At 66.6% G+C, this 108,954-nt stretch carries 103 protein-coding genes and 1 tRNA gene (1 of these 104 running past the window's edge); 47 read left to right on the top strand and 57 right to left on the bottom strand.

The window, feature by feature from the left end:
- A protein-coding gene (gene hisB / locus AC1VV3_RS12625) for an imidazoleglycerol-phosphate dehydratase HisB (protein ID WP_132268497.1) crosses the window boundary here: on the bottom strand, nucleotides 1–78 show its beginning. 525 nt of this gene lie to the left of the window's left edge; 78 of the gene's 603 nt are visible here — the first part of the coding sequence; the start codon lies at nucleotides 76–78; its stop codon lies off the left edge, out of view.
- Nucleotides 79–279: 201 nt separating this feature from the next.
- Between hisB and AC1VV3_RS12620 the strand changes: the two genes are divergently transcribed.
- The 10 genes from AC1VV3_RS12620 (at nucleotide 280) to AC1VV3_RS12575 (ending at nucleotide 7,645) form a co-directional block, all read left to right on the top strand.
- Nucleotides 280–780, top strand: a complete 501-nt coding sequence (locus AC1VV3_RS12620) for an SspB family protein (RefSeq protein WP_132268771.1) — start codon at nucleotides 280–282, stop codon at nucleotides 778–780.
- 34 nt (nucleotides 781–814) lie between these two features.
- Complete coding sequence (locus AC1VV3_RS12615) at nucleotides 815–1,294, top strand: hypothetical protein (RefSeq protein ID WP_465128000.1); 480 nt, start codon at nucleotides 815–817, stop codon at nucleotides 1,292–1,294.
- 94 nt (nucleotides 1,295–1,388) lie between these two features.
- A complete protein-coding gene (gene gmk / locus AC1VV3_RS12610) occupies nucleotides 1,389–2,042 on the top strand; it encodes a guanylate kinase (protein ID WP_132268493.1) in 654 nt (217 codons plus the stop codon).
- A gap of 174 nt (nucleotides 2,043–2,216) precedes the next feature.
- Nucleotides 2,217–3,032, top strand: a complete 816-nt coding sequence (locus tag AC1VV3_RS12605; RefSeq protein WP_465127999.1) for a hypothetical protein — start codon at nucleotides 2,217–2,219, stop codon at nucleotides 3,030–3,032.
- Between the two features lie 142 nt (nucleotides 3,033–3,174).
- Nucleotides 3,175–4,011, top strand: a complete 837-nt coding sequence (dapD, locus tag AC1VV3_RS12600; RefSeq protein ID WP_465127998.1) for a 2,3,4,5-tetrahydropyridine-2,6-dicarboxylate N-succinyltransferase — start codon at nucleotides 3,175–3,177, stop codon at nucleotides 4,009–4,011.
- Between the two features lie 156 nt (nucleotides 4,012–4,167).
- On the top strand, nucleotides 4,168–4,437 hold the full coding sequence (locus AC1VV3_RS12595; protein WP_134093996.1) for a hypothetical protein: 270 nt from the start codon (nucleotides 4,168–4,170) through the stop codon (nucleotides 4,435–4,437).
- Between the two features lie 3 nt (nucleotides 4,438–4,440).
- Entirely contained in the window at nucleotides 4,441–4,869 is a 429-nt protein-coding gene (locus AC1VV3_RS12590; RefSeq protein WP_465127997.1) for a DUF1810 domain-containing protein, read from the top strand.
- A gap of 113 nt (nucleotides 4,870–4,982) precedes the next feature.
- Nucleotides 4,983–5,189, top strand: a complete 207-nt coding sequence (locus tag AC1VV3_RS12585; protein ID WP_442044813.1) for a hypothetical protein — start codon at nucleotides 4,983–4,985, stop codon at nucleotides 5,187–5,189.
- 117 nt (nucleotides 5,190–5,306) lie between these two features.
- Nucleotides 5,307–5,600 (top strand): hypothetical protein, encoded by a 294-nt coding sequence (locus AC1VV3_RS12580; RefSeq protein WP_314464015.1) that lies wholly within the window; start codon nucleotides 5,307–5,309, stop codon nucleotides 5,598–5,600.
- Between the two features lie 461 nt (nucleotides 5,601–6,061).
- On the top strand, nucleotides 6,062–7,645 hold the full coding sequence (locus AC1VV3_RS12575; RefSeq protein ID WP_465127996.1) for a GMC family oxidoreductase: 1,584 nt from the start codon (nucleotides 6,062–6,064) through the stop codon (nucleotides 7,643–7,645).
- A gap of 28 nt (nucleotides 7,646–7,673) precedes the next feature.
- On the opposite strand, the gene AC1VV3_RS12570 is transcribed toward AC1VV3_RS12575, so the two are convergent.
- The gene (locus AC1VV3_RS12570) at nucleotides 7,674–8,480 is read right to left on the bottom strand and encodes a sugar phosphate isomerase/epimerase family protein (RefSeq protein ID WP_465127995.1); all 807 of its coding nucleotides are present in this window, start codon (nucleotides 8,478–8,480) and stop codon (nucleotides 7,674–7,676) included.
- 258 nt (nucleotides 8,481–8,738) lie between these two features.
- On the opposite strand from AC1VV3_RS12570, the gene kdsA reads away from it, so the two are divergent.
- Nucleotides 8,739–9,581: a 3-deoxy-8-phosphooctulonate synthase gene (gene kdsA / locus AC1VV3_RS12565; protein ID WP_465127994.1), complete on the top strand. Its 843-nt coding sequence runs from the start codon at nucleotides 8,739–8,741 to the stop codon at nucleotides 9,579–9,581.
- Nucleotides 9,582–9,646: 65 nt separating this feature from the next.
- Here the strand turns inward: kdsA and AC1VV3_RS12560 are convergent, their stop codons facing one another.
- The 3 genes from AC1VV3_RS12560 to AC1VV3_RS12550 form a co-directional block, all read right to left on the bottom strand.
- On the bottom strand, nucleotides 9,647–10,468 hold the full coding sequence (locus tag AC1VV3_RS12560) for a 3-deoxy-manno-octulosonate cytidylyltransferase (protein ID WP_134093991.1): 822 nt from the start codon (nucleotides 10,466–10,468) through the stop codon (nucleotides 9,647–9,649).
- 6 nt (nucleotides 10,469–10,474) lie between these two features.
- Nucleotides 10,475–11,512: a KpsF/GutQ family sugar-phosphate isomerase gene (locus AC1VV3_RS12555; RefSeq protein WP_243654375.1), complete on the bottom strand. Its 1,038-nt coding sequence runs from the start codon at nucleotides 11,510–11,512 to the stop codon at nucleotides 10,475–10,477.
- Nucleotides 11,513–11,783: 271 nt separating this feature from the next.
- Nucleotides 11,784–12,821 carry a phytanoyl-CoA dioxygenase family protein gene (locus tag AC1VV3_RS12550; protein ID WP_465127993.1) on the bottom strand — a complete coding sequence of 346 codons (1,038 nt, stop codon included), beginning with the start codon at nucleotides 12,819–12,821 and terminating at the stop codon, nucleotides 11,784–11,786.
- Between the two features lie 135 nt (nucleotides 12,822–12,956).
- Between AC1VV3_RS12550 and AC1VV3_RS12545 the strand changes: the two genes are divergently transcribed.
- Genes AC1VV3_RS12545 through AC1VV3_RS12530 form a run of 4 tightly spaced genes read left to right on the top strand, consistent with a single transcriptional unit; the run spans nucleotide 12,957 to nucleotide 17,974 of the window.
- Entirely contained in the window at nucleotides 12,957–14,174 is a 1,218-nt protein-coding gene (locus AC1VV3_RS12545) for a DUF2279 domain-containing protein (protein ID WP_465127992.1), read from the top strand.
- A gap of 34 nt (nucleotides 14,175–14,208) precedes the next feature.
- The gene (locus AC1VV3_RS12540; protein WP_465127991.1) at nucleotides 14,209–15,054 is read left to right on the top strand and encodes an inositol monophosphatase family protein; all 846 of its coding nucleotides are present in this window, start codon (nucleotides 14,209–14,211) and stop codon (nucleotides 15,052–15,054) included.
- Nucleotides 15,051–16,697: a capsular polysaccharide export protein, LipB/KpsS family gene (locus AC1VV3_RS12535; protein ID WP_465127990.1), complete on the top strand. Its 1,647-nt coding sequence runs from the start codon at nucleotides 15,051–15,053 to the stop codon at nucleotides 16,695–16,697. Before AC1VV3_RS12540 ends, AC1VV3_RS12535 begins: the two co-directional genes overlap by 4 nt.
- A complete protein-coding gene (locus tag AC1VV3_RS12530; RefSeq protein ID WP_431567219.1) occupies nucleotides 16,694–17,974 on the top strand; it encodes a capsule biosynthesis protein in 1,281 nt (426 codons plus the stop codon). The genes AC1VV3_RS12535 and AC1VV3_RS12530 overlap by 4 nt, the downstream gene beginning before the upstream one ends.
- Nucleotides 17,975–17,978: 4 nt before the next feature.
- On the opposite strand, the gene AC1VV3_RS12525 is transcribed toward AC1VV3_RS12530, so the two are convergent.
- Nucleotides 17,979–18,689, bottom strand: a complete 711-nt coding sequence (locus AC1VV3_RS12525) for a fatty acid desaturase CarF family protein (protein ID WP_465127989.1) — start codon at nucleotides 18,687–18,689, stop codon at nucleotides 17,979–17,981.
- Nucleotides 18,690–18,754: 65 nt separating this feature from the next.
- Here AC1VV3_RS12525 and AC1VV3_RS12520 point away from each other — a divergent pair, with 65 nt between their 5' ends.
- A complete protein-coding gene (locus tag AC1VV3_RS12520; RefSeq protein ID WP_465127988.1) occupies nucleotides 18,755–19,990 on the top strand; it encodes a glycosyltransferase family 4 protein in 1,236 nt (411 codons plus the stop codon).
- On the opposite strand, the gene AC1VV3_RS12515 is transcribed toward AC1VV3_RS12520, so the two are convergent.
- From AC1VV3_RS12515 to AC1VV3_RS12505, 3 genes are all read right to left on the bottom strand, one after another.
- Complete coding sequence (locus AC1VV3_RS12515) at nucleotides 19,987–20,529, bottom strand: hypothetical protein (protein WP_442044833.1); 543 nt, start codon at nucleotides 20,527–20,529, stop codon at nucleotides 19,987–19,989. The two genes, AC1VV3_RS12520 and AC1VV3_RS12515, sit on opposite strands and share 4 nt — an antisense overlap.
- 109 nt (nucleotides 20,530–20,638) lie before the next feature.
- The gene (locus AC1VV3_RS12510) at nucleotides 20,639–20,950 is read right to left on the bottom strand and encodes a hypothetical protein (RefSeq protein ID WP_132268464.1); all 312 of its coding nucleotides are present in this window, start codon (nucleotides 20,948–20,950) and stop codon (nucleotides 20,639–20,641) included.
- Between the two features lie 217 nt (nucleotides 20,951–21,167).
- Nucleotides 21,168–21,515: a hypothetical protein gene (locus AC1VV3_RS12505; RefSeq protein ID WP_465127987.1), complete on the bottom strand. Its 348-nt coding sequence runs from the start codon at nucleotides 21,513–21,515 to the stop codon at nucleotides 21,168–21,170.
- Nucleotides 21,516–22,057: 542 nt separating this feature from the next.
- On the opposite strand from AC1VV3_RS12505, the gene AC1VV3_RS12500 reads away from it, so the two are divergent.
- From AC1VV3_RS12500 to AC1VV3_RS12490, 3 genes are all read left to right on the top strand, one after another.
- On the top strand, nucleotides 22,058–22,486 hold the full coding sequence (locus AC1VV3_RS12500; protein WP_132268461.1) for an OsmC family protein: 429 nt from the start codon (nucleotides 22,058–22,060) through the stop codon (nucleotides 22,484–22,486).
- Between the two features lie 71 nt (nucleotides 22,487–22,557).
- Nucleotides 22,558–22,866 (top strand): alkylphosphonate utilization protein, encoded by a 309-nt coding sequence (locus tag AC1VV3_RS12495; RefSeq protein ID WP_134094172.1) that lies wholly within the window; start codon nucleotides 22,558–22,560, stop codon nucleotides 22,864–22,866.
- Between the two features lie 73 nt (nucleotides 22,867–22,939).
- Nucleotides 22,940–23,143, top strand: a complete 204-nt coding sequence (locus AC1VV3_RS12490) for a hypothetical protein (protein WP_482961904.1) — start codon at nucleotides 22,940–22,942, stop codon at nucleotides 23,141–23,143.
- Here AC1VV3_RS12490 and AC1VV3_RS12485 read toward each other — a convergent pair.
- Nucleotides 23,098–23,571: a COG3650 family protein gene (locus AC1VV3_RS12485; protein ID WP_465127985.1), complete on the bottom strand. Its 474-nt coding sequence runs from the start codon at nucleotides 23,569–23,571 to the stop codon at nucleotides 23,098–23,100. The two genes, AC1VV3_RS12490 and AC1VV3_RS12485, sit on opposite strands and share 46 nt — an antisense overlap.
- Nucleotides 23,572–23,895: 324 nt before the next feature.
- Here AC1VV3_RS12485 and AC1VV3_RS12480 point away from each other — a divergent pair, with 324 nt between their 5' ends.
- Nucleotides 23,896–24,177 carry a hypothetical protein gene (locus tag AC1VV3_RS12480; RefSeq protein WP_132268458.1) on the top strand — a complete coding sequence of 94 codons (282 nt, stop codon included), beginning with the start codon at nucleotides 23,896–23,898 and terminating at the stop codon, nucleotides 24,175–24,177.
- A gap of 100 nt (nucleotides 24,178–24,277) precedes the next feature.
- Here AC1VV3_RS12480 and AC1VV3_RS12475 read toward each other — a convergent pair whose 3' ends face one another.
- Nucleotides 24,278–24,676, bottom strand: a complete 399-nt coding sequence (locus AC1VV3_RS12475; protein ID WP_465127984.1) for a hypothetical protein — start codon at nucleotides 24,674–24,676, stop codon at nucleotides 24,278–24,280.
- Nucleotides 24,677–24,813: 137 nt separating this feature from the next.
- Here AC1VV3_RS12475 and AC1VV3_RS12470 point away from each other — a divergent pair, with 137 nt between their 5' ends.
- A complete protein-coding gene (locus tag AC1VV3_RS12470; RefSeq protein ID WP_465127983.1) occupies nucleotides 24,814–25,428 on the top strand; it encodes a hypothetical protein in 615 nt (204 codons plus the stop codon).
- A 4-nt stretch (nucleotides 25,429–25,432) separates the two neighbouring features.
- Here AC1VV3_RS12470 and AC1VV3_RS12465 read toward each other — a convergent pair whose 3' ends face one another.
- The 4 genes from AC1VV3_RS12465 to AC1VV3_RS12450 form a co-directional block, all read right to left on the bottom strand.
- Nucleotides 25,433–25,819, bottom strand: a complete 387-nt coding sequence (locus tag AC1VV3_RS12465) for a DUF4440 domain-containing protein (protein WP_132268453.1) — start codon at nucleotides 25,817–25,819, stop codon at nucleotides 25,433–25,435.
- On the bottom strand, nucleotides 25,816–26,130 hold the full coding sequence (locus tag AC1VV3_RS12460) for a YciI-like protein (RefSeq protein WP_134093982.1): 315 nt from the start codon (nucleotides 26,128–26,130) through the stop codon (nucleotides 25,816–25,818). Before AC1VV3_RS12460 ends, AC1VV3_RS12465 begins: the two co-directional genes overlap by 4 nt.
- 132 nt (nucleotides 26,131–26,262) lie before the next feature.
- A complete protein-coding gene (locus tag AC1VV3_RS12455; protein ID WP_465127982.1) occupies nucleotides 26,263–26,634 on the bottom strand; it encodes a hypothetical protein in 372 nt (123 codons plus the stop codon).
- Between the two features lie 9 nt (nucleotides 26,635–26,643).
- Nucleotides 26,644–27,282, bottom strand: coding sequence for a hypothetical protein (locus AC1VV3_RS12450; protein ID WP_465127981.1), 639 nt, complete (start codon nucleotides 27,280–27,282; stop codon nucleotides 26,644–26,646).
- Nucleotides 27,283–27,508: 226 nt separating this feature from the next.
- Between AC1VV3_RS12450 and AC1VV3_RS12445 the strand changes: the two genes are divergently transcribed.
- Entirely contained in the window at nucleotides 27,509–28,747 is a 1,239-nt protein-coding gene (locus AC1VV3_RS12445) for a phospholipase A (protein ID WP_482961903.1), read from the top strand.
- Nucleotides 28,748–28,789: 42 nt separating this feature from the next.
- Here AC1VV3_RS12445 and AC1VV3_RS12440 read toward each other — a convergent pair whose 3' ends face one another.
- The 3 genes from AC1VV3_RS12440 to thiC all read right to left on the bottom strand — a co-directional run bounded on the left by AC1VV3_RS12440 (nucleotide 28,790) and on the right by thiC (nucleotide 31,866).
- Nucleotides 28,790–29,554, bottom strand: a complete 765-nt coding sequence (locus tag AC1VV3_RS12440) for a DUF72 domain-containing protein (protein ID WP_465127979.1) — start codon at nucleotides 29,552–29,554, stop codon at nucleotides 28,790–28,792.
- Nucleotides 29,554–29,847 (bottom strand): hypothetical protein, encoded by a 294-nt coding sequence (locus AC1VV3_RS12435; protein WP_132268444.1) that lies wholly within the window; start codon nucleotides 29,845–29,847, stop codon nucleotides 29,554–29,556. The genes AC1VV3_RS12440 and AC1VV3_RS12435 overlap by 1 nt, the downstream gene beginning before the upstream one ends.
- 135 nt (nucleotides 29,848–29,982) lie before the next feature.
- A complete protein-coding gene (gene thiC / locus AC1VV3_RS12430) occupies nucleotides 29,983–31,866 on the bottom strand; it encodes a phosphomethylpyrimidine synthase ThiC (protein WP_465127978.1) in 1,884 nt (627 codons plus the stop codon).
- 240 nt (nucleotides 31,867–32,106) lie between these two features.
- On the opposite strand from thiC, the gene AC1VV3_RS12425 reads away from it, so the two are divergent.
- The gene (locus AC1VV3_RS12425) at nucleotides 32,107–32,736 is read left to right on the top strand and encodes an SOS response-associated peptidase family protein (protein WP_482961902.1); all 630 of its coding nucleotides are present in this window, start codon (nucleotides 32,107–32,109) and stop codon (nucleotides 32,734–32,736) included.
- Between the two features lie 107 nt (nucleotides 32,737–32,843).
- On the opposite strand, the gene AC1VV3_RS12420 is transcribed toward AC1VV3_RS12425, so the two are convergent.
- Nucleotides 32,844–33,464 carry an outer membrane protein gene (locus AC1VV3_RS12420; RefSeq protein WP_132268439.1) on the bottom strand — a complete coding sequence of 207 codons (621 nt, stop codon included), beginning with the start codon at nucleotides 33,462–33,464 and terminating at the stop codon, nucleotides 32,844–32,846.
- Between the two features lie 597 nt (nucleotides 33,465–34,061).
- Nucleotides 34,062–35,150, bottom strand: coding sequence for a Gfo/Idh/MocA family protein (locus AC1VV3_RS12415; protein ID WP_465127976.1), 1,089 nt, complete (start codon nucleotides 35,148–35,150; stop codon nucleotides 34,062–34,064).
- A 30-nt stretch (nucleotides 35,151–35,180) separates the two neighbouring features.
- Here AC1VV3_RS12415 and AC1VV3_RS12410 point away from each other — a divergent pair, with 30 nt between their 5' ends.
- From AC1VV3_RS12410 to AC1VV3_RS12395, 4 genes are all read left to right on the top strand, one after another.
- A complete protein-coding gene (locus tag AC1VV3_RS12410) occupies nucleotides 35,181–36,101 on the top strand; it encodes an aldo/keto reductase (protein ID WP_482961901.1) in 921 nt (306 codons plus the stop codon).
- Nucleotides 36,098–37,183, top strand: a complete 1,086-nt coding sequence (locus tag AC1VV3_RS12405) for an LLM class flavin-dependent oxidoreductase (RefSeq protein ID WP_482961900.1) — start codon at nucleotides 36,098–36,100, stop codon at nucleotides 37,181–37,183. The genes AC1VV3_RS12410 and AC1VV3_RS12405 overlap by 4 nt, the downstream gene beginning before the upstream one ends.
- A gap of 360 nt (nucleotides 37,184–37,543) precedes the next feature.
- A complete protein-coding gene (locus AC1VV3_RS12400; RefSeq protein ID WP_132268435.1) occupies nucleotides 37,544–38,779 on the top strand; it encodes an MFS transporter in 1,236 nt (411 codons plus the stop codon).
- Nucleotides 38,780–38,852: 73 nt separating this feature from the next.
- On the top strand, nucleotides 38,853–41,138 hold the full coding sequence (locus AC1VV3_RS12395) for a TonB-dependent receptor (RefSeq protein ID WP_482961899.1): 2,286 nt from the start codon (nucleotides 38,853–38,855) through the stop codon (nucleotides 41,136–41,138).
- Between the two features lie 198 nt (nucleotides 41,139–41,336).
- Here AC1VV3_RS12395 and AC1VV3_RS12390 read toward each other — a convergent pair whose 3' ends face one another.
- Nucleotides 41,337–42,701: an FAD/NAD(P)-binding protein gene (locus AC1VV3_RS12390; protein ID WP_482961898.1), complete on the bottom strand. Its 1,365-nt coding sequence runs from the start codon at nucleotides 42,699–42,701 to the stop codon at nucleotides 41,337–41,339.
- A gap of 186 nt (nucleotides 42,702–42,887) precedes the next feature.
- Between AC1VV3_RS12390 and AC1VV3_RS12385 the strand changes: the two genes are divergently transcribed.
- Complete coding sequence (locus AC1VV3_RS12385; protein ID WP_314464063.1) at nucleotides 42,888–43,481, top strand: uracil-DNA glycosylase family protein; 594 nt, start codon at nucleotides 42,888–42,890, stop codon at nucleotides 43,479–43,481.
- A gap of 17 nt (nucleotides 43,482–43,498) precedes the next feature.
- Here AC1VV3_RS12385 and AC1VV3_RS12380 read toward each other — a convergent pair whose 3' ends face one another.
- Both AC1VV3_RS12380 and AC1VV3_RS12375 read right to left on the bottom strand, forming a co-directional pair.
- Nucleotides 43,499–44,353 carry a MipA/OmpV family protein gene (locus AC1VV3_RS12380; protein WP_431567950.1) on the bottom strand — a complete coding sequence of 285 codons (855 nt, stop codon included), beginning with the start codon at nucleotides 44,351–44,353 and terminating at the stop codon, nucleotides 43,499–43,501.
- A 118-nt stretch (nucleotides 44,354–44,471) separates the two neighbouring features.
- Nucleotides 44,472–45,026 carry a GNAT family N-acetyltransferase gene (locus AC1VV3_RS12375; protein WP_132268427.1) on the bottom strand — a complete coding sequence of 185 codons (555 nt, stop codon included), beginning with the start codon at nucleotides 45,024–45,026 and terminating at the stop codon, nucleotides 44,472–44,474.
- Between the two features lie 74 nt (nucleotides 45,027–45,100).
- On the opposite strand from AC1VV3_RS12375, the gene crtY reads away from it, so the two are divergent.
- The 6 genes from crtY (at nucleotide 45,101) to AC1VV3_RS12345 (ending at nucleotide 50,436) form a co-directional block, all read left to right on the top strand.
- A complete protein-coding gene (crtY, locus tag AC1VV3_RS12370) occupies nucleotides 45,101–46,306 on the top strand; it encodes a lycopene beta-cyclase CrtY (RefSeq protein ID WP_482961897.1) in 1,206 nt (401 codons plus the stop codon).
- Nucleotides 46,303–47,781, top strand: coding sequence for a phytoene desaturase (locus AC1VV3_RS12365; protein ID WP_482961896.1), 1,479 nt, complete (start codon nucleotides 46,303–46,305; stop codon nucleotides 47,779–47,781). The genes crtY and AC1VV3_RS12365 overlap by 4 nt, the downstream gene beginning before the upstream one ends.
- Nucleotides 47,778–48,227 carry a hypothetical protein gene (locus tag AC1VV3_RS12360; protein ID WP_482961895.1) on the top strand — a complete coding sequence of 150 codons (450 nt, stop codon included), beginning with the start codon at nucleotides 47,778–47,780 and terminating at the stop codon, nucleotides 48,225–48,227. Before AC1VV3_RS12365 ends, AC1VV3_RS12360 begins: the two co-directional genes overlap by 4 nt.
- A gap of 3 nt (nucleotides 48,228–48,230) precedes the next feature.
- Entirely contained in the window at nucleotides 48,231–48,827 is a 597-nt protein-coding gene (locus AC1VV3_RS12355; RefSeq protein WP_482961894.1) for an LOG family protein, read from the top strand.
- A gap of 51 nt (nucleotides 48,828–48,878) precedes the next feature.
- A complete protein-coding gene (locus AC1VV3_RS12350) occupies nucleotides 48,879–49,862 on the top strand; it encodes a phytoene/squalene synthase family protein (protein WP_132268759.1) in 984 nt (327 codons plus the stop codon).
- A 424-nt stretch (nucleotides 49,863–50,286) separates the two neighbouring features.
- Nucleotides 50,287–50,436, top strand: a complete 150-nt coding sequence (locus AC1VV3_RS12345; protein WP_132268417.1) for a lmo0937 family membrane protein — start codon at nucleotides 50,287–50,289, stop codon at nucleotides 50,434–50,436.
- Between the two features lie 119 nt (nucleotides 50,437–50,555).
- On the opposite strand, the gene AC1VV3_RS12340 is transcribed toward AC1VV3_RS12345, so the two are convergent.
- Nucleotides 50,556–51,815, bottom strand: a complete 1,260-nt coding sequence (locus AC1VV3_RS12340; RefSeq protein ID WP_132268415.1) for a multidrug effflux MFS transporter — start codon at nucleotides 51,813–51,815, stop codon at nucleotides 50,556–50,558.
- A gap of 136 nt (nucleotides 51,816–51,951) precedes the next feature.
- On the opposite strand from AC1VV3_RS12340, the gene dinB reads away from it, so the two are divergent.
- On the top strand, nucleotides 51,952–53,073 hold the full coding sequence (gene dinB, locus AC1VV3_RS12335) for a DNA polymerase IV (RefSeq protein WP_482962100.1): 1,122 nt from the start codon (nucleotides 51,952–51,954) through the stop codon (nucleotides 53,071–53,073).
- A 55-nt stretch (nucleotides 53,074–53,128) separates the two neighbouring features.
- Here dinB and AC1VV3_RS12330 read toward each other — a convergent pair whose 3' ends face one another.
- From AC1VV3_RS12330 to AC1VV3_RS12305, 6 genes are all read right to left on the bottom strand, one after another.
- Nucleotides 53,129–53,677 (bottom strand): GNAT family N-acetyltransferase, encoded by a 549-nt coding sequence (locus AC1VV3_RS12330; protein ID WP_482961893.1) that lies wholly within the window; start codon nucleotides 53,675–53,677, stop codon nucleotides 53,129–53,131.
- A complete protein-coding gene (locus tag AC1VV3_RS12325; RefSeq protein ID WP_243654368.1) occupies nucleotides 53,667–54,062 on the bottom strand; it encodes an NUDIX domain-containing protein in 396 nt (131 codons plus the stop codon). Before AC1VV3_RS12325 ends, AC1VV3_RS12330 begins: the two co-directional genes overlap by 11 nt.
- 83 nt (nucleotides 54,063–54,145) lie before the next feature.
- Complete coding sequence (locus AC1VV3_RS12320; protein ID WP_442044876.1) at nucleotides 54,146–54,766, bottom strand: 6-phosphogluconolactonase; 621 nt, start codon at nucleotides 54,764–54,766, stop codon at nucleotides 54,146–54,148.
- Nucleotides 54,767–54,963: 197 nt separating this feature from the next.
- Nucleotides 54,964–55,422 carry a Dps family protein gene (locus AC1VV3_RS12315; RefSeq protein ID WP_132268409.1) on the bottom strand — a complete coding sequence of 153 codons (459 nt, stop codon included), beginning with the start codon at nucleotides 55,420–55,422 and terminating at the stop codon, nucleotides 54,964–54,966.
- A 124-nt stretch (nucleotides 55,423–55,546) separates the two neighbouring features.
- A complete protein-coding gene (locus AC1VV3_RS12310) occupies nucleotides 55,547–56,104 on the bottom strand; it encodes a hypothetical protein (RefSeq protein WP_482961892.1) in 558 nt (185 codons plus the stop codon).
- A 28-nt stretch (nucleotides 56,105–56,132) separates the two neighbouring features.
- Complete coding sequence (locus AC1VV3_RS12305; protein WP_482961891.1) at nucleotides 56,133–56,885, bottom strand: HAD-IIB family hydrolase; 753 nt, start codon at nucleotides 56,883–56,885, stop codon at nucleotides 56,133–56,135.
- A 296-nt stretch (nucleotides 56,886–57,181) separates the two neighbouring features.
- Between AC1VV3_RS12305 and otsB the strand changes: the two genes are divergently transcribed.
- From otsB to AC1VV3_RS12285, 4 genes are all read left to right on the top strand, one after another.
- Nucleotides 57,182–58,078: a trehalose-phosphatase gene (gene otsB, locus AC1VV3_RS12300; protein WP_482961890.1), complete on the top strand. Its 897-nt coding sequence runs from the start codon at nucleotides 57,182–57,184 to the stop codon at nucleotides 58,076–58,078.
- Entirely contained in the window at nucleotides 58,075–59,889 is a 1,815-nt protein-coding gene (locus AC1VV3_RS12295; RefSeq protein ID WP_132268401.1) for a glycoside hydrolase family 15 protein, read from the top strand. The genes otsB and AC1VV3_RS12295 overlap by 4 nt, the downstream gene beginning before the upstream one ends.
- 101 nt (nucleotides 59,890–59,990) lie before the next feature.
- Entirely contained in the window at nucleotides 59,991–61,409 is a 1,419-nt protein-coding gene (gene otsA / locus AC1VV3_RS12290; RefSeq protein ID WP_482961889.1) for an alpha,alpha-trehalose-phosphate synthase (UDP-forming), read from the top strand.
- A gap of 209 nt (nucleotides 61,410–61,618) precedes the next feature.
- Nucleotides 61,619–61,879 carry a hypothetical protein gene (locus AC1VV3_RS12285; RefSeq protein ID WP_243654367.1) on the top strand — a complete coding sequence of 87 codons (261 nt, stop codon included), beginning with the start codon at nucleotides 61,619–61,621 and terminating at the stop codon, nucleotides 61,877–61,879.
- A gap of 91 nt (nucleotides 61,880–61,970) precedes the next feature.
- Here AC1VV3_RS12285 and AC1VV3_RS12280 read toward each other — a convergent pair whose 3' ends face one another.
- The 7 genes from AC1VV3_RS12280 to AC1VV3_RS12250 form a co-directional block, all read right to left on the bottom strand.
- Nucleotides 61,971–62,813 carry a hypothetical protein gene (locus tag AC1VV3_RS12280; RefSeq protein ID WP_482961888.1) on the bottom strand — a complete coding sequence of 281 codons (843 nt, stop codon included), beginning with the start codon at nucleotides 62,811–62,813 and terminating at the stop codon, nucleotides 61,971–61,973.
- Nucleotides 62,814–63,037: 224 nt separating this feature from the next.
- A complete protein-coding gene (locus tag AC1VV3_RS12275; RefSeq protein ID WP_482961887.1) occupies nucleotides 63,038–64,408 on the bottom strand; it encodes a UDP-glucose dehydrogenase family protein in 1,371 nt (456 codons plus the stop codon).
- A 193-nt stretch (nucleotides 64,409–64,601) separates the two neighbouring features.
- Nucleotides 64,602–65,774: a hypothetical protein gene (locus AC1VV3_RS12270; RefSeq protein WP_482961886.1), complete on the bottom strand. Its 1,173-nt coding sequence runs from the start codon at nucleotides 65,772–65,774 to the stop codon at nucleotides 64,602–64,604.
- Nucleotides 65,775–65,780: 6 nt separating this feature from the next.
- A complete protein-coding gene (locus AC1VV3_RS12265) occupies nucleotides 65,781–68,009 on the bottom strand; it encodes a GumC family protein (protein WP_166675218.1) in 2,229 nt (742 codons plus the stop codon).
- A 64-nt stretch (nucleotides 68,010–68,073) separates the two neighbouring features.
- Nucleotides 68,074–69,537, bottom strand: coding sequence for an O-antigen ligase family protein (locus tag AC1VV3_RS12260; RefSeq protein ID WP_482961885.1), 1,464 nt, complete (start codon nucleotides 69,535–69,537; stop codon nucleotides 68,074–68,076).
- A gap of 713 nt (nucleotides 69,538–70,250) precedes the next feature.
- Nucleotides 70,251–71,438: a glycosyltransferase gene (locus AC1VV3_RS12255; protein ID WP_134093961.1), complete on the bottom strand. Its 1,188-nt coding sequence runs from the start codon at nucleotides 71,436–71,438 to the stop codon at nucleotides 70,251–70,253.
- A gap of 60 nt (nucleotides 71,439–71,498) precedes the next feature.
- Nucleotides 71,499–72,665: a nucleotide sugar dehydrogenase gene (locus AC1VV3_RS12250; RefSeq protein ID WP_465127960.1), complete on the bottom strand. Its 1,167-nt coding sequence runs from the start codon at nucleotides 72,663–72,665 to the stop codon at nucleotides 71,499–71,501.
- A gap of 742 nt (nucleotides 72,666–73,407) precedes the next feature.
- On the opposite strand from AC1VV3_RS12250, the gene AC1VV3_RS12245 reads away from it, so the two are divergent.
- Nucleotides 73,408–74,451 carry an SDR family NAD(P)-dependent oxidoreductase gene (locus AC1VV3_RS12245; protein WP_132268384.1) on the top strand — a complete coding sequence of 348 codons (1,044 nt, stop codon included), beginning with the start codon at nucleotides 73,408–73,410 and terminating at the stop codon, nucleotides 74,449–74,451.
- Nucleotides 74,452–74,545: 94 nt separating this feature from the next.
- Here AC1VV3_RS12245 and AC1VV3_RS12240 read toward each other — a convergent pair whose 3' ends face one another.
- From AC1VV3_RS12240 to AC1VV3_RS12200, 9 genes are all read right to left on the bottom strand, one after another.
- Nucleotides 74,546–75,583 carry an acyltransferase family protein gene (locus AC1VV3_RS12240; RefSeq protein WP_482961884.1) on the bottom strand — a complete coding sequence of 346 codons (1,038 nt, stop codon included), beginning with the start codon at nucleotides 75,581–75,583 and terminating at the stop codon, nucleotides 74,546–74,548.
- An 18-nt stretch (nucleotides 75,584–75,601) separates the two neighbouring features.
- On the bottom strand, nucleotides 75,602–76,993 hold the full coding sequence (locus tag AC1VV3_RS12235) for an O-antigen ligase family protein (protein ID WP_482961883.1): 1,392 nt from the start codon (nucleotides 76,991–76,993) through the stop codon (nucleotides 75,602–75,604).
- Nucleotides 76,990–78,429 (bottom strand): lipopolysaccharide biosynthesis protein, encoded by a 1,440-nt coding sequence (locus AC1VV3_RS12230; RefSeq protein ID WP_482961882.1) that lies wholly within the window; start codon nucleotides 78,427–78,429, stop codon nucleotides 76,990–76,992. Before AC1VV3_RS12230 ends, AC1VV3_RS12235 begins: the two co-directional genes overlap by 4 nt.
- 11 nt (nucleotides 78,430–78,440) lie before the next feature.
- Nucleotides 78,441–78,911, bottom strand: coding sequence for a serine O-acetyltransferase (locus tag AC1VV3_RS12225; RefSeq protein WP_132268377.1), 471 nt, complete (start codon nucleotides 78,909–78,911; stop codon nucleotides 78,441–78,443).
- Nucleotides 78,908–79,486 (bottom strand): serine O-acetyltransferase, encoded by a 579-nt coding sequence (locus AC1VV3_RS12220; RefSeq protein WP_482961881.1) that lies wholly within the window; start codon nucleotides 79,484–79,486, stop codon nucleotides 78,908–78,910. Before AC1VV3_RS12220 ends, AC1VV3_RS12225 begins: the two co-directional genes overlap by 4 nt.
- 7 nt (nucleotides 79,487–79,493) lie before the next feature.
- Nucleotides 79,494–80,741 (bottom strand): glycosyltransferase family 4 protein, encoded by a 1,248-nt coding sequence (locus AC1VV3_RS12215; protein ID WP_465127955.1) that lies wholly within the window; start codon nucleotides 80,739–80,741, stop codon nucleotides 79,494–79,496.
- Nucleotides 80,742–80,788: 47 nt separating this feature from the next.
- Nucleotides 80,789–82,204 (bottom strand): hypothetical protein, encoded by a 1,416-nt coding sequence (locus AC1VV3_RS12210; protein ID WP_482961880.1) that lies wholly within the window; start codon nucleotides 82,202–82,204, stop codon nucleotides 80,789–80,791.
- Nucleotides 82,201–83,277 (bottom strand): glycosyltransferase family 4 protein, encoded by a 1,077-nt coding sequence (locus AC1VV3_RS12205; RefSeq protein ID WP_482961879.1) that lies wholly within the window; start codon nucleotides 83,275–83,277, stop codon nucleotides 82,201–82,203. Before AC1VV3_RS12205 ends, AC1VV3_RS12210 begins: the two co-directional genes overlap by 4 nt.
- A gap of 345 nt (nucleotides 83,278–83,622) precedes the next feature.
- Entirely contained in the window at nucleotides 83,623–84,255 is a 633-nt protein-coding gene (locus AC1VV3_RS12200) for a polysaccharide biosynthesis/export family protein (RefSeq protein ID WP_132268367.1), read from the bottom strand.
- A gap of 633 nt (nucleotides 84,256–84,888) precedes the next feature.
- Between AC1VV3_RS12200 and galE the strand changes: the two genes are divergently transcribed.
- Nucleotides 84,889–85,893, top strand: coding sequence for a UDP-glucose 4-epimerase GalE (gene galE, locus AC1VV3_RS12195; RefSeq protein ID WP_482961878.1), 1,005 nt, complete (start codon nucleotides 84,889–84,891; stop codon nucleotides 85,891–85,893).
- Between the two features lie 133 nt (nucleotides 85,894–86,026).
- On the opposite strand, the gene AC1VV3_RS12190 is transcribed toward galE, so the two are convergent.
- From AC1VV3_RS12190 to AC1VV3_RS12180, 3 genes are all read right to left on the bottom strand, one after another.
- Nucleotides 86,027–89,203, bottom strand: a complete 3,177-nt coding sequence (locus tag AC1VV3_RS12190; RefSeq protein ID WP_482961877.1) for an autotransporter domain-containing protein — start codon at nucleotides 89,201–89,203, stop codon at nucleotides 86,027–86,029.
- Between the two features lie 158 nt (nucleotides 89,204–89,361).
- A complete protein-coding gene (locus AC1VV3_RS12185) occupies nucleotides 89,362–90,336 on the bottom strand; it encodes an intradiol ring-cleavage dioxygenase (RefSeq protein ID WP_166675213.1) in 975 nt (324 codons plus the stop codon).
- Between the two features lie 154 nt (nucleotides 90,337–90,490).
- Complete coding sequence (locus AC1VV3_RS12180) at nucleotides 90,491–91,306, bottom strand: response regulator (protein ID WP_243840969.1); 816 nt, start codon at nucleotides 91,304–91,306, stop codon at nucleotides 90,491–90,493.
- Nucleotides 91,307–92,016: 710 nt separating this feature from the next.
- On the opposite strand from AC1VV3_RS12180, the gene AC1VV3_RS12175 reads away from it, so the two are divergent.
- The gene (locus AC1VV3_RS12175) at nucleotides 92,017–94,173 is read left to right on the top strand and encodes an ATP-binding protein (protein ID WP_482961876.1); all 2,157 of its coding nucleotides are present in this window, start codon (nucleotides 92,017–92,019) and stop codon (nucleotides 94,171–94,173) included.
- On the top strand, nucleotides 94,173–95,162 hold the full coding sequence (locus AC1VV3_RS12170) for an autotransporter domain-containing protein (protein ID WP_482961875.1): 990 nt from the start codon (nucleotides 94,173–94,175) through the stop codon (nucleotides 95,160–95,162). Before AC1VV3_RS12175 ends, AC1VV3_RS12170 begins: the two co-directional genes overlap by 1 nt.
- A gap of 20 nt (nucleotides 95,163–95,182) precedes the next feature.
- Here the strand turns inward: AC1VV3_RS12170 and AC1VV3_RS12165 are convergent, their stop codons facing one another.
- The 3 genes from AC1VV3_RS12165 to AC1VV3_RS12155 form a co-directional block, all read right to left on the bottom strand.
- Entirely contained in the window at nucleotides 95,183–97,429 is a 2,247-nt protein-coding gene (locus tag AC1VV3_RS12165; RefSeq protein ID WP_482961874.1) for an FdhF/YdeP family oxidoreductase, read from the bottom strand.
- A 152-nt stretch (nucleotides 97,430–97,581) separates the two neighbouring features.
- The gene (locus AC1VV3_RS12160) at nucleotides 97,582–99,078 is read right to left on the bottom strand and encodes a lipopolysaccharide biosynthesis protein (RefSeq protein ID WP_482961873.1); all 1,497 of its coding nucleotides are present in this window, start codon (nucleotides 99,076–99,078) and stop codon (nucleotides 97,582–97,584) included.
- Nucleotides 99,079–99,522: 444 nt separating this feature from the next.
- Nucleotides 99,523–99,609 (bottom strand) — tRNA-Leu (locus AC1VV3_RS12155).
- Nucleotides 99,610–99,866: 257 nt separating this feature from the next.
- Here AC1VV3_RS12155 and AC1VV3_RS12150 point away from each other — a divergent pair.
- Nucleotides 99,867–100,811 (top strand): complex I NDUFA9 subunit family protein, encoded by a 945-nt coding sequence (locus AC1VV3_RS12150; protein ID WP_132268353.1) that lies wholly within the window; start codon nucleotides 99,867–99,869, stop codon nucleotides 100,809–100,811.
- Nucleotides 100,812–100,905: 94 nt separating this feature from the next.
- Here AC1VV3_RS12150 and AC1VV3_RS12145 read toward each other — a convergent pair whose 3' ends face one another.
- The 5 genes from AC1VV3_RS12145 to tsaD all read right to left on the bottom strand — a co-directional run bounded on the left by AC1VV3_RS12145 (nucleotide 100,906) and on the right by tsaD (nucleotide 106,116).
- On the bottom strand, nucleotides 100,906–101,523 hold the full coding sequence (locus tag AC1VV3_RS12145; RefSeq protein WP_482962099.1) for a hypothetical protein: 618 nt from the start codon (nucleotides 101,521–101,523) through the stop codon (nucleotides 100,906–100,908).
- Between the two features lie 216 nt (nucleotides 101,524–101,739).
- On the bottom strand, nucleotides 101,740–102,462 hold the full coding sequence (locus tag AC1VV3_RS12140) for an OmpA family protein (protein WP_132268351.1): 723 nt from the start codon (nucleotides 102,460–102,462) through the stop codon (nucleotides 101,740–101,742).
- Between the two features lie 86 nt (nucleotides 102,463–102,548).
- Nucleotides 102,549–104,072: a lipopolysaccharide biosynthesis protein gene (locus AC1VV3_RS12135; RefSeq protein WP_243654366.1), complete on the bottom strand. Its 1,524-nt coding sequence runs from the start codon at nucleotides 104,070–104,072 to the stop codon at nucleotides 102,549–102,551.
- The gene (locus AC1VV3_RS12130) at nucleotides 104,069–105,085 is read right to left on the bottom strand and encodes an NAD(P)H-dependent glycerol-3-phosphate dehydrogenase (RefSeq protein WP_482961872.1); all 1,017 of its coding nucleotides are present in this window, start codon (nucleotides 105,083–105,085) and stop codon (nucleotides 104,069–104,071) included. Before AC1VV3_RS12130 ends, AC1VV3_RS12135 begins: the two co-directional genes overlap by 4 nt.
- Nucleotides 105,082–106,116 carry a tRNA (adenosine(37)-N6)-threonylcarbamoyltransferase complex transferase subunit TsaD gene (tsaD, locus tag AC1VV3_RS12125; protein ID WP_482961871.1) on the bottom strand — a complete coding sequence of 345 codons (1,035 nt, stop codon included), beginning with the start codon at nucleotides 106,114–106,116 and terminating at the stop codon, nucleotides 105,082–105,084. The genes AC1VV3_RS12130 and tsaD overlap by 4 nt, the downstream gene beginning before the upstream one ends.
- Nucleotides 106,117–106,242: 126 nt before the next feature.
- Between tsaD and hemC the strand changes: the two genes are divergently transcribed.
- Genes hemC through AC1VV3_RS12110 form a run of 3 tightly spaced genes read left to right on the top strand, consistent with a single transcriptional unit; the run spans nucleotide 106,243 to nucleotide 108,806 of the window.
- Complete coding sequence (gene hemC, locus AC1VV3_RS12120; RefSeq protein ID WP_482962098.1) at nucleotides 106,243–107,121, top strand: hydroxymethylbilane synthase; 879 nt, start codon at nucleotides 106,243–106,245, stop codon at nucleotides 107,119–107,121.
- A 7-nt stretch (nucleotides 107,122–107,128) separates the two neighbouring features.
- A complete protein-coding gene (locus AC1VV3_RS12115) occupies nucleotides 107,129–107,836 on the top strand; it encodes a uroporphyrinogen-III synthase (RefSeq protein ID WP_482961870.1) in 708 nt (235 codons plus the stop codon).
- A gap of 19 nt (nucleotides 107,837–107,855) precedes the next feature.
- Nucleotides 107,856–108,806, top strand: coding sequence for a hypothetical protein (locus AC1VV3_RS12110; RefSeq protein ID WP_132268343.1), 951 nt, complete (start codon nucleotides 107,856–107,858; stop codon nucleotides 108,804–108,806).
- The last annotated feature ends 148 nt before the right edge of the window (nucleotides 108,807–108,954 follow it).

Below are 108,954 nucleotides of genomic sequence, written 5' to 3'. Positions count from 1 at the left end.
GGCCCCGGTGCCGTCGAGGTTGACCTCCACGGCGATGTCGGTCTCGTGAGTCTTGCGGGTGATCGAGGCAGTGCGCATGCCAAGGGCCTATAGCCCGCTATGTCAGGGAATCAATTCCGCCCGGCACCAAGTGTGCGCGAAAAGCGTTTCTCAGGTAATCTTTGGTCGCGGCGAATTTTCACGCCCGGCACAAACGACCTAGGGAAAACCCGTCGGAACGTGTTATTTTACGCTTGAACACGCTTGACCGGCACCGGAAGCATGAGCACCAAGGGCGCGATGAACGATACGCCACAAGACAGCCTGATCCCCTACGACGAGATCGTGCAGGAGGCCCTGCGCGCCGTTGTGGGCCGGGTGCTAGGCCAGGTGGAAGCCAGCAATGGCATGCTGCCGGGTACGCACCACTTCTATATCACCTTCAAGACCGGAGCGCCGGGGGTCTCGATCCCTGCCGAGCTGCGGGCGCGGTTCCCGGACGAAATGACCATCGTCCTCCAGAACAAGTTCTGGGACCTGGCGGTGCGCGAAGACGGCTTCACCGTCAGCCTTAGCTTCAACCAGCTCCCGTCCAAGCTGGTGATCCCTTTCGCCGCGATCACCGCTTTCGTGGATCCGGCCGTCGATTTCGGCCTGCAGTTCCAGGCCATGTCCGACGACGACGAGGAAGACGAGCTTTCCGCGCCCGAGAACGATTCGGAACGCGACGTTGCTTCGCGCATTACTCCCAGCGAGGATGGATCGAACGTCGTTTCGGTCGATTTCGGCAAGAAGAAGTAAGGCGGGCAGGAGAAGGCCCGGGAAAGCAAGGTCCATGGGCGTCACCTCGGTTCCGAAGAAAGTCGGCAAAAGCGTCGGCAGCGGCGTGAGCAAGGCCGGAGCGGCGGTCAAGAACACGGCCGCCAAGGCCCGCGCCCGCGCCAACACCTTGCGGGGGCCCAGCCCCAGCACGGCCACCAACCTGGCCATTGCCGACATCGCCCTGCGCAGCGGCACTTTCTTCGCGCGCCGGGCGGTCGAGCACGCACTGCTGGGCAAGCGCTACACCCCGGAAAAGGCCAAGCAGATCCTGCGCGGCCGTTCCTTCACTCAGTCCATGCTCCATACCGCCATTGCCCGCGTGGCCCTGGGCTCCGCGCCCGGCGCGGCGCTGGTGATCGGCGGACTGGCGGCCAAGACGCTCTACGACCGCAGCCGCGCCCGCAAGGCCAGCGTCAAGGGCGAAGCCGAGATCCAGGACATGGCCGAGGACGGCGAAGACGAAACCGGCCTGGTGCCCGACATTCTGAAGTGACCCGATCCGGGGCGAAGGGCTCTCCGCTCGCTCCGCGATCCTCTGCCTTCACCTCACCCCTTGATTTGCGCGCCCGGCGGCGGCATCGGGGCACATGGTCAATTCTCCGGACAATCCCGCCGACACGCTCGCCCGGCGCGGCCTCATGCTCATCATGTCCTCGCCTTCCGGCGCCGGCAAGACGACGATCTCGCGCATGCTGCTTGAGCACGATTCGCACATCTGCAACTCGGTGTCCTGCACCACCCGCAAGCCCCGCCCGGGTGAGGTGGACGGCAAGGACTACTTCTTCGTCAGCCAGGCCGAGTTCGACCGCATGGTGGACGAAGGCGAGTTCCTCGAATGGGCGCATGTCTTCGGCCACAGCTACGGCACGCCCAAGGCCCAGGTGAAAGCCGGGCTGAAGGACGGGCAGGACTATCTGTTCGACATCGACTGGCAGGGCACGCAGCAGCTCTACCAGAAGCTGGAGCGCGACGTCGTGCGCGTGTTCCTGCTGCCACCGAGCATCGACGAACTGCGCCGCCGCCTTACCGGCAGGGGCACCGATTCGATGGACGTGATCGCCGCCCGCATGGAACGCGCACGCTCGGAAATCAGCCACTGGGATGGCTACGACTATGTCGTCGTCAACGACGATATCGAAGCCTGCTTCGAGAAAGTGAAGAAGATCCTCGCCGCGGAACGCATGCGCCGCGCGCGCCAGACCGGCCTGATCGGCTTCGTCCGCGAGCTGATGACGCCCTGATCGCGGTATCGGGAAAGCAGCGAGGGTGACGGGCAGCCGCGCGTCGCGCTGCTGCCTCTCCGCGCCCTGCCCAGCAGGCGGTCCGGCATTTTTTCCCGTTCGTTCGGGCACCTGCGGGCGTCTGGCGCGTAGATGTGGGACTGGCCCTGCTCGGGCGCGCCACGGGAGAGAGCGATGATGCCGCCACGAAAGTCCGCGATCCGGTCGCTCAGCCTGTCGGGCCTGCCCCTGGCGGGCCTGCTCATGCTGGGTGCCTGCAACGCCGCGCCCGATCGGCAGCCGGCTTCGGAGACACGCTCGCAAGCGGTCGCTTCGGACCCGCAAGGCCCCGCAAGCAGCTCGGCCCCGACCTCGGCATCCCCATCGGCCTCGCCTGCTGGATCGCCCACCGCGCCGGCGGAAAACGGCGCGGCCCAGCGCTCCGGCCCGCTCTCCTGCGCGGAGGAACTGGGCGCCACTGCCGCCCAGCGCCGCGCGGATCTGTGCCGCAACGTCTCCCCGGCCACACGCCCCCCCTGCAATGTCGCCAACAGCTGCGCGATGATCGAGGACGAGATCGCCCGCAGCTGCGCCTTGTTCGATTCGAAGGGAGATCCCATGCCGGGATGCCGCCCCGCGCCCAAGAGCAAGGAAGCCGCCGCCGCGGTGGTGGAACGCTATTACTCCGCGCTCAATGCCCGCGACTTCGGGACGGCCTGGCAGCAGTGGGGCGACGACGGCCCGCCGCGCCAGACGATGGCGCAGTTCACGGCCGGCTTCGCCCATACCCGCGCCACCCATGTCGCCATCGGCGCGATGGAGCCTGGCGACGCCGGGGCCGGCTCGGTCTACCAGACGGTGCCCGTCACGGTGGACGCGACTCTGGACGACGGATCGAGCCAGCGGTTCCGCGGCAAGTACGTCCTGCGCCGCGTCAACGGTGTGGACGGGGCCACGCCCGGACAACTGCGCTGGCACATCGATTCCGCCCAGCTTTCGCCGGTCCGCTGAGGCGGAGCCCGACCCCGCCGCCCGCCCGGCCGGAGAGCGCCGGCCTTATGTCCCGCGCTCCCTTCTTACTTGTCCTCGCCCACCGCAGGCTCTACGCGCGCCCGGAACAGAAAATCTGAACGACCTTTCCGGAGACGCGAACATGTCCGAACTCGAAACCGCGATCGAAGCCGCCTGGGATGCGCGCGACACCGTCACCCCCGCCAGCGCCGACGTGCGCAAGCTGGTGGACGAAGCCCTCGGCCTGATCGAATCGGGCACGGCCCGCGTCGCCGAACCGGACGGCCAGGGTGGCTGGAAGGTCAACCAGTGGCTGAAGAAGGCCGTGCTCCTCTCGTTCCGCCTGAACGACAACGCCCCCGTCGCTCACGGCGCCGGCGGCGCGCCCGCCTTCGACAAGGTGCCCGTGAAGTTCGAAGGCTGGGCCGACGAAGACTTCCGCAAGGCCGGCTTCCGCGTCGTCCCGGGCGCCGTCGCCCGTCGCGGCACCTTCATCTCGAAGAACGTGGTGCTGATGCCCAGCTTCGTGAACATCGGCGCCTATGTGGGCGAAGGCACCATGGTCGACACCTGGGCCACCGTCGGCTCCTGCGCGCAGATCGGCAAGAACGTCCACATCTCGGGCGGCGTCGGCATCGGCGGCGTGCTTGAGCCACTGCAGGCCGGCCCGGTCATCATCGAGGACAACTGCTTCATCGGCGCCCGTTCGGAAGTGGCCGAAGGCGTCGTCGTCGGCGAAGGCGCGGTGATCTCGATGGGCGTGTTCCTGGGCGCGTCGACCAAGATCGTCGACCGCGCAACCGGCGAAGTCCACATCGGCAAGGTTCCGCCCTACTCGGTGGTGGTCCCCGGCTCGCTGCCCGGCAAGCCGCTGCCCGACGGCACCCCCGGCCCGTCGCTCTACTGCGCCGTGATCGTCAAGACCGTGGACGCGCAGACTCGCTCGAAGACCGGCATCAACGAGCTGCTGCGCGACTGATCGCCGCACCGATCCTGTCTGGAAGGGGCCGGATGCCAGCGCGTCCGGCCCCTTTCTGTATCTAGCTCCCTCGGAACGGCAGGGGCGATGGGGCGTTGATCCCTGGAACATCGGCCTGAAGCGATCGAAGATCGGGCCGGAAACCGGGAGATGCCCATGGATACCCGCGGCGAGGAAGTTCACGTCGAAAAGACCGAAGCCCGTGCCGGCGCGACGCCCAATGTCGTCCGCTACGTCCTGCTTGTCAGCCTGGTCCTGGCCATTGCCGCCATGTCCGCGATCTGGATCTTCGGCGCGGTCAAGGCCCCGGACGATACCGGCGGCGCCGCCGACACCCGCGAGGCCGTGCAGCGGGGCGATGTCGATCCCCAGTCCCAACCCGGCGTCCAGAGCCCCGAGCCGGCCGCAGGCAAGACCGGAAGCTGACCCGTGGCGGGGCTGGCGCGCTTCGTCGAGGCCCAGTCCCGCGACTATGCCCGCGTGGTCGCGGAGCTGGAACACGGCAGCAAGCGCAGCCACTGGATCTGGTACATCTTCCCGCAAGTGGCCGGCCTGGGACAAAGCGAAACCTCGCAGTTCTACGCCATTTCAGACCTGAGCGAGGCCCGCGCCTATCTGGCCCATCCGATTCTCGGTGCCCGTCTCGATGAATGCACCGAGATCATGCTGGAATGGCTCGGCAAACGCAGCGCGGCCGAGATCCTGGGCGCTCTCGATGCCATGAAGTTTCGCAGCGCCATGACGCTGTTCGAAGCGGCCGGCGGCGAAGCGCGTTTCGGCCGCGCGCTCGATGGGTTCTTCCAGGGCGAGCGGGACGAACGGACACTCCAGTTCCTCGGCACCGCGCCGGATCCCTAGCGCTTCGCTCGTTCGGGAACCCGATTCACCGCCAGCGCGTTTCCCCTGTTGGCCCTTATTGCACGGCGGCCGCAGAGCCGCTCCCAAAGCTGTCGGGCCACGGGAGAGCCGAGATGCAACGCGTCGGTGATGAAGTTCATCTGGATGAAGACGAAGCCCGTTCGGGCAGCACGCCGCATATCGTCCGCTATGTACTGCTGGCCAGCCTCATTCTGGCGATTCTGGCGATGTCCGCGATCTGGATTTCGCGCGCCTGGTGGGACCAGCCGCCGTCCCAGGGACATCCCGTGACCGCCGAGGAGCACGCACTCGGCAACTGACCCTGCCGAATTTGCTTGCCTGACGGGCCGACTTGTCCTGATCTGTGCTCGGGAGAAACGAGAAGGACCGACGTTGCCTTGTGGCGGCGCAGGATCCTCATGGAGAGGAAGACAGGAATGCAGGACACAGCTTTTGCGGCAGGGGCCGACAAGGCCGAATCCCATCCCGCGCGGACGGGCCTTTCCACTACGACGCATTCCACAACGATACATGCTCAGGAAGGTGACCTGCGGCGCGGCGGCGATGCCGCCTTGCCGATCCTTCCGCATATCCTGGCAGCAATCTTCGGCGTGTTCGCCATCGCCATCGTCATTCTCTGGCTGTCGATCGGCGTCTGGAGCCGCCCCAATCCCGATCATCTCGCGCCCGCGGGCGCCCAGCAGCAAGCCCCGGCGCAATCTTCACCCTGAAGCGTGACGTGGGGCGCTTCCATCTGGAGGCGCCCTGAACCCCGCTGCGGGCTGTGGAATGCGGCCAGAAACTCGCCCGAAAATCGACCCGAAACCGGACATCGCCGAAGATGTGCGTGAAAAAATGAGCCGCCGATGGAAGCGTGTCCCGAGCGCGGCATGGGTTCATGCTGCGCTCCCGCCCCGGATCGATCTCTCGCCCCCCGACGAACAATCGATCCCTTGCACCGACGGCCCTCGTATGGACGGCGCCTTCGCGTCATCCTCTACTCGTCCGAATACTCCGTCTCGGTGGCGGGTGTATTCGCCATGTCCCGAACGGAAGACAGTCCGTTGCAGAAATTTAACGACACGCTTCGGAAACCCTGCCGGGCGCATCCTTTCCAGCATCGCCGGAGCGGGTTTACGGCGCGATTCGCGGAATGCTTGATCGCGGGGAAATCGCGGCCTAGCCCTTGGTGATGGGAGAATTCGATTACATCGTCGTCGGCGGTGGAAGCGCGGGCTGTGTCCTTGCCAATCGGCTGAGCGCGGACCCGCGCCGCCGGGTGCTGCTGCTGGAAGCGGGCGGCAAGGACGACTACCTCTGGATTCGCGTCCCCGTCGGCTATCTCTACTGCATCGGCAATCCCCGCACCGACTGGTGCCTGTCCACCGAGGCCGAGGTCGGGCTGGGCGGCCGCAGTCTGAAGTATCCGCGCGGCCGGGTGCTGGGCGGCAGTTCCTCGATCAACGGCATGATCTATATGCGCGGCCAGGCCGCCGACTACGACCAGTGGCGGCAGGCGGGTCACGAAGGCTGGAGCTGGGACGAGGTCCTTCCCTACTTCACCCGCGCCGAAGATCATTACGAAGGCCCCAGCGCGTTTCACGGCAGCGGCGGCGAAATCCGCGTGGAGAAGCAGCGGCTGCGCTGGGACATCCTCGAAGCCTTTCGCGAGGCCTGCAGCCAGCAGGGCATCCCCGCGGTCACCGATTTCAACCGGGGCGACAACGAAGGATCCAGCTTCTTCCAGGTCACGCAGCGCCGGGGTTGGCGCTGGAGCGCATCGGATGCCTTTCTCAAGCCGGTAAGAAGCCGCGCCAACCTCAAGGTAGAGACCGGTGCCAGCGTCGAGCGCGTATTGATCGAGGACGGCCGCGCCGTCGGCGTCGCCTATACGGTGGGCGGCCAGCCCAGAACCGCTCGCGCGCGCGGCGAAGTCGTGCTTTCGGCGGGCGCCATCGGTTCGCCGGCGATCCTCGAACGCAGCGGCATCGGCGATGGAGACCGGCTTTCCGGCCATGGCATCCCCGCCCTGCGCCACTTGCCGCAAGTGGGGGAGAACCTGCAGGATCACCTGCAACTGCGCTGCGCCTGGCGGGTGACGGGGGTGTCCACGCTCAACCAGCGCGCTGCCAATCTGATGGGCAAGGCGCTGATCGGCCTGGAATATGCGCTCAGCCGCAGCGGTCCGATGGCCATGGCGCCGAGCCAGCTTGGCGTCTTCACCCGCAGCCACGCGCGCTATGCCACGCCGAACCTGGAATACCACGTACAGCCGCTCAGCCTTGAAGCCTTCGGCGGCGCGCTCGATCCCTTCCCGGCCTTCACCGCCAGCGTCTGCAACTTGCGGCCGGAAAGTCGCGGCAGCACGCATGTGACCGGCCGCGATCCCGCCGCCGCGCCGAGCATACGCCCGAACTATCTCTCTGCCGAGGAGGACCGTGCCGTCGCGGCCCAGTCGATCCGCCTCACGCGCGAGATCGTCGCCCGGCCCGCCCTCGCCCGCTATGCCCCGGAAGAACTGCGGCCCGGCCCCGAACGCGCGAGCGAGGAAGACTTGCGCAGCGCAGCCGGTGCGATCGGCACCACCATTTTCCACCCGGTCGGCACCGCGGCGATGGGCAGCGTGGTCGATGCCCGCTTGCGCGTTCTCGAGGTGGAGGGCCTGCGCGTGATCGATGCCTCGGTGATGCCCACCATCACGTCCGGCAACACCAATGCGCCGACCATGATGATCGCGGAAAAAGGCGCGGAAATGATCCTTGCCGACAGCCGGTGATCCGTCGAGAACCAGCCCTGCGCGCCGTTCAGGCGAGCAGCGCCCTCGTGCGGGCGACCACTTCCACGAGATAGTCCCGCGCGGCTTCCACCCCCAGCGCCGCCTGCGGAAGCGAAAGGTCCAGGCCCAGCGTCTTGCCGCGCGGGAGGGCATCCACGAATTCGCGAAGGGGCAGTTCGCCCTCGCCCGGAATCAGGCGGCCGCGCTCGGCTTCCTCGGCATGATCGCCCAGGGCCTTGAGCCCGGCGTCGCAAAGGCGGACATGGCCGATCAGCGCGGCGTCGAGTTCCGCCAGTTCGCGCACCACCCCGCCCGCGCGGAAGAAATGCAACGCGTCGACCGTCACGCTCACCCGATCCTCGCCGATATGCGCCACGAGAGCCAGGGCTTCGCGAAGCGTGCGAACAGTCATGACAGGAGAGAATTCGAAGCCGAAGTCCATGTCGCGCTCACGCGCCATTTCGGCCAGGCGGGCCATGTAGTCGAAGGCATGTTCCCGCTCGAGCCCGTTGTCGCGGGCGCCGATGCGGCGGGTGCCGAGCCGGGCGAAGATGTCCATGTCCGCAGCATGGTCCTCGGGCGGGCGCGTTGCCGAACCATTGATGCCCTCGCCCAGGCCGATGCGCAGGCCAGCATCCGCCAGCGCGGCCTGGGCTTCGCGCCGCAGGGCCGCATCCTCGCGCAGCGACCAGGCTGCGTAGCCCTCGCTCCGCCCGGCCTCCTGCTCCAGGCCCATCGACACCGCCTTGCAGCCCATTTCGCCCGCCAGGCGGACATGTTCGAGCGGTCCCATCCCCGCGACCGTGCGGCTGTCGATGCCTAAGGGGTGGGGCATGGTATTATCCTCGTGACGGCGGGTGCGACTGTTACGCCGCCCTGAATAGCCGTCATTTCAGCCGCCGCGAAGCCTTCATCACGCGATAGCCCCAGATGACACGGCGGCGCGCCCAAACGGCCGTCACGACAGGCGCGCCGGAGAGTGCGGCGATGGCGTATCGCGCCGGTTCTGGGGCCTGAAAGCCGGAAACGCCTTGACTGCGGCGGCCTGCCCGGCGACGGCCTCTCTCCCGATCGACGAGGACCGAGCCACGCCATGATTCCCTCCGTTACCCTGCTTCCCGACCTGACTTTCGCCAACGACCGGCCATTCGTGCTGATCGGGGGCATGAACGTCATGGAAAGCCGCGAGGCGGTAATGGACGTTGCCGCCGAATTCGTGCGGGTTACCGGCGAGCTTGGCATTCCTTATGTGTTCAAGGCCAGCTTCGACAAGGCGAACCGCTCGTCCATCTCGTCCTTCCGGGGTCCGGGCCTGGACGAAGGAATGAAGATCCTCGCCGACGTGAAGGACCGCTTCGGCGTGCCCGTGCTGACAGACGTGCACGAACCGTTCCAGGCGGAGGCCGTGGCGGAAGTCGCCGATATTCTCCAGCTCCCGGCCTTCCTCGCGCGCCAGACCGACCTCGTCGTCGCCCTGGCGCGCACCGGCAAGGTCATCAACGTGAAGAAGCCGCAGTTCCTCGCCCCGCAGGAGATGCGCCACATCATCCGCAAATGCGAAGAGGCCGGCAATGGCCGCGTGCTGCTGTGCGAGCGCGGTTCCTCCTTCGGCTACAACAACCTCGTCGTCGACATGCTGGGAATGGACGAGATGAAGGCCATGGCCCCGGTGGTGTTCGATGCGACTCATGCGCTGCAACGCCCGGGCGGCCGGGTCGACAGCGCCGATGGTCGCCGTACGCAGGCTGCCGCCCTCACCCGTTCGGGCATGGCCCTCGGTATCGCCGGGCTGTTTCTGGAAGCGCACCCCGATCCGGACAAGGCGCTCTGCGATGGCCCCTGCGCCTTGCCGCTCGGCCGGCTGCGCGCCTACCTCGAACAGGTCCAGGCCATCGACCGCCTGGTCAAGGCCTTCCCGCCCCTCGACATTGATTGAGCGAAACCCGGATTGAGGAAAACCGGGCGGTGGCTTCGCGGCGCCGCCCCCTTCGGCAATTGCCTTCAGGCGATGCCGCGTTCCTTGAGGATGCGTTCGATCACCGGCTTGTCGCCCGGGTTGTTCAGCTCGATCGCATCCCAGGACAGCGGATCGAGCGTGACGACCGAGACCGGCAGGCCAAGGTCGAGGAAGCGCAGTTGTTCCAGGCCTTCCAGCAGTTCCAGCTCGCAAGGCGGCGCGGCGACGTAGCGCTCCAGCGCGGCGCGGCGGTAGGCATAGAGACCGAGGTGCAGGTGGACCGGCGGGAATTCCCGCGCGGCGGCCTCTGCCGGAAGATAGGGCAGCACGCGCTTGGAGAAGTAAAGCGCCCGGCCGCGGCCGTCGATCACGGCGGTGGTGCCGCCCACCCGGCCCTCGGCCTGGTCTTGGACCAGATGTTCGTAAACGGTACGTGAGGCGCGCACGGCGGGGGTGGCCATGATGGCCTCCGGATCTGCCGAAAGGCGCTCGACCAGCGCCGGGACCACGCCTGCGGGAGAAAGCGGCGCATCGCCCTGAAGGTTCACGACGACATCGGCGACCGGCCCAAGCGTGGCAATGGCTTCCGCGCAGCGTTCGGTGCCGTTGGCGCAATCGGGCGACGTCATGACGACCTGCCCGCCGAAGCTCTCCACTTCGGCGGCGATCCGGTCGTCGTCAGTGGCGACCCAGACGCCGGCCGCGCCGGGAACGCCCATGGCGCAATCCCAGCTGCGGCGGATCAGGCTGCGTTCCTCGCCGGTGGCGCCGGCTAGGCGAACCAGCGGCTTGCCGGGGTACCGGCTCGACGCGAAGCGCGCAGGGATGATGATGGCAAAACTGTTGCCGCTATTCGGGGATGTCACGGAGGTTCAGCTGAGCCCGGTGCGAAGGAAATCGTGAAGGTGGATGATGCCGACCGGGATCTGGTTGATCGTGGCTACCATCTCGTCCTCTACCACCGCGCAGCGCGGGCCGTCTTCGCCGACCACGAAAGCGCATGTGATCTGCGCATCGTTGAGGAAACGAAGGGCATCCTCCGCCGCCATGTCCGCCCGCAGCATCTTGGGGCGCGGCGTCATGACGTCGCGCGCGCAGACCTGGTCGAGTACCTTGAAGTGGCGGCGCAAGTCGCCGTCGGTGATGATCCCGGCAAGGCGTCCGGCCGGATCGACGACGCCGGCGATGCCGAAGCCCATGGACGTCATGCACGTGATGACGCCGTCCATCGGCAGGTCGAGGTCGACGAGCGGAAGCTTGTCGGTGCCGTGCATGAGCTGGCTGACCGAAGCGAGACGCAGGCCGATCGAACCACCCGGATGAAGCGCCTTGAGGCTCTCCTTCGAGACGCCCTGCATGTCCATCAGCACCATGGCGATGGCGTCGCCCAGTGCCAGCTGCTGCGTGGTCGAGCTGGTGGGCGCGATATTCGAAGGACAGGCCTCGGTCGCGACCGGCAGCAACACGCAGATGTCCGAGCGGCGTTCCACCAGCGAATCGGCATGAGACGTCATGCCGACCACCGGAATTTCGCAGCGCTCCGCATGGTCGAACAGGACCTGCAGCTCGGCAGTGTTGCCGGAATTGGAAATGGCGAGGATCACGTCACCCTCCACCACCATGCCGAGATCGCCGTGGGCGGCCTCACCGGGGTGAAGGTACATGGCGGGCGAGCCGGTTGCCGAGAGGGTGGCGGCGATCTTGCGGCCGATATGCCCGGACTTGCCGACGCCGGCCACGACGATCCGTCCAGTGGCGCTGGCGAGAAGCTGGCAGGCTTTGGTGAAACTCGCGCCCAGCGATGCGGCCAGGCTATCCAGAGTGCGTGCTTCGATGTCGATGACTTCGCGTGCTCTGGATATAATGAGATTGCTTGCCCCGACTGTTATCGGGACGACCGAATTCGACAACTTTACCCCCCTGCTCGCGTGCTTTCGATTGCTGCGCATCGCCTACACCTTGCTGGCCGCACTGCACAACGCCACAGTCCTGACATGTACTGTTAGACGCCGGCATAGTCCGCGAATTTGTGCTACGCAGCACACCACCCTATGTAAACCCCACATAATCCCTGAATTGCTCGATCTGCCGCAAATTCCGCACAAGCGCCGACAGGTAGAAGTCACATATAGTTGACGAAATTTAATCGTGACAGTTCCGAGGCAAGGAAGTGCAGGCGGATCAGTCTAACGAATCTACCGCGCGCCTTATTCCGACACTGCGCCAGGGCTGCCCAGCAACTTTCTCGAACCGATCGCGCAAGGACCAAAGCCACCCGACGCGGCGCTCGGCAAGGCCCGGAAGGCTGAGAAGGTCGCCTCCCAACCAGGGCACAAAAGGATTGCGGCGGCAATAGGACCAGATCTCGACGCGCTCGATCGCCCGAACCGAATCGCCGCGCGCGTGGAAGCCCAGGGTATCGGCCACCACCAAGGTATTGGCGGGAACGGCCAGCGGCCGCGGCGCGGGCAGGCCCATCTCGGCAAGGTCCCCCGGCCTCACCCGCGGCGAACCACGCGCGGACAGCCGGTCGATCGTCCGCGGGTCGGCCAGGCTGCGGCGATATTCCCAGTCCAGCCGCGCCGCGGTCAACCGGTGCGATCCCGGAACGAAGGTGAAAGGCGCCTCGTCGGCCGTGACCGCATTCAGGAACAGCCAGGATTTCAGCGATGAGTGAAAGGCATCGGCATGAAGCGATTCCTGCGGGTCCGCCTCGTTGCTGGCGTCGTGCGTCACGATGGTCTGGATATAATGCAGCGGTGCGATCCGGAAACCGGCGACATAGTGGAACAGCGCCTTGAGGTCGTCGCGGCCGAGCAGGCGGCGCAGCGCGGGAATGACCCGGAGCATCGCGGGATCGACGGCGAGGCGGCGAGTGATCGCATCGCCCTGCCGCATTTCGCGCGCTTCACCCTCGTATGTCAGGATCGCCTGGCGCAGCGCCGCAAACTCTTCGGCCGGAATGACATTCTCGATGGCGACGAAACCGTCGCGGTCGAAAGCCTCGCGCCAGTCCTTCCGCACTTTTCCTGCAAGGCGCGCCCGTCGCCAGCTGCACAGCGCCCCGGCCACTTTCACCCGCGCCCGGTGCAGGCCCCAACCGTTCAATCGCCGCGAACCCAGAAGCGGATTGTCGAGAAAACTCTTTGCAGTGGTGCCGAGCTGGAAGATCCAGACGGGTAGCATGAGTAACGACTTGACCGGCTTGAGAACAATCATATGAAGAGGGCTACCGATTTCGGGGGGCTTCGCAATGGCCCCTTTGACAGGTCGCTGGCAACTGATTTCGTGGTCCTCGGATCGTCGAATGTCCTTGGCTGGTAAATGGCATAACTTTTCAGGGTAAGACGATACATGAGGATGGGTTCCCGCGGCCGGGCGGTTCTGGCGCTGGCCGCCTGCCTGCCGGCCACTCCCGCCTGGGCAGATGCGTTCGGCGGCACGGCAGCCCTTCCGGAGGCCGGTTTTTCGGCTCCGACGGGTCGGATCGAGGATCAGGCGCTTGCCGCTGGGGTGATCACGGCGTCCGGCTGCATCGGCAGTGCCGCGCCTTGCGACGGAAATGATCCGCAGCTCGTCGCCGTCTCGCGGTGGAACCTGGCCGACATCTCCTCACCCCGCGCGGTGCCGGACCTGACGACCCTGCCGCCTGCCGCCCTGGAGCCCGAGCCGGCCGCGCCGGCCGATGTCTATGGCCCCACGAACCAGGTGGTTTCCGGCCCGGCCGCATCGCTGCCCCCCGGCGTCAGCCTCAACGGCACCGGCCACGTTCCGCGCGAATATGCCCAGTACCGCGGCTTCTTCAAGCAGGCGGGCACGATCACGACCGAACTGGCGGTCCTGGCCGTCTACATGGGCGTGCAGACGATCCCCAAGCTGACGAAGAAAACCGCCCCGTTCCACTTCAAGGACGAAGGCTGGTTCGGCAAGGATACGACCAGCATCGGCATGGACAAGCTGACCCATGCCTTCAACACTTACCTGATCGCGGACATTCTTCATGCCCGCCTTCACAAGAACACCAATGCCTCGGAAGGCGACGCCGTCACGGCCGGCGTGCTGGCCGCGGGCCTGATGGCGCTCAACGAAGTGTCCGACGCCATCGAGCCCGACAGCGGCTACTCGATGCAGGACATCGCGATGAACCTGACCGGCGCGACGCTCTCGGTGCTGCGCAACACGATTCCCGGCCTGAAGGAAAAGATCGCCTTCAAGATCGAGATCATGCCGAACGACCAGATCTACAGCCACGTCGGCAAGGAACACTACGCCCAGCAGCGCTTCATGCTCTCGCTCAAGGGCGCGGGCTTCGAAGGCCTGCAGAAGACGCCGCTGCGATTCCTGGACCTCCAGGTCGGCTATTACGCCACCGACTTCCTCAACAGCGACCGCGAAAAGGGCATCGAGCCCAAGCGGCACCTGTTCTTCGGCGTCGGCCTGAACCTGGGCGAGCTGTTCTGGGGCAATTCGCAGTCGCGCTTCGGCAAGGCCGCCTACTCCGTGCTCGATCACGTTCAGCTTCCCTACACCTCGGTTCGTGTCGATACGCATGGAGAGTTCGGCCATTGGTAACTGGGCGATCACACGCCATCGAGGCACGCTGATCATGAACCAAAGCCTTACGCCTGCCGTCGAGCAGGCGATGCGCGACGCAGCACGCCTCGCCGTCATGCCGCGCTTCGGCACGGCGGGCGCCGCGCTCGTGGCCGACAAGCGCGAAGGCAATGGTGGCAGCGAACCGGTTACCGCCGCAGACCGCGAATGCGAGGCGATCCTGAGCGAACGCCTCGCCGGCCTGATCCCCGGCGCTCATGTGGTGGGTGAAGAGGCCGTGCATCACCAGCCGGATCTGCTCGACAGGCTCGGCGCCGGAACGTGCTGGATCGTCGATCCGCTCGACGGCACTGCCAATTTCGCGGCGGGCACCGGGCCCTTCGGGCTGCTGGTGGCGCTGGCGGACAACGGCATTCCGGTCGGCGGCTGGATACTCGATCCCCTGTCCGGCCGGTTCTGTGCCGCCCTGTCCGGCCAGGGCGCCACCATCGACGGCCTGGCTTTTCGCACCGCTCCTGCAGCGCGCGCGCGCCCGGTAATGGCCGTGACGCGCCTCTTTCGCGATCCCGACCGACGCGCCCGACTGCTGGCCGAATTGGCCGAAGGCGCCGAAGTGATCGACAGCCCGCGCTGCGCTGCTGACCAGTACCCCCGCATCGCCGGGGGCGAGAACGACATCACGCTGTTCACCCGCACGCTCCCCTGGGACCATGCCGCAGGCGTGCTGTTCCTCAATGAAGCAGGCGGCCGCGCCGCCCGGCCCGACGGCACCCCCTATCGCTGCGACGACCGGCGCGAGGGCCTGATCGCCGCCGTCGATCCGGACACCTGGGACCGTACGGCGCGCCGGCTGGAAAGCCTGGGCGAAACCTTGGCACTGACAGTCGAGGCGGCATGACGGCACCCCCGTTCCTGCGCATTCCGCCCTTCCCGGGCCACCGCGCACCACCCCTGGCCCAGCCCGCTTCCAGAGAGGCCCCCGCCGCGACGGACCTGTCCTCGCTTCTGCGCCAGGCCCGCGTCGGCGGTACGTTCTGGGGAGCCTCCGCTGTGCTGCCCGAAGGCCGCGACGTTCTGGCCTCCGCATCCAGCACCGCGGCTGCCGGCGAAGTCGCGAGACATCTGGGCGACCTTGGGCTGACGGGACGCGCAGCCGCGCGCGGTGCGATTGTCGGCCTTGAAAACCTCCCTTCCCTCCCGTCGGACGGCGACCCCTGGACCGCCTGCGCATCGGCCTCGCTGGTGATAGGCGATGCCGAAGACGAGCTGCTGCTGGTCGCCGCCCTCTGCGGGTGCAAGGTCGCACCCTTGGGGGCCGGGCGCTTCGCCGCGCTTTCGGATCCCGCGGCGCTGGACGCCGTCGCAGCCCGCGAAATCGGCCGCTGGACCTATCGCGACCCCTTCGGCGAAGGCAGGCTGGAGCCTGCGCAAGCCATTGGACTGCTGGCAGGCTGGCGCGCCCTGATCGACGCCAACCGCAAGGTCGCCGGCGTCTACGGCATCGCCCGCTGGAAGCGGATCACCGCCGACAACCTGCTGTGGGACGGCAGCGGCCCGGTGCGCCATGCCGAGGGCGCGCAAGTGCCTGCCGAAGGCTCCCTGGCGCTGGCCTGGATCGCGCGCAGCGATGCACAGGCCCTCGCGGATCTCGAAGCGCGCGGCATCCGCATCGGTGAAATCGAGGACGGCATGATCCGCTCGACCGGCCTCGGCGCCAATTGCGTGCCGCCGCTCTCGATCGTCGTCGATGCCAATGGCCCCCATTTCGACCCGGCCCAGGCCAGCGAACTCGAAATCATTCTCGAAACCGCGGCAATCCCCCGGGCCGTCATCGAACGGGCCGGTGCCTTGCGCGAACGGCTCGTTTCGGGCGGGATCAGCAAGTACGGCCTCGACGCGGAGCGCGCGCCGCGGGCAGACAGCGAAGGCGGTGCCCGGATCGGCGGCCGCAAGCGCGTGCTCGTGACCGGGCAGGTCGAAGACGACCGCTCGGTGCTGCGCGGCGGCGGCGGGCTGGACAATCTGGAACTGCTGCGCCGCGCCCGCGCCGAAGAACCTGGCGCACATATCATCTTCAAGCCGCATCCCGACGTGGAGGCCGGCCATCGCAAGGGTCATGTCCCCGACGCGCGCGCGCTGGAATTCGCCGACACGATCGACCGGACATCCTCGATCGCGGCGCTGCTGGATCAAGTCGATGCCGTCCACGTTCTGACCTCGCTGGCGGGGTTCGAAGCGCTGATGCGCGGGCGCGAGGTCGTCACGCACGGGGTGCCCTTCTACGCGGGCTGGGGGCTGACGCGCGACCTCGGGGCAGTACCCGCGCGCCGCACCCGCCGCCGGACGCTGGACGAACTGGTCGCGGCCACGCTGATCCTCTATCCCCGCTACCTCGATCCCGTCACGCGTTTGCCGTGCGGGCCGGAAACGCTGGTGGACAGGATTGCAAGCGGGCAGGCCAACGTGCGATCAGCACTTATTCGCCTGCGGGAAGTTCAAGGGAGGATGAACCGCGTGCTTGGATGGATGACCCGGCGATGAAGCATCTGCTGCTGACGACTGGGGATCGCCGGTTCCTGTTCCTTCAGGGACCACCCGGACCGTTTTTCCGCGCCCTTGGCGAAGAACTGCGCCGCCGCGGCGCGGCGGTCCATCGCATCAACCTGTCCGGAGGCGACCGGCGCGACTGGCCGGACGGTTCGACCGACTATCGCGGCCTGATGCGCGACTGGCCGCTGTTTTTCGACCGCTACGTGCAGGAACATGGCATCACCGACGTGGTGCTGTTCGGGGACTGCCGCCCCATGCACATGCGGGCGATGCGCCTGGCGCGCCTGCGCGGCATCCACTTCCACGTTTTCGAGGAAGGCTATATCCGGCCCGACTGGATGACGCTGGAGCGTGACGGCGTGAACGGCAATTCCTCGTTCGACCGCGATCCGCAGAACCTGCTCTCCGCGGCGGCCAGGCTTCCCGATATTCCCGATCTCCCGTCGATCACCGCCTCGTTCAACCGGCGCGCGCACGACAGTTACTGGCATTACCACAATGTCGTGACCGGACGGCTGCTGCTGCGCTTCCCGTTCTATCGCACCCATCGCCAGGGATCGATCGTGCTCGAGGGCTTCGGATGGATCCGCCGCTTCTCGCTCCGGGGCCGCCGCGCGCGGCAGGCGCAGGACACCCTGCGCGAGATCGACGGCAAGCGCTATTTCCTGTTCCCGCTCCAGCTTTCGGGCGACTTCCAGATCCGGTCGCACTCGCCATTCCTGTCGATGGCCATGGCGCTCGACTACGTGCTGGCCAGCTTCGCGCGCCATGCGCCCAAGGATGCGCTGCTGGTGATCAAGGAGCATCCGCTCGACGTCGGATTCCGCAACTGGCGCTCGGCGATCCGCCGCCGTGCCGCCCATTTCGGGCTGGCCGGCCGGGTCATGCATATCGACGGCGGCGATCTTCAGCCGCTCTGCGAGAATTCGATCGGCATGGTCTGCGTGAACAGCACCTCGGGCACCTTGGCGCTGGCCTCGGGAACGCCGGTCATCGTGCTGGGGGATGCCGTCTACGACGTGCCGGGCATCACGCACCAGGCCTCGCTCGACCGCTTCTGGCGCAGCCCCGAACTGCCCGACCGCAAGCTCTACGAAGCCTTCAAGAAGGTGCTCCATGCCAAGTGCCTGGTGCGCGGCGGCCTCGCGAGCCAATCGGCCACGCGCATCCTGGTGGAAAACAGTGTCGACCGGCTGCTGGTCCCCGTGGAAGCCCCCGAAGGCCCCGCCGTGCGCCGTCGCTATCCGCCGGCGTTCAACTTGCCCTGAGCCTTCAGGAAGACGGCTCCAGGTTCGCGTCGGGCAAGTGTCCTTGCGAACGCAGGAAGCGGAACAGGCGGTTGACCAGCGGGTTCGACCAGCCGGAATTCGTGGCGAAGTCGCGCTTCAGCGTGTCGTGGTGGATCTGGTGTGCCTCCGGCGACATCAGCAGGCCCAGCTTGCGCATGCCGCGGATGAACCAGGGGTTGTCCCGCCGGTGCAGCGTCCCGTGGAAATACTGGGCGAAGGCCCCGCCCACGAGAAACGCGGCGAATCCGGCCATGAACCAGCCGGGAATCGGCCAGATCAGCGCGGCCACATTGCCCAGAAGCGAGATCGGCAGGGCGCCGGCGATCACGGTGGAGCCGATCAGCCGCCACAGCTGCCGCCGCCCCAGCGCATCCGGGCGCGGGTGGTGGTTCTTGAAATCGTAGGAAATGCGCTCGAACGGGTTGAGCCGCCGCATCCGCTCGCGGAACAGCCCTTGGTACTCCTCGCTCTCACGCGAACCTTCGTAGAAGAAGATCGTGTCCAGCCCCATGCCCGGGCGGCACGGCCGATAGTCCATGTACATGTGAATCACGCCGGACAGCAGATCCGCCAGATACCAGGCGACCAGCATCGCGGGGATGGCAAGCCAGCTCGGATCCGCGAACGCCAGCACCATGCTGCCGGCCAGCGAGGCCAGGAAGGCCCAGAGAAGAATACGCTGCACTAAGGACATGCTCCCGCCAGTAACCCTTCGCGCGCCGCTTGCCAATCGATCCTGACCGCTGCTACGCGCCCGCCATGTCTTCTCGGGCGCCCGCTACCGCCACATCCCGCACTGGAACCGGCGCCGATCCGCGTCCTTTCGTGCTCGACGTCAGCCGCCTGATCTGGCGCCTCTGGGCCGGGCGCCTGCCTACCGGGATCGACCGGGTGTGCCTGGCCTATCTCGAAGAGTTCGCGGACCGGTCCCTGGCCATGTTGCAATGGCGCGAGCACCGGATCGTGCTCGGCCCGCGTGCCAGCGACCGCCTCTTCGCGCTGCTGAGCGCCGGGGTCGGCAAGCCGATCCGGGGCGCGCTGGTCGCGCAGCTGGCTTCGGCGATTCCCGCCGCTCTGGTTCGCCCCCCGAAAGTCGCGGGCAAGATCTACCTCAACGTCGGCCACACCGGGCTGAACGCAGCGGGTCTGGTGGACTGGCTGGCCGCACGGGCGCTGAGGCCGGTCTTCCTCATCCACGACCTGATCCCGATCACTCACCCGCAATATTGCCGCGCCGGCGAGGCGGCGCGCCATGCTGCCAGGATGCGTAACGCCCTGGCTGCGGCGGACGGGTTCATCGTCAATTCGGCCGATACCGGCGGGGCCCTCACCCGCTTCGCCCGCAGCCTGGGACTGGAACCTGCCCCCACGCTCGTCGCTCATCTGGGAATCGAGCCGCTCGCTGCGCCGGCCTCTGCCGTCGCCTTTACGGAGAGTGCGAAAGCGGCGCCGACGGACCGGCCCTATTTCCTGTGCCTGGGCACCATCGAGGCGCGCAAGAACCACATCCTGCTGCTGCGCGCCTGGAAGGGCCTTCGCCGAACACTGGGCACGAACACGCCCGATCTCGTGCTGATCGGCCAGCGCGGCTGGGAGGCGCAGGACACGTTCGACCTGCTCGATTCCGAAAGCCACGATCATGGCCGGATCGTCGAACTCGCCCGCTGCACCGACGGCGAACTGGCCGCCTGGCTCGACGATGCCGAAGCGCTGCTCATGCCCAGCCATGTCGAAGGCTATGGCCTGCCCGTGCTGGAAGCACTGTCGCGCGGTACGCCGGTGATCGCCACCGACCTTGCGGTCTATCGCGAACTGGCGCCCGGCATTCCGCTGTTCCTGGCCGCCGACGACGAACAGGCCTGGCAGAATGCCGTGATCGCCTGCCTGGGCGACAGCACCGAGGCCGCGCGCCAGCGCCGCTTGCTGCAGGACTACCGCGCGCCCGACTGGGCGGAGCACATGGCGCTTGTCGAGGCGTGGCTGGGCCAGCTCTAGCCGATCGAGCAGCCGCCGCCCTCGCTGGTCTTGGACCCGTCGGGGCGGTACCAGGTCGCGATCGGGCCGGCCTTTTCGTCGTAGTAGCAGACCGAAGAGACCGCATTCGTGGTCGCATCGACGTGGACGGCATAGTTATGCGCGCCGCAATTGTGCAATTCGCACTGCGAGGCACCGATATCGTTGTCCTTGCGCATGACCGGGCCCACCGGCCCCTTCATCGCGGCAATGGCATCGAGCACCTTGGGGTCGGTCACGGCGCGGGAAACGCCTTCCTGCACCCGTGGATGCTGGAAGAAGGTGTAGTCCCCCACTTTGTCCAGCGGATACTTGCCGACATAGACTGAGAGGCTGTCGACCGCGCCCGAAGGCGTCTCGCTGGCTTCTGATGGCTCCACTTCGGCCGCGGCGGATTGTTCCGCGATCGTGGGAGAGGCTGCGGGGCTTGGCTCGGAACCGCCCTTGCACCCGGCCAGACCGGCCATGACAAGGATTAGAGTGGCGCCGGCCAACCAGGGGCGCGGGTCCGGATGCTGCATCGGGCTTCCTCCTTCGCGTTCGAAAGTCTCTTCGAATCGCGCCCGAGCATCGCCGGTTCCCGCCTGCGCTGCAAATCCTGATGCCGCCCCGCTTCGACGGGGCCAAAAATCAGCCGCGAATGGCGGGGCGCAGGCGCATCGCGAAGGAGATGACGAAAGGCCAGAACAACGTGGCGATCACGTCGCGAATGGTGTCGTGCCAGCTCCAGGAGCCATGGGCCAGGCGATCGATATATTCGTTGCCCGCCTCCAGGATCACTACCATCGCCAGTGGCCAGGCGGAGCTGAGCTTCTTCTTCATCACGATGGCCGTCAGCAGCCAGATCGTGAGGCCCGCATATGTATGCGCGAACTTGTCGGGGGCCGGGCACTGCGCAACGATCCAGGTGATCGCGCGCTCGTAATGGTGGACGAATTCCATGCCGCCTTATGCTGCGGCGCACCAGGACGGTCCAGCCTCGACAGGCTCGGATACGGTGGAAATTCCGGAGATCGTGGCGGCAATACATCAATGCCGGCAAACCAGATAGGGTATCAGGCCAAATGCGGTATCAGGGCGCGTGGACTCTGGTCCGCCGCGCCCTGACCTTCTCCCTTCCCTCGGCCGTTGCGGCTTGCGCCGCCTGTTCTCCCTGCGGTCAGGCCAGCTTGCGCTGCAGCCTCACCAGAGCGCGGTCGATCGCGTCGCGCGCCGTATCGTTGACTGTACCCGAAACCACCCGATAGACGATCCGCCCATCATCCAGCGAATAGGCCACCGTCGCCATGCCGTCGTTGAAACTGGCAAGGTAGAGCGCCGGCTTCCGCTGGATGAGGGCGAGATCGTCCGCTCGGGGAATCAGACTCTCTCTCATGAAGTAGGCGCCGATCATGTTCGGCGACATCGCGGTGGGCTCCGATCCGGAATCGCTTGCCCAGCCCGCGCCGGCCGAAGCCGCAGCGCACAGGACAAGTCCCACCTGCAATGCTGTCAGGAATCGCTTCATGACACCATCCTCTTCCCTGGCGGCTCCATCATCGCGGGCCGCCTCTCTTGTCCTGGAGACATAACATCCGCCCCGGAGAATCGGAAGCGGTCATTGGCGCAAACCCGCAGAAATCCGTTATTTTGCGCTGCGACAGAAAGATATGGCACCCGCGAACACCGCGCAGGAACCCGACTTGTGCCGCCCCGCGCAGGCCCGACATGCCCTGCCCCCGCCCCGGCGGCCGGTTCCTCGTCGATCACGGACAGGATCGCGCTTGTGAAGGCCTGCCTCGGCGCGATAGCTTCCGCCCCACGGCCCGGCCTGGAGGCGATTCGATGCTGCACCCGCTAACGTCGATTTCCTCCGCGCGGATGCGGTCCAGCGCACCGGCGCGGCGTCTCGGCCGTTCCTGCACACCGAACCGGGCCCCCATCCAGCGAATCGGGAACAGGGCGCGCCGCCCTTGCGTTTGCCCGTCGCGCCCGAACCCCATTCGACCAAGTTCAGGCTGAAAGATTCCATCCCCAAGCACGCACGATCCTCATGAAAGGAAATCCGGCATGACGACCAATTCCGCCTCCGCACGCTATTCGGGCCTCGGCAAGGAAGGCAAAGGCGCCATCAGCACCCGTTCCGGGGTGTTGAGCGACCAGCCCTACGGCTTCGGCACGCGCTTCGAAGGCCAGCCCGGTACCAATCCGGAAGAACTGATCGCCGCCGCCCATGCCGCCTGCTTCACCATGGCCACCAGCTTCGCGCTGGCCAAGGCGGGCTTCTCGGACGGCACGCTGGACACCCAGTGCACCGTGACGCTGGACAGCGCTGACGGCGGCTTCGCCGTCACCAAGTCCGCGCTCACCCTGAAGGCCAGCGTGCCGGGCATCAGCGCCGAGGACTTCGAGAAGCTGGCCGACGAAGCCAAGGCCGGTTGCCCCATCTCCAAGCTGCTCAATTGCGAGATCACGCTCGAAAAGTCGCTGGAGGGCTAGGAAAGCCGCGTGGCGCCTGCCATGGCGCTTGCCTTGAGGATGGCGGGTCCGTCCTGATGGAAAGGACGACCATGGCAGGCGACAACGAAGACTACGTCTATGACGAGGACAGCGGCGAATGGATGCCCGCGTCCGAACTGGCGAGCAAGCGCGCCGCCGAGAGCAGCGTCGAAGTGCGCGATGCCGTGGGCAATGTGCTGGCCGATGGTGACCAGGTTACACTGATCAAGGACCTTGAAGTCAAAGGCGCCGGGCAGACGCTCAAGCAGGGCACGCTCATCAAGTCGATCCGCCTGACCGGCGACCCGCAGGAGATCGACTGCAAGTATCCCGGCATCAAGGGCCTGGTCCTGCGCGCGGAATTCGTCCGCAAGCGCTGACCGCCAAGGGAACGGCAGCAAGGCCCCGACGTTTAGCTCATCGGACGGGGGCGAGCGGAGATCCGCATTGCCGATGAAGATCAATGTCATGGGCGCCGTTGCCGGCGCCATCGCTTTCGGAGCCCTGGCCGGAGCATGCCTGCCGGCGGGTTCGGAAGGCGATACGAAGGCAGAGAACGCCCATACGGCCAAGCGGAAGCAGCACCTCGCCGCGACCCGGCCGCAGGAGCCTCAGCGGCTTTCCGTTGCCGACGCTTCAGGCCCGCTGGGCCGCTGACGGTCCGTCCAGGCACAACCCTGCCTGGTTTCGTCGCCCAGTTTCAGCATCGCGGTATAAGGATATGTCTGATCCGACATGCCATCGGTGCAGGTGCCCGGCCCGATCGCGAGAGTCAGCAAGGCGCCCTTGCGCTCGCCGCTGAAGGACAGGCCGCCCCGCCCGGCGAACCGGCTTACGGCGATCGCCTCACCCTTCGCATTTTCAGGCGTAGTATAAGTCAGGCGCTCTCCCACGACATCCCCGCCCCAGAACGGCTCGGTACCCACGAAGCGGATGCGCTCGTCTGAACCGATCTCGTGAAACGGGGCATGATCCTGGGCATCGCCGGGTACGTTCTTGGCGCCGCTGTGGCAGGCCGAAAGCACCATGACGGCGGCAAGCGCCAGGGCGGCACGGTTCAGCGGAGCGTCGGATCGCGGTTCCATGACCATGGCCTAGTCCGCGCGCGCAAAACGCGCAATCGCCAGATGAGGCGGCCCCTCTACTCATCGCCGCGCTCGGGCGATTCGCCTGAAAGAGAACGCCGGTCTCTCCGCTGACGGTGAAATTTTGCATGTGCGAAAGTTTTTCCGGGAGTTCCGTTACCGCTAACATGCTCGTTTGCCGCAGATTTCCGGACAATTGCGGTTTCTGCAACACCAGTGGCAAGTAATTCCATTGCGACAGCGGTGTCAAAAAACCATGTTGCACTGCAACAAGATAAGGGGTGCCCAAGGCAATCTCCTATCGTTCAGACTAAGGATTTTGCCATGCTGAAGACCGTTTTCGCTGTTGGCGCCGCTCTCGTCGCCGTTGCCACCACTGCCGCTCACGCTGAAGATTCGCGCGATTTCTCGCACGACGGCGTGCACTACAACTACACCACCGAGCAGAAGGGCAAGGTTACCGTGATCGAAGGTACCGCTTCGGGCCAGGTTCCCTTCCGCCTTTACGTCGCTGGCAACCGCGTCACCGGCACCTACAACTCGCGCAACGTGAACTTCCGCCTCGCCGACGCCAAGGGCGCTCTGGCCGGCGCCGCTGCGCAGTAAGGGTTCGTCCCTGAGACAGAAAAGGGCGCCGTTCCAATCGGAACGGCGCCTTTTTTGTTGCCCGCGTGGTATGTCGCAGGGTGTTTCGTCAGGCGCCGGCTCAGTGCCGCTTCTGAAGCACGTCTTCGTGCCGCACGAACCGTATCTCCAGATCGCCGCCCGGGACAAAGCCGTGTTTTTCGGCGATGGCCGCACGCATCTCGGCAATGGCCGCGGCGTCGGTGCCCGACGGCACCTGGTAGCGCGCCAGCACCATGCCCTCTTCCACGTCCACCACGCTGAAGTGGCTGGCGATGCACGAGGCGGCCAGGGCATCGAGATCGAGGCCATCGGCCAGGTTCCAGGTCTTGCCCTCCCGCGAACGGATACGCTTGCGGCAATAGCGGCAAGTGCAGACCAGCGTGCCGTCATCGTCCCGCTCGCGCCGACCATCCGGCTCGTGCACGCGCGTGAACCAGCAGGGCGTGAGCGAATAGGCGTCTGACCGTTTCGTAAACATGCGTTCACCATCTCATCCGGTCGTGAACGGTTGCTTGCCCGAGGCATGGGTATATTCCCCGAAGCATTCACCTCAACGACATGGGGCCTCGGTTAGTCCTATATGAGGTAGGTGGGCTGGCGTGATGTGGAGTTGAAATGGGTTTCGCAAAGTGGTTCGTGGTGCTGGCTGCCGGTGGAATCGGCGCCGGCGTGGTCGTGGCGGGCATGACCACGGGCAAGATCACGAAGTATCCCGATCGTTACGCGCTGTCGGGCGAGCATCGGCCTGCCGCCCGTGAAGACCGGCGATCCGGCTATGCCGATCGGGAGCAGGAGGACTATGCCCTGCCAGACGAGGGCTATGCGGACGAAGGCTATGCCGACGACGTCTCTGGCGGAAACCGGCCCGGCTACGGACCGCCGCGCGGGCGCATGGTGATCCTGGACGGCCCGGGCTGGGCTGACGACGGCGGCCCCGGTTACGCCCGCCCGTGGCGCGACGACCGCGGCAGCGATCGCTACGGCGACCGGGACGAGCGCGGCGCCCCATTCCCGGAGCGCGGCGAACGCCCGTACATGGCCGCGCCCCGTGCCTATCCGCCCTCCGAACAGCGCCTCTACCAAGCGGGACCGCGCAGCTATGCACCGCAGCCCGCCGCGCCTCAGACCCGGACTTCAGGCCCGGCGCCGCGCGATTCCGCCGCCGATTCCGCAGCCCGCGCCGCTGGCGCCGCGGCGGACGTCCTGGCTGCCGAGCGCGAGGGCGCCTGAACGTTCAGGCCAGGGTGAGGAAGACTTCCGCCTCGATCACCCACTGCCCGCCCAGTTCGCGCCACTTGGCAAAATAAGTGCCCGAAGCAGTAAGCACGTCCGAGGTGCTGTCTATCCCTTCCCAGCGCCCGTGCTCCATCGCGATCGGCTCGACCGGGGAGAGCACGACCTCACGGGTCGTGCGGGTGTAGATCAGCCGCGCCGGACCGGAAAATTCCCGCCGCCACACTTTCACCTGGCCCATGCGCCCCTGAATCAGCGCGCTGTCGGTCCCGGTGACCATGACGCAGTCGCGCGCGAGAATCGGGGCGATGGCCGCAGCGTCGCCTTCGGCAATCGCGCGGTTGAAAGCCGCCCGGCGCGCGCGGATGGACAGTTCCGCCCCGCTCATGCTTGCCCCTCGGGCCGCACCGGGTTCGCGGCCCGCGCACCGACAACGGTGTTCCAGCGCCGCACCGTCCAGCGCTGGACGATCCCGGACGTGACGTAAGGGTCCGCCCGGGCGAAGGCCTCTGCGCCTTCCGGCCCCTCGCCCGCGAAAAGCAGGAGAGCCATGTCGACGGGATCCTCCACCGCCCCGCCCAGAACCAGTCCGCCGCTCTCCGCCGCATCCCAGGCCAGTGCGAGGTGCGCGTCACGAAACGCCGGGCGCCGCTCCAGATAATCGGGCGCGAGGTGATAGGTCAGAAGGTAGTGGTTCATCGCGAGGCTCTCGTGCTTCGAAGTGTGACCATCCGCATTACACGAAATGCGCCGGATGTGTCGCCTCGCCCGCATTCGCACACTTCAGCGCACCAGGCCGTGAAGCGGAAAACGGGGCATTCGCGGCCCGTTCTAGCGGCGGTTCCGGTTCAGGGTCCTATCGATCAATCCGTAGTGCAGGATTTGAATCGCGAGGAAAGTGGCAGCCATCAGCATCGTCACCGGCAGGAGCATGCTTTCCTGCCCGGGCCTTGGCCTGACGTCCAGGAAAGTCAGCACCGTGATGACCGCCAACACACCAATCCCCAGAGCCGGAACGAGGCAGAGCGCGAGCACGCGAGGGGCGGTCCAATTTACCGTTCCGGCAAGCGACCATTGCATCGGCAACCGCTCGTGATGCCGAAAGCGGGCATTGGCCCGTACCGACAGCCAGGCAGAAACAGCTGCAAAAACGAAGGTTATGCCAAGCACGATCATCGTCGTCAGAAGATCATGTCCAGCCATCTTCTTCTATCAGGAACATCCCTCGACATAGCCCAGCACCGGCATCATGCCGACGTGGACCATCTTGACCTTGCCGTCCTGCCCGATCTCGAAGCGAAGGGCGGGATCCCCGCTCCTGGCATTGGGTGCGGTGAGGTATTTGGCCGGCGCGGCCTCGTATTTGTGCGGTTCCTCACGGAAGCCGGCGAACCACTTCTTCACGTCCGCCTCTGTGGAGCCGACGCCGACCCCCTCCACGAGCTTGATCTGCGACCGCTGCCCAAGCGTGATCCGCTGCACTTTGCCTTTCTCGACTATGGCGTAAACGCCCGGGTAGTCTGGTGAAGTGACCGTACGGCAAGCATCCGATGCCTGCGCACCGCGCTCCGCCCACGATGAGCCTGAGGGCACCGCCTGCCCCAGCCGCAAATCACCCAGCCCTTCCAACGCCAGCACCTTGGAGTTGGCAGCGGGCCCGGCAGTCCCCGATGGCATCTCCGTAGCCGTGGCTTCGGACGCCGGCGCGGCTCCCTCGAACCCGGACATGGCCCCTTCCGGCATGGCCGAGGACGTCGCAGCCTCGCCAGCCTGATCGGGCGCCTTCGCAGGCTCGGACGAACAGGCCGCAAGTGCAAGGGCCAGGATCGATGCAGTGAGGAGATTCTTCATGAACAGCGCAATGCACATCCGAGGCCAAAGGTTGCGTCGTCGAGCTTTTCCAAAATTGGGGGTCATCGCGCCAGAATAGCACCGGAGCCTTCGACAGCCTGCGAAAACGCATCCGATTTGCCCCCATTTCTCGCCCGAAAAAACCGCTACGGATTGATTTTGCTTTGCAAATTCTCCGCACTTCGCAGATGCGGTAGAGATAATCGGGCGCACAGGGTGACATAAATTGAAAACGATTGCGGGCGCTAGCGCCCTGATGGCGGCGCTTTGCGCCCAGACGGCGTGTGCGGAACCTCTTCGCAAAGCAGTGATCACCGAAATCGAGACCGTGGCGGATGGCTCCGTCCTGGTGGAAGTTCTGCTGGTCAATGACGGTGACTCGGGAAGATCCTTTGACATTCCGGCCAGGATCGATGCCGAAATGCGCAGCAGTAAGGTGGAAATCGCCGCGCTAGAAAGGTCGATCGATACGCCTGCCAGCCTGACAGTGGCACCGGGCGGTTTTGCAAAGGCCCACTACAGGCTGGCAGCTGGCGGACACCCATGGGCCGCAGGACACGCCCCGCTCATCAGCATTCCTCTATGGCATACTGCCCAGGTCGCAGCCGGTCCGGCGCAATCTGCGCCTGCGCTCACTCTGGCGTCGGAGCAGACCGCGGCCACTACTTCGGCCGCTGCTCCGATGGCTGATGCGGCAACCAGCGGGGCGGGACATCGCCCCGTACAATCACGACTCGAAAGAGAAGAGAACGGCTTTCTTACCGATTTTTCGCCTTACGAGCCGAGCTACGTCGTCTTCGGAAATGCCAAGGACAGCGAATGGCGTGTCCAGCTCAGCTTCAAGTATCATTTGCTTGGCAGTCATAGCGATGGCGCCCGGCCGAGCTGGCGGGACGGCCTCTATTTCGGCTTCACCAACAAATTGTTCTGGGACATCGCATCCGATTCGTCGTTCCGCGATGCCAACTATCTGCCGGAACTGTTCTACCGGACACCGGAATTCGCCCTCTCCGGACATACAGGTGCGGGATTGCAGGTCGGCCTTCAACACGAATCGAACGGTCGCTCAGGCAAAATCCAGGGCCGCAGCGTCAACAATGTCTATATCTCTCCTACCATCAGTCAGGACTTGGGCGATGGCTACCGGCTCTCGCTGGCCCCGCGCGCAATGTTGCTGGTGGGCGGCAAAGCAGGCAACCCGGACATCCTGACGTACCGCGGCGCGACGTCGCTGGACGTCAACCTTGGCAAGGACGACGGCCTGCTGCTTTCGGCCTCGGGGCGATATAACTTCAATTCGGGCAAGGGCGCGCTGGAAACCGACTTGTCCTATCCGATCGATCGGATCGTGGGTGGACCGAATTTCTATCTCTTCGTCCAGAGCTTCACCGGCTACGGCGAAAGCCTGTTCGACTACAACCGGCGCATGAGCCGGCTTCGTATCGGCTTCGCGATCACCCGGTAAAAGACGGCAGGGAAACGAGCCGTCGCGCTCTCGTTCGGCGGCTCAGTTTTTCAACTTCTCGATCAGCGCCATTGCCGCAGCGGGCGCTCGTTCTTTGGCGCCGTTGATGAAGAACAGGAAGACGTCCTTGCCGGATTTCGACCAATCCTGCGCGCGCTTTGCCCATTGCGTGAGTTGGGCGGAGGGGTAGCCCTGCTCAAGGTCCGACTGCGCGTTCTGGAGGCGGGCGTAGATGAAGGGGCTGTTCTCGGCCGCGTCTTCGAAGGCGGGGTATTTGGCGCTGTCGGCGAGAATGACCGCGACGCCGGCCTTGCGGGCGAGGTCCAGGAATGCCGGATCGCGGAAACTTTCGTGCCGGGGCTCGATGGCGTGGCGCAGGGCCAGGCCTTCCTGCTTTGCCGGCAGCAGGGCGAAGAAGGCGGCGATCTCGTCGGGGTCGAACTGCTTGGTGGCGGCGAGTTGCCAGTTGATCGGCCCCAGCTTGTCGCCAAGCTCGACCAGGCCCTGCTCGACGAAGTTGGTGACGCTTTCGCCCGCTTCAGCCAGGTTCTTGCGGTTGGTGCAGTAGCGCGAGCCCTTGAGCGCGAACTTGAACCCGTCCGGCACGGTATCGCGCCACTTGGCGAAGCTGGCCGGCTTCTGGCGGCCGTAGAAGGTGGCGTTGATCTCGGTGCCGGTGAGGTGCTGGCCGACATATTCCAGCTCGCGGGCCTTGGACACGCCCTTGGGATAGAAGGTTTCCCGCCAGGGGTCGTAGCTCCAGCCGCCGATGCCGACGTGCACTTCGCCCGGCCCCCTGGCGCTCATCAGGCCTTCTTTCGCGAAAGGCGGCGGCGATTGGCGGTAACGCGCTTGCGATAGTGGCGCACGGCCTTGTGCGCGGTCTGTTCCGGAGAGGCCAGACCGCCGGTCGCCAGCTTCATCGCCAGTTCGGCATTGGCCTGGAGCTTTTCGGTGACCATCAGCATGTTTTCGCGGTTGCTGCCCCGCCCGGTCATCATGTCGGTGGTACGCATTCCCATGACCATCATGGATTCGGCCCAGAGCCAGTAGCTGTCATGGGCGAGCTTCATCCAGTCGCCATTGGAATTGCGGGGCATTCGGGAACCCTTCGAGATGGAAATCGATGGTAGCAGCGCAATCGATTCCTGCGAAGGGGAATTGCTGAGGCCGGAATGGGCCGTCGTCCCGGTGCGAGCCCGGGACGACGTTATCTCCAACCGGCGTCGATACGCTCAGTCGTGTTCGCGGTCTCCCGCGCCCATGTAGAGTTCGCTGCCGGTTTCCCGGAACACCTTGCTCATTTCGGCCATGCCCGCCTCGGCCTCGGAAATGGCGAGCTTGCCGCCTTCTTCCGCCGCGATGAAGCCGGTCGAGGGCTGGTTCTGCTTCGCCGCGAAATCCCGCACTTCCTGGCTGATCTTCATCGAACAGAACTTCGGCCCGCACATCGAGCAGAAATGCGCGGATTTCGCGCCTTCGGCCGGAAGCGTCTGGTCGTGGTACTGCTCCGCCGTGTCGGGATCGAGGCTGAGGTTGAACTGGTCGCGCCAGCGGAACTCGAACCGGGCGCGGCTGAGGGCATCGTCGCGGACTTTGGCGGCCGGGTGGCCTTTCGCCAGATCGGCAGCATGGGCGGCCAGCTTGTACGTGACGACGCCAACTTTCACGTCATCGCGGTCCGGCAGGCCAAGGTGTTCCTTGGGCGTGACGTAGCAGAGCATCGCCGTGCCGTACCAGCCGATCATGGCCGCGCCGATGCCGCTGGTGATGTGGTCGTAGCCCGGCGCGATATCGGTGACGAGCGGCCCGAGGGTGTAGAACGGCGCTTCGCCGCAAGCCTCAAGCTGCTTGTCCATGTTCTCCTTCACCTTGTGCATCGGCACATGGCCCGGCCCCTCGATCATCACCTGCACGTCCTGCGCCCACGCCCGCTTGGTCAGTTCGCCCAGGGTGTAGAGTTCGGCGAACTGCGCCTCGTCATTGGCATCCGCGATCGAGCCGGGGCGCAGGCCGTCACCCAGCGAGTAGGCGACGTCGTAAGCCTTCATGATCTCGGTGATTTCGTCGAAGCGTTCGTAAAGGAACGATTCGCGGTGATGGGCGAGGCACCATTTGGCCATGATCGAGCCGCCCCGGCTGACGATGCCGGTCACGCGCTTGGCGGCGAGCGGCACGAAAGGCAGGCGCACGCCGGCGTGGATGGTGAAGTAGTCCACGCCCTGTTCGGCCTGTTCGATCAGGGTGTCGCGGAAGACCTCCCAGGTCAGGTCCTCGGCAATGCCGCCGACTTTCTCCAGCGCCTGGTAGATCGGCACGGTGCCGATCGGCACGGGGCTGTTGCGGATGATCCATTCGCGGGTGTCGTGGATGTTGCGGCCGGTGGAGAGGTCCATCACCGTATCCGCGCCCCAGCGGATCGACCAGACCATCTTGTCCACCTCGCTCGCCACGTCGGAGGCCACGGCGGAGTTGCCGATATTGGCGTTGATCTTGACCAGGAAATTGCGGCCGATCGCCATCGGCTCGCTCTCGGGATGGTTGATGTTGGAGGGGATGATCGCCCGGCCGCGCGCCACTTCCTCGCGCACGAACTCCGGCGTGACGTAATCGGGGATGGCGGCGCCCCAGTCTTGCCCGTCGCGCGCATATTCCATGAGCATCGCGCGGCCGAGGTTCTCGCGCTCGGCGATGTATTCCATCTCCGGCGTGATGATCCCGCGCCGCGCGTAGTGCATCTGGCTGACGTTCATGTCCGGCTTGGCGCGCAGCGGGCGCTTCACGACGTTGGGGAAGGCCGGGACCCCGCCCGAGCGGTCCGGGCCGAGTTGGCCGTTGTCCTCCGGCTTCACCGCGCGGGCTGCATAGTCCTCCACATCGCCGCGTGCGAGAATCCAGTCGCGGCGTTTGGCGGCGAGGCCAGCGGCGATGTCGATGTTCACGTTGGGATCGGTGTAGGGACCGGAGGTGTCGTAGACACGCACGGGCGCCTCGCCCGAACCAGGCTCCAAGTGGATTTCCCGCATGGCAACGCCAAGCGGCCCGACATGAATCTTCTTCGACCCGCGAATGGGCCCGGTGGTAACGCCGATTTCCAGTGTGGAATTGATGTCGGCCATAAGCGATTTTCCTAGGGCTTATGGACGAAAGAAAGGTCGCGACAGATGAGTCCTGTGGCCCGCCCTTCCCTCCGCCCGTGTTAACGGGTTCAGGTTCAACGGGTCGGGCAGCGTGACCTGCCCCTCTCAGCCATTTGTTTCCTTCCGGCTTTCGCAATAGCGAAAACCTTGGGCACAAGCTCCCCGGGGATGGGCGGACGATAGACGGGGCGATCCCGTCCGTCTAGGCCGACCGGCGACATGCCGATCATCTATCGCCTCGACGCACCCGCCCGCGATGTCGCCCGTGCCATGGGCGCCGAAGCCGGGGAGGACCCGTGGCGCGGCGGCCCGGTTTCGGGCGGCGGGTTCGCGCCGGTGGTGACGATGGGGCGCGAATTCGTGGCCGGACCCCGGCCGGAGCAACGCCAGCCGCGCCGCATGGTGCCGCGTCTCTGGGGTGTGCCGCCCCCGCCCGCCGCCTTTGGCGAGCGTCGCCACGGCATCCTCACCGTGCGCAATCTGGAAAGCCCGTTCTGGATCGGCAACTTGCGCAACAGCGAGTTTCGCTGCCTGGTGCCCGCCACTGCGTTCATGGAATGGGGCAAGGTGGACCCGCGCGACGGCAAACGCCGCCAGAACTGGTTCGGCGCTGCCGACCAGCCGATCTTCGCGATGGCCGCTGTGTGGAAGGACAGCGAAGTGCCCAGCTTCGCCCTGCTCACGTGCGAGGCCAATGCTGCGCTGCGTGCCGAGGGGCGGGACACGATGCCGGTCATCCTCCCGCCCGAAGCGCACGATCTCTGGCTGCGGGGGGACTGGAAGCGTGCGGCGGCGCTGGTGGTGCCCTATTCGTCCTCGCTCACGACACTGCGCGTGGCGGGCGCCTGAGGACGGGCCCAGAAAAAAGCCGGACGCGGGAAAGCTGGACAGGGAAAACCCGGGCCACCGCAAAGACGGCCCGGGTCACTCCCTGCGAAGAATCGCGGATTACGGGATTACTTGAACCGGATACCGACGCCGCCCATCACGCGCTGGCGTGCCGAGTGGCCGTGGTAGTCGGAATAGACGTACTGAGCATTGACGTAGACCGGCAGGCGTCCCTGGGTGAGCGTGTATTCCACGCCGCCGCCGACCTGATAGCCGTCCGCCTTGTAGTGATCGTAGACGAGGGTGTCGCCGGTCGGGCCGTCGATGCGGCGGCGCTGTTCGCCGTTGACGTAGCCGCCCTTGGCGAAGACCAGCAGCTGCGGGGTGGCGAGGTAGCCGGCGCGCACGGCGGCGCCCCATTCCTCGAAGCCCTTGTGGCAGATGCTGTTGCCGTCGGCCAGGCCGGTGCAGTTCTCATTGCCGTTGCCGGGGCGCCAGTAGCTGCCTTCGGCGCCGATCACGAAGCGGTCGCCCAGCGTGCCGTCGAAGCCCACGGTGCCGCCGTAACCGAACTTGTCGTTATGATTGCCTTCGGACTGGAAGCGATCGCCGCCGGCATTGGCTTCGACGCGGATACCGCGGAAACTCGTGCCGTTCGAAGCGACTTCCGAACCTTCCTGCGCGAACGCAGGCTGCGCGGCGATCCCCGCCGCGAAAAGCGCGGCGATCGTGGTGGCTTTGATATTCATAACAGGTCCTTGAAGTAGGTCGGGGGTCACCGGGAAACGGCGATCCTACGGTCAAAGTTGCCCATTAGGGGTATATCCCGGGCGCAAGTGGGTCGATATGTGACGACTGCGCAACAGTTCCACAAAGCGGAATTCCGGACATTGTCCGGCCGGTTGCCTGCATTTCCGCGGGTCTGGAGCCCATTGATCGTCGGGATCGCGGTTTCGCGCCAAATGGTCGCCGAACTTATTTTGCCTTGGCCGGGAACCGGTCTCTCCGTCCGGCGCCCGCGTGTTCGGGCGTTGGAGGTAGGGTGAGGATGCAGGAAAAAGCGCGCCCCTCCCCCCTCCCCCTTCGTCATTGCGAGCGTAGCGAAGCAATCCAGAGCGGCTCTGCGCGACTCTGGATTGCTTCGCTACGCTCGCAATGACGAAAGGTTGGGGAGAGAAACACGTCGTCCCGGACTTGATCCGGGACCGCTGGCGGTTCTTTAGGCGCTAAATGGCAGAACGGCGCCCCGCTGAACATTGGGCGCGGCTCTGCCAGCGGTCCCGGATCAAGTTCGGGACGACGCCTTCTTCAACGCCTTCTTCAAATCAGCATTCAGCGCCTGTGCTTCAGCCCAGCAGTTCGGCCATCTCCACCACACGCTTCTCGCGGGCGCTGAGTTCCGCCGCCGCGCCGATGGCCACGGCCATCAACCCGTCGCGCGCGGTCACCTGCACTTCGCCCTCGCCGCGAACGGCGCGGGCGAAGGCCTCGTGCTGGTAGAACGTCGCGCCGTGGTGCGAGCCGGCATCCATCGCCGCCTCGTCCACCGCAACGTGCCAACGCTCGACCGCCTTCGGACCCGGCCACGGCACGCGCGGCGACCAGACGAGATCGCCCGGCGGGATCAGCACGTCGAGGCGGCCCTTGTCGCCGGTCGCGCTCATCTCTTCCTGATGCTCGGCGCCCTCGGCGAACATGCAAAGGTCGAGCAGCGCACGGCTGCCGTCGGCGAAATCGACGGTGGTGAAGCTGTTGTCGATTATGTCGGGCTGGCGGCCCTGATAGCGCTCATCCACGTGGTTCACGTCCATCGCGCCCGAGCAATAGACGCGCACCAGCTCCGAACGGGTGATCAGGCGCATGAGGTCGAAGAAGTGGCAGCACTTCTCCACCATGGTGCCGCCGGTGTTGACCGAGAAACGGTTCCAGTCGCGCACTTTCACCAGGAACGGGAAGCGATGCTCGCGGATGGAGAGCATCTGCAGGCGGCCGACCTTGCCGCCGTGAATCTCGTCGATGAAGGCCTTGGCGGGCGGACTGAAGCGGTATTCCATGCCCGTCCAGAACGGCGCCTTGCGGGCCTCGGCGCGTTCGACCACCCAGCGGGCGTCTTCCATCGTGGTGCAGAGCGGCTTTTCGCAGAGGATCGCCACGTCGCTGTCCAGCAGCGGCTCCAGCACCGCACGGTGCGTGAAATTGGGCGAGACGACCACCACGGCATCGAGCCCGGCATTGGCGATCATGCTGGCGCTGTCGGCATATTCCGCCACGCCCTCGGCCTTCTCGCCCAGGGCATCCTTGGCCCAGCCGAGCGAGGTCGGCTCGGGATCGGCGATGGCGACCACTTCGGCGCCTTCGAGGATCTTGAGATTGTGGATGTGCTCGACACCCATCATCCCGGTTCCGACAATTCCGTAACGCAGCGTATCTACCATTTCGCAACTCCGTGTGCCATGTGGCGATCCATGACCTCCCCATCGACGATGCGCCTATCGGCCCAACCCGTCCCGCTCGGCAAGAGCGGAATTTCCGTTTTCCCGATTGCCTGGGGCATGTGGCGGCTCGCCCGACCCGACGGTAACGACGACATCGGCGCCATCGTCGCCCGCATCGAGGCGGCGCTTGAGGCAGGCGTGACCCTGTTCGACACCGCCGACATTTACGGCTGCGACGCCGCGCTCGGCTTCGGCGGCGCGGAACTGCTGCTGGGCAAGGCGCTCGCCGCCCGCCCGGACCTGCGCGACCGGATGACCATCGCCACCAAGGGCGGCATCGTTCTGGGCGTGCCCTACAATTCGAGCCCGGACTACCTGAACAAGGCGCTCGCAGCCTCGCTCGAACGCCTCGGCCTGCCTTCGGTCGAACTCTACCAGATCCACCGCCGCGACTTCCTGGCCCACCCGCGCGACGTGGCCGAAACCCTCGCCGCCATGGTCGAGAGCGGCAAGGTCAAGGCCATCGGCGTTTCCAACTACAGCCCGGCCGAATTCGACGCGCTCCAGGCCTACCTGCCCTTCCCCATCGTCTCGACCCAGCCCGAGTTCTCGGCCGCGCGCTATGCGCCGCTCTATGACGGCACGCTCGACCAGGCGATGGCCCGCGACGTGGCGGTGCTGGCATGGTCGCCGCTGGGCGGCGGACGCCTTGCCGCCGGTTCGCAAGACCCCGTCGCGAAGCTGATCGCCGCGCAAGGCGCGCGTTACGGCACCGATGCTGCCGCCGCCGCACTGTCGTGGATCATGGCCCACCCCTCGCGCGCGATTCCCATCGTCGGCTCGCAGACCCCCGAGCGCATCCTCGCCTCGCGTGATGCGCTGAAGGTCGAATGGACCGCGCCGGAATGGTATGCCGTGCTGGAAGCCTCGATGGGAGCGCGCCTGCCGTGAGCGCGCTGTCCCCTTGCGAAATCAGCTGGTTTTCGGCGCTCTGCGACGATGACTATGAATTCCTCGGCCAGCCGGACCCGATGCTACGCTCCAGCTGGGAGCATTGCCGCAACATCGTGATGGCCGCCGAGGAAGGCGGTTTCGACAATGTGCTGCTGCCCTCCGGCTATGCGCTCGGCATCGACACCACCGCCTTTGCCGCCGCCATCGCCGCCGAGGTCCGCCGCATCAAGCTGCTGATGGCCGTGCGCATCGGCGAGATGTGGCCCGCCCAGCTTGCGCGCCAGATCGCCACGATCGACCAGATCCTGGGTGGCCGCGAGGGCGGCGGCCGCCTGAACATCAACGTGATCTCCAGCGAGATGCCCGGCGAAACCCTCGACGGCCCCGCGCGCTACGAGCGCACCACCGAGGCCATCGAAATCCTGCGCACCCTGCTCTCGGGCCGGTCGCTCGACCATCAGGGCCGGTTCTGGAACCTGAAGCTCGACGCGCCGCGCATGATCGCGCCGGGTTCGAAGTGCCCGCCGCTCTACTTCGGCGGCCTGTCCGAACCCGCCCGCGAAGTGGCCGCCAAGGGCTGCGACGTCTACCTGATGTGGCCGGACCGGATGGAGGCGGTGAAGGACACCATCGCCGACATGCGTGCCCGCGCCGCGAAATTCGGCCGCACCATGCGCTTTGGCTACCGCGTCCACGTCGTCGTGCGCGAGACCGAAGTGGAAGCCCGCGGCGCGGCCGACCGCCTGCTCTCGCGCCTCGATGCCGCGGAAGGCGCCGCGATCCGTGCGCGTTCGCTGGATTCGCAGTCGGTCGGCGTGCAGGCGCAGGCGGCATTGCGGGAAACCGCCAGCGACGGCGGCTATGCCGAGGACAACCTCTGGACCGGCATCGGCCGCGCCCGCTCGGGCTGCGGCGCGGCGATCGTCGGCGATCCGGACCAGGTGCTGGCGAAGCTCCAGGCCTATCGCGAGGCGGGGATCGATGCCTTCATCCTCTCCGGCTACCCCCATGCGCGCGAGGCGGACCTGTTCGCGCGGCATGTGCTGCCCCGGATCGATCACGGACCGCTGGCTTTTTAACACACGCCAAACCTCAATACCCCAGCCAACCTTCGTCATTGCGAGCGCAGCGAAGCAATCCAGAGCGGTTCCGCGCCGCTCTGGATTGCCGCGTCGGCTTCGCCTCCTCGCAATGACGAGTGTTGGGAGAGCAAAAGAGGCCGGGACGGAACATTGACTGCGTCGGCAACATACAAGCTGCGCCGCAAGGAGCGCACGACGGATCGGTAGCGCACGGCATCAACATTCCGAGGGTCTGGGGGATCATCCCCCAGGACTTCTCTTCCCTCTCTGCCCTAGAATTTCTTGTTCGCCCCTGCTCTCCCCCATCGCTAGACGATCCGGGATGCAGATTTTCCCCAAAGCCCGGACGTGCCGCGCATGACCCTGTCCCCGCGCCGCCGCTGGCTGCTGTTCGCTCTCGCGCTGACGGCGGGCGTGCTCAATCTCGTGGATCGCCAGATCATCTCGGTACTGAAGCCGACGATCGCCGCCGATCTCGGCTGGAGCGACGACGACTACGGCACTCTGGCCGCCTGGTTCCAGGCCGGCGCGGCGTTCGGCTTCCTCGCGGCGGGGTGGCTGGTGGACCGGCTGGGTGCGAAATGGGCCAATGCGGCGGGCGTGGCGGCGTGGTCGCTGGCGGCGATGACTCATGGCTGGGCGCACAGTTTCAGCCAGTTCGTGCTCTGTCGCGTCGGGCTGGGCGCCACGGAATCGATGGGCACACCCGCCGGTGTGAAGACCATCGCGACGATCTTCCCGCCGAACCTGCGCTCTCTGGGCTTCGGGCTTTCGAATGCGATGAACAGCCTTGGCGCGATCCTGGCGCCGCTGGCGATCCCGGTGGTCGCGGCGGTCTGGGGCTGGCGCGCCGCCTTCGTGCTGGCGGGCGTGGTCGGCCTGTTCTGGGTCGCGGCCTGGCTTCTGGCGTCGCGCGGGGTGGACTTCGGCGACCGCCAGCCTTCCGCCACGGGCAACCTGATCTCAGGCGACAAGCTGTTCCTGAAGGAAGGCCGTACCTGGACCATCGCGCTGGCCAAAGTGCTGTCGGACGCGACCTGGTGGCTGATGCTGTTCTGGATGCCGGACTACTTCAACCGGCAGTTCGGCCTCTCCGGCACCGAGCTGGGGCCGCCGCTGGCCTTGGCCTATTGCGGCTCGGCAGCGGGCTCGCTGATCTCGGGCTTCGCGGCCAACCGCCTGCTTTCCAGCGGCTGGAGCGCCAACCGCACGCGCAAGACGCTGATGCTGATTTCCGCGCTCTGCGTGGTGCCGGTGCCGCTGGCGCTATACGTCGATGGCTACTGGCCCGCCGTGGGCCTGATGGCGCTGACCCTGGCCGGGCACCAGGGCTTCTCGACCAACCTGTTCGGCCTGATCGCCGACGTGACCCCGCGCCACAAAGTGGGCCGCGTGACCGGCTTCGGCGCGTTCTGCGGCAACCTTGGCGGCACGGCGATCAGCAAGATCGCCGGTCTCGTGCTGGCGGCGGGGCTGGGCTACGGTCCGCTCTTCGGTTTTGCTGCGGTTTCCTACCTGCTTGCACTCGGCTGGATTCAGCTCACCATGCCCCGGATTGTCCCGGCAGAGGACACCACCTCGTCCCACGCATAGGGCGACTAAAGGAAAACTATCTTTCTCAACCAAAACGGTTGACTATAGATCCGCGCGACCAAGGGAGATCCGAATGACCATGACCTCGCTCCGCGCCGCCCGCACCCTGCTGCTGGCCTCCGCGGTACTGTTCCCGGCCGCCGCTTATGCCGACGAGGCACCGGACACCGCGTCCGGCGAGATCGTCGTGACCGCGCGCTACCGCGACGAATCGCTGCAGCAGGTGCCGATCGCCATTACCGCCGTCAGCGGCGCATCGCTGAACGACCGCGCGATCCACAACCTCCAGGACCTGAGCGCGACGGTGCCCTCGGTCGACTTCCGCAACGGCGCCTCCAACAAGGACCGCACGGTCTTCATCCGCGGCGTCGGCACCATCAGCACCTCGCCGGGTGTGGAATCCTCGGTCTCCACCGTGCTCGACGGCGTCGTGCTGACCCGCCCGGGCCAGGCCACGCTGGACGTGGGCGAGGTCTCGCGCATCGAAGTGCTGCGCGGCCCGCAGGGCACGCTGTTCGGCAAGAACGCCTCCGCCGGCGTCATCAGCGTCGTCACCGCGGCCCCGTCGCAGGAATTCCACGCCTACGCCGAAGGTTCGGCCACGACCGATGAGGAATACCGCATCAAGGCGGGCGTCACCGGCGGCCTTGCCCCGAACGTCTCCGCGCGGATCGACGGCCTCTACGCCAATTACGACGGCAACGTCCGCAACGTCACCACCGGCAACGAGGTCAACGGCTACGAGCGTTACGGCGCCCGCGCCAAGATCGAAGCCACGCCCACCGACACCCTGAAGCTCACCCTCTCGGGCGACTACCTCTACTCGCACGACACCACCCCGAGCGGCGTCTACCTGCGCACCAGCCAGATCGCCTATCCCACCGGCGCGGTTACCAATTCCCCGGCGCTCGCCTCGTTCCTCGCCGGCCAGGGCATCACCCCCGGCGCCGAGAACCGCGAAGTCAGCACCAACTTCGACACCGACGTGCGCGACAAGAACTACGGCGGCTCGTTGACCGCGGAGTGGGGCTTGGGCGACTACACCGTCACCTCGATCACGGCCTACCGCGAATGGAAGAACCGCCAGCACCAGGACTACGACGCCCTTTCGGAGCTTTCGGCCACTTTCCCCGAAGGCGACGACCGCGGCATCGTGGACAACAAGCAGTTCTCGCAGGAACTGCGGCTGACCTCGCCCAAGGGCAAGTTCATCGACTACGTCGTGGGCGCCTACTACCTCCACGCCAAGACCGACGAAGTCTATTCGCGCACGCTCACCCGCTTGATTTCCGGTGCCGAGAACGTGGTGTCGGGCGTGGCGAACTATGGGGTGACCAGCGACAACTACGCCCTGTTCGGTGAGGCCAATTTCAACTTCACCCCCTGGCTGCGTGCCATCGCCGGCTATCGTTCGACCTGGGACGACCTCAGCTACTACCACGTCCGCACGTCGAGCAACGACCCGACCAATTCGGGATCGACCGCGCTCGACGTGGCGGGCATCCGTGCCTACCACAATTCGGCCGGCTCCACCTCGACCCGCGGCGATTCCTACCGCGGCGGCCTCCAGGCGGACTTCCTGCCGAACAACCAGGCCTATTTCACTTATTCGCGCGGCTACAAGGGCCCGGCCTACAACGCCTATTTCAACATGCGCTCGCTCAACGCGACCACGCCGCTGGACGAGATCGCGCTGAAGCCGGAAACCTCGGACTCGTTCGAGGGCGGTATCAAGGGCTCGGCGCTGGGCCATCAGATCACGTATGCGCTGGCAGTCTACTCGACCAAGTTCCACAACTACCAGGCCAACTACAACGACGTGGTCGGCGGCGCGCAAGTCACCCGCCTGATCAACGCCGGAACGGTGCAGACCAAGGGCGTGGAACTCGACTTCGGCCTGCGTCCGATCCCGGGTCTCTCGCTGGACACCTCGGTGGCCTATACCGACGCCAAGGTGCTGAACTTCATCTGCCCCGAAGGCGCGCCGTCCAGCTGCAACATCAACGGCGAAGTCCTGCCCTTCGCGCCGAAGTGGAAGCTCTACAGCAATGCCGCCTACCGCTTCACCCTGTCGGACGCGATCGACCTCGAAGTGCAGACCGACATCACGCTCAAGAGCCGCACCCAGTACCAGCTGACCGAGACGCCGGGCACGATCCAGCCAGGCTATTACATCTGGAACGGCAGCGTGGCGCTGATCGGCGCGAACGACGGCTGGCAGCTGCGCGGGTTCGTGAAGAACATCACCAACCAGAGCTACTCCAACTTCCTCGCCAACGGCACGCTGGCCGGGATCGTCCGCTACGTCCCGCGTGACGACAAGCGCTACGGCGGGATCATGCTGCGCAAGGAGTTCTGAGGAAAAGGGAGAAGCAGGGGGTCAACACCCCCTGCACCCCCAACACTGTCAAGGTCACGCGGACCAACAGCCTGGTGCGCCCATGGCTGCATCGGGAGACATAATGGCTGCGCCGCAAGGAGCGCGCGACGGATAGGGTGCGCGCAACTGTGACATTCCGAGGGTCCGGGGGATCATCCCCCGGGTCTTCCCCCTGCCTTAAAGCCCCTCACCTCCAACCCAATGCGCATCCGCCAGATAGCGCGCAAGGTTCCACACCTGCCGCCGGATATCGGGCACCGCAACGATCTCCCAGGCCTCTCCCTTGGTGACCGGGCCGACCGCAAAGAGCGTGTCCTGCGGCTCGCCGCCGCCATCCCGAACCCGGCCGAGATGATCGACGTCCAGCCCCAGCCGGTGCGCGTCCGAGCGCACCCTGCCCTGGGCCAGCAGGTCCTTCACCAGCGGCGCGCCGCTGCGCATGAGATCGCCCTCCGGTCCGGTGCAATTGATGGTGCGCGAGACGTCCAGCCGCACCAGCCGGTCCTCCCCGCGCGGGCGGTACGTCACGGCGACTCCCCCGTCCGTCGCCTCCGCGCCCACGAGCTTGCCCGCGACAAATTCCAGCCGCCCTTCGGCCTCGATCTCGGCAATGCGCCGCGCGACGTCCGGGGCAAGGCGGTGGCGGTGGACATCCCAGTAAGGGCGCAAGTGGCGCAGGAAACGGCGCTGCCCGGCCTCATCGTGGCGGCGCCAGAGATTCTGGGTATGCGGACGCAGCTCGTCCACGGCGGCGCGCCAGCCGATGTCCGCCGCGCGCCTGCGAACGCGGGCGACCAGGTGCGATCCGCGCTCTTCGGGCGCTGGCACGTAATCGACCGAGGGCCCCCTTTCCGAATGGGCCTGCGGTTTGAGCCCGCGGCGCGAAAGGGCGGTGATCCGGCCCCGGAAGCCCGCCTTGTCGAGCGAGAGCACCATGTCCGCCGCGGTCAGCCCGGTGCCGATCAGCAGGACGTGGTCGATCTCTTCGATCTTCTCCAGCGTGCCGGACTGCCAGGGGTCGGTGAAGCGGCGATCCTCGGGGATGGGGGAGAGGACGGGGTGCGGCGAGGGCGGGAAATTTCCCAGCGCCAGCACGAGCGCCCGGGCCTCGATGGAATCCCCATCCGCCATCTCGACGACGACGCGGCCGTCCTCGAACCGGGTCGAACAGGCTTCCCCGTTGACGATCAGGGCGTCCTGCCCGGCATCGGCCAGCGCCCGGATCAGCAATTCGCGCAAGTAGAGCCCGTAGGAGAGGCGCGGCACGAAGCGGTTGGCCTGCTCGTCTCCGGCATGGCCGATCCAGCGCAGGAAATTGGCCTGGTCGTCGGGGAAAGCGCTCATGTTGGCGGCGCGGACGTTGAGCAGATGCTCGGGCCAGCGGGTGCCGAAGGCCAGGCCCTTGGCAAGCTGGGCGTCCTTGCGCTCGATCAGGACGACGCGGACGCCGTTGCGCAGGAGGTTGATCGCCAGCAGGGTTCCACTGAACCCCGCACCCACGATCGCGACAGGAAGCGCGCCGGTTCCGTTCTGAGTATTCAAGGGCAAGCTCCGTTGGGTATGCAATGTGCCTGTCTAGCGACAGCCGGCGGGTATTATCAACTTAATTGGTTGAGAATGTGACATCCCGGCCCGGAGGATCGACGAGCCGTCCGGTCCTCGCATTTCGTCCTTTCATTCCGGTCCAGCTTGCGGAGAGGCCAGGGGCGCGCCATCTGAACGAGGACAATGTCGCTTGCCACCGATCTTCCCGACCTGCTGACGGCCATTCGTGCCTGCCGCCTCTGCGAGGACCGTCTTCCCCACGCTCCGCGGCCGGTGGTGCAGGCCGCGCCCGGCGCGCGGCTGCTCATCATCGGGCAGGCGCCGGGCAGCAAGGTCCACGCCAGCGGTCACGCCTTCGATGACGACAGCGGCGACCGTCTGCGCGACTGGACCGGGATCGACAGCGCGACATTCTACGATCCCGCGCTCGTCGCCCATATGCCGACGGGATTCTGCTATCCGGGAAAGGGTAAAGGCGGCGACCTGCCGCCGCAACCGGCCTGCGCGCCGCTCTGGCACGGACGCCTGCTCGCGGCGCTGCCGGGACTTCGGCTCACGCTTCTGGTGGGGCAATACGCGCAGAAGCGCTACCTGCCGCGCGGTTTCGCGCCGAACCTGACAGAGGCCGTGCACCGATGGCGGGATGCGCCGGAGGGACTGTTCCCCCTGCCGCATCCTGCCTGGCGCAGCCGCATGTGGATGGCGCGCAACCCCTGGTTCGAGGGCGAAGTGCTGCCGGACCTGCGCGAACGCGTCCGGCACGCACTGCGCGGCTGAAGGCCGGCCGGACCGCCTCAGAAGGTGTAGGCGATGCCCGCGCCGACGGTCCACTGGTCGGAACTGCCGCGAAGCGACGTATAGGGCGTGTTCTTGCCGTCCTTGAGCATGGCCGAGTAATTGAGCGCCCCGAACAGTGCGAAACCGCCATCGCGCAAGTCGCCCGAGAGGTCGTAGCCGACCAGGGCGCCCAGACCCACCGTGTCCCAGCCGCTTTTCGCTTCGTAGACCGGCAGCCCGGACGCGGCGGACTGCTCGGGCGTCACCGAGTAGTAATAGCGGGCGTAGTCGCCATCGGCATGGTGCGCGCGGGCGTTCACCGCCACGACCATCGCCTTGCTGACCGGGGTCATGTAGGTCACCTGCGGCTGCCAGACCATGCCGCCGTAAGCGCCGTTGACGTCCCACTTCACATCCGCGGAAACGGTGAGGGAGTCGTAGGGATTGAGCAGGCGATTGACCGTCACGCCCGCCGTTCCGCCCACCTCGATGGCAGCGTCGAGCTTGCCGGCGGCGCGCACGACGTCGTCCTTGATGCGGCGGTTGCGGTTGAACGACACGCCGAACACCGGACCGGCCGAGAAGTCGATCTTGGAGCCGCGGGTCGAGGGGATGAGGTTGAAGGCAAGGCCGCGGGTTCGGGGATTGACCTCGATGCCCTTGTAGCGCCCCTGCACCACCGGGATGGGCGAGAAGGTCTCATCGTCCGAACCTTCGTAGCTCGGGCCGTAGAGGGCACCGACGCCGATCGTCAGGTGATCGCGCTCATAGACGTTGTCGGAAGCGTCGGCGTCCTGCGCCAAGGCAGCCGTTGCCGAAAAAGCGGAGATGCAGGCGCCGGAAACGAGAGCGGCGATCAGGGGTATGCGCATGGGAATCCTTGTCAGGTTTCCCCGCGCAACGCCTGCACACCCCTAAGGGTTGCCCCGGAGTACTTCCGGAATGGATTGAAAAAATGGCAAAATATTCGGGAACTTTATCCGACCCGGATCATGCGGCCTGTTGCGGAAGGCTCTGGTCGCCCTCGCCCAGCTGGCGCTGCATGAGGAAGACGTCGAGCCACTTGCCGTGCTTCCACCCCGCCCCGTCCAGCGTCGCAACCGGGCGGAAACCCGCGCGGGCATGAAGCACGACAGAGGCCGGTTCGCTCTCGGCAATAACCGCGAAAGCTTGCCGGAAACCGCGCGTTTCGCACTCTTCGAGCAAAGTGGCGAGCAGGCGTCCGCCGATGCCCCGCCCGATGCAGGCCGGTGCGACGTAGATCGTCGTCTCCACACTGTAGCGATAACCGGCACGCGGGCCGTAGCGATGGGCGAAGCCGAAGCCGATCACGCGGCCCTGCTCGCCTGCCGCGCCGCCTTCGCGCACGACGAGGAATGGATAGCCGGCATCGACGATATCGCGGATCCGGCGCTCGCTTTCCGCAAGGTCAGGCGGCTCCGTCTCGAAAGTTGCGGTACTTTCGAGCACATAGTGTGCATAGATCTCGGTAATGGCTGCGGCATCCTCGATAGAGGCGCTGCAAACGGTCAATTCCTCGGTCATTGTCATCACAATGCCGCAAAGCCCGTGCCCTGCCAAGTTGCGGCAGGCATAACCTGTCCTTAAACGGTACTCCGATGGCCACTTTTTCCTCCGATCTGGCAATTTTGGGCGGCGGCCTCGCCGGATCGCTGATCGCGCTCGCCATGGCGCGGCACAGGCCGGACTTGCGCGTCCTGCTCGTGGAGCGGGAAGACCGGCTGGGCGGGGATCATGTCTGGTCCTTCTTCGAGACCGACGTGGCGCCCGCGCACCGCGACCTGGTGGAGCCGCTGATCGCCCGGCGCTGGAGCGGCTACGACGTCCACTTTCCCGGCTACTCGCGGATGCTGGCTACGCCTTATGCCAGCGTGACCAGCCAGCGGCTGGACATGATGGTCCGCGCCGCCCTGCCCGCCGAGGCCCTGCTCACCGGCGTGGCCGTGGCCGAAGCCGGCCCGCAGCACGTCGTGCTGGGCGATGGCCGGCGCCTGAATGCCCGGGCGGTGATCGACGCGCGCGGCACGCACGGCTTGCCCCATATGGCGGGGGGCTGGCAGAAGTTCCTCGGCCAGATGCTGCATCTTTCGGTACCGCACGGCCTGGAACGGCCGGTGGTGATGGATGCCCGCGTCGACCAGCTCGACGGCTACCGTTTCGTCTATTGCCTGCCTTTCGGCGCGCGCGAGGTCTTCGTCGAGGACACCTATTATTCCAGCGACCACCGGCTCGATGCCGCCGCCTTGCGCCAGCGTGTGGGGGATTACGCCCAGGGCATGGGTTGGCATGTCGATTCCGTCACCTATGAGGAGACGGGCGTGCTGCCGGTCATCGCGGGCGGCGATTTCGAGAAGTTCTGGAACTGCGCGCCGGATCCATCCGTTGCCCGGGCCGGAACGCGCGCCGCACTGCTTAACCCGATGACATCCTATTCCTTTCCCGATGCTGTAAGATTTGCCATGCACCTGACCACTCTCGACAATCTCTCCGGCGACAGCCTAGGAAGGACGAGTCATGCATGGGCCGCAAATCACTGGCGCGGGGGGCGCTTTTACCGGATGTTGACGCGCATGCTGTTCGGGGCCGCGCGCCCGGAGGAACGCCGGGCCGTGCTCGCGCGGTTCTACACCCTTCCCGAAACGCTGATCGAGCGCTTCTACGCGGGCCGTCTCGCCCTGGCCGACATGGCGCGCGTGCTGGCGGGCAAGCCGCCGGTGCCACTGGGCGCGGCGATGGCCAGCCTTGCTGGACGCGGCTATCCGCTGGCGGACCTTGCGCCCGCAACCGAAAGCCGTAACCGATGAAGAAGGCCTGTGTCATCGGCGCCGGCTTCGGCGGTCTCTCCCTTGCCATCCGGCTGCAGACGTCCGGCATCGAGACCACGCTGGTGGAAGCGCGCGACAAAGTGGGCGGCCGCGCCTACGTCTGGGAGCGCGAGGGCTTCACCTTCGACGCCGGCCCCACCGTCATCACCGATCCCGATGCCCTGCGCGAACTGTGGACGCTCTCCTCGCAGGACATGGCGGACGACGTCGACCTGATGCCGGTCATGCCGTTCTACCGGCTCAACTGGACCGACGGCGTCACCTTCGACTATTCGAACGACGAAGTGGCCCTGCGCCGCGAGATCGCCCGCGTCGCCCCGCGGGATGCGGCAGGCTACGACGAATTCGTGCGCTACGCCGCCGGGGTCTACCAGGAAGGCTACGTCAAGCTGGGGCACGAGGCCTTCCTCGATTTCTCCAGCATGGTGAAGGCCGCCCCGGCGCTGGCCCGCTACCAGGCGTGGCGCTCGGTCTATTCGATGGTCAGCCACTATGTGAAGGACAAGCACCTGCGCCAGGCGCTCTCGTTCCACACCCTGCTGGTGGGCGGCAACCCGATGACCACCAGCGCGATCTACGCCCTGATCCACAAGCTGGAAAAGGACGGCGGGGTCTGGTGGGCGCGGGGCGGCACCAACAAGCTGGCGCAAGGCATGGCACGCCTGTTCGAGCGGCTGGGCGGTACGCTGCGCCTCGGCGAAAAGGTGGTGCAGATCCACACGCTGGGCGATCAGGTCACCGAGGTCGAGACCGAAAGCGGCTGGAAGCAGCGCTTCGACGCGATCGCCAGCAATGGCGACATCATGCATACCTACCGCGAGCTGCTCTCGGGCAACCAGCGCGGGCAGGACATGGCGCACAAGCTGAAGAAGAAGCGCTTCTCCCCCAGCCTCTTCGTGGTCCATTTCGGCCTGGAAGGCACCTGGCCCGGCATCCCGCACCATACGATCCTGTTCGGCCCACGCTACAAGGGCCTGCTCGACGACATCTTCGAACACGGCGTGCTGCCGCGCGACTTCTCGATCTACCTCCATCACCCGACCGTCACCGACCCGTCGATGGCCCCGGCGGGCAAGAGCACGTTCTACGCGCTGGTCCCCGTGGCCAACATGGGCAAGCTGCCGATCGACTGGGCGGAAGTGGGGCCGATCCTGGAAAAGCGGATCCTGGCCGAAGTCGGCCGCAGGCTGATCCCGGACATCGACGACCGCATCGTCACCAGCTTCCACTACGCCCCGCCGGACTTCGAAAGCGACCTTGGCGCCTATAACGGCAACGGCTTCAGCCTCGAACCGCTGCTGACCCAGAGCGCCTATTTCCGCGGCCACAACCGCGACGACAAGCTGAAGAACTTCTACTTGGTGGGTGCCGGCTGCCATCCCGGCGCGGGCATTCCCGGCGTCGTCGGTTCGGCCAAGGCGACTGCGAAGCTGATGCTGGAAGGGTTGAAATGACGGTAACCGAGCCAGCCAGGGCGCTCCACGCCCTGAACCTGGCCTGGGGCTGGACCGGGGTGGACTTCGCCGAGATCGCCGGCCAGAGCCTGATGGGGCACCTGCTGGCGATCGACCGCAAGGGAACGTTCCACTACGTCGATCCCGATATCCTGGCCGTGACTCCTCTGGGAGACGAATCCGCGGCGCGGCGCCACATGGCGCTACCCGAAACCAAGGCCATCTGGCGCGCCGATGCGCTGGTCGATGCGGCCACGCAGCGGCTTGGCCTGACGGTCCTGGGGGAAGTCTATAGCCGGACGCTTTCCGCGATCCTGTCCGGCGACTATGGGCATGAAAACCTGGTCCGGATCGACCTCGTCGACCTGATCTACCTGACCGGCGACCTCGCCCGGCAGACCCGCGATCTGCCGGACGGCGCGCGGGTACAACTGAAGGCTACCTGAGTCATGAAACGCATCGCCGTCTACTGCGGCTCCGCCACCCCCGCCGATCCCCGCTACGTCCAGCTTGCCCGCGACGTGGGCTCGGCCCTTGCCGTACGCGGCATCGGCGTCGTCTACGGCGGCGGCCGCCTGGGCCTGATGGGCGCCGTGGCTGCCGGCGCGCTCGAACAGGGCGGCGAAGTGATCGGCGTGATCCCCGAGGCCCTCACCGGCGCCGGCGGCAAGGGCGGCGAAGTGGCCAACCACGACTGCACCGAGCTTCACGTCGTCAAGACCATGCACGAGCGCAAGGCCGAGTTCACGCGCCTGTCCGACGCATTCCTGGTGCTTCCCGGCGGCGTGGGCACCATGGACGAGCTGTGGGAAGCGGTAAGCTGGGCCCAGCTCGGCTATCACGACAAGCCGGTGGGCGTGCTCAATTCCTTCGGCTTCTACGACGGGCTGCTGGCTTTCAACCGCCACATGGCCGAAGTCGGCTTCGTGCGCCCGGCCCACCAGGGCATCATCCTGGCCGAGACCGAACTCGACCTCCTGCTCGAACGCATGGAGGCCCACGAGCCGATCGTCCCGATCGTCAGGATGGACCCGGACACGCTGTGAGGCTTGCGGGTGGCGACTGACAACCTCCTCGAAACCGCGGCCCGGAACGGCATGCTCCAGGGCGGGGTGGCGCTCGATCGTGCCCGCCTCGTCAAGGAGGCACACCGCTCCATCCGCAAGGGATCGAAGAGTTTCTCCGCCGCCAGCCGCCTGTTCGACCGCGAGACGCGCGAGCGCGTCTGGCTGCTCTACGCCTGGTGCCGCGCCTGCGACGACATTGCCGACGAGCAGGATCATGGCCGCGCCACCGGCCCGGTGCGGCTCGGCACCCGGCTCTCGCCCGAGGACCGGCTGGCGACGATCCGCACCCTCACCGAACTGGCGATGGCGGGCGAAACCACCGGAACGCCTGCCTTCGACGCACTCGGCCAACTGGCGCGCGAAGTGCCGCTGACGGACGCCATGGTCGAGGATGTCCTGGCCGGTTTCGCCCTCGACGCGGCCGACTGGCGCCCGCGGACACAGGCGGACATGCTGCGCTATTGCTATCACGTCGCCGGCGCGGTGGGCGTGATGATGGCCGCGGTCATGGGCGTCGCCCCCGATGACGACGATACGCTGGACCGCGCCTGCGACCTCGGCATCGCCTTCCAGATCGCCAATATCGTCCGCGATCTCTGGGAAGACGACGCACAGGGGCGCTGCTACCTGCCGATCGAATGGCTGGTGGAGGCGGACATTCCGCCCGGCGAAGTGACCAAGCCGCACTACCGGGCGGTACTGGTGCCGATGGTGGCCCGCGCCTGCGCCCTCGCGCGGGACTACGAAAGCTCCGCCAGAGTGGGCGCGACGCGCCTGGCCTTCCGCCAGCGCTGGGCCGTGCTATCGGCAGCCAATATCTACGGCGGCATCGCCCGCGAAGTCGAACGCCTCGGCGCCCATGCCTGGGATCACCGCGTCAGCACCTCGCGCGGCGAGAAGCTGACTCATGTCTGGTCGGCGCTCGAAGAAGCGCGCAGGCTGTCCGACGCGGCAGGGGACGCGCCCCGCCCCGCTCTCTCGCGGCGGCAATTGAGAGCCCTGGCCAAGACTTGATGAACGGCGGGATGCGCCACACGGCCATCCACTGAGAAAGCCGGGGCCACGCCTGCCTTGCGCGGGGCAGGACCACAGGCGATCCGGGAAAACGAAAGCCCGAAGGGTCCGGCTTGCTGGACGTCGCGGCCGACCTTGCGGCTCTGCGAAACGATATGCGGTGGACCCGAGGAACTCGCGGCGAGATGCGCCCAAGGGCGATTCGCGGTCGCAGGGAGACCATGCCGCGACTTGCCCCGGCGGACAACCGGAGCGCCCCTGCCAATCTGCCGCCCGCGCCGCGCCTGAGACGAACCGTTGCGCGGCCCGACCCTGCCCGGATTCGCGCCAAGCGCCATGAAACATATGAAAACTACGGCGAACCGGTGGGAGCCTCCCGCCCCCCGGTGCGTTTCACAATTTGTAACAATTAGGGAGAACCGCCATGCTCTTCACCATTGCCGCCATTCTGCTGGTCCTCTGGCTCCTCGGCTTCGTGGTATTCCACGTATCGAGCGCGCTGATCCACGTCCTGCTGGTCATCGCGATCGTCGTCGGCCTCGTCCAGCTCTTCCGCGGCGGCCGAGCGGTCTAGTACCGACACGGTGATCGCTCCGCCTTGCCACAAGTGAGGCGGACGGCACGAAAAAGCGATCCGGGGCCAAGCGCCCTGGATCGCTTTTTCATGTACGGCGCCGCCGAAAGCGCCGCGTCTCAGGGACGCTTGCCGGGCGCGTAGTAGCCGGGAGGATAGTTGAGACGGCGGAACAGCCTGCCGCGCTCGGAATAGAGCACGAAGATCAGCGCCGTCAGCCCTGCTGCCACCATCGATGCCAGGATCGGCCGGGGCGTGCCGTCATAGGCCTGCCCGATCAGCGCGCCCAGCACGGCGCCCATCACCATCCGCACGAACGACATGATCGAGGCCGCCGCCCCCGCCGTGCGCGCGAAAGGCTGGATCGCGATCGACTGGAAGTTCGAGCCGATGAAGCTCATCATGCACATCGAGAAGGTCATCAGCGGAATGAAGACCCACAGCGTCTCGCCCTCTAGAGCGAGGAAGAAGTGCAGCACGGAGCTGGCGATATAGCCGAACAGCGCCGTCTGCGAGACGCGCCGCGCGCCGTAGCGCTGCACGATCCGCGAATTGACGAAGTTGGTGGAGGCCATGACCAGCGCCATGCCGCCGAACACCGCGGGGAAGAAGAAGCCGGCGCCGAAGTGCTCGGCCACCAGCTGCTGCGCGCTGTTGATATAGCCGAACATCGCGCCCTGTACGAAGCCCACGCCGAAGAGATAGCCCACGGCCTCACGCGTGCGCAGGGTGAGCGCCATGTTGGTGGCGATCACCCTTGGCCGGATTTCCTGGCGGTAATCGGGGTGGAGCGTCTCGGGCAGGCGCAGCGCCGTCCAGATGCAGACGCACGTGCCCAGCACGCTGATCAGGCCGAATATCCAGCGCCATCCCGCCACCAGCATCACGCCCTGCCCCACCATCGGCGCGATCATCGGCACGACCATGAACGTCATCGACACCAGCGATTGCATGCTCGCCATCCGGTCGCCCTCGAAGCGATCGCGAATGACCGTCATCGGCATGACCATCAGCGCCGAAGTGCACAGACCCGCCACGGCGCGAGCGGCCAGCATCATCGGGAACGTGGTCACCACCGCGCAGGCCAGCGCGCTCAGGACATAGGCGGCAATTGCGAAGAGCAGCACCGGCCGGCGTCCGTAACGGTCGGCGATGGCGCCGGGAAACAGCGAGCCGAGGCCCGTGCAGATCAGGAACACCCCCACGATCAGCTGTCGCTGATTGGGATCGACGACCGAAAGGTCGCGGCTGATCTCGCCCAGAGCGGGCAACATGATATCGATCGAGAGCGCCTGGAGAGCCTGCAGCGCGGCCATGAGGACGACGAACTCGACCCCCCGCATCGGAAACGGCGCGGGATTCGCTGTGTCGGAGGTCATCCCCGGCGCATGCAGCACTTGGACCGGACTGGCCAGCTTTTTCGCGCCTTGGCTCATGCTTTTACCGGCCCGTGCTTTTGCCGGTCCCTGCTCTTGGACGTATACGGCCTATATCGCCGCGGCCTATAGGACCATGATGGCAGCGCACGAAACCGAATCGGCCGCCGGGGACGAAGCGGATGGCCTGCGCAAGGTCATCCATGTCGACATGGACGCCTTCTACGCCAGCGTGGAACAGCGCGACGATCCCGCCCTGCGCGGCAAGCCGGTGGCGGTGGGCGGCTCCTCGCTGCGCGGGGTGGTGGCCGCGGCCAGCTACGAGGCCCGCACTTTCGGCGTCCGTTCGGCCATGCCCTCGGCCCGGGCGGCGCGGCTCTGCCCGGACCTGATCTTCCGCAAGCCCCGCTTCGAGGTCTACCGTGAGGTGAGTCAGCAGATTCGCGCGATCTTCCACGACTATACCCCGCATGTCGAACCGCTCTCGCTGGACGAAGCCTATCTCGACGTCACCGCCGATCTCAAGGGCATGGGCTCCGCCACCCGCATCGCCGAGGAGATCCGCCGGCGCATCAAGGCGGAAACCGGCCTGACCGCCAGCGCCGGGGTTTCCTACAACAAGTTCCTGGCCAAGCTCGCCAGCGACCAGAACAAGCCCGACGGGCTCTGCGTGATCCGCCCCGGCCAGGGCGCCCAGTTCGTGGCCGTCCTGCCGGTGCGCCGTTTCCACGGCGTGGGCCCGCGCGGGGCCGAGAAGATGGCGCGGCTCGGCATAGAGACCGGCGCGGACCTGCGCGCCCGGGACATCGGCTTCCTGCGCGCGCAGTTCGGCAGCTTCGCGGAATACCTCTACCAGGCCGCGCGCGGGGTGGACCTGCGGCAAGTACGCGCCAATCGCCCGCGCAAGTCGGTAGGCGGCGAGCGCACGTTCTTCGACAACATCCAGGGCACCGAGGCCCTGCGCGAGACGCTCGGCACTATCGTCGACATCGTCTGGGAGCGGGTGCAGCGCGCCGAGGCCCGCGGACGCACGGTCACGCTGAAGCTGCGCTACGCCGATTTCCAGACGCTCACCCGCGCGCGTTCGCTGCACCATTTCGTGGCGGACAAGGCGGAATTCTCCGCCCTTGGCCATGCGTTGCTGGAGGAGTTGCTGCCCCTGCCCCAGCCGATCCGGCTGATGGGCCTGACGCTTTCGGCGCTGGAACGCGGCGAGGAAGACAGCCGGCCGCCCAAGGATGGGCAATTGCCGCTACTCTAGCAGAAGAGGCGATCCGGCCGGACGGTCGTCCCGGCCCCCGTCACCCCCTCCCCCATCAACCCTCGCGCACCAGCACGACCCGCGCGCCGCTGGCGCCCGCCAGCCGGTCGACCTCGCGGTAGCCCAGCTTTTCCGCCAGCTTCAGCGACGCCAGATTCGCTTCCGCGACGATGCAGGCCGTGCGCCGCGCCCCGTGCGCATCGAACCATTCAAGCGCCGCGCGGCCGGCCTCGGCGGCATAGCCCTGCCCGTGGAACCCGGAGGCCAGGGTCCATGTCATTTCCACCTCGGTTTCCGCCCGCGCGCCCAAGTCGCGCATGAAGCGGGCATGGCCGAGCTTGCCGACATAACGGCCCGACGCCTTCTCCAGCACTGTGAACTGGCCGAAGCCTTCGAGCGTCCAGTGCCCGACATCGCGCTGGAACCGCGCCCAGGCCTCGGCACGGCAAAGCGGAGATCCGCCGATATGGGCAACGACCTGCGGATCGCAGAACATCTGGCGCATCGGCTCGAAATCGGAGCGGATCGGGCGTCTCAGCAGGAGGCGCTCCGTTTCGAGGCCGATCGGCGCAGCCTCGGCTCCCTCCACCCGGTCATCGCGCATATTCGGACACCCACAGCTGCAGCTCCCCCGGAAGCCGCGCCGCCATCCGTGACGGCAAGGCATCGAGGGCGAAGAAACGGGCCTCGACGATTTCGCGGCCATCGACATGCGGGCTGTCCTGCGTCCGGCCCGCGACGATGTGGACATGATTGCTCGCGCCCACGAGGTCCTCGGTGGCGACCATGAGCAGCCGCGCATCGGCCAGCGTGCAGCCGGTTTCCTCCAGCAATTCGCGCCGCGCCGCCGTGACCGCCTCCTCGCCCCGGTTGAGACCGCCGCCGGGCGGCATCCATTTGCCCGAGCCGTAGGAATGTCGCACCAGCAGCACCTGTCCCCGGGCATCGAGCGCGAGCACCCGCACCCCGTCGAGACGCGGGCGCCGCACCCGCCACACCTGCCTGCGGCCCCAGTGGGCCAGGCGGTAGAGCGTCCGGTGCAGCGGCGCCGGGAGCAGGTTCAGCAGGCCGTTCAGCAGAAGCAGGTCACCTTGTGCCGGGCCGCGCGCAGCAGCCGGGCGACGGGCAGGTCATGCTCGCCCTGGATCGCGGCGTCGAACACGGCGCGCTTGTCGGCACCGCGGATCACGAAGACGATCTCGTCGCTGTCGGTCAGCGCCGGGATCGTCAGGCTCAGGCGGTCGAACGGCGCTTCGGGCGGCAGTGGGTCGGGGGTGATCCGGCGGACCGCGTGGGGATCGTCGACCTGCGGGTCCGTGTTGGGAAAGAGCGAAGCGATGTGCCCGTCGCCGCCCATGCCCAGCCAGGCGATGGCAAAGTGCGGCGGCTGGGCCTCTTCGGTCAGCGGCACGATCCGTGCGCCGACCGGCTCCAGGCGGGCGCGGATCTTGCCGACATTGCTGGCGGCATGATCCTCGTCGACGATGCGGTCGTCTCCCGGCCAGACCGCGATGCGGTGCCAGGGCAGGTCCATCGCCGCCAGCCGGTCGAAGATCGGGAACGGGGTGGAGCCGCCGGGGACGGTGATCGCGATGTCGTCCGGGCTGGTCGCCAGCGCGGCCCTGAGGCGCTCGGCAAACCAGGCGGCGATGGCGCCATCGTCGGCGCCTTCGATGAGTTCGAGTTTCGGCATCCACGTTGCTTAAGCCGGTTTTGCCGATTGCGCGAGAGGGAGCTTGCGTCCAGCCTCCGGCGGCCGAACCTGTAAACGCGAACGGCGCCGCCCCCGGTTGGGAGCGACGCCATCCTGCTTCCGGAACGGACCCGCAAAGGGACGGCGTTTCCGCGCCGGAAAGGGCCAGCCCGCAGGCGGGTGGCCCCTCATTCCTGTCAGGCGAGAATTTCGCGCAGGAACCAGGCGCGCTGCTCGGCCTGGTCGGTCCAGTCGTCGATAATGCCGTCGGTGGCGTTGTCGCCCGCTTCGCCGGCCAGTTCCTTGGTGGACTTGAGCGCGGCGACATAGGCGCTGTTATCTTCGAACAGTTCCTTGACCATGCCCATGGCATCCAGGCCGGTATCGTCCTGGTTCGCGACCGAGGTCTTCGCGGCGATCGAGCCGATCGAGGTCATGGTGGTGCCGCCCAGCTTGCGAACGCGCTCGGCAATGAGGTCGGTCAGGCCGAAGATCTCGCCGGCCTGGGTGTCGAACAGCAAGTGCAGGTCATGGAACTGCGGGCCGCGGACGTGCCAGTGGAAGTTCTTCGTCTTGATGTAGAGCGCGAAGGTGTCGGCCAGCAGCCCGTTCAGGCTGTCGATCAGAGCGGCCCTGGAATTGTCCTTGGATGTCATGCCGTGGTTCCCCAATTGCTGTGTGACGTTGCATGCCGGCCTTGGCGATCTGGCCCTGGCCCTCGATGTCTTATGTAGATTTGTGAACGCGGAATTGAACCCCCGGTTCATGATCAATTTCCGATCAGAGTATCGAAAATTCCCGCAGGAACAGAACCAGCGCCGCCGCAAGCAGGCCAAGTCCGACGATCCGCCGGACCCAGCGCAAGGCGGCAAGATCGAGTAGATGAGGGCCAGCCCAGGCCGCTGCGGCCAGCACGGCCCCGCCCACGGCACCCGCCGCACCGGAAGCCAGCGCCGCCGCCATGCCCACACCCATGCCGAAGATCAGGAAACGGGCCGCGTCGGTCGCCTGGTTGGCGAGCAGCACCAGCAGCAGCGCGCCCAGCGAATTGGTCGGCTCGGCCGGGCGGCGGCGCGGGACGAGGACCAGCGATTCCAGTCCCGCCAGCCCGAGCGCCATGCCGGCGAATATGGCCCGCGCCGGTGGCGGCAGTTCCGCCAGCATCAGCCCCGCCAGCCAGGCAGCGAAGGCGGCGGTGAGCACCGCGCTCAGCAGGGCGACCAGCAGGACACCCGGCCGCCGCCCCTGCCGCGCGGCAAGACCGGCGATCGTGACCTGGTCCCGCGCGCCGAAACCGGCGAGCAGGACCGCGATCAGCGTCAGGTAGAAGGCAGGCACCCGCCGGTTCGCGCGGGAAGCGTTGCCGTCAGCCCGCCTTCTGGCAGGCGATGATCGCCGCGATCACATTGGCGGTATCGCCGGCATCGCGCACGCAGATCGTGTCGAGGCCCATGGCCTTCGCCGGATAGTCGTTGCCGCCCGGGAAGATGGCATCACCGATGAACAGAATGTCGGCCTCGGCCACGCCGCTGTGCTCGGCCAGGCGCTTGAGGCCCCAGGCCTTGTCGACACCGGGCTGGGTGACGTCCACCGAAGTGGCGCCGCCAAGATTCACCGAAACGCCGGGCAGGCGCTTCACCAGGTCGGCCTGGATCACCTTGCGCTTGGCGAAGTCGGGATCCCAGACTTCCTTGGCTTCGAGCGGGGCCTGCTGGCCAAGCGCCGAGAAGGTTATCTGGCTGCCACGATCCTCGATCCGTTCGCCCCAGGTCTCTTCCGGGGTGAAGCCGGTGGCGGCGAGCGAGGCGTCGAAAGCCTCCAGAATCTCGCGCTTCTGTTCGTCGGTGAACAGTTCGGCGTAGACCGGGGTCCAGGCCTCATCCTTGTGGACGTAGAGCTTGGCGCCGCTGGTCGGCATCAGCCAGAGCCGCGAACGGTCGGCATGGGCGGGCAGGCGGCTGGCTACCTGCTTGTCGAACTGGGGCCAGTCGCCACCGGAAATCACGGCCACTTGCGCCACTTCCAGCAGTCCGGCCATGAGCTGTGCCATCTCTTCGGTCAGCGGCTGCTTGCTCAGCGCCAGGGTTCCGTCGAGATCGAATGCGATGATCTGCTTCATTCCATGCCTTTTCGCATTTGCGTGTGAGAGCGCCCTGCCATCAACGGCGGGAGAAGGAAATCGTGTTCCTGCGCCAATACGATGACAATTTCTGCGACTTGTGCGGAAAATTCCATGAACCGCAGCCTCTTGGCGCCAAAATGCACCTGTTTTCGCCCGTCTTCGGGACGCGCTCTCGGGCCGGTTTGGAACCCTGGAGACGACCGTTCGTTGCACTGCGACATTCGGCCGATCCGGCGCAAGTTTCGCCGCAAGAGGGGTGGCCATCCTCCTTCGAAGGTGCAAGACTGAACGTAATGACCGATCCACGCGAAAGTCCATCGCTGGCGGAACATGGCGCAATTCCGCGCGATCTGCCGCCTCCTCCTCCTCTGACGCCCGGATTTCGCCCGAAATTCGACACGGAAGCCTTCGACACGGAAGCCAAGGTCGTCCCCGCTCTCCTGGACGCGGATGAACCGATTGCGCTGTTCCTCGACTTCGACGGCACGCTCGTCGAGATTGCCGACCATCCCGACGGGGTGATCGTCCCCCCCGACCTGCCGGAACGGATCGCGCGCCTGTCGCAGCGCCTGGACGGACGCTTCGCGATCGTGACCGGGCGTTCGCTCGATGCGCTGGAAGCCATGCTCGGGCCGCTCGACGTGGCGGTCGCCGGATCGCATGGCGGCGAGTTTCGGGCCGCGGGCACCCGCGATGTCGTCCCGCTCGCCCAGCCCCTGCCCCCCGTGGTCGCGCAGCGCCTTTCGGACTTTGCCCGGGCCCATGGCGACCTGCTGGTGGAACCGAAGCCGTTCAGCATCGCCGTCCATTACCGCCGCCGACCCGAAGCCATGCCCGCCCTGCTCGCCTGCGCGGCCGAGACCGGTGAGGCGTTCGGCCTGAAACTGAAGCACGGCAAGCAGGTGATCGAACTGTCGATGCCCGGTTCCGACAAGGGCAGCGCGGTCGCTCGTTTCATGCAAATGGCGCCGTTCGCCGGTGCCAGGCCGCTCTTCGCAGGCGATGACGTGACTGACGAGGACGCCTTCGCGGCCGTGACCCGGCTCGGCGGCGCGGGAATTCTTGTCGGGCCGATGCGCCGGACCCTCGCCCGCTGGCGGCTGGACGGTGTACCCGCCGTGCACGACTGGCTCGCGGGCGCCACGCCAGACCACGCTTCACATTCGAATAGGGAGAACAGCCCGGCATGAGCTCGCTCGAACTCTGGCCCATCGGCAATTGCCAGGTCTCCGGCCTGATCGACACCAGCGGCGCCCTCGTCTGGGGCTGCGTTCCCCGGGTCGATGGAGACCCCACGTTCTGCGCCTTGCTCCGCGGCGCGGAAGGGCAGGACGCCGGCACCTGGCGCTTCGAACTGGAAAACCAGGTCTCGGTCACCCAGCGCTATTCGCGCAACACACCGATCCTGATTACCCGGCTGGAAGACGCGGGCGGCGGCGTGGTGGAAGTCATCGACTTCTGCCCTCGGTTCGAACGCTCGAGCCGGACCTATCGCCCTGTCGCCTATGCGCGCATCGTTCGCCCGGTCAGCGGCTCGCCGCGCATCCGCACGGTGCTGACGCCGATGAGCGGCTACGGCGCGCAGCTCGCGCCCGTCACGCGCGGCTCCAACCACATCCGTTACCTGGTGGAGCGCAACACCCTGCGGCTCACCACCAATGCCCCGGTGGGCTACGTCTTGGACGAGCGCTATTACCGGCTCGAAACCACCCAGCACTTCTTCCTCGGCCCGGACGAGCCCTTCACCGGCGATATCGAGCACGAGCTGGAATCGATGCTGCGCCACACCGGCGACTACTGGCGGCTCTGGGTGCGCGGGCTGGCCACCCCGCTGGACTGGCAGGACGCGGTGATCCGCGCCGCGATCACGCTCAAGCTCTGCCAGCACGAGGAAACCGGCGCGATCGTCGCCGCGCTCACCACCTCGATTCCCGAAGCGCCGGGCAGCCAGCGCAATTGGGACTACCGCTATTGCTGGATCCGCGACGCCTATTACACGGTCCAGGCCCTCAACCACCTGGGCGCGCTGGACGTGCTGGAGAAATACCTCTCCTACTTGCGCAACATCATCGACGATGCCGAGGGCGGCGCGATCCAGCCGCTCTATGCGGTGAGCGGCGGACGCGAGATCATCGAATGGGAAGCGCCGGACCTGGCAGGCTACCGCGGCATGGGGCCGGTGCGCATCGGCAATGCGGCTTATTACCAGGTCCAGAACGACTGCTACGGGCAGATCGTCCTGCCCGCGATCCAGGCGTTTTCCGATCAGCGCCTGCTGCGCATCGCCACGCACGAGGATTTCGCCAGCCTGGAACAAGTGGGCGAAATGGCCTGGAAGACTCACGACCAGCCCGACGCCGGACTTTGGGAACTGCGCACCCGCACGGCCGTGCATACGTATAGCAGCGTCATGAGCTGGGCCGCCTGCGACCGCCTGGCCAATGCCGCCGAGTTCCTGGAACTGCACGACCGCGCCGCGATCTGGCGCGAGCGTGCGGCCACCGTGCGCAAGAATATCGACGAACATGCCTGGCACGCGGTCGAGGGCGCCGACTTCGACGATGGCGGTGCCGGGGGCCACTATGCCGCCAGCTTCGGCGGATCCCAGCTCGACGCCAGCCTACTGCAGATGGTCGAGCTGCGCTACGTCGATGCCGACGATCCGCGGTTCCAGGCCACGCTCCAGGCGGTGCAGAAGGCCCTGCGCCGCGGCGAACACATGCTGCGCTACGATAGCGAGGACGACTTCGGCCTGCCCGAAACCGCCTTCAACATCTGCACCTTCTGGCTGATCGAGGCGCTGCACCGCAGCGGCCAGGACGAAGAGGCGCGCCGCCTGTTCGAGGCCATGCTCAACCACCGCACCCGCTCCGGCCTGCTTTCCGAGGACATGGATTTCGAGACCGGGGAGCTGTGGGGGAACTTTCCGCAGACCTATTCGCTAGTAGGTATCATCAATTGTGCCGGGCAACTGTCCCGGTCTTGGCGGGACTGGCGCTGAGTCCGTTTCGAAATTTGCCTCAGGCGAATTTCGCGGAATGCTCGCCGGTCCCGCAAAACGCGTCCGCTCTGTGCTCGCGGACGCGTCACAGGGGAATGTAAATGGGTAGACTGATCGTCATCTCGAACCGGGTCTCGGTTCCCAAGGCGGCTGGGGCCGCCGGGGCGCAGGGAGGGCTCGCGGTGGCGCTCAACTCCGCACTTCGCGAACATGGCGGCATATGGTTCGGCTGGTCCGGGCAGGAGACCGAGGACTTCACCGGCCACCTCGACATGCAGCGGAACGACGGCATCACCACCGCCACGATCGACCTCGAACCGCAGGATATCGAGGAATACTACAACGGCTATGCCAATCGCACGCTCTGGCCCTTGTTCCACTACCGCATCGACCTGACCGAATACGACCGCAATTTCGGCGAAGGCTATGAACGGGTGAATGCCCGCTTCGCCGATTCGGTGCTGCCGCTGATCGAGAACGAGGACCTGGTCTGGGTCCACGACTATCACTTGCTCCCGCTCGGCTCGCAGCTGCGCGAAAAGGGCGTGAAGAACCGCATGGGCCTGTTCCTCCACACGCCCTGGCCGCCCACGCGCCTGCTGGTCTCGCTGCCGTTCCACGAACGCCTCGTGGCCTCGATGCTGGAATACGACGTGATCGGTTTCCAGAACACCGAATGGCTGGAAAGCTTCCTGCACTATGTGCAGAAGGAAATGGGCCTGAAGGTCAATCTCGACAATTCCGTCGAATACCAGGGCCGCAAGATCATCGCCCGCGCCTTCCCGATCGGCATCGACTTCGCGGAATTCACCGAATCCGCCGCCGGCCCGGGCGCCAAGGAAGCGCATGACCGGCTGAAGTCCAGCGTGCGCGGCCGCAAGATCCTGATCGGCGTCGACCGACTCGACTATTCGAAGGGCCTTGGCGAGCGCTTCGAGGCTTTCGGCCGCTTCCTGGCCGACAACCCGGACGATGCGGGCAAGGCCGTGCTGCTCCAGATCGCGCCCCCCTCGCGCGGGGACGTCGCCAGCTATCAGCAGATCCGCGAGGACCTGGAGCGCAAGACCGGGCACATCAACGGCGCTTATGCCGATGTCGCCTTCGTGCCGATCCGCTACGTCAACCGCGGCTATCCGCGCGACCAGCTCGCCGGGTTCTACCGCGCGGCGGACATCGGCCTCGTCACGCCCCTGCGCGACGGGATGAACCTCGTCGCCAAGGAATATATCGCGGCGCAGGATCCCGAGAACCCCGGCGTGCTCATCCTTTCGCAGTTCGCGGGCGCCGCGCATCAGCTGAAGGACGCACTCCAGGTCAATCCCCACTCGATCGAGCACGTTGCGGAAACAATTCGCAAGGCGCTCGACATGCCGCTGGCCGAACGCCGCAAACGCCACGCCAAGCTGCTCGCTTCCGTGCGCGACAATGACGTCCAGCGCTGGCGCGAGGACTTCGTGAAAGCGCTGGAAGGCAATCCCCCGCAGCGGAACAGCACGACCAGGCAGGACGAAGTGGCCTGACGTTTCAGTTCGACCCGGAAGAACGGTCGTCCATCATGAAATCGCCTGTCATTTGCGAAACGTAACTCGCCTGCCACCAATCTGACCTCTAAACTCGCTAGAAAGGGAAATGCGGAGGCGACTCCGCAAGGTCACGCGGCAAAGCCGCGGGCTGCAGGATGACCAGAAAGGGATCCGGGAAACCGGACCCAAGAAGAACAGGCACTAGAATGAATATGAATACGACTCTCTATGGCGAGTGCGTCAGCGCTGGCGGTTCCACCGCGGTGCGCATTTCCGATCTCGCCAGCCTTGGCTGCGCCGTGGAGACCGATGCCCCGGCCGCCAGCATCGAGGGCGATCTCACGCTCTGGATCGGCGCCATAGGCCCGTTCGCGGCCACGGCCACGCGGCGCGATTCGCGCAGCCTTTCCGTCCGCTTCGCCGAGCCGCTGGACCGGCAGATCGTGCAGCACTTCGCCCTGATCTGATGGGGCGGACGAGACGCCCGCAAGACTGAGAGACGCCAGGATCGGCGCGGTTCATCGCCGCGCCAAACCCTCCCGGAATTACCGCAGGGCTTCAGAAGCGGCGGTGATCTCTGCCATCCACCAGATCGCAGATACCGCTGAAAGCATAAGGCGCGGTGCCCTGCACGCTGATCCGGCCGCTGCGGCGGTCGATGGTGACCTGGGGCTTGTTCAGCCCGTTGAGCCGATACCTGGCGCGGATCATGTCCGGCCCCTGCTCCACATCGTAAAGGTCCCACCAGCCGTCCTGTCCCCGGCTGTTGATCGGCGGAACCAGCTTCTTCGGCAGGCGGATGCGCCCACCGCCGGACCAGAGCTGCACCATCAGCGATGCGTCGAACTGCTGCCCCGTCATCTCCGTGCGATTGCCGTAGTCGTATCGCTCGGTGCGGCTGTTCCACGTCCAGCCGTAGCTCGTGGCCATGCCGGGGCGGGTGCCGTCCCCGAAGCAGACCAGCCCGAGGTCGACGTTCTGGCCCTCCACCTGATAGCGGTCGCGGTCCTGGACGTAGCTGGGCGATTGGCGCTGCGATGAGGGGGCGGCGTTGTAGCCGATATCGGGGTGATAGGCCGAGCGGTCGCGGTCATTCCCGCTGCGGGCGCTGCGTCCGCAGTCCGGCGCCGGGGTGGCGACGATCGAATCGTAACGCCCCTCGTTCGTCGCGACCGAGAGGCATTGCGACCGGGAAGCGCTCCACCAGTAAGTGTAGCTGCGGTCGTCGCTTTTCTCGGCCTTGACGCGTTCGTAGCCGCGGGCGCGCAGCGCTGTTTCGCCGCCCGCGGCGCGGGCACCGACGAGGTCGGCCAGGCCTTGCGGCGCCTGCGCCCCGGCCGCTTGTGCCGAAAGGGCAAGAACCAGCGCCAGCATGGGCACGGATATCCTGACAAGCGACATCGGAAAGGCTCCCCTTCGAACGACGACGGATTCCGCATGGTGCAAGGCATCACGATACCTTGAAGAACATGGTCCATGGCCCGCCCCGGAGGGTGTCCAATGGCAAGGGATGTGTTCTGCCGAAAGAATGCCGGCCCGGATGACAGACATCGGGTCCGAACCTGGTCCGGACCCGAGACTGGCTCGGATCCGGGTTCGGCCGGTGGCAACTCAGGCGAAACGCATCAGGCCAGAACGGGGCTGGGTGCCTGTTCCCCGTCGTTCCGGATCTTTTCCTTGGGACGCGTGCCGCGTCCTACCGAGAGGTAGGTGAAGCCCGCTTCCTGGACATGCTCGGGCTTGTAGACATTGCGCAAGTCGACCAGCACCGGCGCCTTGGCGATGGCCTTGATGCGGACAAGGTCGAGCGCGCGGAACGCGTCCCATTCGGTCACCAGGACGACGGCGTCGGCGCCTTCGATCGCGGCGTAGGGATCTTCCTTCATCTCCACTTCGGGCATCAGCGGGCGGGCCTGCTCCATGCCTTCGGGATCGTAGGCGGCCACGGTCACCCCGGCATCGGCCAGCGTCTGGGCAATGGCGATCGACGGCGAATCGCGCATGTCGTCGGTATTGGGCTTGAAGGTCAGGCCGAGCATGGCCACGCGCTTGCCGCGCGCTTCGTCCACGCCGCCCAGGGCATCCACCACCTTGCGGCCCATGGCGCGCTTGCGGGCATCGTTGACCTTGACCACCGCCTCGACGATGCGGACCGGGCTGTCGTAGTCCTCCGCCGTCTTGAGCAGGGCCAGGGTATCCTTGGGGAAGCAGGAGCCGCCATAGCCGGGTCCGGCATGGAGGAACTTGCCGCCGATGCGGTTGTCGAGGCCGATGCCCCGCGCCACGTCCTGCACGTTGCCGCCCACTTTCTCGCAAAGATCGGCCATCTCGTTGATGAAAGTGATCTTCACGGCCAGGAAGGCGTTGGCGGCATATTTGGTCAGTTCCGACGAGCGGCGGCTGACGAAGAGGATCGGCGATTCGTTGAGGAACAGCGGGCGGTAGACCTCGCGCATGACATCGCGGCCGAAATCGTCCTCGGCGCCGATGACGATGCGGTCGGGCCGCTTGAAGTCGCCGATGGCCGCGCCCTCGCGCAGGAATTCGGGGTTGGAGACCACGGCAACGCGGTGCGGCGGATTGCATGCACGGATGATGCGTTCCACTTCGTCGCCAGTGCCCACCGGCACGGTCGACTTGGTGACGATCACGGCATCGCCGGAAAGGTGCTCGCCCACTTCCTGCGCCACGGCGTAGACGTAGGAGAGGTCGGCATGGCCGTCGCCGCGCCGCGAAGGCGTGCCCACGGCGATGAAGATCGCCTGCGCGCCGGCAATGCCTTCAGCCAGGTCGGTGGTGAACGAAAGGCGCTTGGCGGCCACATTGGATTCCACCAGCTCGGCAAGGCCCGGCTCGTAGATCGGCATCATGCCGTGGAGCAGCCGCTGGATCTTGGTCTCGTCCTTGTCGATGCAGACCACTTCATGGCCGAAATCGGCAAAACAGGCACCCGAGACAAGGCCGACGTAGCCCGAACCTACCATCGCAATCTTCATGGCGCTTCCATTTCCTTATGAGCTTTGGGGAAGTTATCCTTGTCCCCCGCCCGGTCGGCAAGTCAGCCATTCGGGCAGGTACTTAACCGAATTCTCTCTCGACTTGGCGGTTTCGCCCCATCAGGGTCGTTCCTTTCCGAAGCGGAAAACCTGGCAAGACGCCGAGCCGGGACCATCACATCGAAAAGGCGCTCTAGGCCGGGTCGATCTCCAGCCTGCCGATCTCGCCTTCGCCCCGGCCGGAGAGGATCACGAGTTCCTGGCTCGCGCAGAACGTGTCCGGAATGAAGAAATCGGTAGAGCCTGAGGTCATTTCCGCATCGCCGAGACGCCGCGCCGTGCCATCCTCGGCATAGCAGACGATCTGGAGGACGATGGGCCGGAAACCCGCTTCCGCATGAGCAGCCCCGTCCATCCGGGCGCGGTAGTTGCCCGGTGCCAGCAGCGCATTGCGCTTGGCGATCACGCTGCGCAGCGGCTCGCGGTTGCGGTAATGCAGGACGGTGCCCGCCTTGCTGCCGGTGAAGCTGCGATCCAGCCCGGATCCCTCGGGATATTGCCAGTCGAACGGTCCGATCGGCGCGCCGTCTCCCAGGTCTTCGCGGAAGGCGAAATCGGCGGCCCGTGTGAAGTGTCCATTCGCGCAGAGATTCTGCCACAGGATAGACGCCGCTTCGGCGCGGCCGGAGCGTACCAGCATCAGCGTGCGCGGGGAAAGCGCGGCGCAGTCCACCCTGGCGCCCTTGCGGGCCATGGTGGAGGCCACCGTTTTCAGCGCCTCGGGCCTGATCGCGGTACCGGCCCAGGGCAGGAAGGCGTTGGCCCAGTACTTCTCCTGGCCCACTTGCGCGGCGAAGGCATCCACCCCCTGAGGGCGCGAAAGCAGGTCGGCGGTCATGTCCTTGAGGCGATCGTCGTTGAGCCCGATCCGCCAGAGCGCCACGGTGCGCTGGGCGGCGATGCTCCATTCCTCGGCCTGGAGCGCCAGCATGACCAGCGTCTCCTGCGTGAAGCGGTCGCGCCAGCCCCGATCGCCCGCCAGGACCACCGAACGCAGCGCGGCGTCCTGCTCACCCTTTTGAAGCTGCCCGTAGGCGAGCAGCGCCAGCCCTTCCGAAGGAACCGGACGGCGGCGCACGAAGGCTTGCGACAGTGCCACACCCCTTGCCGCATCGCCGCTGTCGTAAGCCTCGTGAGCCAGCGATTCCAGCGAGGAGGACTGGAGCGAAGCCGGCACGAAGCGGGCTACAAGCTGGGCCACGGCGAAATTGCGCCGCCCTTCCCGGTCCATCTCCACGCCCACCGCCACGATGGCGGCCAGGGCCAGGATGGCGATCCACGCCGTGCGACCGATGAGCGAGGTCATCCCGCGTCAGTCCTTTTCGCCGTAGCTGTAGTAGCTAGCGGCATAGTAGTTGTAGTCCTCTCCGCCCACCTTGGGGTCGAAGCGGTTGAGCACCACGCCCAGCATGTTGGCCTTGATCAGGGCCAGGCGGCGCAGCGCGGATTTCACCGCGCCGCGATGGAAGCTGGAGGCATCGACCATGAACAACACGCCGTCCGCATGGTTGGCCAGCAGCGCCGCATCGGAAAGGCCCAGCAGCGGTGGGGAGTCGATCACCACCACGTCGAACTTGCGGCGCGCTTCCTCCATGAAGTGCGGCAGCCCCTCGCCCGAGAGGATCAGCGCGGGATCCGGCGGCGCGGGCAGCGCCGACATATAGCTGAGGCTGGCGACCTCGGTGGGCTGCAGGGCCGCATCGAAGGTCTTTTCGCCGGTCAGCACGTCGGTCAGGCCCGTGGCCTTCCGGTCGCTCATGAAGTTGTGCAGCGTCGGGCGCCGCAAGTCGGCGTCCACCAGCAGCACCCGCTTGCCGAGCACGGCAATGTCGTGCGCCACCGCGCGGGCGGTCGTCGACTTGCCCTCGGATTCGCGCGAACTGGTGACCATGAGCACTTCCGGCAGGCCGGTCGCGGTGGAATAGCGCAAGTTGGTGACCAGCGAGCGATAGGCCTCGCTCACCCGCGAGCGGCGGTCGTCGAAGTGGCTGGCGACATCGCCCCCCTTCTCCAGCGGGATCAGGCCCAGCAGCGGCATGCCCAGCTTGCGCTCGACATCTTCGGGCGAGCGGATCGCATCGTCGAAGATCTCGCGCAGCAGCACCGCACCGGCGGCCAGCACCAGGCCCAGCACCAGCGAGGCGACGATATTGACCAGCAGACGCGGCGAATAGGGCTTGGCGGGCACTTCCGCGCCGTCGACCAGCGTCAGGTTGTTGGACGAGGCCCCGGCCGTGGCGTTGAGCTGATTGTAGCGCGAGAGCAGGGTGTCGTAGAGCGTCTTGTTGGTATCGGCGATGCGCTTCAGCACGGCCAGTTGAACGCCGCGGTCCTGCTCCTTGAGCGCTTCGCCGCGCAGCGATTCGACCTGGCCCGAGAACGACTTCTCGCGCTCCTGCGAAGACTTGTATTCGAGATAGGCCGACTTCTTGATGGAATCCGAGATGGCGCCGATGCGGCTCTCGTATTCGGCGATTTCCGCCTGCTTCGACTTCACCGTGGTGAAATCGTCGAGGTGGCGGGTGCGTTCCTCGGCAAGGTCCGCCTCGACCTTGGCCTTCTCGGCCAGGAGCGTGGAGACGGCCGGGTTGGCGTTGACTTCGGGAATGGCCAGCGGCGCGGCCTTGGCCAGCGTCAGCCAGCGATCCTGCGCGGCGATGCGGTCCGCCGTGGCCTTGGCCGCCGCATCGTTGAGCTGGACCAGCGTGTTGTTGGTGACGGAAAGCACCGATTCCTGGTTGCCGTCCTGCCCCTGGCTGGTCACGCGGATCAGGCCCGCGGCGCTGGCATACTGGTTGAGATCGCGCTCGGACTGAGTGACCTTGGCGCGCGCCTCGTCCAGCTGGTCGGCCAGGAAACGCCGGGCGTAGGAGGAACTGTCGTACTTCTGGTTGAGGTTCCGCTCCATGTAGCGCTCGCCATAGAGCTGCGCCAGCTTGGCGGAATAACCGGGGCTGCGGCTGCTGACGCTGATGCTGACGATGCGGCTGTCGGGCGGCAGCGTCACGGTCAGGCTGCCGAGCAGCGAATCGATGGCGCTTTCCTTGCGAAGCTGGTCCAGCTTCTTGGTCCCGCCCGATTTCAGCACGTCTTCCTGCGTCGGCATGTCGGTGCCCATCGCTTCGTAGAAGGCGGGATCACGATCGAGCCGGCCGCTTTCGACTACGCTTTCGGCCAGCGAGCGGCTCTGGATGATGCCGAGCTGGGTCTGCAGGAAGCGCTCGGCGTCCTGGACGTTGGTGACCTTCTGAAGCTCGCTTCCCTCGATGATCTGGTCGGCCTGGTCCTCGATCAGCACGCGCACGCCTGCGCTGTAGCGCGGCGCGATCAGCAGCGTGACGATCACGCCCAGCACCAGCGTTGCCGCCACGATGGCCGCGATCAGCGCGATGTTGCGGCGGACCATCCCCATGATGGTCTTGAGCAGCGCGGTCAGGTCCGGCCCGGATTCCTCGCCGTAAAGCTCGCCATGGGAAGCCCCTTGGGGAAATCCGTGAGAGGGGCCTTCGAGACCGACCCGATCGAGAAAAGCATCGTTCAAGATATGTCCCGCCATCCTATTGTTTCCACGCGAGCGGTTATTGACCCGAAGTTCGTTCATAGGTTCAGGAAACCCGTTCTGAAGGGGCGAAGGCGGTCAAGCCGTCCTCCTGCCCGGACCGGCCCCCACGCCCGCCTGTGCCCCTGCTTCCAGACCTGCCGGCCGGCCGGCTTCTGGCGCCCTTTCCACCCCCCTGTTCAGGCGCGCCGCGGCGACTTTCGGCCTCGTCCCGCTCCGCGCCGATCAGCACCGCGGCCATCAGCGCGAAAAGGCAGAGCAGGGTCTGGCTGCGCAGCGGGTAGTCGGTGATCGACTGAAGCGCGACCAGCGCGAAGGTGCCCACGCCTGCCAGCCCGATGCCGCCACGGCGCAGCGCCGCCACGCCGAGCCGTCCAAGCACGAAGGCCCAGCCCAGCACCAGCGCAATGCCCACCAGGCCGGATTCCAGCGTGGCCTCCAGGAAGTCGTCATGCGCACGCTGGGCGCGGCCATAGCTGAGGTTTTCCAGGGCCTCGTCGGCCTGGAACACATCGTCGAAGGAGCCGATCCCGCTGCCGACCGGCCAGTAACGGCGCGATGCAGCCACGGTGTCCTTCCAGATCAGCGGGCGCTGCTCGTCCTCCACCGCGTCGAAGCGTCCGAACGCGCTCTGCACACGCTGGTTGTTCGCCAGCAGGCTGGCTGCGCCTGCCAGGACCAGCACCACGGCGCCCACCGCGATCGCGGTTCGGCGAGTCAGGGTCGGCCGGCGCCAGCGCACCCAGCGCCAGGCGGCCAGCGCAGCGGGCACCAGCAGGAGCAGCATGCTCGTGCGCGAGCGGGTCAGCACGACGCCCACGATCAGCAGCACCGCGGTCGCCATGCGGCCCAGCGTCCAGATCGCGCGGATCTGCCGCAGCGGGAACACCGCCACCAGCGCCACCAATGCGATGTCGAGCATGAGCCCGCCGGTGTTGCGGTTGGCGAAAGTGCCCTGAAGATCGGGCGAGCCGATGGTCTCGGCGTAGAAGACGAGGTGGCGATTGCCGGTCGCCAGTTGCTGGGCGCCGAGCAGCACGACGATCAGCCCGCAAGCGACCACCAGCATCAGCAACTGGCGCTTGTCTTCGCGCCCCAGTTGCCAGGCGAGGACGAGAATCGCGAGCGCCGGCAAGAGCGCGAAGAAGGCGATGGCCGTGCGATTGGGGTCGAGCGAGAACGGCATCCAGACATCGCTGCCGCCGGTGAGGTCGAGCGATTGCCCCACGAATTCCCGGCCCGGCAGCGCCTGCCAGATCGCGGGCGGCAGCGGCACCAGCTGAAGCAGCGGCAGAAGCAGCGTCAGCGCCACCAGCACAACCAGCCCGCGCGGAGCAGTGCGGAAGAAAGCGGCCACGGCCGGACCGTTGATGGCCAGGATCGCCAGGCCTGCAAGCTGGACGACCAGGTTGGCCAGGCCCGCGCCGGACCCGCCGCCGCCGAACAGCAGTCCGACAAGAATGAGGATTCCGGCCTGCACCGTGCGGCTTCCCGGACGGGCTTTCGGCACGAAGACCGTGCGTTTCTCAGCTAACGACCCAGACAGAGCTTCTTCCTTATGATTGCAGATCGGGATGCGAAAATGTCTGCTTTCGCAAGTCTCGCCCAATCGAAAGGGCTTCCATGGAGCATTCCGTCGGCATCGGTCTGCGACCCGGCTGACGTTACTATCAACAACTCGACTGGTAAGAATTACAATGACAGAACTTATACTGAGATATTTCAGAAGAACCGCATCACATGCAGTCCTGAAAGAGCCCGTTCCTTAACTGCAGCTCCCAGGCGAAGTAGCGGCCAGCAATCGGCTGGCGATGGCGAAGGGCTGCACGTCTCTCTGCGTCATGAGTCCTCCTGGAACTGCGCTATACAGGTCAATCGTCTTCTTCGACCATACCGCGCTGCACAATGGAGGGCAAATTGCGAACCGGGAATTTGCCCTCGATCCGGCCCCTCTCGTCGCACTTTCAAGCCTTTCCATCGCAGTAGCCGGAAAGACGCCGGATCGCGTCGACAGTAAAACCGATTGCAGCCCCTCGCTCCCTGTCGATCCGGTGGATTCGCAATGCGCTATCCAACCTCTCGCCGACGCTTTTCAGCGCCTTAACGCCGACCGCCTGCGCAGATGCGAAAAACCGGGAGCCGCCACGAAGGCCGCTCCCGGTTCAAATTTGCGCGCGTCCGGAATCTGTCGACTGGTGGCGAAGACAGATCCTGTAAAGTCGATCAGCTAATGAGACTATTGACGCAATCCGAATACTGCTGGCGGAACCGTTCCTCACCGAAGCTGGCGGCATTGGCGATACAATCTTCGGCGCGGATATCGCCCTCGCCCTCGACGAACATGTCGATTGCGCCGACCAGGCTCTCGACCGTCTGATCCTCGAACCACACACCCGTCGCCCCGCTGCTGCCCAGGGGCCGCACGGTCTCGGCCGTACCCCCTTTGCCCAGGCACACGACCGGGGTTCCGCAGGCCTGTGCCTCGACCGGAACGATGCCGAAATCCTCCAGCGCCGCGAAGACCAGGGCCCGCGCCGTCTGGAATTCGGCGATCAACTGCTCGAATGGGACGTGCCCCAGGATCTCGATATTGGAGCCGGCGATCTGGCGGATCTTCTTCATGTCCGGCCCGTCGCCGATCACTCTCAGGCGCAGGTCCGGGCGGCGATTGAAGGCCTCCACGATCATCTCGACGCGCTTGTAGGGCACCAGGCGCGAAGCGGTGACGAAATGATCGCCGCGCGATGCCGTACCGGGCACGAAGTTGCCGGTATTGACGGGCGGATAGATCACTTGCGCCTCGCGGCGGTAGATCTTCCAGATGCGCCGGGCAATGAACTGCGAATTTGCCAGGTAATGGTCCACGCTCTGTGCGGTGCGCATGTCCCAGAGCCGGAAGCGATGCATCATCTCGCGCGCAACCGCCCGCTTCAGCCCGCCGAGCGTGCCGCCGACCGTGGCGATATATTCGTGAGTAAGATCCCAGGCATAACGGGCAGGACTGTGGACGTAACTGACGTGCAACTGACCCGGGCCGGTTATCACGCCCTTGGCCAGGGCCGCGGAGGAACTGAGCACGACATCGTGCTCGGTCAGGTCGAACGCCTCGATCGCGCGGGTCGATTGCAGCAGGAGGAAGCGGTAATACTGCTCCACCAGCGGCAGATCGTTGAGACCGGACGTCTGTATCCTGTGATCGGCGCCGAAGAACTCCCGCGTGACTTCCTCGGGAAGGAAGTTGAAAAGCGTGAAGATGTCGCTGCCCGGCGTGCAGTGCGCCATTTGCTGAAGCACGCGCTCCGCCCCGGCAATCAGGGGAATCCAGTCATGGACGAGCGCGATGCGCTCGCCGCGGATCAGCGCCGGGCTCCCTGTCAGGGGTGCTTCGGCGACAGGAACACTATGTTTCATGGGCGTAAGTGGTCCTTCGAGGATGGGGCGGGACGCCGCCGGGCGAAGCCCGGCCTTGCGCTAGTCGGACCCGAAGAGATCGCGCGAGAAGACCTTGTCCCTCACGTCGTCGAGTTCGGGCAGGATCCGGTTGGTGACGATCACGTCGGCGCGCCGCTTGAACGTCTCCAGATCGGCTTCGACCGGGGTGTTGAAGAAGCTGTCATCGGGATAGCTCGGCTCGTAGAGCACCGTCTCGATGCCCTTGGCCTTGATGCGCTTCATGATCCCCTGGATCGAGCTTTGGCGGAAATTGTCGGAACCGGCTTTCATGACCAGGCGGTAGAAACCCACCACCCTGGGCCTGCGCGACAGGACCATGTCGGAAATGAAGTCCTTGCGCGTCCGGTTCGCCTCCACGATCGCACCGATGATGGTCTGCGGAACATCGTGGTAATTGGCCAGCAACTGCTTCGTGTCCTTCGGCAGGCAGTATCCGCCGTAACCGAACGAAGGGTTGTTGTAGTGCGAGCCGATGCGCGGATCGAGGCCGATGCCTTCGATGATCTGGCGCGCCTCCAGCCCGCGCGAAAGCGCATAGCTGTCCAACTCGTTGAAATAGGCCACACGCATCGCGAGGTAGGTATTCGCAAATAGCTTGATGGCTTCGGCTTCGGACGGGTCCGTGAACAGGACCGGTACATCCTTCTTGATTGCGCCTTCCAGCAGCAGTTCCGCAAAGACCTTTGCCCGCTCCGACTGCTCCCCCACCACGATTCGACTGGGATGGAGATTGTCGTGAAGCGCCCTGCCCTCGCGCAGGAACTCGGGGCTGAAGATCAGGTTGCGCGTGCCCATCGCCTCGGAAGTCGCGGCGGTGAAGCCCACGGGGATGGTGGACTTGATCACCATGACCGCATCGGGCGCATGGTCCATGACCTCGCGGATGACGGCTTCGACCAGGCTGGTGTCGAAGCGGTTGGTCACTTCGTCATAATTGGTGGGCGCGGCGATGATCACGTAGTCGGCGCCGCGATAGGCTTCCGCGGCATCCAGCGTGGCGCGCAGATTCAGGTCGTCGCGGCGGAGGAAAGCCTCGCACTCGGCATCGACGATCGGCGAGCGACCGGCATTGATCATGTCCACCTTGGCGGCCACGACATCCTTGGCCACGACTTCGTGGTTCTGCGCCAGCAACAGCGCATTCGACAGACCGACATAGCCAACGCCTGCAACAGCGATCTTCATTTCTGCTCCTCTGACCGCCCCGGACGGGGCAGGTTCGGCAAGTGCGCCCCGGCCGCTTGAACCGGGGCTTCCGATGCGGGGAATATCGGAAACTCCCGGTAGGTGAAACTGCTACCGATGGGCACGAGTGCTCTGCCGAGGATCGCGAGCCTGTTCAAGCGCCTGCGCAGAATATGGGATAATCGGGTGCAGTAACGCGACGGAATCCATTCTTGTCCGCAAATTGACGATGAGAGACATCGAACCGCCATGCTGCGGCGCACCTAAAAGAAGCCCGACGAGGCATGTCGCACGCACCGCCAGGCACTGTTCCGGGTCTCGACAAGCGAATCGATTCGCGGCGATGACGGCGCCCTAGCCTTGTCACCGGGCTTGTTCATCTTGCAGTCATCTTGTTGAAGAGGAATAATAGTTTCAGCACGATTTACCAATTTCCGGCGCCGGTACGGGACATTGAGGCCCCCGCGCAGGGTAACCTCGGCTTCTGAATGACGCACCGAATGCGCGCTTTGCCGCGCTGCAAAATCGATTGTCGTTCCGCGCCCACCTCCTGCAATCGAATTTGTAGGATGGCATCGCCGAACGCGCCTCGTTGCCCAAATCCGCTCGACTGAGAACAACCGCTCGTAAAACTGTCGGCCACCCGTTCCCTCAGTCGGACGCCTGCCCTTTCGGGCGACTTGCCAAGTGCGTCTCGGGCCTTCAGAAAGTACGGACATCTCCACAAAATCTGGACTTTAGCATGACTGATGACGTCGTCGGCAAGGCTGCCCCCCGTACGGCTTTGATTACGGGTGCCGCGGGTTTTATTGGGTACTACCTTTGCCGCAGACTGCTGGATGACGGTTTCCGGGTTATCGGCCTGGACAGCCTGAACGATTATTACGAAGTCGCGCTGAAGGAGCGGCGGGTGGCGATGCTCAGCCAGTCCGAGCATTTCCACTTCATCAAGGGCAAGCTCGAAGACCCCGAGCGGCTGATGCAGATCTTCGCCGATGAACGGCCCGAGATCGTCGTCAATCTCGCGGCCCAGGCGGGCGTGCGCTATTCGATCGACAATCCGCGCGCCTATGTGGAGGCGAACCTGATCGGCGTGTTCGAGATGCTGGAAGCCGCGCGGGCCTATCCGCCGCAGCACATGCTGATGGCGTCGACCTCCTCGGTCTACGGCGCCAATACCGAGATGCCTTATGCGGAGACTCACAAGGTCGATACGCAGATGTCGTTCTACGCGGCGACGAAGAAGGCCAATGAAGCGATGGCGCATTCCTATGCGCATCTCTACGATCTGCCGATCACGATGTTCCGCTTCTTCACGGTTTACGGGCCGTGGGGCCGCCCGGACATGGCGCTGTTCAAGTTCACCAAGAACATCCTCGCCGGCAAGCCCATCGACGTCTACAACCATGGCGATATGAAGCGGGACTTCACGTATGTCGAAGATCTCGTCCAGGGCATCCGTCTCCTCATCGACAGCGCGCCGGTACGCCCGGAAAGCGCAGAGGACATCGCCGGGCACGACAGTCTTTCGCCGGTCGCGCCCTGGCGTGCCGTGAACATCGGCAATTCGGATTCGGTGCAGCTCATGGACTTCGTGCGCGCCATCGAAACGGCGACGGGCGTGAAGGCCGAGATCAACATGATGCCGATGCAGCCGGGCGACGTGCCCGCAACCTGGGCCGACGCCTCGCTGCTGCAGGAACTGACGGGCTACCGCCCCACCACTTCGGTTACCGAAGGCGTGGCGAAGTTCGTGGATTGGTACCGGGACTATTACCAGGTCTGAGCGGCCGATCCTTGCAGGAAACGGGGGCTGCGTCACTGACGCGGCCCCTTTTTTCATGGCCGCCTTTGCCGAAACCGGGCCTGCTCGTCCGCTGTCAGGCCCCGCTTCCAACGGAAGGGCCATCGGCGAACTCGGGCCGGGCAGACGCTTGGACGCAAGGTTCTTCCCGGCCCCGGCGTTTTCGTAGCGGCTCGAAGCCCAGCACGCCGGCAAGGCCGCAGCGGCGCGACAGGTCGAACAGGACCAGCGGCAGCAGCACGCCCGCTGCCGTCGATACCAGCACGACCACGGCGACATTGCCGAGCCCCAGCCGCGTCAGCACCACGCGCATGCCGGCAGCGAAGATGATGTGCGTGAGGTAGATCGGCATGGTGCGCTCGCCGAGCTTCCGGGCGCCCAGCTTGTCCAGCAGCGCCCCGCCGTTCAGGCAGAGGCCGAGGAAAGCGACGCAGGCCGCGCCGCCGCACAGATAGGCGGGCACAGTGTCGAAGGGCGAGACGGCGAGCAGGAAGGCCGCCGCCTCGGCCGCGAGGAAGGCTGCGAGGCAGGGCACGAGCGGCAGGCCCCTCTCCAGCCAGCGCGTGCCCGCCAGCAGGCCCACGAAGAAGAAGGGGGCATGCTGGAGGATCTGCCCGGTCAGGCCCTGCGGCTGCAGCACCACGACGGCGGCCATGCAGGCCGCCGCGACCGCGGCTGCCGCGGCCCTTCCCCGCAGCACCATGGCCGCCGCCTGGAACAGGAACAGCGCGAGCAGGAACCAGAACACGCTCTTGGGCGGGAACGGATAAGTCAGCACCTCGAAGGGCGAGATGCGCCCCTTGTTGCCCGCTCCGGTCACGAGATGGACGCAGCCTTCCACCCAGGCCCAGAGGCACATCGGCCAGAGCAGGTTGATCGAGATCCGCGACAGCCCGTTCCGCAGCGCGCCGCCGCCCAGCCTCTCCGGCGCCTTGAACAGCATGCCGGAAATCAGGAAGAACACCGGCATGTGGAACAAGTAGACGGCGCGGTCGATGGTCTGGAACAGGTGTGGATCGACCAGGCCCTGCCCGTCCAGTCCGCGCCAGACATGGCCGAACACGACGAAGAGGATGGCGACGCCGCGTGCGGCGTCCAGGCCCTTAATGCGCATGGGGTCCTCGGTGCATGGTCATGACGTTCCCGGCGTCCAGGGCCCCCGCGCCCAGTGGCGGTTTTCGGGGGCTCGGCGGGGGTTGCGGTAAGTGTCGGGAGCGGGGCGGGGCAGCGCGCGGATCGCTTTCTGCATCCGGCCGCGCGCGCCGCTCGCCAGCGCCGGATAGGCGCCGAGCGAGGCGGCAAGGCCGATCAGCACGAGCGGCGCCGCACCCTGGCAGTTGATCGTGGCCGAGAGGATGGCGATCACGAAGCCGATGTGCCGGTCCGGCCGCGGCACCCGCACCAGGCGGCGGATCAGTTCCACGCCCATCAGCACGCCGAACAGGCCGAACTGGTAGAAGATGTAGAGGAACAGGTTGTCCACCGCGCTGAACGGCGAGACATAGACGCCCGTGTAGAACGCCGATGGCCCCACCGATCCGAAACCGTGGCCCAGCAGGGCCGTCGCCGGGCCGCCATCGACGATCATGTCCCAGATCCCCGGCCAGGTGACGTGAACGCGCACGACCATGCTGCTCATGCCCACCGAGATCTCTCCCACGCCGTCGATGGCCAGGAACCAGAGCCCGGCCAGAGCCGGCAGGAAGAAGCACACCGAAAGCAGGGCGCCCAGCGCCATGCGGCCCGGCCCAAGCCCCTGGAACCAGCGCCAGGGCCAGAAGTCGATCACCATGGCCACGGCCAGCGCGATCAGGTTGGTGCGCGAGGTCGTGACGTTGAGCGCCCAGAGCGTCGCCACGTAGATCAGCAGGCGCACATGCCAGGTGCGGGCCTGCCGCAGCACGATCAGCGCCAGCAGCAGCAGGATGCTGGCCGAGGCGCTGCTCGCCGCACCCAGCCCGGCGATGCGCTCCTGCCCGTGGATCCACCATTCGCGCCCGGCCTCGCGCTCGACGCCGAATTGCGAGACCGAGTAGCCCGTCCAGGGCATCGTCGCGCGGGTGTCTATCGCCACGCCGGCGATCCCCACCACCAACAGCGCCAGGCAGGCCCAGCGCCAGACTTTGGCGTTGAGATACGTGGGGGGCAGCATGAGCACCGCGATCAGCGGGCAGAGCAGCTTGAAGCCGGAGAACACGGCCACGGCATTCTGGTAGACCACGATGCCGACAGCCATCTGCACCGCCGTCGCCGCGAAGAGCCAGATCAGCGGCGTCGGCAGCCGCAGCGTCACGGCCGCCAGGAGCAGGCGTGCCAGCACCACCGCGATCACGGCAAGATCGGGAATGAACCAGAGCGGCCCCAGGCCGAAGCGGTCGAAATAATAGCGCGCCGCGCCGCCGAAGACTTCGCGCGCCATGATGAGCAGCACCGCCGCGCCGGTCAGCGTGGTCAACAGGGCGGCGAAGTTCTGGCTCCGCTTCCTTGCGGGGCGCGGGCCGTAAGGGAGCGCGCCGGCACTCATGCCGCGCTCCAGCCCTGGCTGTTGCGCATGATCCAGCCGTGCCCGCGCCAGACCACTAGGCAATAGAAGGCACCCGCCGCGCCGAGCAGGGCCAGGCAGGCGACCGGCTCGCTGAAGCCGCGCAGCGGCACCAGTGCAGCGCCGAGTGCCAGCGAGAGCACGACCACGAAGGCGGAGGCGCGCGTCAGCAGCGGTGTGCGAACATGGCGGCTCACCACCGCGTAGAACAGCGCGAAACTGCCGATCTGCGAGACCGCTATGCCGATCGCCATGCCGGTGAGGCCCGCCAGCTTCACCCCTATGATGCCGCTGGGAACCAGCAATGCCAGGTTGACCGCCGGCGAGATGATCAGCAGCCGCGTCTTCTTCACCAGTTGCAGTGCCACCGAGAGGTGGAACGTGGTCAGCGCCTTGAGGATGGCGGCGATCGCCACATAAGGCAGCAGCATGGCCACGGTGTCGCGGAACGAGGGACCGACGAAGAGATGCGCCACCCCCGGCGAAAGTGCCGCCAGCACGGCCGCAGCCGGCGCGCCGATCATGAGGTAGACGATGAAGTTCTCCGCCAGGATCTTCTCGCCCGCCTCGCGTCCCTCGTTCTCGAACGCGCGGACGATGGCCGGATAGGCCGAGAGGTTGACCGCCAGCATCAGGAAGATCACGGTCTTCTGCATGAGGTCCACGGAGACCGAATACTGGCCGACCGCCGCCTTCCCCAGCGTGGAGGAAACGATGTAGCGATCCGCCACGGCACTGGCATAGCCGAGCCCCGAACTGACGATCAGCGGCGCGCCGTAGCGCAGGATTTCCTTCAGGTCCGCTGCCCGCGCCTGCAGCGGCCGCAAATTGCGCCAGGCCGCGTCCGTGACGTTGGCAAGGACCGCGCAGCCGATCTGGGCGCCGAGAATGCCGATGGCCACGCCCAGCGCGCCCATGTCGAAGAACCAGACCAGCACCGCACCCACCGCCAGGGAGAGCGAGGAGCGCAGCGTCATCATCGCGAAGAAGCGCCAGCTGAGCAGGCGAAGGCGCGCGCCGACAGTGCTGATCGCAAAGAGCATTTCGGAAAAGAGCCAGAGCCACATCGCCGGCCACCAGTCGGGCGCGACACCCATGAAGTGGACCTGGAAGCCGCGCAGCGACAGCGCCACCGGAAGCAGCAGCAGGATCAGGCCCAGCCCGACGGTGGCGAGGGCATTAGCGATGTCCGGGTTGAGCTGATGCTCGGCCGCGGGGTCGTAGAGCAGGCGCGAGGCGGTAAGGCGCAGCCACTCGAAGATCGTGGCGTTGAGGAACAGCACCGTCGCCGAGACGAGCGCATAAGTGCCGAACTCGGCCGGGCTGAGCAGGTGAGTCCAGACAATCAGCGAGAGGAAGTTGAGCCCGCTCGATATGCCCAGTGCCGCGGTGGTGATCGCGCCCTTGGAGAGTTTCATGCGCCCGAGCTTCATACGGCCAGGAGGTCCTTGCGCTTCTGCGTGACGATCCGGGCCGGGGCGCCGACCGAGGTGGCGCCGTCCGGCACGTCCTGGAGGACCACGGAATTCGCGCCGATCCGCGCCTCGCGGCCGATGCGGACCGGGCCGACGACGACCGCGCCGGCGTAGATCACCGCACCCGGTCCCACGACCGGATAGCCTTCCTCCCGGCCCGACTGGCCGATGGTGACGTGCTGGTAGATCGTGGCGTTCTCACCGATCTCGACATCGTGGCCCACCACGATGCCCACCGGATGCGGCAGGTTGATCCACCCCGCCGGGCGCGAAAGCGGGGAGATGTGGCAGGCATAGCGCCAGTGGATGTAGCGCCGGATCACCGTCGCCATGGCGCGCCCCATGCGTCCGCGCGGGTAGAGCCGGCACATGCGCCGCCAGAGCGAGACGAGGCCCGCGCCTTCCATGGCCCGTGCCCCGCTCATCGCCGGGCCTCCGTGCGCAAAGCCTCCGTTTGCAGGGCCGCTTCATGGGCAAACGGACGCGGCGGCAGGATCCGCGCCGGTACGCCGACGGCGATGTGCCCCGCAGGAACCGATGTCTTGACCACGGCATTGGCGCCGATCACAGCGCCCGCGCCGATCTCGATGCCGCCGATCACCGTCGCGCCCGCGAAGATCGTGGCCCCGGCGCCGATGCGCGGGCAGCGCCCGGCGGCGCCGTCCTGGCCGATGGTGACGTGCTGGTAGATCGTCACCCCGTCTCCGATCACGGCATTGTCACCGATCACCACGCCCACCGGATGCGGCAGGTAGACGCCCTCGCCGACATGAGTGGTCGGCGCGATGTAGCAGCCATAGGCGCGGCGGATGTGCCCCCGGATCACCCGCGCAAGCACCCGCCCCGCCGGTCCCGAGGCCCAGAGCCCGCTCATGCGCTGCCAGGCGCGCAGGATGCCGCTGCTCGGGCTGAACCGTCCCACCGGCAGGCCGCGCGCCGGCAGAGTGCCGGGAGCGGCGTGGAGGTCGGCCGGGGCGAAAGTGCCGTCGGTCACAGCCATTTCGCGCTCAGGCCGCATCGAACAGCCGGTCCAGATGGCTCTCGTAACGATCGATCACCGCACCCGATGTGAACACCGCACCCATGTCGAGCGCGCCGGCACTGTAGCGGGCATAGCTGTCGGCGGAGAGCGTGCGGAAATGCTGGATCTTATCGGCCAGCTCGCCGGCATCCTCGCCGTCGTAAAGCTCGCCGGTCTCGGCGGGAGTGACGACTTCCGGATTGCCGCCCACGCGTGAGGCGACGACCGGCAGCGCGAAGCCGTAAGCCTCGTAGATCACGCGGGGCAACGGCTCGTTGTAGACCGAGGGGCAGACCACCACGTCGACCGCGCCATAGAAGTCTTCCGCGGCCTGCCAGCCGAGGAACTGCACGCGCGGATCGCCCGCAGCCTGGGCCTTCAGCCCGGCCACATATTCAGGCTCCCCGTCACCGGCGATCACCAGCGACCACGGCCGGCCGCCCTGCGGCAGGCGGCGCACGGCCTCGATCAGCTTCTCCACGCCCTTGGTGGGAGCGAGCCGGCCGATATAGCCGAAGACCATCGGCGCGCCATCGGCCAGCCGCTTCGCCTCGGGCACCAGCGGGCGGTCGTTGACGTTCCACTGCACCGCACACGGCTTGTCTTCCCCGAACGCGCCGTGGCGGCGGTGGGTATCCGCCACGAAGGCACTGTTGGACAGGAACATGTCGACATTGCGGGTCTGGCGGCGGTTGACCCCCCGCACCACCTTGCAGCCCGAACAGAGCGACGTGCAGTTCTCGCCCGCGCGGTACATGCCCGAGCGGCTGCAGATCAGATAGTAGTCGCGCATGGTGTGGATCAGCCGCGCGCCGCTGCGCTTGGCCTCGCGCAGGATCGCGGTGGAAAAGCCGTCGATGATGCTGGTGTTGACCACGTCGGGGCGGATGATGTCCAGCATCTGGCGCACGTCCCGCGCGGCGCGGAAGTTCCAGAGGTCCAGCGCGTGCCACACCGCCTTCATCGCCGGGGAGCGGCGGCGCTTGTCGTAAGGCCAGTAGATGTTGCGGATCGGCAGGACGTGCAGCGTCGGCTTGCCCGGCCCGGTCACTCCGGCCTCCATGCCGGCGCGCAAGGTGGCGGCTTCCTCCCCGCGCGGGGCCAGGCGCAGGATGTGCACGTCGTGCCCCCGCTCGACCAGGCCCTCGGCCAGGGTCTGCACGGACTTGGCGCCGCCGCCGACCTGGTCGGGCCGGTAGGAGCGGATGATGAAGAGAATTCGTCGGGACGTCATGGACGTACTGTCTCCGTTGCGGCCAGTCATGTTCATATCGCTCGCGCTCATGTGCGTTCGGGGCAGTTCAGGGTGGGTTGCGCGCCGGTCTTTTCCGGCACGAGCCGCAAGTAGACGGGCGCATTGCCAAGCTTCTGCTCGCCGCCTTCGAGGGGCTTTCCGGTCATGTCGGCCAGGCCCGAGACCTTCCAGCCGGTCGGCGCGATCTTCCCGGGCTCCAGCCGCGCCACGCCGGTCTTGGCCCAGACCAGCGCCTTCACGCTGCTGCCACCGGCTTGCGGGTCGGCCGCGAAGATCGCACCTTCCACGCCGGCACGCTGGACCGGGCAGGCATAGCGCAGGGCACCGACCTGCCGGAGCATGGTCTGCAGCGCCAGGAACGCCGGCTTGGGCGAACCGTCGGGCAGGAGCAGGCCGAAATGATGCTGGTCGTTGGCCGGATCGGTGCCGGCGTCCTTCCAGGAATACCAGATGTTGGGCGCTACGCCCGCCGCCAGCGCCGAAACCAGCGTGCGGACCAGGTAGCGCGCCTGGGCCTGATCGTCGACGCGGCCGACGACGGGGCGGCCCCATTCGGAATTGGCGATCCGGGGCGTTTTCACCTGCCCCCCCGCCGCAATGCGGTGCCACAGTCCGTCCCACAATGCGCCATCGCGCGCGGCATCGCCGGTCATCTGATAGGGATGGACGCTGATCCGGTCGAAACAGGTGATGGCCCTGGACCCTGCCAGCGCCGTCAGGAACGGACCGTCCACCCACTTGGAGGCGGCGGGACCGTAGACTTCGGCCCGGCCCGCCGAATGGATGGCCTGGCAGGCCGCCAGTGCCATGCGGCCATAAGCGGCGGCATCGGGCTTCGGCGGCCAGAAGCGAGGGTGATCGGGCTCGTTCCAGACTTCCCAGATCGGGTCGTAAGCCGCGAAGGCCTTGGCGGCGGCGGCGGCCCACTTGCGGTAGGCCGCGATCTGGTCCGGCGCGACCGGCGGCGAGGTGCGCCGCTCGTCGCGGCCACGCCACTGGATCCTGGTGAACGGCGTATGGACCGGGTTGCCGTAGTCCAGGATGAACAGCGGGCGCATGCCGCGCGCATGAACTTCGCGCGCGAACTCCAGGTAGGGGCCGAAGTCGTAGACGCCCGGCTTGCGCTCGGTGCGGGCCCAGCTGAAATCGCTGCGCACGAAATGGAGCCCCAGCCCGGAAACGCGGTCGAGATCGGCGGGGGTCAGGTCGTTGCCGGCAATGCCCACCACTTGCGCCACGGGCGCGGAGACGTGCCGGTCGGACCGGACGGTGCCGGGCTGCAGCAACAAAGCCGCTGCCAGCAGCGCCCCCGGGCAGAGCAGGAGCGCGGCGCCGAACAGACCGGTGCGCAGGCGGGCGCGCCGCGCACGGCGACGTCCCGCACCAAGTGCGCGCCCCAGCCCTTCTCCGGGCCGGTTCGGGCCCTGGCCCCAGCGGATCACCGGCCGAGCACCGTCGAATAGACCTGGTTCACCTGCCGGTGCATGCGCTCCATGCCGAACCGTTCCGCCACCGTGCGCGCGGCGGATTTCTGCAATTCGACGAGCATGGGACCGAGGCTGGAGATCTCCTCCATGGCCGCGCAGAAGGCTTCCGCATCGCCGGCCAGCCAGCCGTTCTCGCGGTGGTCGATCATTTCGACGATGCCGCCGGCCGGATAGCCGACCACGGGCAGCCCCATCGACATCGCCTCCATCACCGAACGCGGCAGTGGATCAGGCGTCTCGGAAGGCACGAGCACGGCATCGAGGCCTTTGTAGATCGCCGCCAGCCCCTCGAAGCGGCCTTCGAAGCGAACCGAATCGGCGAGGCCCAAGGCTTCGGCCTGGCGCTTCAGGCTTTCGAGGTAGGGACGATCTTCCGCTTCCGCTTCACCGCGCACCAGCAGGGTGATGTCGATCCCGCGGCGACGGGCGGCGCCCAGCCAGTCGATGGCGACGTGGTGCCCCTTGAAGGGATGGATGCGCCCACAAATGCCCACGACCAGCGGGGCATGGGCGCGCGGCGCCTGCAGCGCGGCGGCAGAGGGAGCCTGGACGGACTGGAGCGGTTGGGCTGCCCCGTCCTGCTTCACGCCGTTGAACACCACCGAGACATTGCCCGGCAGCATCTCGCCCGGCCAGCAGGCGCGGCTGACGAGCACGGTATGGTCGGAACTGCGGGCGAGGCCCTTCCAGATCAGGCGCTCCGAACCGCGCACGGCGATGTCGCGAACGTGGAACACGCAGGCTTCTCCGCCCAGCTTGCGCGCCAGGCCGGCAATGCAGTGGGCCTTCAGCCCGTTGCTATGGACGATGTCGGCACCGTGGCGCTTCGTCACGGCCATGAGTTTGCGCGCGGCGCCGAACCAGTCCCCGAAGGCCGCGCCCACGCTGGAGGGGCGCACCGGGCGGCGGATCGCGGCGACCTGGCCGAAATCGACGACTTCCACGGGGATGCCCCGGCTCGCCGCCTGCTCGGACACCGGCCCTTCGGCAGGCACCACCAGCAGCGGGTCGACATGCGGGTTCGCCATCAGGTCGAACAGCGATCGCTCCGCTCCTCCTTTAAAAAAGGAGACAGGGGACAAGAAGGCCACGCGATAATTCATAGGATCGGTCTCGCCGCTTTCAGGATTCAACATAGCTTATCCTTTCACTGGGCGTTGTGTTCGCAGTACCGGAGGCACTGAATTCAGGTCGGAGCGACCTTCCAGCCCGACAAGCCGCAGCCGCGGCCCGGCCTGCCTGGCTCGCACCGGCGCAAAGGTCGCGGCGAGGATGGCAGAAGGATCGCATTCGAAAGGCTCTGCGAGGGCCGCTGGACCGGCCCTGCGCTCGAAGTCACTGTCCTTGGCCGCCACGGCCCGCTGCCGGAACGGTCAGCGGGCGAAGACTGCGAAGGCATTGAATATTGGCGCGGTTCTCAGGAAGTCCTGCCAAAGCCCCTTAATTTTCGAGAAACCAACCACCACCACATCGCCGTCCATGACGATCGGATCGGGGCTGACGCCGCCGCGAATGTCCTTCAGGTCGAAGCGCGCGGCCATGCGCTGTCCGTTGATCGTGCGGAAGATCACCACCTGGTCCAGCTTGGCGGTGACCAGCGGGCTCTGCGCCCGCGCCAGCGCGCCCAGGAGGGTGGTATTGCTGGTCAGTTCATAGACGCCGGGAACCTTCACTTCGCCTTCCACCGATACGAAGCGCGGCGCGGCTTCGTCTACCGAGATGGCGACTTGCGGGTTTTTCAGATACTTGCGCCCAAGCACGGCCGTCACGTCGCTCGACACTTCGGGCGCGCTGCGGCCGGCGGCCTTGATCTGCCCGGCCAGGGGAAGCTGGATGAAGCCCGCCTCGTCCACGCGCGCCTTCTCCACGGAGAGATCGGGCTCTCCGAAGACCCGCACCTGAAGGACGTCCTTCGGCGAGATCGCATAGACAGTGGGCGCCGGAACCGTGGCGGGAATCGTCTGATAGGCAGCTTCGCCGACCGGAACATCCGGGTTCGACGTCATGGTGGAGGTACATCCTGTCAGGATGGTACCTGAAAATAGGACAGCGAGCCCAACAAGAAGCGTCTTTGTGCAGCGCACTTACGGTTTTCTCCATAAGGCTTAAGTCAATGCCCCCGATGGGGTGACCGGGTGCCTATTCGGGTAATCAGGAGCGCATTGGGGTGCAAGTGCCTGGACGGCGCTCGAAAACGGCAAAGCCCACTCCTAAAACGGCACGTCGCAAATCTCTTCCGCAAGTGCGAAATCAAACGGCCGGCAGACCTGCGTTCGAACCGATCCGGCAGCGAATCCCGGATAACTATGCAATGGATAGCAATCGGCATGACAGATTTCGGAATCGCCCTGAACTGCACTTTATAGGGCGTGTTCAGTTCAGGTACAGTATTCGCCGGGACCTGCAGACTGCTCCGGATTGGTTACCGGAGGTGCAAGGATGGTGCGGCTTTGGACGCAGTTGGCTTTGACGCACCGCAGCGCAGCGCATAATCTTGGGGTCGTCCTTGAACCCGGTTCGCGCGCGCTGCTTTCATGCCCACTTGCGCAGCGCGAATGGGCCGTTCAACAAAGCCGCCGTAGCAACCCGTTCCAATCGATTTCTCCATCCCACTTCCTGCCGTCCATCAGAGCGAGACCATGACCTCCAAGATCCCCGTTCTTGTCACCGGCGGCGCCGGCTATATCGGCAGCCACGCCGTTCTCGCCCTCAAGGACGCCGGTTGGCCGGTGGTCGTGATCGACAACCTCACCACGGGCTTTCGCTTCGCCCTGCCGGAAGGCGTCCCGCTCTACGAAGGCGATATCGAAGATGCCGCACTGCTCGCCCGGATCTTCCGGGAAGAGGGTATCCAGGCGGTGATGCACTTCGCCGGCTCGATCATCGTGCCGGAATCGGTCGAGAACCCGCTGAAGTACTACCACAACAACACCGCCAAGAGCCGCGCCCTGATCGACGCGGCGGTGAAGGCGGGCGTGCCGCACTTCATCTTCAGCTCCACGGCCGCCACTTACGGCATCCCGGAAGTCTCCCCGGTCACCGAGGACAGCCCGAAACTGCCGATCAACCCTTACGGCATGTCCAAGCTGATGACGGAGACCATGCTGGCCGACGTCTCCCGCGCGCATGACTTCAATTACTGCGCGCTGCGCTACTTCAATGTCGCCGGTGCCGATCCGCAGGCCCGCACCGGACAGTCGACGGCGGGTGCCACCCATCTCATCAAGGTTGCGGTGGAAGCGGCCCTGGGCAAGCGGGAGCATGTCGCCGTGTTCGGCACGGACTTCGACACGCCGGACGGCACCGGCGTGCGCGACTACATCCATGTCTCCGACCTCGCCAATGCGCACGTCCTCGCGCTCGAACAGCTGATCGCGGCGCCGGGAGAATCGCTGACGATGAACTGCGGTTACGGCCAGGGCTTCTCGGTGCTGGAAGTGCTCGACGCGGTCGACCGCGTCACCAATCGCACGATAGACCGCCACATGCAGGGACGGCGCGCGGGCGATCCCGATTCGCTGATCTCGGACAACCGTCGGATCAAGGCCACCCTGCCCTGGCAGCCGAAATATGCCGACCTGGGCACGATCGTCGAACACGCACTCGCCTGGGAACGCCGCCTGACCGAGCTGCGCGGAGCATAGAGCCGCCGGCAGAACGGCTTCGTCCCGGAGCAAGTCCGGGACGACGTGCGGCCGAGGATCCACGATCCCCGGCCTTCGGCGCGTCGCTGCGCGTTAAAACGCTACGCACCGGCCTTTAGCGGGTCGCTACGCGTTAGAACGCTACACTCAATGAAGCGCGGGCGGAGAGATCGGTGGCGTCCTGGGTTCGTTCGGCGCGGGCGGACAGCTTCCAGGTGAAGTCGTAGCCACCGGCCAGCATCGAGACCTCGCTGACCCAGGCACCCTTCAGGCTTTCGGGCGTGATGGTGAAGGCCTCCCCGGCGTCGTAAGTGTCTCCGCCGTTGAAATAGGCCGTGGTGCTGCCGAGCTTGCCCGACACCACTTCGCGGCGACCGCCTTCGAACTGGAACGTCAGCGGGCGCCAGTCGGGCGATATGGTCCCGAGCGAATAGGACGCCGTCACGGTCGGCGTCACCGTGGTCATCTTGCTGGTGCGGTCTGCCACGGTCAGCGCCACCGCATCGCTGTCGGCCGTTTCGCTGTAGCCGTTTTCCTTCAGCCAGAACTGCTCCAGCTCCAGCTTGGGCTTGAGATTGAAGCGGCGTGACATCTGGAAGCGATAGGACGCACCGGCCAGGCCCGAGATCAGCCAGCCGTTCCACTTGCCATCGGCGGAATACGTGAAGTCGGTATCGTCGATGGTGCCGGTGAAGGTGCGGGTGGAATCCACCGAGATCTTCGAGGCCCCGATGCGCGCCCAGGCCATGAACGGCCCCTTCCCGGTGCGCCAGAACAGGCCGAAGTCGTGCTGGCCCACGCCGAGATCGCCCGTGCCGCCATTATCCTTCACCGTGCCGTGGAGCCAGGCATAGGAAACGCCGAAGTAGCCCAGGTTCGTCCGGCGCTCGGCACCGGCGGAGAGGCCCCAGCCGCTCGCCTTGTAACCCGCTGTCGAACCGGCATCCTTGGCGGTGCGCCAGTAGACGGGTTCGAACCAGCCGCCGACATCGGAGATCGTGAAGAGCGAGGTTTCGTCCGAAAGGTGGCGCGAAGCCATGCGGTCGCCGTGAGTCACGGCATCGAAGACGCCGCCCGAATGGTCGGGCAGAAGCCCGGCGACCTGGCTCTGGAGCGTGGCCGAATCCTCGACCTGGAGCAGGCTGGAGGTCAGGCTGTCGTCGTTCTGGGCAGTGGCGTAGATCGCATCCCAGCCCGAAGCCTCGCTGCGGGTGAGGCCCAGTTCGTCGGTCGTCTTGCGCGCGATGGTGAGATAGATGCTGTTCGCGTCGGTCGTGACATCGCCGTTGTAGATGAAGGGCAGGTCGGTGTCGGTCGAATTGAGCGTGCCCTGCACGTCGAGGCTGCTTGCGGTGAGCACCGTGTAGGTCCCTTCCGCATCGCCAAGATCGGTGACTGTCGCCGTGATCTTGGCCCCGTCCTCCAGCGTGGCATTGGCCACGGTGTAAAGCGAACTGCTGCCTTCCGAAGTGTCGATATAGACACCCAGCGAGCCGCCCGATTTCACGATCAGGCTGCCGAAGCCAATGGTGTCCGAATCGCTGGCGGTCAGCTTTGCCCCGCTGCCCACGGTGACCGTCAGGTTGTCGGCATTGCTGAAGTTGCCCGAATAGACCGCGCTGTCGGACAAAGTGAGGGTGCCGCTCTCACCGTCGAAGTCCATCGTGCCGACGAAGCTGGAGGTTCCGGCCATGGTGGCCGTGCCGGTACCGCTGCCGAAATAGACGTCGCCGGTGTAGACCGTGTTGCCGGACAGGTTCAGCGTATCGTCGCCGTCGCCGAAAGTGGTGTTGCCGGTGATCGTGCCCGATGAGGCATTGATGGTGTCATCGCCCGATCCCAGCAGGATATTGCCGGTGATCGCGGTGTAGATGGTGGGATCGGTGTCCGTATCGTTGTCGTCCAGGTAGTCGGCGCTGGTCTCGATATCGGCGGCGTTGAGGTACTGGTTGATCGTGACGCCGGTGGTGTTGGCGGAGAGGTCGATCGCGGTGCGGGTGTCGGTGCTCGATCCGCTGGCCGCGATGAAGCCGGTATTGTCGATCGTGGTCAGGGTGCCCGAGAGATCCTGGATCGCCGTTGTGGAGCCTTCGCCCTGCGAAGTGATGGAGGCCGTGATCGAGCCGCTGTTATAGAGGCTGGTCACTGTACTCCCGGCATTGATGAGCAGCGCCGTCGCGGCCGAATCGTAAGTCGTGGCGTTCAGCGAGCCGGTCACCCCGATCCCGTCGGTCAGGGTGACGTTGCCGCCCTGCCCGCCGATCACCAGGCCATAGGCATCGGTATTGCTGTAATAGGCGTTGGCGCTGACCGAGCCGTCGATGGCGATCGAGTACGTGCCGGAATTGCTCGACACGCCGCCCACGGTGATGTCGCTGGTGCCGCCGACCTGGATCGCCGGGCCGTTGCCGTAGGCGATGACCGCTCCGGTGCCTTCATCGTCATCGTCGACACCGTCGCCATCCTCGTCGTCGTTCGAACTGTCGTTGTCGACCGGGGGCGCCGCCACGTAGATGCCGCCAGCGACATTGCCGGTGATCTCCACCGCCGCCGCGCCCGAGCGGAGAGCCGCACGCGAAAGCACGATCGTGTCGCTGTCGTCGTCCGTGTAGGAGGCGCGCTGCGAGACGGTGCCCTGGATGGTCACGGTGCCGCTGACGTCGCCGTCCACCACCAGGGCCTGGGCGCCCGCGCCGGTGGCGTAGACAGTGCCTTCCACCGTCACGTCCCCGTCCACGCTCCTGGTGGAGATGCCGACCGAGTTGTCGCCGATCACGTTGATGGTGCCGGTATTGGTCACACTGCCGACATAGTCCGAATCGACGACGATGCCGCCGGAGTTCAGGCCCTCCACCTTGATCGTGCCTTCGTTGAGGATCGATCCGCTGGTGGTCGCGCCTGACAGGACGTGGATGCCGTAGCGATTGCTGGCCGAAGCGATCGAGCCATCGGCAATGCCGTTCGAATCGGTGTCCGCCGGCACGAAGTCCTCGGTGACGGTAAGGGTGGCATCCTCGCCCACGGTGATCGTCGCGGTGGTGCCGGCATTGACGGTGATGCCGCTGGCGCCGTCGGCATCGTCGAGGACCAGAGCGCCTTCGAGATCGACGGCATTGTTGCTGTCCACCGTGGTCGCGCTGCCGCTGGGCAGGGTGATGGTGCCGTCCTCGGTCACGGTCACGTCACCCGCGCTGGAGGTGACGAGTGCCTTGGTGGTGGAGGTGGAAACGGTCGTGGCGGCGAGCGAAGGCGCGGCGCAAAGTGCGAGAACGAGCGCGCCGATGCTGGAAGACGTGTGCAGCGAGGTCATGATGTTCGGATCTCTTCGTGAGCGTAAGGCTGCCGGCGCGGCGCAGGAACGATCCTGCGCCGCATCGCCATCGCCCTCAGGCAGGTTGTCGCTCGCCAGGCGGCGAGGAGTCTCGTTGAGCCGCCCCTTTCGGGGCGGCGATTACGATGGAGCGCCGATCAGGTGGCGATGCCAATGAGCGCGGTGCCGGTATATCCGGCCGTGGCGCTGCCACTCAGCGTGGGGGTCATCTGGGCGATCTGTGCCGAACTGTTGTCGCCGAAGACATTGTCCGAAGAGATCGAGATCGCGTTGTAATTGGCGATGCTGGCGGTGTAGCGCGTGTCGCCGGTGAAGACCGCGGTGTTGGTGGCCGCCGGCATGGCCAGCTGCGAGATCAGGCTGGCCGTGCGGCCCGTGCTGGCCGAAGTCAGGCCGCCCGTGAATATCTCGAAGTGGATATGCGGCCAGCGCCCGGAATAGCAGGCCGGATAGATCGTGGTGAAAGTCACCTTGCCCTCGGCATCGGTCACCTGCACGCCGCGCAAGTAGCTCTCCGTGGTGACCCCGCTGGAATAGAGCGAGTACTTGCCCGCGGCATCGCAGTGCCAGACGTAGATCGCCGCGCCCTCGATGGCGGCGCAGCCGTTGTTCACGTCCACCAGTTGCAAGGTCAGCTCCAGCTTGACCCCGTCTGCCGTGGTCGTGGAATTGATGAAGCTGGAGCGAATGTCCGAACGCACCACGCCGCTGACGGTCAGTACGTTGGAGGTCGAACCGCTCGCGCTGTTGGTGCCGTCCGCAGGGTAAGGCCCGTTGGTCTCGGTGGGATCGGCGATGCAGCTGCTGGAGGAGGTGCCGCCGGAGCTGGTGGAAGAAGTGCTGGTCGACGATGTGCTGGTCGAACTCGTGCTCGACGTGCTGGTGGAACTCGTCGTGGCGGTCGATCCGCTGTTGGTCGACGTGGAACCGTCGTCACCCCCGCAGGCGGTAACGGCAGTGAAGCCCCCCGCACTGGCCAGGATGGCCAGCGCGCGGCGCCGACCCATGATATTCTCACCGATCGTCTTCAGGTCGTGAAGCAGGCCGCCGTGATGCCCCTGGTCGCAGTCCAGGTCCCCGCCCGAATGGTGGTCTTGATGGTAGTCTTCCATTGCAATCTCCCCGCGTGTCGCAAGTCGCGCGACGGGGCCGGGAGACCGGCGTCGCGGATCAGGTCACAACGAGGATTGAAAGCCGGCGTTTGCGATCGGATTTCAGGTGCATTTCACCTCCATGGCGAAACGCCCTGCCGCAGCGGCCGGGCTGTCATGCAGGTGAAATGTCTCCGGACACGGAGGGCACGAAAAGATAGCCCTCGTTGCGCACGGTGCGGATGATGTCGCCGCCGCCCTCGCCTTCCGCCAGCTTGCGGCGCAGGCGCGAAAGCTGAACGTCGATGGCGCGGTCGTAGTGATCGCTGTCCTCCCCGCGCGACCAGTCGAGAAGCTGGTCGCGGGTGAGCACGCGCCGCGGATGCTCGGCAAAGGCGCGGAGCAACCGGAATTCGCCATCCGAAAGCGAGATCAGGCGATTGGCCGGGTCGAACAACAGGCGCAGGCCCACGTCCATGCGCCAGCCGGAGAAATAGAGACATTCGCCTGAATGGATGTCGTTGACCGGCCGCGGTTCCGGGGCGCCGGAACGGGCGGTGGCGGCCGAGACGACGCGGTCCACCGCGGCGCTGCCGCCAGCCCCGGCGCGCCGGCGCAGCACGGTGCGGATGCGGGCCAGCAGCTCGCGGGGATTGCAGGGCTTCGCCAGGTAATCGTCGGCACCCATTTCCAGCCCGACGATGCGGTCGACATCGCTGCCCACGGCGGAAAGCATGATGACCGGCGGCGCATCGGGGCCAAGCCCGCGCAGCGCCGTCAGCCCGTCCTCGCGCGGCATCATCACGTCCAGCACGATGAGATCGAAGTGCTCCCGCGCCAGATGCTCGCGCATGGCGCTGGGGTCGGCGGCCGTCTCGGTGGCGTAACCGTGTTTTCCCAGGAACTCGCTGATGAGCGAGCGGATGCCGTCATCGTCGTCGACGATGAGGATGCGGGTTTCGAGGTCCATCGGGGCACGTTCTAGGATCATTGTGCGCCGATAGGAACCCCGTGTTCCACGCGGATTTCAGCGGCGATACAGCTTGCGACAGCCCGGTAACGCCATTGCAATCTGCGTGAAATCCGCAGGCAAACTCGAACCGCAAAATCCAGCGACATGAACATTCGAGTTCGTCAGGTTCCGTCCTGGATGGACTGCAGCGCGTCTTCGGCGACATCCCCCGTTGCCTTCGCGGCGATGCTGCATTCCTCCGGAACGGCCGGAACCGCCGTCCGGTTAGCCACCGCCAAGGCGCCGGACGGCGCCGGGTCCGTCGCAGCGACAGGTCACGTAGTCGCACCCGCCCTGTCCTGCGACGGCCCCGGAATTATATCGCTCCGAGGATGGCCGGAAACCCTACCCGATAGTGACACAAATCGGTGGTACCCGGCGCTTCGTGCCAGCGGCTCCAGGCGGGCTGGCCAACAGAGAGATTGCCCTCCGGCACGATCGCCGGACAGGCCACGAGGTGACCGTCCCCGCCAGGCAGCGTCCCGCTGCATGATGGGGGCGCGGAGCGGGTTCGGAAGAGCGGTGTCCCTCTCTTCCGAGCCCGCGCCGCAATATCCGCCGGCAAGCCCCACATCCTCCGGCCCATCCTTCGCCCCGGCCTTGGCGACAATCCGCAGGTTCGGCGCTGACGCCGCCGCTCGCAATGCCACGGCTCGAAATAGCGGGCGATTCGTGGCAATGGCGCAGCCATGACCCCGCCCCGCCTGACCAACCGACTCGGACTGCCCCTGGCGATGCAGATGATCGTCATCCTCGTCTGCGCGCTGATCGGTGCGCAGCTGGTGACGCTCGGCCTCACGGTGATCCTGCCTCCCAGCCCGACGGCCCGGTGGAATATCGACGAAGTCGCCAGCGCGCTGACCACCGGCGATCTGTCCGATCGGCTGGAGCGCAAGCCCATGGTCGGCCCGCCCGATGTGAGCGGACAGGGCTGGCTGGTCTCGGAATCCTCGCGCGATGCCCTGGCCCAGCGACTCGGGCGGCACCGCAAGGACGTGGTCCTGGCCTTCTACACCCAGCTTCCTGTCGGCGGCGTCGCGGTGCCGAGCAATGCCCGGTCCCCGCTGGCGATGGTGGAAAGCAAGGGCGCGGCGATCAGTCCCGGGGCCAGGGTTTCCGCGCTGCTGGTGGGATCGGCCGATGCCCAGTCGATCCCCGGCGGGCCCCCGCCGGGCGGCGCTCCCGGTCCCAGCGGCATGCCCGGCGGGCACTTCCCCGGCGGCATGCCTCCGGGCGGATCGATGCCGCACGTTCCGTCCATGCCCCGCCCCGCGATGCCGGGCGGCGGCGCGAGGCCGGGTGGCCACGTTCCGGGCGGCGCCATGCCCGGTGGCAAGGTTCCCGGCGCCGCGCCGGGCGGCCAGCGCCCGGGCGGAGGCCAGCCCGGTGCACCATCCGGCGGCCAGAACCCCGGCAATGCCGCGCCCGGCGCCGGCACGGGCGGCCAGACCGCGGCGCCCGGAAATCCCTCGGGCGGCGTAGCGAACCAGGATGGTCATCCCGGCCAGTTCGTCTCCCCCGGCGCGCGTCCGGGCGGCATGACCGGACCCATGGCCGGCCCCATGGGCAATGGCGCGATCGGCGGGGGGCTTCCGGCCCCGGTCATGCCGAGCATGAACGACATCCCGCGGGCCACCCTGCCTATCGCCACACCCGATCCGATCGCCAGTCCCACGCTGGCCAGCCGCCCGGTCGCGGTCTCGATCCCGCTGCCGCCGGTCACGCTGGCTTCGCCCTCGGCCAGCGCCTCCGCCGTGCCCACGCCGCTGGCAACGTCCGCGGCCGAGACTGCCACGCCGCTGCCCGCAGTGCCCGGGGCGCCGCAGCCGATCCCGTTCCGCCACGCGGAAGGCAGCTTCTTCGCCCTCACCTCGCCCCCATTCATCGAAGGTGACTTCGTAGCCGCCACCCGTCAGCCGGACGGCCAGTGGCTGGCCGTCGCCCCCCGCGCCGAGCCCTTCCCGAACGCCTGGCAGAAGCGCGTGATGCTGTGGTTCGCGCTGTCCCTGGCGATCATCAGCCCGCTGGCCTGGCTGTTCGCGCGCCGCATCGTCGTGCCGCTCAAGGACTTCGCGCAGGCCGCCGAGCAACTCGGCCGCGATCCTTCGGCCACGATCCTGCCGCTCTCCGGCCCGGCCGAGATTGGCCGCGCGGCCAATGCCTTCAACCAGATGCGCTATCGGCTGCGCGCCTTCGTGGACGACCGCACGGCGATGGTCGGCGCCATCAGCCACGACTTGCGCACCCCGCTCACCCGCCTGCGCTTCCGCATCGAGGACGTGCCGGACGACCAGCGCGAGGGGCTGCTCAAGGAAGTGACCGAGATGGAAGCGATGATCAGCCAGGTCATCGCCTTCATTCGCGATGCCTCCACCCCCGGCCCGCGCAAACGCGTGGATTTTGCCGATCTCATCGCCGGCAGCGTCGCCGATGCGCAATTGGTGGGCGGCAAGGTGACGATCGAGCACAATCTCCATATCCCCGTCGAAGTCGATCCGGTGGGCATTCGCCGCTTGCTCGGCAACCTGCTGGAAAACGCCATCAAGTACGGAGACAGCGCCAAGGTCCGCGTCAGCCTCCTCGACGGCGAGGCCGTGGCGGAGATCGTCGATGCCGGGCCGGGTATCCCCGAGGACGAGTTCGACCGCGCCTTCGAGCCGTTCTACCGCTCGGAAACGGCCCGCAAGTCGGGCCAGAACGGCACCGGCCTGGGCCTGGCGGTGTGCCGCTCGATCGCCCGCGCCCATGGCGGCGACGTCCATTTCGTGCACGGCGGCGACGGCTTCGCCGCCCGCGTGACCGTGCCGGCAGCGGCCTTCGATCCGACCCTGCGAAAGGCCGCCTGATGCTGCATTCCTTGCCGGCCTGCCTGCTGCTGGCAGGCGCGGCCGCCCTGTCGTCTCCGGCATTGGCGCAAGATACGGCGCCGCTACTCGAAGCGAGCGCCACGCCCGAAGGCGCAACCCTTTCGACCGAGGCTGCTCCGGCCGCTGCCGACTCGCGTGCCGAAGATCCCGCGAATGCCGATCAGCCCCCGCTCCGCGCCGCGCCCTGGACGGTCACCGCCTCTGCCGGGGTCAGCAACCGCGACGATGGCCCGGATGGGTCCTGGCAATCGCTTTCGCTGACCCGGCAGATCGGCCGGGGCTATGTGCGGGGCGGGCTGATGCGCTATCACGGCACGCTGATCCAGGCCTATACGGCGCTGCCCTCTGACTATTACGTTGCCACTCTCGGCGCCGGCGGCAACTTCGACAACTGGGTGGTCGATGGCTGGGCCAGCTACGGCCGGCAGGACTACGGCCGGATCACCACCGAGCGCGGCAGCCGCGACAGCACCGGCGCGAAAAGCAGCGGTTACTACGCGCTGGGCGGCGATTTCGGGCGCATCTTCCCCCTCTCGCCGCGCTGGTTCGTGACCCCCACGGTCGTCGGCTCCTATGCCGAAGGCCGCCTGCTGCGCCCCGCGCCGGAATTCGCCGATCTCGTCGATCTCGAAACCCGCGAACCGACCTGGACGCTCGGCAGCACCGTGCGCATCGACCATGCCTTCGGCAAGAACGCGGACCATTACATCGGCGCTTCCGTCTCGCGGAACTGGACCAGCAATGCCGTGTCCGAAGTGACGCGCGGCCAGTTCGAAGGGCTTAAGAACGTCCCCCGCTCCGGCCTGCTCGATTCGCAGCACACCGCGGACGGGTGGTGGGAGGTGGGCGTCAGCGCCAACATGAAGCTGACCGACCGCCTTCACCTGGACCTCTACGCCTCGCGCAGCTTCGACGCGCTGGCGGGAAACACCACCGCCGGTGGCATCTCGCTGCGCCAGTCCTTCTGATCCGCCCCGGTTAGCGGCTTTCAGGCAGCGCGGACGATCTCCACCGGGATCGATTTGTAGGCCGGCGTGCCGCTTACCGGATCGTAGTCGTCCAGCGGCACCAGGCAATTCGCCTCGGGGTAATAGGCCGCCAGCGAGCCGCGCGCGATGGCGTGCTTGACCACCGTGAAGCCCTTGAGCGCGCGCCCGGCCGGCGTGGTGACATCGACGATGTCGCCATGGGCCAGCCCCAGCATGTCCAGATCGACTTCGTTGGCGAAGATCACGTCACGGCGCCCCGTCACGCCGCGATAGCGATCGTCGAGGCTGTAGATCGTGGTGTTGTACTGATCGTGGCTGCGGATGGTGGTGAGCAGCATCGACCTTGCGCCGTCTTCGCGCGCGGAGGGGTGGGCGATGAACTGCGCCTTGCCGCTGGGTGTCTTCCAGATCCGGTCGCTGGGCGGGATCGTCAGGCGGAAACCGCCCGGCTCGCGAACGCGCCGGTTGAAGGCGTGGAAATCGGGATAGACCTGCTCGATCCCTTCGCGAATGCGGTCATAGTCGGCGACCAGGCCGTCCCAGTCCACCCGCGTGTGCGGCATGGCGGCCTTGGCCAGGCCCGCGACGATCGCCGGCTCGGAGCGGACATGCGGCCCCGGCGCCTTCAGCTTCCCGCGTGAGGCATGGACCATGGACATGCTGTCCTCGACCGTGACGAACTGCGCGCCGGCTTCCTGCTCGTCCAGCTCGGTACGGCCGAGGCAGGGGAGCACCAGCGTCTCGCCCGCCGTGAGCAGGCAGGTGCGGTTGAACTTGGTGAGCACGTTGACCGAAAGATCCAGCCCCCGCACGGCGGCGAAGCAGGCTTCGGGGTCCGGCATGGCCACCGCCAGGTTGCCGCCCAGCCCGATCAGTGCCCGGGAGCGGCCCTCGCGCATGGCCTCCAGCGCTTCCACGGCATTGTGCCCATGCGCGCGGGGAGAGGCGATGCCGTAAGCGGCGTCGAGCCGTTCCAGCATGTCCTCGGTCGGGATCTCGGTAATGCCGACGGTGCGGTCGCCCTGCACGTTGCTGTGGCCCCGCAGCGGGCAGATCCCCGCGCCTTCCTTGCCGAAGTTGCCGCGCAGCAGCAGCAGGTTGGCAATGGACTGCACGTTCTGGGTGCCGTGGCGGTGCTGGGTGATGCCCATGCCGTAGCAGACGATCACCCGCTCGGCATCGATATAGACTTTGGCCATCGTCTCGATGGCATCGCGGGTCAGGCCGGACTCGGTCTCGATCCAGTCCCACGAGGTCGCGTCGAGGTCGGCCTTGAGCGCCTCGATACCTTCGGTGTGCTCGGCGATGAAGGCGTGATCGAGCGCATCGGCCGCGATCACCAGCTTCATCATGCCCTTGAGCATCGCCATATCGCCGCCGATCCGCACCTGATGATAGGCCGAGGCCAGCGGCGTGGCGTGAGTGGAGAGCATCTCGGTGGGATGCTGGGGCGACTTGAAGCGCTCCAGGCCGCGTTCGCGCATGGGGTTGGCGACCACGATCGGCACGCCCCGCTTGGAAGCGGCGGCCAGGGTCGAGAGCATGCGCGGGTGGTTGGTACCGGGATTGTGACCGATGCAGAAGATCGCATCGGCATGGTCGAAGTCTTCCAGCGTCACCGTGCCCTTGCCGATGCCGATCGACTTGGGCAGCCCCACGCTCGTCGCTTCGTGGCACATGTTGGAGCAGTCGGGGAAATTGTTGGTCCCGAACTCGCGCGCGAAAAGCTGGTAGAGGAACGCCGCCTCGTTCGAGGCGCGGCCCGAGCAATAGAATTCGCAGGCATGAGGATCGTCCAGCGCGCGAAGCACCGCGCCGGCGCGCGCGAAGGCCTCGTCCCAGCTGATCGGCACGAAATGATCGGTTTCGGGGTCATAGCGCAGCGGCTCGGTGAGGCGCCCGGCGTCCTCCAGCCGGTGGTCGCTCCAGGTCCACAGTTCGCTGACGCTATGCTGCGCGAAGAAATCGGGATCGACGCGCTTGACGGTCGCTTCCCAGGTCACCGCCTTGGCGCCGTTCTCGCAGAATTCGAAGGAGGAGGTATGCTTCGGGTCGGGCCAGGCGCAGCCGGGGCAATCGAAACCGTCCGGCTGGTTCATCTGCAGCAGCGCGCGCGTGTCCGGGCTCGCCTTCATCTGCTCGCGCACCGTCCGCGCCACCGCCCCCAGCGCACCCCAGCCGCCGGCGGGGCCCTTGTAGTCGCTGATGCCTTCGAGATTGTCGTCCGCGGCGTGCGTTTCGGCCATGACCCAGGTTCCTTTCAAGACCTTGGCATAGACGACGATGTCGCGGAGGAACAGGGTGCCGGCGGCGGGGATCGCTCGCTTCGCCGCGGGTTTGCCCTGGCGGACAGGTTTGTCCTGGTGGGGCTGGCCTCGCCGGGCGGGGCGGGACTGGCCTAGCCGGGCTGGCCCTTGCCGCGCCGAAAGCGATCCGGCAGGAGGTTCCCGGCCAGCCGCAGCATTTCCGCCATCGCCTGCCGCCCGCCCGGCGTGCAGGCCTGCGCCGCCACCGCGCCGAAGTAGCTGGCGACGACCGCCAGGGCCAGCAGCAGCACCGTTGGCAGTCCCCGCGCGACCAGAGCCTCGCGCGCCATCGCCACGATCCCCCAGGCGAACAGCCCGCCCGCCAGCGAGGGAAGCTGGACGAGGTACATGAACCGCTGGGACACCGGCGTGCGCCTCGTCGCATAGTGATATTGCAGCGGCAGGGTCGCCAGCTGGCCGGTGAAATAGGCGCAGGCCACCCCCACCGCGCCCCACCGGACGCCGATGAAGAAGCTGATGATACTGATCGTGCTGGAAAACATGCCCCAGTACATCATGTTCCGGGTGTTGCCGGTGCTGATATAGAGCCAGCCCGTGGTGCTGGGCACGCATTGCACGATCGCGGTGAGGCTGAGCCAGAAGAAGATCGGGCTCGCCGCCGCCCAGCGCTCGCCCAGCAGGAAGGGCACGAGCTGCTCGCTGCACATCGCCGCCGCCAGGATGCCCGGCATGGACACGAGCGCCAGCGCCCTCAGCACCAGTTCGTAGACTCGCCGATAGCGCGCCGGATCGTCGCGCACCCGGCCCAGCACGGGCAGCATGACGCGGCTCAGCGGCTGGTTGAAGTTCTGCAGCGGGAACAGCATCAGCTTGTAGCTGCGGTCGTAGAGGCCCACTGCCTCGGCGCCCTCGGCCTTGGCGACGATCACGTTGTCGAGATTGCGGGCGAAGAAGTTGATGAGGTTGAAGCCGGTCAGGTTCGCGCCGAAGACCACCAGCTTGCGTACGCCCCGGAACGAGGCGCCGAGACGCGGCCGCCACGGGTAGGCGCGCCACATCATCACCGTGCTCACCACTGCGTTCAGGAAGATGCCCAGCCAGATCGCCCAGTAGTTCTTCAGGATCAGTGCCGCGAGCGCGGTGAGCACGAAAGTCGCGATGGCGACGACGATGTCGTTGATGCTGAGGGCATGGAAACGCATCTCGCGGTTGAGCAGGGCCTGGTGCTGGAGCTTGAGACCGGTGACGAGAATGGTCAGCCCGGTCGCGGCAGTGACATAACCGGCACGCACGTCGCCGTAGAAACTGCTCACCAGCGGGGCCAGGGCGGCCATGACCAGGGCGGCGAAGATGGAAATGAGGACGCTCAGCCAGAACAGCGCATTCGAATGCTCCTGATCCAGCTCGCGCGCCTGCACCACGGCCTGGGTGAAGCCCAGGTTCTGGAACGTCATGATCAGCCCCATCAGCGGCGCGACCATGGCCGATACGCCGTAGTCGGACGGAGACAGGGTGCGGGCGACGACGATCGTGGTCGCCGTGGTGGTGAAGACCTTCACGATCTGCGCCACCCCCGTCGCGGCCATGCCCCGCGTCGCCTTGCGCCCGATCTCGTCGGTTTTCGCCATGGCCTAGGCCGCGGGGACGGTGAGGACGCCGGAGATGACGCCGATGGTCGCGCCAATGGTGACGGCGATGATAACGGCAGGGATCGACTGCTGTGCCGGCGCCTTCAAGCCTGCGACCTTTCGAAGCTGCAGTGGTTGCGGCAGCATTGCCGCCGGTTCGCAGACTAATCCCGCCGCCGGGCCGGCACCATCACCCGAAAGGTCCGGATCCAGGCTATGGCTTCGATTGGTGGAAACGATCTTGGTTCCCGCAGCCCTTCCAAAGAACCGGGAATCACCCGCATGGGTTACGCCGAAAGCGGTAATAGTGCCGTCACGCCAGCCAACCCGTCCGGAATCCGGATGCTGGCAGGCGGCCGACGCGGGCCATGGAATGTGGGGGAGGCAGATACGACTAGGGGCCGTCTTTCGACGGCCCCCGACGCTTCTCAATTGCTTGAGAAATGGTGCCCAGAAGAGGACTCGAACCTCCACGCCCTTGCGAGCGCCAGCACCTGAAGCTGGTGCGTCTACCAATTCCGCCATCTGGGCACGGAAGCGAGGGGGCTGATCTGCCGTCCTCGCCGGGTAGGAGGGCGCCTCTAAGCGGCGGCCGGATTGTTGTCAACGCTCGTTCTCGAACTTTTTTCAAATCGCGTGAAAAAAGGCGAAATCTCCTTCCGGAGCCTCCGCCCGGTTGCTCGGGAACCGGCCTTGTGCCAAGGGCGCTTATCGTGCGCGAAACCGGCGCAGGCGGCTTACTCTTCCTTCAGCCGCGCCTGCGCCACGCTGAAGGACCCGTTCTTATCATGAGCCAAGCTACCGACCCTCTTTACGGCAAGATCGTCACGCTGCTGGGCGGCAGCGGCTTCGTCGGCAAGCATGTCGCCCAGGAACTGCTCGCACGCGGTGCGCGCCTGCGTATCGCCAGCCGCAGCCCCAAGAAGTCCTACGCCCTCAAGCTGCTTGGCAACCTTGGCCAGGTGCAGTTCGCGGGTGTCGACGTGACCAAGCCCGAATCGCTGGCCGCCGTTCTGGCCGGATCGGACGCGGTGGTGAACCTGGTGGGCGCCTTCACCGGCAATCTCGACGCCGTTCAGGGTGAAGGCGCAGGCCGCATCGCCGCCGCCGCCAAGGCCGCCGGCGCCGCTGCCTTCGTTCACATCTCGGCCATTGGCGCCGACGCTTCTTCGAGCGTCGCTTATGCCCGCACCAAGGCCGAGGGCGAAAAGGCCGTGCTCGCCGCCTTCCCCGCCGCCACGATCCTGCGTCCCTCGGTCATGTTCGGCCCGGACGACAATTTCGTGATGATGTTCGGCAACCTCGTTTCGCGCCTGCCGGTCCTGCCGGTCTTCGCACCGCAGGCCCAGCTCCAGCCGGTCTTCGTGGACGACGTGGCCCTGGCCGTCGCGGAAACGCTGGGTGCGCCGCAAGTGCACGGCGGCAAGACCTTCGAGATCGCCGGCCCCGAGGTGATCTCGATGATCGACCTCAACAAGCGCATCGCCCAGGCCGCCTGTCGCAACCGCAGCTTCGCGGAGCTGCCCGACGGCGTTTCCGGCCTGATCGCCGCCCTGCCGGGCACCCCGATCAGCGGCGACCAGCTCAAGCTGCTCAAGGCCGGCAATGTCGCAAGCGGCACCCTCCCCGGCTTCGCCCAGCTCGGCATCACGCCGCGCCCGCTGGAGCTGTTCCTCGACCGCTGGATGATGCCGTTCCGCAACCACGGCCGCTTCGGCGTCAAGGCCGCCTGATCGGCCAAAGGCCGAACGGCACACGCCGGCCGGACAGAAAAAAGGGGGCGGGAAGTCTGACTTCCCGCCCCCTTTTTCGTGGCGTTCTACAAGCTCAGAGCTTGCCGAACTTCTCCTCGTAAGCGCCGGTATCGCCGGCCGAGAGCATGCGGGCCTGTTCCACCCAGCTGTCGCGGCGGGGGCGGCCGGCAAAAGCGCCCAGCTTGCCGTCCAGCTCGTCCAGGTCTGCATCGGTCCAGGCGGCGATCTGCGCGAAGCGGGTGATGCCCAGGGCATGGAGGAGCGTGAGCATCTTGGGTCCGAGACCCTTGATCTTGCGCAAGTCATCACCTTCGGCAGGAGCGTCCTGGGCGGCAGCAGGAGCGGGAGCTGCGGGAGCAGGGGCCGCCTCCGGCTCGGCAGCGATCGTCTGCGGCGGCGTTTTCGCCGCATCGACTTCCTCTTGCGCGGCCACGGCGATCACTTCGCCGATGCCGGCCATCGTTCCGGCCATGGCGGGCGGATCGATGTGGACAGGCGCGGTGAACTGCGCGGCGGGCGGCGCATCGTCTATCAGGGCCTGGTTACGCTGGGCGGGCGCAGCGCCTTCGTCCAGCACGTCGGGCCGATGCTGGCGCGGCGCGGGCTTGGAGGCGCGCGCAAACAGCCAGTAGGCAATCGCGATGCCGACCAGCAACGCGACGACGAATATCAGCCAATTGGCCGAAATCATTTCCACCACAACTTATCCCTTCCGGTTCCACACCAGCCAGCCGATGCCGAAACCTGCCATGTAGGTCAGCAGCACCGAAACGGCCATTTCAAGCCATAGCGGCATCGGCGGCTCCTTTCATCGTAATTTGCACCCTGGCGGCGGCCCGGCCTGCGCCGGTGGCGATGCCATTCATTCCGGACCTCATCATTCCGGCCGCCCTCATTCCGGGCGTCCTCATTCCGGTCCTGGCGTGTCGATCGGCGTCGGCTTGACCGGCGCGGAGGCGATGACCGAGAATTCGATGCGGCGATTGGCGGGGTCGAGCGGATCCAGCCCCTCGATCGGGGTCTTCGATCCCACGCCCGAGGCGCGCAAGCCGTCGGCGGGAATGCCCCGGCCGACCAGCCCCCAGCGCACCGATTCCGCCCGCGCCAGCGAGAGCGCCCGGTTCGCCGCGGGATTGCCGGAAGCATCGGTATGGCCGGTCACGGCGATGATGCTGCCAACGCAGGGGCGCAGGGCTTTCGCCACTTCGTCCAGCAGACGCTCGCTGACCGGGTCGATCCGCGCGCTGGCCTCGGTGAAGCGGATGGAGCGACTGGCCAGGATCGCCTCGACATCGTCCTGGCAGCGCAGCTTGGTGGCATCGCCGTCACCCTCGCTCGACCAGGATATGCCGCCGATCCCTGGCACGCCGGCCACGGCGGCCGCCACGCGCTTGCGGGTTTCGGAATTGAGGCTTTCGCCGCCCGACAGCACCGGGTGCCGGGTCAGCCAGCCATAGCGGTCGCGAAAGGCGAGATCGACGCCGGGACCGCCGGCCTGGTCGCGCACGGCTTCCGCCTCGCGTTCGAGCTGGCCGATGAAGACCGGCCCCCGCACCCGGGTAGCGACAAAGGACAGCGCCAGGCAAAACACGGCACCGGCGGCAACGATGGAGGCGCGACGGGGATTCATGGCCTTAGCCTAGAGCAATTTCGAACGCGGCGGAAACGCCTCTCGGGCCGAAAAGACACGAAAATCCAGGAAAATGCCGCAGACCGTCACGCCGTCTTGGTTTTCTGGAACAGCTTTCGGTCTTCCGGGCCGAATGCCTTCTTCCAGATCACCAGGAAGTAGGAGCCCAGGATGGCCGGAATGCCGAAGGCCAGTTCCGCCCACTCCGGCAGGAACTGCGTGGCCAGATAGCCCAGCACCACCGCCGGCGCCGCCGCCCAGACCAGCGCCCAGCGCCAGTTGTTGATCGGTTCCTTCAGGAAATCCGCCAGCATCTTCGACTTGACCAGCGACGCGAAGCCCAGCGCCAGCATCAGTGCCGCCGCGGCCGTGGCCGCCTGGAACAGCGAGTTGTAGCCCAGCTTCTGCATGGCCAGAATGCCGCCCAGGGTCAGCACCGCCTGCAGGGCGATGGTCAGGACCGAGACGACGAGGTTGCGCATGCGGGCGACGTAGACGAGCGCGGCCTCGCTCACCACTGCGGTCGCCGCCACCACTTCGGCAGCGAGCAGGAACACCAGCGCGCCCGTGCCGCCCACGAATTCACGGCCGACCAGCCCCATCACGCCCTCGCCCGGTATGCCCAGCGCCAGGGCAATGCCCGCCTGTGCCGCCGTGATCCAGAAGCCGACCTGGCAGACCTGCCGCGCGATCGCGGCGTAGTCCTTTTCCTTCAGGTTGCGGGTGATGACCGGTCCCAGCACCGGCTCGAAGCTGGTCTTCAGCTTCTGCGGCAGGCTGGCGACCTGCTGCGCGGCATAATAGACGCCCACCGCCGCGGCGGGAGCCAGGAAGCCGAGCAGGAAGAGGTCCACGCGGCGCGTGCCCCATTCGATCGTGTCGGCAAGCGCGATCGGCAGCGATCGCACGGCCAGCTTCTGCATCTGGCGCGGGCGCGGGCGCCAGCCCTGCGGCAGGCCATATTCGCGGAAGAAGGGAATGAAGGCCATCACCGCCGCCGCGAAGATCGAGCCGATATAGGCGATGGACAGGCCGCTTTCCGGCGCGATCCAGATCATCGCGCCTGCCAGGATCGAGATGACCCAGGGCTCGACGATGGCGCGCGACCACACAGTGGGCGTCACTCGCAGTCGGTAGGCCAGCGCCGCCAGCCAGATCTCGGTCATGGTCAGCGGCAGGATGGCGATCACCATCAACCGGTCGATCTGGGTATAGTGCCCGCCGGGGAACATCGGCGCCGGCACCAGCCAGAAGAACAGCGATGCCGCGCAAGAGGCGATCACCGCGATGATCATGCCGTCCGCGATCACATTGGCCGGATGGACCTGCCCCTCGGTATCGGAAAGGCGCTGCGCCAGGCCGCGCTTCTCGCCCATGGTGCAGATCATCGAGGTCAGCTCGATCACCACCAGCGCCGATGCGAAACGTCCCAGCGCCGCCGGACCGTAGACCGAGGCGCGACCGGCGATGAACAGGAAGGGGATGCGCGCGGCAAGGCGCAGGAAGAACCCGAAGAGATTGGTCCGGCCGCCCTTGGCCAGCGCGGCAATATCGTCGTGTTCCTTGCTTGCCTGTTCCGCCGCGGTGCGGGTCACGATACCGTCGGTCAAGAAAGCGGCTCCTGCTCGGCGCGAAGCGGACGGGCGAGGATCTGCACCACCACGTCGCTGGCCGGGGCCTTGCCTTCCAGCAGGCGGCACACGGCTTCGGCGATCGGCATCTCGATACCGTCGCGCCGGGCGATGTCGGCCAGCACGGGGGCAGTCGCGGCGCCTTCGGCCACCGAATTCTTGCCGGAAAGCGCCTCGGCCGCGGTCAGCCCCTGTCCGAGCGCAAGGCCCAGCGAGAAATTGCGACTGGAGGTAGAGGAACAGGTCAGCACGAGATCTCCAAGGCCGCAGAGACCCGACAGCGTTTCCGCCCGGGCCCCGCGCGCAAGACCGAAGCGCAGCATTTCCGCGTAGCCGCGCGCGATCAGCGCGGCACGGGCGTTCTGGCCGAGCTTCAGGCCTTCGACGACGCCGCAGGCAATCGCCAGCACGTTCTTCACCGCGCCGCCGATTTCGGCGCCGATGACATCGTCGGAATAATAAGGACGCAGCGCCGGCCGCGCGATGACGGGCGAAAGGCGCTGCCACTGCGCCTGCCCGCCCGAACAGGCGAGCGTGACCGCGGTGGGCAGGCCGGCCGCCACTTCATGCGCGAAAGTCGGGCCGGACAGCACGGCGATCGGGCAGCCGGGCACTGCCTGCGCGGCAACCTCGGCCATGAGGCGGCCGCTGCCTGCCTCGATGCCCTTGGCACAAAGCACGAGATCACCGGAAAAGCCCAGGGCGGGAAGCTGCGAGAGCACGCCGCCCAGGAACTGCGCCGGCACGACCGCCAACAGCACCGGCAGGGCCGCCAGTTCGGCAAGGTCCGAAGTGGCCCGGACGCTGTCGGCCAATGCCGCGCCCGGCAGATAGAGGTCGTTGCGCCGCTCCGCATTGATGCGCGCGGTCAGTTCCGGCTCGCGCGCCCAGAGCAGCACGTCGCTGCCGTCCCCGGCCAGCGACTGCGCCAGCGCGGTACCCCAGGCGCCCGCGCCGATCACGCCGACGCGCGTCTTTTCGAAGCCGCTCATGCCTTCACTCCGGCGCCGCGCACGGTTTCCGCATCCGGGTCGAGCGGCCAGCGCGGGCGCGCGGCAACATCGAGCGGGTCGGACTGGCCCATGGCGAAGCGCTCGACGCCCGCCCAGGCGATCATCGCCGCATTGTCGGTGCAGAGGCCAAGCGGCGGGGCCACGAAATCGAGATCATGCTCGGCCGCCAGCGCTTCGAGCGCGCCGCGAATCGCCTTGTTCGCCGCGACGCCGCCGGCAACGACCAGCGCGTTGAGCGGGCCGACCGAGGCCAGCGCCCGGCGCGTCCGGTCGATCAGGCAATCGATGGCCGCCTGCTGGAAGGAAGCGGCGATATCGGCATCGGCATATTGACCGGACTGCTTGGCGCGCATCACCGCGCTCTTGAGCCCGGCGAAGGAGAAGTGCGGTTCCTCCGACCCCTTGAGCGGACGCGGCAGCGGCACCTTCTTCGCGTCGCCCTCCAGCGCCAGTCGTTCCATGGCCGGACCGCCCGGATAGCCGAGACCGAGCAACTTGGCAGACTTGTCGAAAGCCTCGCCCAGCGCGTCATCGATGGTGGTGGCGAGGCGGCGGAACCTGCCCACGCCTTCGACCAGCAGGATCTGGCAGTGCCCGCCGGACACCAGCAGCAGGAGGTAGGGATATTCGAGCGCGCCGTCGCCCAGGCGCGGCGAAAGGGCGTGGCCTTCCAGGTGGTTGACCGCGATCAGCGGCTTGCCGGTGGCCATCGCCAGGGCCTTGGCCGTGACGAGCCCCACCATCACCCCGCCGATCAGGCCGGGGCCTGCGGTGGCGGCGATCGCGTCCACGTCGTCAAGCGTCATGCCGGCATCGGTCAGGGTCGCCTCGATCAAGGGCGCGATCCGCTCCGAGTGCGCGCGCGCGGCGATTTCGGGCACGACGCCGCCATAGGGCCGGTGTGCCTCATCCTGCGAGGCGATGCGCTGGGCGAGGATCGTGCGGTCGCTGGTTACCAGTGCCGCCGCCGTCTCGTCGCACGAGCTTTCGATGCCCAGTACCGTACGCATTTCAACTTTCCCTGAACGACCCTTCCACTGGACGACATTGACGGGTAGCACAACCCGCCGATGACGACGCAAACAGACACGCAAAAACATGGCTTCCGCCTCGGTACCCGTCGGTCGCCGCTGGCGATGGCTCAGGCTGAGGAAGCGCGCGACCGGTTGGCCGCGGCACACGGAATCGATCCTGCGCATATAGAGATCGTTGCCGTCACCGCCAGCGGGGATCGCATCCAGGACCGCGCTTTGGCGGAAATAGGCGGCAAGGCCCTGTGGACGAAGGAGCTGGACGCCTGGCTCGCCGCCGGAGAGATCGATTTCGCGGTCCATTCGGCCAAGGATGTCGAGACGATTCGCCCCGCAGCCTTCACCATCGGCGCCATCCTCCCGCGAGAGGATGTGCGCGACGTGCTGGTGGGCGCCGAGAGCATCCGCGCGCTGCCGCAAGGCGCGGTGGTGGGCACGAGCGCGCCGCGCCGCGCCGCCCAGCTGCTCCACGCCCGGCCCGACTGCACGGTGGTGACGTTCCGCGGCAATGTCGCCACCCGGCTGGCCAAGCTGGCGGCGGGAGAGGCCGATGCCACCTTCCTGGCCGCCGCCGGGCTCAATCGCCTGGGCGAAACCGGCACCGGCCATCCCCTTGACGAGGAAGACTGGCTCCCTGCCCCTGCGCAGGCCGCGATCATGATCGAGTGCCGCGCAGACGATGCGCGCACGCTCGGCTTTCTTGCGGCGGTCGACCACGGCGAGAGCCGCGCCTCCGTCCTGGCCGAACGCGCCTTGCTGGCCGGGCTCGGCGGCAATTGCCACAGCCCCATCGCCGTGCTCACCCGGCTTGACGGCGATGGGCTGACGATGCGGGCGGCGCTCTACAGCCCCGACGGCGCGGAACGGGTGGAGGGCGCGGCCCGCTTTGCCATGGACGATCCCAAAGGCCCCGCACGCCTGGCGGCAGACCTGCTGGCCCGCGCGGTTCCCGCCATCGCCGTCCACTTCGCCGGACCGGCCTGACTCCCTCATGAGCGCCCCGCGCCTGCCCGTCATCGTCATCCGCCCCGAGCCGGGCGGGGCGGCGACGGTCGCGGCGGCAAGCCGGCAGGGTCTGGATGCCCGCGGATTTCCGCTGTTCGAGATCGTCCCGCTGGACTGGCATCCGGTCCCGCGCGAAGAGGTCGATGCGATACTGATCGGCAGCGCCAATGCCATGCGGCAGGCCGGACCGGCGCTGGCGGACTATCGCGGCCTGCCCGCCTATGCCGTGGGCGAAACGACGGCCGCAGCCGCGCGGCAGGCCGGATTGGACGTGGTGCGGGTCGCGCGCGGCGGATTGCAGTCGGTCATGGCGCAGCTGGATCCCGGTCACCGCAGGTTGCTGCGCCTGGCCGGGCGCGAGCGGGTGGACCTCGCGCTTCCCGCGCCCTGCACCATGGCCACGCGCGAGGTCTACGCCAGCGAGGCGCTGTCCATGCCCGCCGAACTGGCCCGCCTGCTGCAGGACCCGGCGCTCGTCCTGCTGCATTCGGGCGAAGCCGCCGCGCATTTCGCCTCCGAATGCCGCCGGCTTTCACTCCCGCGGACGCGGATCGCGCTTGCCATCATAGGTCCGCGCCTCATCGCGCGGACCGGCGAGGGCTGGGCTGCCGTGCGCTGCGCCGCCGCCGCCAATGACGCCGCGCTGCTGGCCTTGGCCGAAGAGATGTGCCAAGGCTTCCCCTCGGGATCGTAAACTGACAGAACCACACTTGATGCAGGACTTCACCTCGCCGCAGCCTTCTCCAATCTCGCGTCCGCGTTCGCGCGGGGGCCTGTTCTTCGTGGCATTCATCGCCTTCCTGCTGGGCGGGGCGCTCGTCGTCTGGGCCGCGCAGGACGGGCTGCTGGACAAGATCCTGCCGCAGCGCGCCGCAGACCCGGCCGCGCCGCAGCCCGAAACGCAGCCGACGGCCGCTCCGGTGCCTGCCCTGCCGGCCGCCACCGCACCTGCCTCGCCAGAGCAGCTTTCCTCGCTCAGCTCGGTGGAAGGCCGCCTTGCGCTGATCGAGGACCGCATTTCGCGGATCGATTTCCAGACCGACGCCGCTTCCGGCAATGCCGCCCGCGCCGAAGGGTTGCTGATCGCCTTCGCCGCGCGCCGCATGGTCGATCGCGGGGAACCGCTCAGCTACGTGGCCGACCAGCTCCGCCTGCGCTTCACCAATGCCCAGCCCCGCGCCGTCCAGACGGTGATCGAGTTTTCGAAGAATCCGGTCACCATCGATGAGCTTTCCGCTCGCCTCGAGGCGCTCTCGCCCGAATTGAGCGAAAGCCAGAGCGACGAAAGCCTGTGGCAGAAGGCCCGCCGCGAACTGTCCAGCCTCTTCGTGGTGCGCCGCGAATCCTCGACCCTGCTGACGCCCACGGCCCGCATCGACCGCGCCCGCCTGATGCTCTCGGCCCGCCGCATCGCCAATGCCATCAGCGAAGTCGAGCGCCTGCCCAATGCCCAGGCCGCGCAGACCTGGACCGCCGACGCCCGCCGCTATCAGGACGTGCAGGACGCGCTCAACCTGCTGGAAACCACCGCCATGCTCGAACCGCGCCGCCTCACCGACGCGGAAGGCCAGGCCGTCGACCAGCCCAGCCCGCTGGCGACGCCGGGCGTTCTGCCCACCGACCTGCCCTCGGCAGATGCCTCGGAAGCGGTTCCTTCGGAATAAGGTCTGGATGCGAGGGCGAAAGCTCTCCTGCATCCGGCACCGGCAAGACCCGCACGGCAAGGACGGCTGACGCCTCCGCACGCCCGTCATCCCGAACCTGTTTCAGGATGACGTGGTTTCTTCGGGCTCGAACCTCTCGCTGCACCCT

It is taken from the genome of Novosphingobium sp. BL-S-34, from assembly GCF_056857015.1.
Note: the sequence above shows the minus strand (reverse complement) of the source record. Positions and strands in the feature narration are given on the sequence as shown.

What these genes read in the sequence shown, in the direction of transcription:
- AC1VV3_RS12620 (WP_132268771.1), top strand. Translation starts at nt 280, where the DNA reads ATGAACGATACGCCACAAGACAGCCTGATCCCCTACGACGAGATCGTG.
- AC1VV3_RS12615 (WP_465128000.1), top strand. Translation starts at nt 815, where the DNA reads ATGGGCGTCACCTCGGTTCCGAAGAAAGTCGGCAAAAGCGTCGGCAGC.
- gmk (WP_132268493.1), top strand. Translation starts at nt 1,389, where the DNA reads ATGGTCAATTCTCCGGACAATCCCGCCGACACGCTCGCCCGGCGCGGC.
- AC1VV3_RS12605 (WP_465127999.1), top strand. Translation starts at nt 2,217, where the DNA reads ATGATGCCGCCACGAAAGTCCGCGATCCGGTCGCTCAGCCTGTCGGGC.
- dapD (WP_465127998.1), top strand. Translation starts at nt 3,175, where the DNA reads ATGTCCGAACTCGAAACCGCGATCGAAGCCGCCTGGGATGCGCGCGAC.
- AC1VV3_RS12595 (WP_134093996.1), top strand. Translation starts at nt 4,168, where the DNA reads ATGGATACCCGCGGCGAGGAAGTTCACGTCGAAAAGACCGAAGCCCGT.
- AC1VV3_RS12585 (WP_442044813.1), top strand. Translation starts at nt 4,983, where the DNA reads ATGCAACGCGTCGGTGATGAAGTTCATCTGGATGAAGACGAAGCCCGT.
- AC1VV3_RS12580 (WP_314464015.1), top strand. Translation starts at nt 5,307, where the DNA reads ATGCAGGACACAGCTTTTGCGGCAGGGGCCGACAAGGCCGAATCCCAT.
- AC1VV3_RS12575 (WP_465127996.1), top strand. Translation starts at nt 6,062, where the DNA reads ATGGGAGAATTCGATTACATCGTCGTCGGCGGTGGAAGCGCGGGCTGT.
- AC1VV3_RS12570 (WP_465127995.1), bottom strand. Translation starts at nt 8,480, where the DNA reads ATGCCCCACCCCTTAGGCATCGACAGCCGCACGGTCGCGGGGATGGGA.
- kdsA (WP_465127994.1), top strand. Translation starts at nt 8,739, where the DNA reads ATGATTCCCTCCGTTACCCTGCTTCCCGACCTGACTTTCGCCAACGAC.
- AC1VV3_RS12550 (WP_465127993.1), bottom strand. Translation starts at nt 12,821, where the DNA reads ATGATTGTTCTCAAGCCGGTCAAGTCGTTACTCATGCTACCCGTCTGG.
- AC1VV3_RS12545 (WP_465127992.1), top strand. Translation starts at nt 12,957, where the DNA reads ATGAGGATGGGTTCCCGCGGCCGGGCGGTTCTGGCGCTGGCCGCCTGC.
- AC1VV3_RS12540 (WP_465127991.1), top strand. Translation starts at nt 14,209, where the DNA reads ATGAACCAAAGCCTTACGCCTGCCGTCGAGCAGGCGATGCGCGACGCA.
- AC1VV3_RS12535 (WP_465127990.1), top strand. Translation starts at nt 15,051, where the DNA reads ATGACGGCACCCCCGTTCCTGCGCATTCCGCCCTTCCCGGGCCACCGC.
- AC1VV3_RS12530 (WP_431567219.1), top strand. Translation starts at nt 16,694, where the DNA reads ATGAAGCATCTGCTGCTGACGACTGGGGATCGCCGGTTCCTGTTCCTT.
- AC1VV3_RS12525 (WP_465127989.1), bottom strand. Translation starts at nt 18,689, where the DNA reads ATGTCCTTAGTGCAGCGTATTCTTCTCTGGGCCTTCCTGGCCTCGCTG.
- AC1VV3_RS12520 (WP_465127988.1), top strand. Translation starts at nt 18,755, where the DNA reads ATGTCTTCTCGGGCGCCCGCTACCGCCACATCCCGCACTGGAACCGGC.
- AC1VV3_RS12515 (WP_442044833.1), bottom strand. Translation starts at nt 20,529, where the DNA reads ATGCAGCATCCGGACCCGCGCCCCTGGTTGGCCGGCGCCACTCTAATC.
- AC1VV3_RS12510 (WP_132268464.1), bottom strand. Translation starts at nt 20,950, where the DNA reads ATGGAATTCGTCCACCATTACGAGCGCGCGATCACCTGGATCGTTGCG.
- AC1VV3_RS12505 (WP_465127987.1), bottom strand. Translation starts at nt 21,515, where the DNA reads ATGAAGCGATTCCTGACAGCATTGCAGGTGGGACTTGTCCTGTGCGCT.
- AC1VV3_RS12500 (WP_132268461.1), top strand. Translation starts at nt 22,058, where the DNA reads ATGACGACCAATTCCGCCTCCGCACGCTATTCGGGCCTCGGCAAGGAA.
- AC1VV3_RS12495 (WP_134094172.1), top strand. Translation starts at nt 22,558, where the DNA reads ATGGCAGGCGACAACGAAGACTACGTCTATGACGAGGACAGCGGCGAA.
- AC1VV3_RS12490 (WP_482961904.1), top strand. Translation starts at nt 22,940, where the DNA reads ATGAAGATCAATGTCATGGGCGCCGTTGCCGGCGCCATCGCTTTCGGA.
- AC1VV3_RS12485 (WP_465127985.1), bottom strand. Translation starts at nt 23,571, where the DNA reads ATGGAACCGCGATCCGACGCTCCGCTGAACCGTGCCGCCCTGGCGCTT.
- AC1VV3_RS12480 (WP_132268458.1), top strand. Translation starts at nt 23,896, where the DNA reads ATGCTGAAGACCGTTTTCGCTGTTGGCGCCGCTCTCGTCGCCGTTGCC.
- AC1VV3_RS12475 (WP_465127984.1), bottom strand. Translation starts at nt 24,676, where the DNA reads ATGTTTACGAAACGGTCAGACGCCTATTCGCTCACGCCCTGCTGGTTC.
- AC1VV3_RS12470 (WP_465127983.1), top strand. Translation starts at nt 24,814, where the DNA reads ATGGGTTTCGCAAAGTGGTTCGTGGTGCTGGCTGCCGGTGGAATCGGC.
- AC1VV3_RS12465 (WP_132268453.1), bottom strand. Translation starts at nt 25,819, where the DNA reads ATGAGCGGGGCGGAACTGTCCATCCGCGCGCGCCGGGCGGCTTTCAAC.
- AC1VV3_RS12460 (WP_134093982.1), bottom strand. Translation starts at nt 26,130, where the DNA reads ATGAACCACTACCTTCTGACCTATCACCTCGCGCCCGATTATCTGGAG.
- AC1VV3_RS12455 (WP_465127982.1), bottom strand. Translation starts at nt 26,634, where the DNA reads ATGGCTGGACATGATCTTCTGACGACGATGATCGTGCTTGGCATAACC.
- AC1VV3_RS12450 (WP_465127981.1), bottom strand. Translation starts at nt 27,282, where the DNA reads ATGAAGAATCTCCTCACTGCATCGATCCTGGCCCTTGCACTTGCGGCC.
- AC1VV3_RS12440 (WP_465127979.1), bottom strand. Translation starts at nt 29,554, where the DNA reads ATGAGCGCCAGGGGGCCGGGCGAAGTGCACGTCGGCATCGGCGGCTGG.
- AC1VV3_RS12435 (WP_132268444.1), bottom strand. Translation starts at nt 29,847, where the DNA reads ATGCCCCGCAATTCCAATGGCGACTGGATGAAGCTCGCCCATGACAGC.
- thiC (WP_465127978.1), bottom strand. Translation starts at nt 31,866, where the DNA reads ATGGCCGACATCAATTCCACACTGGAAATCGGCGTTACCACCGGGCCC.
- AC1VV3_RS12425 (WP_482961902.1), top strand. Translation starts at nt 32,107, where the DNA reads ATGCCGATCATCTATCGCCTCGACGCACCCGCCCGCGATGTCGCCCGT.
- AC1VV3_RS12420 (WP_132268439.1), bottom strand. Translation starts at nt 33,464, where the DNA reads ATGAATATCAAAGCCACCACGATCGCCGCGCTTTTCGCGGCGGGGATC.
- AC1VV3_RS12415 (WP_465127976.1), bottom strand. Translation starts at nt 35,150, where the DNA reads ATGGTAGATACGCTGCGTTACGGAATTGTCGGAACCGGGATGATGGGT.
- AC1VV3_RS12410 (WP_482961901.1), top strand. Translation starts at nt 35,181, where the DNA reads ATGACCTCCCCATCGACGATGCGCCTATCGGCCCAACCCGTCCCGCTC.
- AC1VV3_RS12400 (WP_132268435.1), top strand. Translation starts at nt 37,544, where the DNA reads ATGACCCTGTCCCCGCGCCGCCGCTGGCTGCTGTTCGCTCTCGCGCTG.
- AC1VV3_RS12395 (WP_482961899.1), top strand. Translation starts at nt 38,853, where the DNA reads ATGACCATGACCTCGCTCCGCGCCGCCCGCACCCTGCTGCTGGCCTCC.
- AC1VV3_RS12385 (WP_314464063.1), top strand. Translation starts at nt 42,888, where the DNA reads ATGTCGCTTGCCACCGATCTTCCCGACCTGCTGACGGCCATTCGTGCC.
- AC1VV3_RS12380 (WP_431567950.1), bottom strand. Translation starts at nt 44,353, where the DNA reads ATGCGCATACCCCTGATCGCCGCTCTCGTTTCCGGCGCCTGCATCTCC.
- AC1VV3_RS12375 (WP_132268427.1), bottom strand. Translation starts at nt 45,026, where the DNA reads ATGACCGAGGAATTGACCGTTTGCAGCGCCTCTATCGAGGATGCCGCA.
- crtY (WP_482961897.1), top strand. Translation starts at nt 45,101, where the DNA reads ATGGCCACTTTTTCCTCCGATCTGGCAATTTTGGGCGGCGGCCTCGCC.
- AC1VV3_RS12365 (WP_482961896.1), top strand. Translation starts at nt 46,303, where the DNA reads ATGAAGAAGGCCTGTGTCATCGGCGCCGGCTTCGGCGGTCTCTCCCTT.
- AC1VV3_RS12360 (WP_482961895.1), top strand. Translation starts at nt 47,778, where the DNA reads ATGACGGTAACCGAGCCAGCCAGGGCGCTCCACGCCCTGAACCTGGCC.
- AC1VV3_RS12355 (WP_482961894.1), top strand. Translation starts at nt 48,231, where the DNA reads ATGAAACGCATCGCCGTCTACTGCGGCTCCGCCACCCCCGCCGATCCC.
- AC1VV3_RS12350 (WP_132268759.1), top strand. Translation starts at nt 48,879, where the DNA reads ATGCTCCAGGGCGGGGTGGCGCTCGATCGTGCCCGCCTCGTCAAGGAG.
- AC1VV3_RS12345 (WP_132268417.1), top strand. Translation starts at nt 50,287, where the DNA reads ATGCTCTTCACCATTGCCGCCATTCTGCTGGTCCTCTGGCTCCTCGGC.
- AC1VV3_RS12340 (WP_132268415.1), bottom strand. Translation starts at nt 51,815, where the DNA reads ATGACCTCCGACACAGCGAATCCCGCGCCGTTTCCGATGCGGGGGGTC.
- dinB (WP_482962100.1), top strand. Translation starts at nt 51,952, where the DNA reads ATGGCAGCGCACGAAACCGAATCGGCCGCCGGGGACGAAGCGGATGGC.
- AC1VV3_RS12330 (WP_482961893.1), bottom strand. Translation starts at nt 53,677, where the DNA reads ATGCGCGATGACCGGGTGGAGGGAGCCGAGGCTGCGCCGATCGGCCTC.
- AC1VV3_RS12320 (WP_442044876.1), bottom strand. Translation starts at nt 54,766, where the DNA reads ATGCCGAAACTCGAACTCATCGAAGGCGCCGACGATGGCGCCATCGCC.
- AC1VV3_RS12315 (WP_132268409.1), bottom strand. Translation starts at nt 55,422, where the DNA reads ATGACATCCAAGGACAATTCCAGGGCCGCTCTGATCGACAGCCTGAAC.
- AC1VV3_RS12305 (WP_482961891.1), bottom strand. Translation starts at nt 56,885, where the DNA reads ATGAAGCAGATCATCGCATTCGATCTCGACGGAACCCTGGCGCTGAGC.
- otsB (WP_482961890.1), top strand. Translation starts at nt 57,182, where the DNA reads ATGACCGATCCACGCGAAAGTCCATCGCTGGCGGAACATGGCGCAATT.
- AC1VV3_RS12295 (WP_132268401.1), top strand. Translation starts at nt 58,075, where the DNA reads ATGAGCTCGCTCGAACTCTGGCCCATCGGCAATTGCCAGGTCTCCGGC.
- otsA (WP_482961889.1), top strand. Translation starts at nt 59,991, where the DNA reads ATGGGTAGACTGATCGTCATCTCGAACCGGGTCTCGGTTCCCAAGGCG.
- AC1VV3_RS12285 (WP_243654367.1), top strand. Translation starts at nt 61,619, where the DNA reads ATGAATATGAATACGACTCTCTATGGCGAGTGCGTCAGCGCTGGCGGT.
- AC1VV3_RS12280 (WP_482961888.1), bottom strand. Translation starts at nt 62,813, where the DNA reads ATGTCGCTTGTCAGGATATCCGTGCCCATGCTGGCGCTGGTTCTTGCC.
- AC1VV3_RS12275 (WP_482961887.1), bottom strand. Translation starts at nt 64,408, where the DNA reads ATGAAGATTGCGATGGTAGGTTCGGGCTACGTCGGCCTTGTCTCGGGT.
- AC1VV3_RS12270 (WP_482961886.1), bottom strand. Translation starts at nt 65,774, where the DNA reads ATGACCTCGCTCATCGGTCGCACGGCGTGGATCGCCATCCTGGCCCTG.
- AC1VV3_RS12255 (WP_134093961.1), bottom strand. Translation starts at nt 71,438, where the DNA reads ATGAAACATAGTGTTCCTGTCGCCGAAGCACCCCTGACAGGGAGCCCG.
- AC1VV3_RS12250 (WP_465127960.1), bottom strand. Translation starts at nt 72,665, where the DNA reads ATGAAGATCGCTGTTGCAGGCGTTGGCTATGTCGGTCTGTCGAATGCG.
- AC1VV3_RS12245 (WP_132268384.1), top strand. Translation starts at nt 73,408, where the DNA reads ATGACTGATGACGTCGTCGGCAAGGCTGCCCCCCGTACGGCTTTGATT.
- AC1VV3_RS12240 (WP_482961884.1), bottom strand. Translation starts at nt 75,583, where the DNA reads ATGCGCATTAAGGGCCTGGACGCCGCACGCGGCGTCGCCATCCTCTTC.
- AC1VV3_RS12235 (WP_482961883.1), bottom strand. Translation starts at nt 76,993, where the DNA reads ATGAGTGCCGGCGCGCTCCCTTACGGCCCGCGCCCCGCAAGGAAGCGG.
- AC1VV3_RS12230 (WP_482961882.1), bottom strand. Translation starts at nt 78,429, where the DNA reads ATGAAACTCTCCAAGGGCGCGATCACCACCGCGGCACTGGGCATATCG.
- AC1VV3_RS12225 (WP_132268377.1), bottom strand. Translation starts at nt 78,911, where the DNA reads ATGAGCGGGGCACGGGCCATGGAAGGCGCGGGCCTCGTCTCGCTCTGG.
- AC1VV3_RS12220 (WP_482961881.1), bottom strand. Translation starts at nt 79,486, where the DNA reads ATGGCTGTGACCGACGGCACTTTCGCCCCGGCCGACCTCCACGCCGCT.
- AC1VV3_RS12215 (WP_465127955.1), bottom strand. Translation starts at nt 80,741, where the DNA reads ATGACGTCCCGACGAATTCTCTTCATCATCCGCTCCTACCGGCCCGAC.
- AC1VV3_RS12205 (WP_482961879.1), bottom strand. Translation starts at nt 83,277, where the DNA reads ATGGCGAACCCGCATGTCGACCCGCTGCTGGTGGTGCCTGCCGAAGGG.
- AC1VV3_RS12200 (WP_132268367.1), bottom strand. Translation starts at nt 84,255, where the DNA reads ATGACGTCGAACCCGGATGTTCCGGTCGGCGAAGCTGCCTATCAGACG.
- galE (WP_482961878.1), top strand. Translation starts at nt 84,889, where the DNA reads ATGACCTCCAAGATCCCCGTTCTTGTCACCGGCGGCGCCGGCTATATC.
- AC1VV3_RS12190 (WP_482961877.1), bottom strand. Translation starts at nt 89,203, where the DNA reads ATGACCTCGCTGCACACGTCTTCCAGCATCGGCGCGCTCGTTCTCGCA.
- AC1VV3_RS12185 (WP_166675213.1), bottom strand. Translation starts at nt 90,336, where the DNA reads ATGGAAGACTACCATCAAGACCACCATTCGGGCGGGGACCTGGACTGC.
- AC1VV3_RS12180 (WP_243840969.1), bottom strand. Translation starts at nt 91,306, where the DNA reads ATGATCCTAGAACGTGCCCCGATGGACCTCGAAACCCGCATCCTCATC.
- AC1VV3_RS12175 (WP_482961876.1), top strand. Translation starts at nt 92,017, where the DNA reads ATGACCCCGCCCCGCCTGACCAACCGACTCGGACTGCCCCTGGCGATG.
- AC1VV3_RS12170 (WP_482961875.1), top strand. Translation starts at nt 94,173, where the DNA reads ATGCTGCATTCCTTGCCGGCCTGCCTGCTGCTGGCAGGCGCGGCCGCC.
- AC1VV3_RS12165 (WP_482961874.1), bottom strand. Translation starts at nt 97,429, where the DNA reads ATGGCCGAAACGCACGCCGCGGACGACAATCTCGAAGGCATCAGCGAC.
- AC1VV3_RS12160 (WP_482961873.1), bottom strand. Translation starts at nt 99,078, where the DNA reads ATGGCGAAAACCGACGAGATCGGGCGCAAGGCGACGCGGGGCATGGCC.
- AC1VV3_RS12150 (WP_132268353.1), top strand. Translation starts at nt 99,867, where the DNA reads ATGAGCCAAGCTACCGACCCTCTTTACGGCAAGATCGTCACGCTGCTG.
- AC1VV3_RS12145 (WP_482962099.1), bottom strand. Translation starts at nt 101,523, where the DNA reads ATGATTTCGGCCAATTGGCTGATATTCGTCGTCGCGTTGCTGGTCGGC.
- AC1VV3_RS12140 (WP_132268351.1), bottom strand. Translation starts at nt 102,462, where the DNA reads ATGAATCCCCGTCGCGCCTCCATCGTTGCCGCCGGTGCCGTGTTTTGC.
- AC1VV3_RS12130 (WP_482961872.1), bottom strand. Translation starts at nt 105,085, where the DNA reads ATGAGCGGCTTCGAAAAGACGCGCGTCGGCGTGATCGGCGCGGGCGCC.
- tsaD (WP_482961871.1), bottom strand. Translation starts at nt 106,116, where the DNA reads ATGCGTACGGTACTGGGCATCGAAAGCTCGTGCGACGAGACGGCGGCG.
- hemC (WP_482962098.1), top strand. Translation starts at nt 106,243, where the DNA reads ATGGCTCAGGCTGAGGAAGCGCGCGACCGGTTGGCCGCGGCACACGGA.
- AC1VV3_RS12115 (WP_482961870.1), top strand. Translation starts at nt 107,129, where the DNA reads ATGAGCGCCCCGCGCCTGCCCGTCATCGTCATCCGCCCCGAGCCGGGC.
- AC1VV3_RS12110 (WP_132268343.1), top strand. Translation starts at nt 107,856, where the DNA reads ATGCAGGACTTCACCTCGCCGCAGCCTTCTCCAATCTCGCGTCCGCGT.